Annotated in this window: 96 protein-coding genes and 1 tRNA gene; 51 read left to right on the top strand and 46 right to left on the bottom strand. The window is 67.2% G+C overall.

Annotation, left to right across the window (positions count from 1 at the left end):
- The first annotated feature begins 203 nt into the window (after positions 1 to 203).
- Entirely contained in the window at positions 204 to 1,787 is a 1,584-nt protein-coding gene (locus FM111_RS03130; protein ID WP_087139270.1) for a PAS domain-containing hybrid sensor histidine kinase/response regulator, read from the top strand.
- Between the two features lie 125 nt (positions 1,788 to 1,912).
- Positions 1,913 to 3,226, top strand: a complete 1,314-nt coding sequence (locus FM111_RS03125; protein WP_179205006.1) for a hemolysin family protein — start codon at positions 1,913 to 1,915, stop codon at positions 3,224 to 3,226.
- Between the two features lie 25 nt (positions 3,227 to 3,251).
- Here the strand turns inward: FM111_RS03125 and FM111_RS03120 are convergent, their stop codons facing one another.
- The 3 genes from FM111_RS03120 to cydD all read right to left on the bottom strand — a co-directional run bounded on the left by FM111_RS03120 (position 3,252) and on the right by cydD (position 7,121).
- Complete coding sequence (locus FM111_RS03120; protein WP_087139269.1) at positions 3,252 to 3,623, bottom strand: hypothetical protein; 372 nt, start codon at positions 3,621 to 3,623, stop codon at positions 3,252 to 3,254.
- Between the two features lie 193 nt (positions 3,624 to 3,816).
- Entirely contained in the window at positions 3,817 to 5,481 is a 1,665-nt protein-coding gene (locus tag FM111_RS03115; RefSeq protein ID WP_256968065.1) for an amino acid ABC transporter ATP-binding/permease protein, read from the bottom strand.
- Positions 5,478 to 7,121, bottom strand: a complete 1,644-nt coding sequence (cydD, locus tag FM111_RS03110) for a thiol reductant ABC exporter subunit CydD (protein ID WP_087139267.1) — start codon at positions 7,119 to 7,121, stop codon at positions 5,478 to 5,480. Before cydD ends, FM111_RS03115 begins: the two co-directional genes overlap by 4 nt.
- Before the next feature lie 241 nt (positions 7,122 to 7,362).
- On the opposite strand from cydD, the gene FM111_RS03105 reads away from it, so the two are divergent.
- The 4 genes from FM111_RS03105 to FM111_RS03090 all read left to right on the top strand — a co-directional run bounded on the left by FM111_RS03105 (position 7,363) and on the right by FM111_RS03090 (position 11,089).
- A complete protein-coding gene (locus tag FM111_RS03105; protein ID WP_087139279.1) occupies positions 7,363 to 8,928 on the top strand; it encodes a cytochrome ubiquinol oxidase subunit I in 1,566 nt (521 codons plus the stop codon).
- 25 nt (positions 8,929 to 8,953) lie between these two features.
- A complete protein-coding gene (gene cydB / locus FM111_RS03100) occupies positions 8,954 to 10,102 on the top strand; it encodes a cytochrome d ubiquinol oxidase subunit II (RefSeq protein WP_087139266.1) in 1,149 nt (382 codons plus the stop codon).
- A gap of 22 nt (positions 10,103 to 10,124) precedes the next feature.
- A complete protein-coding gene (gene cydX / locus FM111_RS03095; RefSeq protein ID WP_087139265.1) occupies positions 10,125 to 10,244 on the top strand; it encodes a cytochrome bd-I oxidase subunit CydX in 120 nt (39 codons plus the stop codon).
- 191 nt (positions 10,245 to 10,435) lie between these two features.
- A complete protein-coding gene (locus FM111_RS03090) occupies positions 10,436 to 11,089 on the top strand; it encodes an OmpW/AlkL family protein (protein WP_256968064.1) in 654 nt (217 codons plus the stop codon).
- 64 nt (positions 11,090 to 11,153) lie between these two features.
- Here the strand turns inward: FM111_RS03090 and FM111_RS03085 are convergent, their stop codons facing one another.
- Together FM111_RS03085 and FM111_RS03080 are read right to left on the bottom strand one after the other, a co-directional pair.
- On the bottom strand, positions 11,154 to 11,894 hold the full coding sequence (locus FM111_RS03085; protein ID WP_087139263.1) for a Crp/Fnr family transcriptional regulator: 741 nt from the start codon (positions 11,892 to 11,894) through the stop codon (positions 11,154 to 11,156).
- A 76-nt stretch (positions 11,895 to 11,970) separates the two neighbouring features.
- Positions 11,971 to 12,381 (bottom strand): hypothetical protein, encoded by a 411-nt coding sequence (locus tag FM111_RS03080; protein ID WP_256968063.1) that lies wholly within the window; start codon positions 12,379 to 12,381, stop codon positions 11,971 to 11,973.
- A 102-nt stretch (positions 12,382 to 12,483) separates the two neighbouring features.
- On the opposite strand from FM111_RS03080, the gene FM111_RS03075 reads away from it, so the two are divergent.
- The 6 genes from FM111_RS03075 to rplA all read left to right on the top strand — a co-directional run bounded on the left by FM111_RS03075 (position 12,484) and on the right by rplA (position 15,509).
- The gene (locus FM111_RS03075) at positions 12,484 to 13,014 is read left to right on the top strand and encodes a pyridoxamine 5'-phosphate oxidase family protein (protein ID WP_087139262.1); all 531 of its coding nucleotides are present in this window, start codon (positions 12,484 to 12,486) and stop codon (positions 13,012 to 13,014) included.
- Between the two features lie 138 nt (positions 13,015 to 13,152).
- A tRNA-Trp gene (locus FM111_RS03070) sits at positions 13,153 to 13,228 on the top strand.
- 70 nt (positions 13,229 to 13,298) lie between these two features.
- Positions 13,299 to 13,598: a preprotein translocase subunit SecE gene (gene secE / locus FM111_RS03065; RefSeq protein WP_179205005.1), complete on the top strand. Its 300-nt coding sequence runs from the start codon at positions 13,299 to 13,301 to the stop codon at positions 13,596 to 13,598.
- A 13-nt stretch (positions 13,599 to 13,611) separates the two neighbouring features.
- The gene (nusG, locus tag FM111_RS03060) at positions 13,612 to 14,187 is read left to right on the top strand and encodes a transcription termination/antitermination protein NusG (RefSeq protein ID WP_003165489.1); all 576 of its coding nucleotides are present in this window, start codon (positions 13,612 to 13,614) and stop codon (positions 14,185 to 14,187) included.
- Between the two features lie 197 nt (positions 14,188 to 14,384).
- A complete protein-coding gene (rplK, locus tag FM111_RS03055) occupies positions 14,385 to 14,816 on the top strand; it encodes a 50S ribosomal protein L11 (RefSeq protein ID WP_003165488.1) in 432 nt (143 codons plus the stop codon).
- A 3-nt stretch (positions 14,817 to 14,819) separates the two neighbouring features.
- The gene (rplA, locus tag FM111_RS03050) at positions 14,820 to 15,509 is read left to right on the top strand and encodes a 50S ribosomal protein L1 (RefSeq protein ID WP_087139260.1); all 690 of its coding nucleotides are present in this window, start codon (positions 14,820 to 14,822) and stop codon (positions 15,507 to 15,509) included.
- A gap of 118 nt (positions 15,510 to 15,627) precedes the next feature.
- Here rplA and FM111_RS03045 read toward each other — a convergent pair whose 3' ends face one another.
- Together FM111_RS03045 and FM111_RS03040 are read right to left on the bottom strand one after the other, a co-directional pair.
- Positions 15,628 to 16,140 (bottom strand): nuclear transport factor 2 family protein, encoded by a 513-nt coding sequence (locus tag FM111_RS03045; RefSeq protein ID WP_218779164.1) that lies wholly within the window; start codon positions 16,138 to 16,140, stop codon positions 15,628 to 15,630.
- A 13-nt stretch (positions 16,141 to 16,153) separates the two neighbouring features.
- The gene (locus FM111_RS03040; RefSeq protein ID WP_087139259.1) at positions 16,154 to 16,765 is read right to left on the bottom strand and encodes an NAD(P)-dependent oxidoreductase; all 612 of its coding nucleotides are present in this window, start codon (positions 16,763 to 16,765) and stop codon (positions 16,154 to 16,156) included.
- 93 nt (positions 16,766 to 16,858) lie between these two features.
- Between FM111_RS03040 and FM111_RS03035 the strand changes: the two genes are divergently transcribed.
- A complete protein-coding gene (locus FM111_RS03035) occupies positions 16,859 to 17,245 on the top strand; it encodes a winged helix-turn-helix transcriptional regulator (RefSeq protein WP_218779163.1) in 387 nt (128 codons plus the stop codon).
- Here the strand turns inward: FM111_RS03035 and FM111_RS03030 are convergent.
- The gene (locus FM111_RS03030; RefSeq protein WP_256968062.1) at positions 17,224 to 18,405 is read right to left on the bottom strand and encodes an aspartyl/asparaginyl beta-hydroxylase domain-containing protein; all 1,182 of its coding nucleotides are present in this window, start codon (positions 18,403 to 18,405) and stop codon (positions 17,224 to 17,226) included. The two genes, FM111_RS03035 and FM111_RS03030, sit on opposite strands and share 22 nt — an antisense overlap.
- Positions 18,406 to 18,595: 190 nt before the next feature.
- Between FM111_RS03030 and FM111_RS03025 the strand changes: the two genes are divergently transcribed.
- From FM111_RS03025 to phhA, 7 genes are all read left to right on the top strand, one after another.
- Positions 18,596 to 19,252, top strand: coding sequence for a DUF47 domain-containing protein (locus FM111_RS03025; protein WP_256968061.1), 657 nt, complete (start codon positions 18,596 to 18,598; stop codon positions 19,250 to 19,252).
- A 5-nt stretch (positions 19,253 to 19,257) separates the two neighbouring features.
- On the top strand, positions 19,258 to 20,259 hold the full coding sequence (locus tag FM111_RS03020) for an inorganic phosphate transporter (RefSeq protein ID WP_087139256.1): 1,002 nt from the start codon (positions 19,258 to 19,260) through the stop codon (positions 20,257 to 20,259).
- On the top strand, positions 20,259 to 20,705 hold the full coding sequence (locus FM111_RS03015; RefSeq protein ID WP_087139255.1) for an NUDIX hydrolase: 447 nt from the start codon (positions 20,259 to 20,261) through the stop codon (positions 20,703 to 20,705). The genes FM111_RS03020 and FM111_RS03015 overlap by 1 nt, the downstream gene beginning before the upstream one ends.
- 61 nt (positions 20,706 to 20,766) lie before the next feature.
- Entirely contained in the window at positions 20,767 to 21,321 is a 555-nt protein-coding gene (locus FM111_RS03010; RefSeq protein ID WP_179205004.1) for a DUF2059 domain-containing protein, read from the top strand.
- A gap of 295 nt (positions 21,322 to 21,616) precedes the next feature.
- On the top strand, positions 21,617 to 22,132 hold the full coding sequence (gene rplJ, locus FM111_RS03005) for a 50S ribosomal protein L10 (protein WP_087139253.1): 516 nt from the start codon (positions 21,617 to 21,619) through the stop codon (positions 22,130 to 22,132).
- Between the two features lie 55 nt (positions 22,133 to 22,187).
- Positions 22,188 to 22,568, top strand: coding sequence for a 50S ribosomal protein L7/L12 (rplL, locus tag FM111_RS03000; RefSeq protein ID WP_087139252.1), 381 nt, complete (start codon positions 22,188 to 22,190; stop codon positions 22,566 to 22,568).
- A 199-nt stretch (positions 22,569 to 22,767) separates the two neighbouring features.
- Entirely contained in the window at positions 22,768 to 23,643 is an 876-nt protein-coding gene (phhA, locus tag FM111_RS02995) for a phenylalanine 4-monooxygenase (RefSeq protein WP_087139251.1), read from the top strand.
- 260 nt (positions 23,644 to 23,903) lie between these two features.
- Here phhA and FM111_RS02990 read toward each other — a convergent pair whose 3' ends face one another.
- From FM111_RS02990 to FM111_RS02965, 6 genes are all read right to left on the bottom strand, one after another.
- Entirely contained in the window at positions 23,904 to 25,334 is a 1,431-nt protein-coding gene (locus FM111_RS02990; protein ID WP_087139250.1) for an alkaline phosphatase PhoX, read from the bottom strand.
- Positions 25,335 to 25,418: 84 nt separating this feature from the next.
- A complete protein-coding gene (locus FM111_RS02985) occupies positions 25,419 to 25,868 on the bottom strand; it encodes a hypothetical protein (RefSeq protein ID WP_087139249.1) in 450 nt (149 codons plus the stop codon).
- Between the two features lie 14 nt (positions 25,869 to 25,882).
- Positions 25,883 to 27,217: an N-succinylarginine dihydrolase gene (gene astB, locus FM111_RS02980; protein WP_087139248.1), complete on the bottom strand. Its 1,335-nt coding sequence runs from the start codon at positions 27,215 to 27,217 to the stop codon at positions 25,883 to 25,885.
- Positions 27,214 to 28,632, bottom strand: a complete 1,419-nt coding sequence (astD, locus tag FM111_RS02975; RefSeq protein WP_087139247.1) for a succinylglutamate-semialdehyde dehydrogenase — start codon at positions 28,630 to 28,632, stop codon at positions 27,214 to 27,216. Before astD ends, astB begins: the two co-directional genes overlap by 4 nt.
- A gap of 14 nt (positions 28,633 to 28,646) precedes the next feature.
- The gene (locus FM111_RS02970; protein WP_087139246.1) at positions 28,647 to 29,654 is read right to left on the bottom strand and encodes an arginine N-succinyltransferase; all 1,008 of its coding nucleotides are present in this window, start codon (positions 29,652 to 29,654) and stop codon (positions 28,647 to 28,649) included.
- Between the two features lie 4 nt (positions 29,655 to 29,658).
- On the bottom strand, positions 29,659 to 30,915 hold the full coding sequence (locus FM111_RS02965) for a hydrolase (RefSeq protein ID WP_087139245.1): 1,257 nt from the start codon (positions 30,913 to 30,915) through the stop codon (positions 29,659 to 29,661).
- 117 nt (positions 30,916 to 31,032) lie between these two features.
- Here FM111_RS02965 and FM111_RS02960 point away from each other — a divergent pair, with 117 nt between their 5' ends.
- The 5 genes from FM111_RS02960 (at position 31,033) to FM111_RS02935 (ending at position 34,205) form a co-directional block, all read left to right on the top strand.
- Positions 31,033 to 31,497: a hypothetical protein gene (locus FM111_RS02960; protein ID WP_087139244.1), complete on the top strand. Its 465-nt coding sequence runs from the start codon at positions 31,033 to 31,035 to the stop codon at positions 31,495 to 31,497.
- Between the two features lie 36 nt (positions 31,498 to 31,533).
- Complete coding sequence (locus tag FM111_RS02955) at positions 31,534 to 32,052, top strand: hypothetical protein (protein ID WP_143276036.1); 519 nt, start codon at positions 31,534 to 31,536, stop codon at positions 32,050 to 32,052.
- Between the two features lie 2 nt (positions 32,053 to 32,054).
- On the top strand, positions 32,055 to 32,396 hold the full coding sequence (locus FM111_RS02950) for an ArsC/Spx/MgsR family protein (RefSeq protein ID WP_087139242.1): 342 nt from the start codon (positions 32,055 to 32,057) through the stop codon (positions 32,394 to 32,396).
- Positions 32,397 to 33,110: 714 nt separating this feature from the next.
- Positions 33,111 to 33,488: a hypothetical protein gene (locus FM111_RS02940; RefSeq protein WP_087139240.1), complete on the top strand. Its 378-nt coding sequence runs from the start codon at positions 33,111 to 33,113 to the stop codon at positions 33,486 to 33,488.
- A gap of 363 nt (positions 33,489 to 33,851) precedes the next feature.
- Entirely contained in the window at positions 33,852 to 34,205 is a 354-nt protein-coding gene (locus tag FM111_RS02935; protein ID WP_087139239.1) for an ArsC family reductase, read from the top strand.
- 3 nt (positions 34,206 to 34,208) lie between these two features.
- On the opposite strand, the gene FM111_RS02930 is transcribed toward FM111_RS02935, so the two are convergent.
- Positions 34,209 to 34,445 carry a DUF2188 domain-containing protein gene (locus tag FM111_RS02930; protein ID WP_087139238.1) on the bottom strand — a complete coding sequence of 79 codons (237 nt, stop codon included), beginning with the start codon at positions 34,443 to 34,445 and terminating at the stop codon, positions 34,209 to 34,211.
- Between the two features lie 29 nt (positions 34,446 to 34,474).
- Between FM111_RS02930 and FM111_RS02925 the strand changes: the two genes are divergently transcribed.
- From FM111_RS02925 to der, 6 genes are all read left to right on the top strand, one after another.
- Entirely contained in the window at positions 34,475 to 34,999 is a 525-nt protein-coding gene (locus tag FM111_RS02925) for a DUF6249 domain-containing protein (RefSeq protein WP_306299134.1), read from the top strand.
- Positions 35,000 to 35,024: 25 nt separating this feature from the next.
- Positions 35,025 to 35,582: an RNA polymerase sigma factor gene (locus tag FM111_RS02920; protein WP_087139236.1), complete on the top strand. Its 558-nt coding sequence runs from the start codon at positions 35,025 to 35,027 to the stop codon at positions 35,580 to 35,582.
- Positions 35,572 to 36,006, top strand: coding sequence for a hypothetical protein (locus FM111_RS02915; protein ID WP_087139235.1), 435 nt, complete (start codon positions 35,572 to 35,574; stop codon positions 36,004 to 36,006). The genes FM111_RS02920 and FM111_RS02915 overlap by 11 nt, the downstream gene beginning before the upstream one ends.
- A 145-nt stretch (positions 36,007 to 36,151) precedes the next feature.
- Positions 36,152 to 36,934 (top strand): tetratricopeptide repeat protein, encoded by a 783-nt coding sequence (locus FM111_RS02910; protein ID WP_087139234.1) that lies wholly within the window; start codon positions 36,152 to 36,154, stop codon positions 36,932 to 36,934.
- Between the two features lie 25 nt (positions 36,935 to 36,959).
- On the top strand, positions 36,960 to 38,381 hold the full coding sequence (locus tag FM111_RS02905) for a PQQ-like beta-propeller repeat protein (RefSeq protein WP_087139233.1): 1,422 nt from the start codon (positions 36,960 to 36,962) through the stop codon (positions 38,379 to 38,381).
- A gap of 31 nt (positions 38,382 to 38,412) precedes the next feature.
- Positions 38,413 to 40,038, top strand: coding sequence for a ribosome biogenesis GTPase Der (gene der / locus FM111_RS02900; RefSeq protein WP_087139232.1), 1,626 nt, complete (start codon positions 38,413 to 38,415; stop codon positions 40,036 to 40,038).
- A gap of 6 nt (positions 40,039 to 40,044) precedes the next feature.
- Here der and FM111_RS02895 read toward each other — a convergent pair whose 3' ends face one another.
- The 6 genes from FM111_RS02895 to radA form a co-directional block, all read right to left on the bottom strand.
- Entirely contained in the window at positions 40,045 to 41,376 is a 1,332-nt protein-coding gene (locus FM111_RS02895; protein ID WP_087139231.1) for an O-antigen ligase family protein, read from the bottom strand.
- A gap of 7 nt (positions 41,377 to 41,383) precedes the next feature.
- Positions 41,384 to 42,145 (bottom strand): SDR family NAD(P)-dependent oxidoreductase, encoded by a 762-nt coding sequence (locus FM111_RS02890; protein WP_087139230.1) that lies wholly within the window; start codon positions 42,143 to 42,145, stop codon positions 41,384 to 41,386.
- A 39-nt stretch (positions 42,146 to 42,184) separates the two neighbouring features.
- Entirely contained in the window at positions 42,185 to 42,526 is a 342-nt protein-coding gene (locus tag FM111_RS02885) for a VOC family protein (RefSeq protein ID WP_087139229.1), read from the bottom strand.
- A 6-nt stretch (positions 42,527 to 42,532) separates the two neighbouring features.
- On the bottom strand, positions 42,533 to 44,038 hold the full coding sequence (gene purF / locus FM111_RS02880; RefSeq protein WP_087139228.1) for an amidophosphoribosyltransferase: 1,506 nt from the start codon (positions 44,036 to 44,038) through the stop codon (positions 42,533 to 42,535).
- Positions 44,039 to 44,119: 81 nt separating this feature from the next.
- A complete protein-coding gene (locus FM111_RS02875; RefSeq protein WP_087139227.1) occupies positions 44,120 to 44,656 on the bottom strand; it encodes a CvpA family protein in 537 nt (178 codons plus the stop codon).
- Between the two features lie 33 nt (positions 44,657 to 44,689).
- On the bottom strand, positions 44,690 to 46,063 hold the full coding sequence (radA, locus tag FM111_RS02870) for a DNA repair protein RadA (RefSeq protein ID WP_087139226.1): 1,374 nt from the start codon (positions 46,061 to 46,063) through the stop codon (positions 44,690 to 44,692).
- Between the two features lie 161 nt (positions 46,064 to 46,224).
- On the opposite strand from radA, the gene FM111_RS02865 reads away from it, so the two are divergent.
- Entirely contained in the window at positions 46,225 to 46,842 is a 618-nt protein-coding gene (locus tag FM111_RS02865; RefSeq protein WP_087139225.1) for a Yip1 family protein, read from the top strand.
- Positions 46,843 to 46,885: 43 nt separating this feature from the next.
- Here FM111_RS02865 and alr read toward each other — a convergent pair whose 3' ends face one another.
- From alr to rpsF, 8 genes are all read right to left on the bottom strand, one after another.
- A complete protein-coding gene (gene alr / locus FM111_RS02860; RefSeq protein ID WP_087139276.1) occupies positions 46,886 to 47,935 on the bottom strand; it encodes an alanine racemase in 1,050 nt (349 codons plus the stop codon).
- Positions 47,936 to 48,116: 181 nt separating this feature from the next.
- Entirely contained in the window at positions 48,117 to 49,619 is a 1,503-nt protein-coding gene (locus FM111_RS02855) for a replicative DNA helicase (RefSeq protein ID WP_087139224.1), read from the bottom strand.
- 119 nt (positions 49,620 to 49,738) lie between these two features.
- Positions 49,739 to 50,140 (bottom strand): hypothetical protein, encoded by a 402-nt coding sequence (locus FM111_RS02850; RefSeq protein WP_087139223.1) that lies wholly within the window; start codon positions 50,138 to 50,140, stop codon positions 49,739 to 49,741.
- A 61-nt stretch (positions 50,141 to 50,201) separates the two neighbouring features.
- Positions 50,202 to 50,576 carry a hypothetical protein gene (locus FM111_RS02845; RefSeq protein ID WP_087139222.1) on the bottom strand — a complete coding sequence of 125 codons (375 nt, stop codon included), beginning with the start codon at positions 50,574 to 50,576 and terminating at the stop codon, positions 50,202 to 50,204.
- A gap of 184 nt (positions 50,577 to 50,760) precedes the next feature.
- A complete protein-coding gene (locus tag FM111_RS02840) occupies positions 50,761 to 53,169 on the bottom strand; it encodes a TonB-dependent receptor plug domain-containing protein (RefSeq protein ID WP_087139221.1) in 2,409 nt (802 codons plus the stop codon).
- Between the two features lie 402 nt (positions 53,170 to 53,571).
- The gene (gene rplI / locus FM111_RS02835) at positions 53,572 to 54,156 is read right to left on the bottom strand and encodes a 50S ribosomal protein L9 (protein WP_087139220.1); all 585 of its coding nucleotides are present in this window, start codon (positions 54,154 to 54,156) and stop codon (positions 53,572 to 53,574) included.
- Position 54,157: 1 nt separating this feature from the next.
- On the bottom strand, positions 54,158 to 54,433 hold the full coding sequence (rpsR, locus tag FM111_RS02830; RefSeq protein ID WP_003167100.1) for a 30S ribosomal protein S18: 276 nt from the start codon (positions 54,431 to 54,433) through the stop codon (positions 54,158 to 54,160).
- Between the two features lie 11 nt (positions 54,434 to 54,444).
- Positions 54,445 to 54,822 carry a 30S ribosomal protein S6 gene (gene rpsF, locus FM111_RS02825; RefSeq protein ID WP_087139219.1) on the bottom strand — a complete coding sequence of 126 codons (378 nt, stop codon included), beginning with the start codon at positions 54,820 to 54,822 and terminating at the stop codon, positions 54,445 to 54,447.
- 244 nt (positions 54,823 to 55,066) lie between these two features.
- On the opposite strand from rpsF, the gene FM111_RS02820 reads away from it, so the two are divergent.
- The 11 genes from FM111_RS02820 to FM111_RS02770 all read left to right on the top strand — a co-directional run bounded on the left by FM111_RS02820 (position 55,067) and on the right by FM111_RS02770 (position 65,256).
- Entirely contained in the window at positions 55,067 to 56,350 is a 1,284-nt protein-coding gene (locus FM111_RS02820) for an Nramp family divalent metal transporter (RefSeq protein ID WP_179205003.1), read from the top strand.
- Between the two features lie 102 nt (positions 56,351 to 56,452).
- Positions 56,453 to 57,895 carry a purple acid phosphatase family protein gene (locus FM111_RS02815; RefSeq protein ID WP_179205002.1) on the top strand — a complete coding sequence of 481 codons (1,443 nt, stop codon included), beginning with the start codon at positions 56,453 to 56,455 and terminating at the stop codon, positions 57,893 to 57,895.
- A gap of 76 nt (positions 57,896 to 57,971) precedes the next feature.
- A complete protein-coding gene (locus FM111_RS02810) occupies positions 57,972 to 58,340 on the top strand; it encodes a hypothetical protein (RefSeq protein WP_087139218.1) in 369 nt (122 codons plus the stop codon).
- A gap of 218 nt (positions 58,341 to 58,558) precedes the next feature.
- On the top strand, positions 58,559 to 59,503 hold the full coding sequence (fabD, locus tag FM111_RS02805; protein ID WP_087139217.1) for an ACP S-malonyltransferase: 945 nt from the start codon (positions 58,559 to 58,561) through the stop codon (positions 59,501 to 59,503).
- A 17-nt stretch (positions 59,504 to 59,520) separates the two neighbouring features.
- A complete protein-coding gene (fabG, locus tag FM111_RS02800) occupies positions 59,521 to 60,261 on the top strand; it encodes a 3-oxoacyl-[acyl-carrier-protein] reductase (RefSeq protein WP_087139216.1) in 741 nt (246 codons plus the stop codon).
- A 185-nt stretch (positions 60,262 to 60,446) separates the two neighbouring features.
- On the top strand, positions 60,447 to 60,686 hold the full coding sequence (locus FM111_RS02795; protein ID WP_003165440.1) for an acyl carrier protein: 240 nt from the start codon (positions 60,447 to 60,449) through the stop codon (positions 60,684 to 60,686).
- Between the two features lie 118 nt (positions 60,687 to 60,804).
- Complete coding sequence (gene fabF / locus FM111_RS02790; RefSeq protein WP_087139215.1) at positions 60,805 to 62,085, top strand: beta-ketoacyl-ACP synthase II; 1,281 nt, start codon at positions 60,805 to 60,807, stop codon at positions 62,083 to 62,085.
- Between the two features lies 1 nt (position 62,086).
- Positions 62,087 to 63,283, top strand: coding sequence for an endolytic transglycosylase MltG (gene mltG, locus FM111_RS02785; protein ID WP_087139214.1), 1,197 nt, complete (start codon positions 62,087 to 62,089; stop codon positions 63,281 to 63,283).
- On the top strand, positions 63,280 to 64,167 hold the full coding sequence (locus FM111_RS02780) for a YicC/YloC family endoribonuclease (RefSeq protein ID WP_087139213.1): 888 nt from the start codon (positions 63,280 to 63,282) through the stop codon (positions 64,165 to 64,167). Before mltG ends, FM111_RS02780 begins: the two co-directional genes overlap by 4 nt.
- Entirely contained in the window at positions 64,157 to 64,798 is a 642-nt protein-coding gene (gene gmk, locus FM111_RS02775; protein WP_087139212.1) for a guanylate kinase, read from the top strand. The genes FM111_RS02780 and gmk overlap by 11 nt, the downstream gene beginning before the upstream one ends.
- A 5-nt stretch (positions 64,799 to 64,803) precedes the next feature.
- Positions 64,804 to 65,256 (top strand): nucleoside deaminase, encoded by a 453-nt coding sequence (locus FM111_RS02770; RefSeq protein WP_087139211.1) that lies wholly within the window; start codon positions 64,804 to 64,806, stop codon positions 65,254 to 65,256.
- Here the strand turns inward: FM111_RS02770 and FM111_RS02765 are convergent.
- From FM111_RS02765 to FM111_RS02725, 9 genes are all read right to left on the bottom strand, one after another.
- A complete protein-coding gene (locus tag FM111_RS02765) occupies positions 65,253 to 66,293 on the bottom strand; it encodes a L,D-transpeptidase family protein (RefSeq protein ID WP_087139210.1) in 1,041 nt (346 codons plus the stop codon). The two genes, FM111_RS02770 and FM111_RS02765, sit on opposite strands and share 4 nt — an antisense overlap.
- A gap of 36 nt (positions 66,294 to 66,329) precedes the next feature.
- Positions 66,330 to 67,487 (bottom strand): pyridoxal phosphate-dependent aminotransferase, encoded by a 1,158-nt coding sequence (locus FM111_RS02760; RefSeq protein ID WP_087139209.1) that lies wholly within the window; start codon positions 67,485 to 67,487, stop codon positions 66,330 to 66,332.
- Positions 67,484 to 68,290, bottom strand: a complete 807-nt coding sequence (rsmA, locus tag FM111_RS02755; protein WP_087139208.1) for a 16S rRNA (adenine(1518)-N(6)/adenine(1519)-N(6))-dimethyltransferase RsmA — start codon at positions 68,288 to 68,290, stop codon at positions 67,484 to 67,486. The genes FM111_RS02760 and rsmA overlap by 4 nt, the downstream gene beginning before the upstream one ends.
- Positions 68,287 to 68,700 carry an endonuclease domain-containing protein gene (locus tag FM111_RS02750; RefSeq protein ID WP_087139207.1) on the bottom strand — a complete coding sequence of 138 codons (414 nt, stop codon included), beginning with the start codon at positions 68,698 to 68,700 and terminating at the stop codon, positions 68,287 to 68,289. Before FM111_RS02750 ends, rsmA begins: the two co-directional genes overlap by 4 nt.
- 61 nt (positions 68,701 to 68,761) lie before the next feature.
- Positions 68,762 to 69,781, bottom strand: coding sequence for a 4-hydroxythreonine-4-phosphate dehydrogenase PdxA (gene pdxA, locus FM111_RS02745; RefSeq protein WP_087139206.1), 1,020 nt, complete (start codon positions 69,779 to 69,781; stop codon positions 68,762 to 68,764).
- The gene (locus FM111_RS02740; protein ID WP_256968060.1) at positions 69,778 to 71,139 is read right to left on the bottom strand and encodes a peptidylprolyl isomerase; all 1,362 of its coding nucleotides are present in this window, start codon (positions 71,137 to 71,139) and stop codon (positions 69,778 to 69,780) included. The genes pdxA and FM111_RS02740 overlap by 4 nt, the downstream gene beginning before the upstream one ends.
- 111 nt (positions 71,140 to 71,250) lie before the next feature.
- Positions 71,251 to 73,743 carry an LPS-assembly protein LptD gene (locus FM111_RS02735; protein ID WP_256968059.1) on the bottom strand — a complete coding sequence of 831 codons (2,493 nt, stop codon included), beginning with the start codon at positions 73,741 to 73,743 and terminating at the stop codon, positions 71,251 to 71,253.
- A 40-nt stretch (positions 73,744 to 73,783) separates the two neighbouring features.
- Positions 73,784 to 74,887, bottom strand: coding sequence for an LPS export ABC transporter permease LptG (gene lptG / locus FM111_RS02730; RefSeq protein ID WP_087139204.1), 1,104 nt, complete (start codon positions 74,885 to 74,887; stop codon positions 73,784 to 73,786).
- Positions 74,884 to 76,017 (bottom strand): LptF/LptG family permease, encoded by a 1,134-nt coding sequence (locus FM111_RS02725; RefSeq protein ID WP_087139203.1) that lies wholly within the window; start codon positions 76,015 to 76,017, stop codon positions 74,884 to 74,886. The genes lptG and FM111_RS02725 overlap by 4 nt, the downstream gene beginning before the upstream one ends.
- Positions 76,018 to 76,175: 158 nt before the next feature.
- Here FM111_RS02725 and FM111_RS02720 point away from each other — a divergent pair, with 158 nt between their 5' ends.
- Genes FM111_RS02720 through FM111_RS02705 form a run of 4 tightly spaced genes read left to right on the top strand, consistent with a single transcriptional unit; the run spans position 76,176 to position 78,795 of the window.
- Positions 76,176 to 77,651: a leucyl aminopeptidase gene (locus FM111_RS02720; protein WP_087139202.1), complete on the top strand. Its 1,476-nt coding sequence runs from the start codon at positions 76,176 to 76,178 to the stop codon at positions 77,649 to 77,651.
- Positions 77,652 to 77,676: 25 nt separating this feature from the next.
- The gene (locus tag FM111_RS02715; protein WP_087139201.1) at positions 77,677 to 78,138 is read left to right on the top strand and encodes a DNA polymerase III subunit chi; all 462 of its coding nucleotides are present in this window, start codon (positions 77,677 to 77,679) and stop codon (positions 78,136 to 78,138) included.
- Positions 78,139 to 78,146: 8 nt separating this feature from the next.
- Positions 78,147 to 78,476 carry a hypothetical protein gene (locus FM111_RS16490; RefSeq protein ID WP_256968058.1) on the top strand — a complete coding sequence of 110 codons (330 nt, stop codon included), beginning with the start codon at positions 78,147 to 78,149 and terminating at the stop codon, positions 78,474 to 78,476.
- 16 nt (positions 78,477 to 78,492) lie between these two features.
- The gene (locus tag FM111_RS02705) at positions 78,493 to 78,795 is read left to right on the top strand and encodes a hemolysin (RefSeq protein WP_087139200.1); all 303 of its coding nucleotides are present in this window, start codon (positions 78,493 to 78,495) and stop codon (positions 78,793 to 78,795) included.
- Between the two features lie 113 nt (positions 78,796 to 78,908).
- Here the strand turns inward: FM111_RS02705 and FM111_RS02700 are convergent, their stop codons facing one another.
- The gene (locus tag FM111_RS02700; protein WP_087139199.1) at positions 78,909 to 79,151 is read right to left on the bottom strand and encodes a DUF2164 family protein; all 243 of its coding nucleotides are present in this window, start codon (positions 79,149 to 79,151) and stop codon (positions 78,909 to 78,911) included.
- A complete protein-coding gene (locus tag FM111_RS02695; RefSeq protein ID WP_087139198.1) occupies positions 79,151 to 81,037 on the bottom strand; it encodes an ABC-F family ATP-binding cassette domain-containing protein in 1,887 nt (628 codons plus the stop codon). Before FM111_RS02695 ends, FM111_RS02700 begins: the two co-directional genes overlap by 1 nt.
- Before the next feature lie 104 nt (positions 81,038 to 81,141).
- Here FM111_RS02695 and ndk point away from each other — a divergent pair, with 104 nt between their 5' ends.
- Positions 81,142 to 81,561 carry a nucleoside-diphosphate kinase gene (ndk, locus tag FM111_RS02690; protein WP_087139197.1) on the top strand — a complete coding sequence of 140 codons (420 nt, stop codon included), beginning with the start codon at positions 81,142 to 81,144 and terminating at the stop codon, positions 81,559 to 81,561.
- A gap of 208 nt (positions 81,562 to 81,769) precedes the next feature.
- The gene (locus FM111_RS02685; RefSeq protein ID WP_373407951.1) at positions 81,770 to 81,991 is read left to right on the top strand and encodes a hypothetical protein; all 222 of its coding nucleotides are present in this window, start codon (positions 81,770 to 81,772) and stop codon (positions 81,989 to 81,991) included.
- 82 nt (positions 81,992 to 82,073) lie between these two features.
- On the opposite strand, the gene FM111_RS02680 is transcribed toward FM111_RS02685, so the two are convergent.
- Positions 82,074 to 84,131, bottom strand: a complete 2,058-nt coding sequence (locus FM111_RS02680) for a M13 family metallopeptidase (RefSeq protein WP_087139196.1) — start codon at positions 84,129 to 84,131, stop codon at positions 82,074 to 82,076.
- A gap of 116 nt (positions 84,132 to 84,247) precedes the next feature.
- Positions 84,248 to 84,832 carry a phosphoribosylglycinamide formyltransferase gene (gene purN, locus FM111_RS02675; RefSeq protein ID WP_087139195.1) on the bottom strand — a complete coding sequence of 195 codons (585 nt, stop codon included), beginning with the start codon at positions 84,830 to 84,832 and terminating at the stop codon, positions 84,248 to 84,250.
- Positions 84,833 to 85,034: 202 nt separating this feature from the next.
- On the opposite strand from purN, the gene FM111_RS02670 reads away from it, so the two are divergent.
- Positions 85,035 to 86,627: a S10 family peptidase gene (locus FM111_RS02670; RefSeq protein ID WP_087139194.1), complete on the top strand. Its 1,593-nt coding sequence runs from the start codon at positions 85,035 to 85,037 to the stop codon at positions 86,625 to 86,627.
- 118 nt (positions 86,628 to 86,745) lie between these two features.
- On the opposite strand, the gene purM is transcribed toward FM111_RS02670, so the two are convergent.
- The gene (gene purM, locus FM111_RS02665) at positions 86,746 to 87,783 is read right to left on the bottom strand and encodes a phosphoribosylformylglycinamidine cyclo-ligase (RefSeq protein WP_087139193.1); all 1,038 of its coding nucleotides are present in this window, start codon (positions 87,781 to 87,783) and stop codon (positions 86,746 to 86,748) included.
- Between the two features lie 81 nt (positions 87,784 to 87,864).
- Between purM and rnd the strand changes: the two genes are divergently transcribed.
- Positions 87,865 to 89,019 (top strand): ribonuclease D, encoded by a 1,155-nt coding sequence (gene rnd / locus FM111_RS02660; protein ID WP_087139271.1) that lies wholly within the window; start codon positions 87,865 to 87,867, stop codon positions 89,017 to 89,019.
- A 6-nt stretch (positions 89,020 to 89,025) separates the two neighbouring features.
- Here rnd and FM111_RS02655 read toward each other — a convergent pair whose 3' ends face one another.
- From FM111_RS02655 to FM111_RS02645, 3 genes are read right to left on the bottom strand one after another with little or no spacing between them, the layout of a single operon-like run.
- The gene (locus FM111_RS02655) at positions 89,026 to 89,391 is read right to left on the bottom strand and encodes a VOC family protein (RefSeq protein ID WP_087139192.1); all 366 of its coding nucleotides are present in this window, start codon (positions 89,389 to 89,391) and stop codon (positions 89,026 to 89,028) included.
- A 12-nt stretch (positions 89,392 to 89,403) separates the two neighbouring features.
- Positions 89,404 to 90,894, bottom strand: a complete 1,491-nt coding sequence (locus FM111_RS02650) for a Ppx/GppA phosphatase family protein (protein WP_087139191.1) — start codon at positions 90,892 to 90,894, stop codon at positions 89,404 to 89,406.
- Positions 90,894 to 93,125 carry an RNA degradosome polyphosphate kinase gene (locus FM111_RS02645; protein ID WP_087139190.1) on the bottom strand — a complete coding sequence of 744 codons (2,232 nt, stop codon included), beginning with the start codon at positions 93,123 to 93,125 and terminating at the stop codon, positions 90,894 to 90,896. The genes FM111_RS02650 and FM111_RS02645 overlap by 1 nt, the downstream gene beginning before the upstream one ends.
- Positions 93,126 to 93,349 lie beyond the last annotated feature (224 nt).

Genomic DNA, 93,349 nt, shown 5'->3' with positions numbered 1-93,349 from the left:
CGAGTAATCGACGGGCGGCCCTTGAGGTCGCACAGTAAGTGTAAGCGTAAGCGTAACAGAGCGGCCCCCGGAGAAATCCGGGGGCCGTTTTGCCGTGCGCTATTGCGTTGAATCAAAACGGGGCGCCCGACTTTGGTCTAGCGGGGCGGTTAAGGGTTTCTCAGCCATGCGCGCGCCATGAGACGCCGCTGAAAGGACCCTCTATGACTGACGTTGACTGGCCCCGCCGCGCCGGCCTCTCCGCCGCGCTGGACGAGGCCGCCATCGTGGCGATCACGGATCGCGCCGGCCGCATCCTGTACTGCAACGACAAGTTCGAAGCTGTCAGCGGCTACTCGCGCGAGGAACTGATCGGTCAGACGCACAGGGTGGTGAACTCGGGCGTCCACGCGCGCGACTATTTCCGCAATCTGTATCGCACCATTGCGCGAGGCGAGGTGTGGCGCGGCACCATTCAGAACCGCACCAAGTCGGGCGAGCCCTATTGGGTCGATACGACCATCGTGCCGAACCTGGGAGCTGACGGACGGCCCGAGACCTATACGGCCATTCGCTTCGAGGTGTCGGACCACGTCCGCGCGCTCAAGGCGCTGGAGCTGGCGCAGGCCGAAGCGCGACAGGCCGCCGAGGTGCGGGACCGCTTCTTCGCCAACATCAGCCATGAGGTGCGCACCCCGCTGAATGCGGTGCTGGGCCTGGCCTCGGCCCTGGCGCACACGGCGCTGACGCCGCGCCAGACCGAGATGTTGAAGCTGATCACGGGGGCAGGGGACGCGCTGCGTCGGGTTCTGGACGACATGCTGGACCTGTCGAAGATGCAGGCGGGGCAGTTCAGCCTGTCGCTGACGCCGTTTGATCTCAGAACCGACATCGAGACCGTGGTCGAGATGCGCCGGGCGGTCGCTGAGGACAAGGGTCTGACGCTGGACGTCGCCTTTACGCCGAGCGCCCAGGGGAAGGTGATCGGCGACGGCGTCCGCATCACCCAGATCGTCTCCAACCTGGTGTCCAATGCGGTCAAGTTCACGACCGAGGGACGCGTGTCCGTGCGGGTCGATGTGCGGGACGACGAGGGTCTGGTGATCGAGGTCGAGGACACGGGCATGGGCTTCGACGCCGAGGCGGCGCAGCGCCTGTTCAAGCCCTTCGTTCAGGCGGACGACGCCATCTCGCGCCAGTACGGAGGCACCGGCCTGGGCCTCTCCATCTGTAAGTCGCTGGCCGAACTGATGGGCGGACAGATCGCCGCCGAGTCGGCGCCGGGAGAAGGCAGCCTGTTCCGGGTCGTGCTGCCGGTCGAACGGGCGGTGGCGGCTGTAGCCGAACCTGCGTCGACTTCGGCCGAAGGTGAGCGCGCGCTGGAGGAGGCCACGCGCCTTCGCATCCTCGCTGTCGAGGACAATCCGGCCAATCAGATGGTCGTGCGCTGCCTGCTGGAGCCGCTGGGCTTCGAGATCGTCACCGCCGACAACGGGCTGGAAGGCGTTCTGCGTTTCCAGCAGGAGCGCTTCGACATGGTGTTGATGGACATGCAGATGCCGGTCATGGACGGGCTGGACGCCATGCGCCGCATCCGCGCCGACGAAGCGCGTCTGGGCGCCGCGCGCACCCCCATCGTCATGCTGACCGCGAACACGACCGAGGCGCACCACCTGAAGGCGGTGCAAGCCGGCGCTGATCATCTGGTCGCCAAGCCCGTCACCTTGGATATTCTGGTGCAGGGCATGGAGCAGGGGGCCGCCGCAGCCGCCGAATGGTCAAGCGAACGCGCCCTTTCGGCGGCCTGACGCCCGAGCGCGCGCGGTGAACGCCGCGGTTTCGACAACAAAGCTGGCGCAGGCACGGCTTCACCTTTACTATCGGCTGCGCGGACGCCGTTAGTCGCGCCGCGCTCAGGGCTTCTCCCTTTTCGATGTTGACCATCGCTATCGTCGTCGTGCTGCTGCTTGTGGTGCTGAACGGCCTTTTCGCCATGACCGAACTCGCGGTTGTGTCCTCCCGCAAATCCAAGCTTCAGAGCCGCGCCGAACGAGGCGATCGCGGCGCCCGCGCCGCGTTGAAACTGGCTGAGGAGCCGACCCAGTTCCTTTCGGCGGTTCAGGTGGGCATCACTCTGATCGGCATTCTGGCGGGCGCCTATGGTCAGGCCGCCATCGCGGGCGAGCTGGACGACATCCTGACGGCGAACATTCCCGCCCTGGCCCCTTATTCGCAGATCATCGCCACCGGCGTGGTCGTGGTGCTGATCACCTATGTCTCGCTGATCATCGGCGAACTGGTGCCCAAGCGCCTGGCCCTGATCTTCCCCGAGACCATCGCCTCCAAAATGGCCGGCCCGATCTCGACCCTGGCCCTGGCGATGAAGCCGTTCGTGCTGCTGCTGACGGCTTCGACCTCGGGCATCCTCAAGCTGCTGGGCGTCAAGGACCGCGACGGTTCGGACGTCACTCAGGAAGAAGTCGAGAGCATCCTGGCCGAAGGCACGTCCGCGGGCCTGATCGAGCCGGAAGAGCAGGAGATGATCGAAGAGATCCTGCGCCTGGGCGACCGGGCCGTGCGCGTGGCCATGACGCCGCGTCACGAGGTCTACTGGATCGCCCTGGACGATTCCGAAGAGATACTGCGCGAAGAGATCCGCACCTGTCCCTATTCGCGCATCGTGGTGGCGCGCGACAACGACATCGATAATCCGCTGGGCGTGGTCCACAAGAAGGACCTGCTGGACAGCCTGCTCGACAACGGCGAGTTCAACGTCGAGAAGCTGGTGGCCGAGCCGGCCTTCATCCCGCAGTCGACCTCGGTGCTGAAGGCGCTGGAGATCCTGAAGGGCTCGAAGGTTCATATGGCCTTCGTGGTCGATGAATACGGCGCCTTTGAAGGCGTGGTCACGGCGACGGACCTGCTGGAGATGATCGCCGGCGACTTCAACGAGAGCCACGACGAGACCGAGACGGCCGTGCGCAAGCGCGCCGACGGCACTTGGGCGGTCGACGGTCAGATCGATCTGGATGAACTGGGTGAGGCCCTGGGCGAAGACTTCGGCGAACACGAAGGCTTCCACACGGTGGCGGGTCTGGTGCTGCACCATCTGTCGCGCGTGCCGAACGAAGGCGACATCCTGCAACTGGGCCGCTTCGAGGTCGAGGTCATCGACATGGACGACCGTCGTATCGACAAGCTTCTGTTCCGCCCAGTGATCAAGGGCGGAGAGACCGACGCCGCCTGATCCAGGCGGCGTCGACCATGATGGTTCAGGCGCGATCCAGCGGCTGGACCAGGGCGACCCGATAGGGACGCATGGGGCCGCCCGGCTCGGCGAGAGAGACGTATTCCCCCGGCACGAAGCGTTCGCTTTCGAGGCGGAAGCCGACGGCGTCGGACTCTTCGCCGGGGAAGTCCAGCACCCAACGGCCGTCAGCGCCCTGAGACAATTGGCCGACCGCCAGGGTTTCGCCGTCGCGGAAACGACGGACGCGCGTGCGCTCGGGCGCGGCCAGCAGGGCCGCTGCGTCCAGCCGCGACTGCTGGTCCAGCGTCATGACCAGATCATAGCCGTCACGCGGATCGCCGTGCGGCGCATCGGCCTCGCGGGCCAACTCCAGCCGGATATGGTGCAGCGTCATGGTCAGCGCCCCTTGCGGTCGGCCAGATTGCTGCTGATCACGCCATAGGCCATGGCGACCATGAAGGTGAGGAAGAAGGCGCCCATGGCGGCGACGGGGGCGACGATTTCTGAAGGCATGGCAGTTCTCCTATGCCGACAGCAGAGCTGATCGTTCGTCGCTACGCCTTGATGGAGATCAAAGGTCGTTCGGTTCAGGCGGCGGCTCGAAGCGGCCCGACGTCGCCCTGGACATGGCCGTCCGGCGCGATCCCGCTGACTGTCAGCGCCTGATCGCACAGGGCCAGCGGCGCCGGGCGGTGGCTGACCAGGATCAGGCCCTGGCCGGTGCGTTGGAGGCGCTGCGACAGCCGATCCAGCACCTTGGCCTCGGTGGCCGCGTCCAGCCCTTCAGTCGGCTCGTCCAGCACCAACCAGGGGGCGAGGCGCAGATAGGCGCGGGCCAGGCCCAGGCGCCGCCGCTCGCCGCCCGACAGCCGCGCGCCGTTTTCACCCAGGGCGACGTCCAGCCCGCCGGGCGCGGCGCGGATGCGATCCGCCAGTCCGGCGTCCTCAAGCACGGCCCAAAGCTGTTCGTCATCCGCCGTGGGGGCGGCCAGGCGCAGGTTCTCGCGCACTGTTCCGGCCATCAGCACCGCCTGTTGCGGCGCATAGGCGAACAGGGGGCGCACCGCATCCGCAGACAGGGCGGCTCCGTCGACATCGGCGAAGGCGACCTCGCCGGGCATGGGCGTGCGCAGATGCATCATCCGCTCGACCAGGGTGGTCTTGCCCGCGCCGGAGCGGCCGACGACGGCCAGGCGTTGCGGCGGAGCCAGACGCAGGTCGGCCGCCGACAGGCGCAAGGCGGGGGCGGCGGGCGCTGACGCCGCGACGGGCGCCTCATCGCCCAGCAGTTCGCCCAGGCGCTGGACGGCGACGGCGACGGCGCCGTTCTGGCGCAGGGCGTTCAGCAGATTGCCCGCGCTCTCGATCGTGGCGACGGCGGCCAGCATGGCCAGGGCGGTCAAAGCGGGGGAGGCGGAGCCGGCCGCCAGGGCGGAGCCCGTGACGCCCAGCGCCATCGCCAGGGTCTGGCTCGCCATCAGCCAGCCTCCGGCGCGGGCCAGGGCCTCGGCGGCGGCCTCGACGGCGCCGCCTTGACGGGCCAGGCGATCGACGGCCCAATCCTTCATGCCGTAGGCTTGAAGCTCGGGCGCGGCGGCGGCCATGGCGGCGAAGTCGGTCTTGAAGTCGCCCATGGCCTCCTGCAGGCGACGGCCTGCGGGCTCGGCTAGGCGGCGGCCCAGGATGACGCCTACACCCACGCTGAGCATCGCGGCCAGAGCGACGGCGGCGGCTGCACGCCATCCGGCCAGCGAGGCCATCACCATGCCGGTCAGCAGGCCCGCGCCCGCGCTCCACGGCGCGGACAGGCGCACGAAGCGGTCCTGCACGGCGTCTACGTCCTGCACCAGCCGGGCCGAAGCCTCGCCGCCCGCCAGCGACAGGGCGCGCGCCGTCGAACCGCGCGCCAGACCTTCGAACAGTTGGGGGCGCAGGGCGGCCAGCGCCTTCAGCGCCGCCTCATGCCCGGTGACGCGCTCGCCATAGCGGGAGGCGGTGCGCACGATGGCCAGGAAGCGGATGACCGCGCTGGGCACCAGATAGTTGAACACATGGGCCACAGCGGGCCCCGCCGCTGTGGCCAGGGCGGATGCGGTGATGAACCAGCCCGACACGCCCAGCAGGGCCACGGCTCCGACGGACACCAGCGCCCCCGTGATGGATGCGGCCAGCAGACGCGGCAACTGGGCGCGCTCCTGAGCGCGGATCATGGCCTTGAGGCGGGCGACGCCGGGAGAGGTTTGAGGCTTCACAGGCGCACCACCACATCGGCCAGTTCGGCCACGGCGTCGGAATGGGTCGCGATCAGGGTCGTGCGCCCGCGCGCAGCCTCGCGGATGAGCGGCAGCAGGGCGGCTTCGGCCTCGGCGTCCAGATTGGCGGTCGGCTCGTCCAGCAGCAGCAGGGGCGCGGGTTTGAGGAAGGCGCGGGCCAGACTCAGACGCCGCCGCTCGCCGCCCGACAGGCCGCCGCCGCGCTCGTCGATCAGACGGTCCAGCGCGCCGTCTAGGCCCGCCTTGCGCGCGGCCTGTTCGACCTCTTCGGGCGAAGCGCTGCGTTGAGCCAGGGCGATGTTCTCGGCCAGCGTCCCTCGGATCACGACCGGCGCCTGACCGGCCCAGGCGATCCAGGCGGTCAGGTCGGGATGGTCCGACAGGCGCGCGTCGCCGACCTCGACCTCGCCGCCTGACAAGGGCGATAGGCCCAGGAACAGGTTCAGCAGGCTGGTCTTGCCCGCGCCGCTGAGGCCGGTCAGGGCGACGATGGCGCCGGGCGCGACCGACAGATCGAATCCGCTGAGCACCGGCGCGCCGTCATAGGCGATGGCCACGTCATGGAAGCGCACGGTGGGCGCTGAGACGGGCGGGGAGGGCCGCGCGCGGGGCGTCTCGTCGGCCTGATCCAGGCGGCTGAGGCTGGGGACGGCGGACTCGGCGGCTTGACGATCGTGATAGGCGGCGGCGAGGCGGCGCATGGGCTGATAGACCTCGGGCGCCAGGGCCAGGACGAAGAAGGCCTGCGCCAGACTCAGTTCGTCGGGCGCCGGAAACGGCAGCAGCTTCAGCAGGTTGAACCCACAGTAGACGGCGACCAGCGCCACGGCCAGCGCCGAGAAGAACTCCAGAACCGCCGAGGACAGGAAGGCGACCTTCAGCACCTTGCCGGTGCGGCGGGCCAGATCATCCGAGGCGCGGGCGATGACGCGGGTCTGCTGCGCCTCGGCCTGGAAAGACAGGATGGCGGGCAGGGCGCGCACCCGGTCCAGGAACAGGCCCGACAGACGCTCCAGCGCCTGAAACTGACGGCGGCTCTCAGCGCTCGCGGCCATGCCGGTCAGGGCCATGCCCAGCACGAAGGGCAGCAGGGTGAATATCAGAATGCCGGCGGTGAAGGGGCTGACCACGCCCGCCGCCACGATCAGGATGATGGGCGAGGCGGCGGCGGCCGTGCGGGCGGGGGTGAAGCGGGCGACGTGGCCGTCCAGCGCCTCGACGCCCTCGGCGGCGGCGGTCATGGCGGCGGCGTCGGACAGGCGGCCTCCGAGGGCGCCTGTCAGCACCCGGCGGCGCAGGCCGTTCTTGGCGGCGCGGGCGGCGCGGGTGTTGACGAAGACCGCGCCCTGATTGAGCGCAGCGCGCACGATCAGGGCGGCGGCCGCCAGAATCAGGCCGGGAACGGCTTCGGCCAAGCCCTGGGGCAGGGCGCCGACGGCCAGGGCCAGTCCAGCGGCGAAGCCGATGGCGGGAACCGTGTCCGCGATCACCAGGGCGCCGCCCAGGCTCATCAGACGGCGCCAGGGAGACAGGGCGGATTTCAGCCAGGCGGCGGCTGTCGCCGTCTCTGCGATTCGTCGCGAATCCGCTTGTTGAGGCTCGACCGGCTGGGCCGTCATCACGTCTCCTGGTGCGCCATTCTGGGAATGTGGGCCTGAACCGGCCTCATCCACTGCAACCGGCGACAATAGAGGATGGGGCAAAAAGCCTATGTGGCGAAAGGCCCTTGGGCGAAACGCCGTCTAGTTCAAGTCGGCGCGCGCGGCTTTGATCAGGATCAAGGCGCGCCAGAGGGCGCTGCTTTAGGTTAGAGTAGAACGCCGGTCGATGGGGGCTGGCGGTCAGGAGCCTGGAACGATGATCGACCTGGCGGTCGTAGACCTTTCGCGCCTTCAGTTCGCACTGACGGCGCTATACCACTTTCTATTCGTGCCCCTCACCTTGGGCCTCTCCTTCATGCTGGTCATCATGGAGAGCATCTATGTGATGACCCGTCGGCCGATCTGGCGGACGATCACCCGTTTCTGGGGCGCGATATTCGGCATCAACTTCGTGCTGGGCGTCGCTACCGGCCTGACGATGGAATTCCAGTTCGGCATGAACTGGAGCTACTATTCCCACTACGTCGGGGACATCTTCGGGGCGCCGCTGGCGATCGAGGGCCTGATGGCCTTCTTCATGGAGGCGACCTTCGTCGGCCTGATGTTCTTCGGCTGGGACAAGCTGAAGCCGCACGCCCACCTGTTCGTCACCTTCATGGTGGCCTTGGGCACCAACCTGTCGGCCCTGTGGATTCTGGCGGCCAACGGCTGGATGCAGAACCCGGTCGGCGCCGCCTTCAACCCCGACACCATGCGTATGGAAGTCACCGACTTCATGGCGGTGATCTTCAACCCGGTGGCTCAGGCCAAGTTCGTGCACACCGTGTCGGCCGGCTATGTCTGCGCCGCTGTGGTCGTGCTGGGCATCTCGGCCTTCTATCTGCTGAAGGGCAAGCACGTCGGCTTCGCCAAGCGATCGATGACGGTCGCCGCGGCGTTCGGCCTGCTGTCGTCGCTGTCGGTGGTCGTTCTGGGCGATGAGTCGGGCTACGCCCTGACCGACAACCAGAAGATGAAGCTGGCCGCTCTGGAAGCCATGTGGCGCACCGAAGAGGCGCCGGCCGGTCTGACCCTGTTCGGCCTGCCCAGCCTTGAGGACCGTCACACCCACTTCGAGGTCAAGGTGCCCTACGTCCTGGGCCTGATCTCGACGCGCAGCATCGACAAGCCCGTCGAGGGCATCCTTGAGCTGGTCGCCGTCGCCGAGGACCGCATCGAGCGCGGCGTCGTCGCCTATGACGCTCTGGAGAAGGTCAAGGCCGATCCCACGGACATGGCCGCGCGCGGCCAGTTCGAGACGGTCCGCAACGATCTGGGCTACGGCCTGCTGCTGAAGCGTTACGTTGAAGATCCGCGCACGGCCACGCCGCAGCAGATCCAGCAGGCCGCCTGGTCGACGGTGCCGAACGTGCCGCTGATGTTCTGGGTCTTCCGCTTCATGGCGGGCATCGGCTTCCTGATGATCGGCCTGTTCGGTACGGCCTTCATCCTGTGCACCCTGCGCAAGCATGAGACGAAGTGGTTCCTGCGTCTGGCCGTTCTGGCCATTCCGCTGCCGTGGATCGCCATTGAGTCCGGCTGGCTGCTGGCCGAAGTGGGGCGTCAGCCCTGGGCCGTGGAAGGCGTTCTGCCGACCTTCCTGGGCGTGTCCAGCCTGGGCGTGCCGCAACTGCTCACCACGATCATCTGCTTCACCCTGCTGTACGGCGTGCTCGCCGTGGTCGAGGTCGGGCTGATCCTGCGCACGGTCAAGAAGGGACCGTTCGCCGAACAGGAAGCCCGTGAAGCCGACGCCAGCGCGGAAGGCGAGCCCGCGGTCGCCTGACCCGGTCGTTGAAGGAAAAAGAGAGATGGAACTTCCCCTCGACTACACCACCCTCCGCCTGATCTGGTGGGGACTGCTGGGCGTGCTGCTGATCGGCTTCGCCCTGACCGACGGGTTCGACATGGGCGTCGGCGCCCTGCTGCCCTTCGTCGCCAAGACGGACGCAGAGCGCCGTATGGTCATCAACACCGTGAGCGCGACCTGGGAAGGCAACCAGGTCTGGTTCATCGTCGGCGGGGCGGCGATCTTCGCCGCCTGGCCGCAGGTTTACGCCGTCAGCTTCTCGGGCTTCTACCTGGCGATGTTCCTGGTGCTGTCCGCGATGATATTGCGGCCCGTGTCGTTCAAATATCGCTCCAAGCGGCCTGAGGCGCGCTGGCGCTCCATGTGGGACTGGGGCCTGTTCATCGGCAGCTTCGTCCCGACCCTGGTGTTCGGCGTGGCCGTCGGCAACGTCCTGATGGGCGCGCCCTTCCGCCTGGATAGCGATCTGCGCAGCTTCTATGAAGGCAGCCTGCTGGGCCTGTTCACCCCCTTCACCCTGATCTGCGGCCTGCTGTCGGTGTCCATGCTGGTTCTGCACGGCGCGGCCTGGCTGTCGGTCAAGGGCGAAGAAGGTCCGGTGCTGAAGCGCGCTCGCGCCATCGGCACCGTCGCCGGTGCGGCCAGTCTGGTGCTGTTCGCCATCGGCGGCGCCATGGTGGCGTTCGGCGATATGGGCTTCCGCATCACCGGCGTGGTCGACACGGCGGGCGCCTCCAACCCGCTGCGCACGGCCGTCGAGGCCGCGCCCGGCGCCTGGCTGGACAACTACGGGCGCTATCCGTGGATGATCATCGCTCCGGTCCTGGGCTTCGCCGGCGCCGCGATCGGTCTGCTGGGGATGTGGCGCAAGTCGGCGGTGATGGCCTTCGGCGGTTCATCGGCTTCGGCGGTCGGGATCATCTCGACGGTCGGGCTGTCGATGTTCCCCTTCATCCTGCCCAGCTCGATCAACGCCCAGTCCAGCCTGACCGTGTGGAACGCGTCGTCCAGCCATACGACCCTGTTCATCATGCTGATCGTGGTGGCGGTCTTCCTGCCCTTCGTCCTGCTCTACACCTCCTGGGTCTATAAGGTGCTGTGGGGCCGTTCGACCGAGGCTGAGCTGAAGACCAATCCCGACCTCTACTGATCCCGCGAAAGGAGATCATCTCATGTGGTATTTCGCCTGGATCCTGGGCCTCGGCCTGGCGGTGGCGTTCGGCGTCCTGAACGGCCTGTGGCACGAGTTCCGCCTGTTCGACGAAGGGGACGAGGGGCACTCGGAATCCTGATCCCCGTCATCTGACGGACTGACTGAATGATCCCCTTCGGCGCAGGCCGGAGGGGATTTTTCTTGGATGAAATAGAAGAAATATCCGTAGCTTGCGCTGGATCAAGGCGGGATGATGAGGGCGGGCGCAAGGTCATTCAGACATCGAAGCCGGGCCCTCTCCCGACCCGGCGAATGTCGGGGATTGAACCGATGAAAACCGCCGCCGCCCTTATCGCCTCCGTCAGCCTTCTGGCCGTCGCGGGCGCCGCTTCGGCCCAGAACGCCGCGCCTGAACAGGTGGGCAAGGGCTCGTTGATCGTCACCGCGCGCATGACGGGCGTCCTGCCTCAGGCGGATGACGCCATCGTCACCGCCGCCGGGGCCGACAGCGGCCTGAAGGTCGACGTGGGCGACGACTGGATGCCGACGCTGGGCTTCACCTATTTCGTCGCCGACCACTGGGCCGTCGAGGCCATCCTGGGCGCCACCCAGCACGAGGTTCGCGCCAAGGGCGGCGCGACCGACGTAGCGGTGCATGAGACCTGGGTTCTGCCGCCGGTGGTGACGCTGCAATACCGGCCGACGCCGAACGCGACGGTCAGCCCCTATGTCGGGGCGGGCGTCAGCTACATGGCCTTCTTCAGCGGCAAGGATAAGAACGGCTTTGAGGTCGATCTGGACAACGGCTTCGGCGTGGCGCTGCAGGCCGGCGCCGACTGGAACATTTCCGGCCCGTGGACGCTGAACCTGGACGCCAAGAAGGTGTGGTTCGACACGGACGCCAAGATCAACGGCGGCGCGCTGAAGAGCAGCGTCAGCCTGGATCCCTGGGTCGTGTCGGTGGGCGTCGGCCGCAAGTTCTGAAGCCGATGCGGGGAGGGGCGCGGAACGTCAGGCCGCGCCCCCTTATCCCTTTAGCCGGAATGGATCAGGCGGCGCCTTCGCCCAGGGCCTTCAGCGCGGCCGGATCGGGCAGGGCGACGTCATTGCCCGGCAGAAGCTGGATCAGGCCGGACGTCTTGAACTGGGTGAAGACCCGGCTGACCGTCTCGATCGTCAGGCCCAGATAGTCGGCGATGTCCAGCCGCGTCATCGGCAGGTGGACGTGGCCCACGGCGCCGCCCAACTGCACCTGACGCTCGGACAGGCGGGTCAGGAAGCTGGCCAGCCGCTCGCGCGCCGTCTTGCGGCCCAGAAGGACGATCTGTTCCTGCGCCGCCATCAGCTCGTCCCCAGCCAGGGCCACCAGGCGGTGCTCCAGCGCGGGCAGGGCGTTCAGCAGTTGATCGAAGTCGCCGCGCCGGAACCGGCAGGCGTTCAGCGGCGTCAGGGCCTCGGCCGTGAAGCTGGACGGCCCGCGCCCGCCCAGGCCCAGGAAGTCGCCCTGGAACAGGAAGCCGGTGATCTGGCGTCGTCCGTCGGGCAGCAGGCGATACAGCTTCACCGCCCCGTCCACGACGTTGAAGACATAGGGGTTCGGATCGCCTTCATGGAACAGGGCCTGGCCTGGCTGGGCGACGACGCTTTCGCTGGAGCAGGCCATGCTCTGCAACTCATGGCCCTTGAGGTCCGCGCATACGCCCAGCGGACGGGCGCCGCAGGTGGAGCATGGATGGACGTCTTCCAGACGCACCTCTTCGATTTCGGCCTGGGCCGCAGCGGTGTTCACGAACGTCGTCTCCCGGATGACGCGGCAGTCTAGGCGATGAGGGGCTGATCCCGAATAGGTCAGCCTGTCCTAGCCGTCAGTTCGGCGGCGCGCAGTCCGGCGCGGCGGCTTCCTCAGCGTAGCGCAGTCGCGCGCCTAGCTGACAGGCGAGGGCCGTCAGCTCGACGGCCAGGCTCTGCCGCACCAGGGGACGCACGCCCATTTCGCGCACGACGAAGGGGCCGGCCCACAGGGTCTCGCCGTATTCCAGGTCGGGCTGGCGCCACCAGCTGACGAAGCCCAGCACCCCGCCGCGCTGATTGCGCGCGCTGAGGATTCCCCGGCTTTCCGGCGCGGCGCGCCATGCGGTCAGGAAGGCGTCCCACTGGGCCGGCACCAGATTGGGCCGCCACAGCCGCGCCAGGGCGAAGGCGGCGGGGGCCTCGGCTTCGCTGAGGGGGGCCACCTCCAGGCGAGGTGCATCGGACGCGAAGCGGGACTCTGTCATGGCGGCATTGGAACCGAAGCGGGGTCCAGCCGCCTTGATCTGCGTCAAGGCCGCGCCGAAGCTGCCCAGCCAATCTGCCTCGTCATCTTCTGGAGAATCGCCATGAGCTCGACCTCGCGCATCACCCCGATCCACGGCGGCGCAGTGGCCGCCATCCTCAAGCTGCTGGACAGCCAGAAGCTGATGACTCTGGCCGTGAACCGGGCTGACGGTCGGCCGCAGGCGGCGACGCTGGGCTATCTGAACGACGGGCTGAACCTCTACTTCGTCACCGCCCGCGACAGCGAGAAGCTGAAGAACCTGACCGCCGACCCGCGCGTCGGCGTGGCCGTGCGCGGCGTGGGCGAGGAAGGAGAGGCGGTCGGCGTCTCTATCGACGGCCGCGCCGAGGAGGTCACGGACGGCGACGAGGTGAAGCGGTTGAACGACCTGATCATCGCTCGCTCGCCCGACATCAGCCCCTGGGCGCCCGGCGGCGACGCCGTGGCGGTGGTCAAGGTGATTCCCGAAGAGATCGAGGCGGTGGCGGTGGTTGACGGCCGCAGCCGGGCCCAGACCTTCTCGATCGGCGATTCAGACGCCCTGGTGAAAGGGCTGAGCTATGAGCCCAGCGCCGTGGCGCGTCTGTTCTGAGGAAATTCCACGACTTCGCGCGTTTGCGGCGCAGATGGCCCTTGAAATGGCCGTGGGGCTCGGGCATACGCCCCCCTCTGGCGAGGGTCGCGCCGCTGGGTTGATATCCACGGCGCGCTGATCTTTGTCCGGGACACTAGGAGTGTAGCTCAGCTGGTAGAGCATCGGTCTCCAAAACCGAGGGCCGGGGGTTCGAGTCCCTCCACTCCTGCCATTCCCCCTGTTGCGATCGCCTGGGACTTCCCATGTGGAGCAGCAGGATCCAGAGGTTGAAGAGACGTCAAATGGCCAAGGCGAAGACCCCGGGCGGCCGCCGCACTACGGGGACCAAGACCGCAGCAGCCGCGCAAGGCGCAGCGACCGTGGCCGTCGACGCGCCCGCGCCGAAGAAAAAGACGTCCATCCCGCAGTTCATCAGCGAAGTCCGCGCTGAGGCCCGCAAGATCGTGTGGCCCAGCCGCAAGGAGACCTGGATCACCTCGGTGATGGTCTTCATCATGGTGCTGATCGCGGCCGCCTTCTTCTGGATCGTCGACACGGGTCTCGGCTTCGCGTCCCGCTTCATCCTCGGCCTTGGCCAATAAAGGAGACGCGCACATGACTGATGCAGCGCCCAAGCCGGCGGCCAATCCCCGCCACAAGTGGTACATCGTCCACGCCTATTCGAACTTCGAGAAGAAGGTCGCCGAGCAACTGCGCGACCAGGCCAAGCAACAGGGTCTGGAAGACGCCTTCTCTGAAATCCTGGTTCCGACCGAGGACGTCATCGAGATCCGCCGCGGCAAGAAGGTCAACGCCGAACGCAAATTCTTCCCCGGCTATGTGCTGGTGAAGATGGAGATGACCGACGAGGCCTATCACCTGGTCAAGAACACGCCGAAGGTCACGGGCTTCCTGGGCGCCGCGGGCGGCACCAAGCCCCTGCCGGTCTCGGAACGTGAAGTCCAGAACATCATCGGTCAGGTGGAAGAGGGCGTCGAGCGTCCGAAGCCCACCATCCGCTTCGACATCGGCGAGAACGTCAAGGTCATCGACGGCCCGTTCGCCAGCTTCGACGGCCAGGTCGAAAGCGTCGACGAAGAGAACGCCCGCCTGCGCGTGGCTGTCTCCATCTTCGGCCGCCCGACCCCGGTCGAGCTGGAATACAATCAGGTGGAGAAGGTCAGCGCCTGATCGGCTGCTGACGCCACGCAGAGATCGGGACCGTCTTCGGGCGGTCCCGTTTGCGTTTTCAGGGTCTGCCTGCTAAACGCGCGCCTTCGCTGGACGGCCTTCGAGTCGCTCGGCGTCAAATCCGTGGAAGGCAGCCATGCCGCACCACGGCTCACCGGCCGGGCGCATCGTCGCCGGGTCATTCATAGGAGAGACCAATGGCCAAGAAGATTCTCGGCTATATCAAGCTGCAAGTGCCGGCCGGTTCGGCCACGCCTTCGCCCCCGATCGGCCCGGCTCTGGGTCAACGCGGCGTGAACATCATGGGCTTCTGCAAGGAGTTCAACGCGCGGACCGAGAAGGAAGCCAAGGGCACCCCGCTTCCGACCGTCATCACCGTCTATCAGGACAAGTCGTTCACCTTCATCACCAAGACGCCGCCGGCGACCTGGTATCTGAAGCAAGCCGCTGGCATCAAGTCGGGCGCCAAGCTCGTCGGCCGCGAGTTCGCCGGCAAGATCACGCAGACGCAACTGCGCGAAATCGCCGAGAAGAAGATGAAAGACCTGAACGCGAACGACCTGGACGCCGCGTCGCGCATCATCGAGGGCTCGGCCCGCGCCATCGGCATTCAAGTGGTGGAGGGCTAAGACATGGCTAAGCTGACCAAAGCCCATAAGGCCCGCACGGGCGTCACCGAAGACCTGCTGGTCTTCTCGGACGCCATCAAGCTGGTGAAAGACAACGCCAAGGCCAAGTTCGACGAGTCGATCGAAATCGCCATCAACCTGGGCGTCGACCCGCGTCACGCCGACCAACAGGTCCGCGGCGTGGTGAACCTGCCCTCGGGCACCGGCCGTGACGTTCGCGTCGCCGTCTTCGCCAAGGACGCCAAGGCTGATGAAGCCAAGGCGGCCGGCGCCGAGCACGTCGGCGCTGAAGACCTGTACGAGAAGATCGCTGGCGGCTTCATGGACTTCGACCGCGTGATCGCGTCGCCGGACATGATGGCCCTGGTCGGTCGTCTGGGTAAGGTGCTGGGCCCGCGCGGCCTGATGCCGAACCCGAAGGTCGGCACCGTGACCCCGAACGTCGCTCAGGCCGTCAAGGACGCCAAGGGCGGCGCCGTTGAGTTCCGCGTCGAGAAGGCGGGCATCGTCCACGCCGGCATCGGCAAGGCCTCCTTCACCCAGGACGCCCTGGAAGCCAACGTCAAGGCCATCGTGGACGCCCTCGTCCGCGCCAAGCCGTCGGGCGCCAAGGGCACCTATGTGAAGCGCATCGCCCTGTCCTCGACGATGGGCCCGGGCTTCAAGATCGACCCGGCTTCGCTGGGCGCCTGATCCGGCTTCACGGCTAAGAATGACGACGGCCCCGGAAGAGCGATCTTCCGGGGCCGTTTTCTTTGTTGGTCACGCCTACCGCGCTTCGCGCTATTTGAAGCGTGGTTCGTTGGCTCAGTCAGTCGGCCTTGTCGCCGCTGAACATGGTGTTGCCGTTGGCGGTCGTGGCGGGAACTGTCTGGATCACGTCGAAATGCTCGACGATCTTGCCGTTCTCGACGCGGAAGATGTCGACGATGGCGCGGCCGGGGTCGTCGGGCGTCTCCTGCGAATGAACATGCAGGGCGACCAGGTCGCCATCCACGATGACACGATGGATCGTGGCGCGCGACTGGGGATTGTCGCGGAAGAAGCCTTCGAAATAGCCGTAGAAGGCGGCGCCGCCGTTCGGAACGGCCGAATTGTGCTGGATGTAGCGGTCGCCGATGTAAAGGCGCGCCGCCTCGGTCGGACGATGCTGATTGAAGGCCAGATCATAGAAGGCGACGACGATCCGGGCGTTCTCGGCCTCGGTCGGGGTGCGCGCAGCGGATGTCTGCGTTGGAGCGGGAGCCGCTTCACCGGCGCTGACTGGAGCGGCTGCGGCGCTGAAGGCCAGGGCGGCCAGGGCGGCCATCGTGAACGGTTTCATCTGTGCGCCTTTCTCAGTAGCCGACGGTGAAGCGGGCGCGGGGGTGCTTCGGCGTCTCGATCTCGTCAGCCATGGCGATGGCGTAGTCGGGGAAGGAGATGCGGCTGTTCCCCTGGTCGTCCGTCAGCAGGGCGTCGCCGCCCAGGCGGAAGACGCCGGTGCGCTCCGACCCGTCGAACAGGGCTGAGGGCGACAGGAAGGTCCAGTTCAACTCAGGCTCGGTGCGAAGGGCGTCCAGAAACCGTCCGCCGGCCAGGGCTTCGGCCTTATAGGCTTCGGGGAAGGCGGGCGTGTCGACAAGGCGTTGACCCGGCGCGATCTCCAGGCTGCCGGCCCCGCCGACGACCAGGTAACGCGGAACGCCTGCTTCCTTGATCGCCTGGATCAGCAGGCTCGGATCGCTGTCCACGAACATGATGGCGCTGACCACGGCGTCGGCGCCGGCCAGGGCTGGGGCGAGAGAGGCGGGCTGGTTCACGTCGCCTGCGACAGGGGTAACGCCGGAAGCGGCGGGCACGCGATCCGGCTGGCGGGCCACGCCCGTCACCTGATGCCCGCGCCGAGCCAGTTCCTTGACGATCTCTGATCCGACACGGCCGCTGGCGCCCAGGACGGTGATGTTCATGGGAATGTTCCTTGTAGTTACCAATGGAAACCAGGTGTGCTAAAGGGAGTGACTATGCAAGAAGGCACTTTTCTCTCACCAGGTTCCCCGGCGGTGACCGCTTCCAGCGACGGCGAGCGTGGAAACGTCTACGCCGCCGACTGCCCGACCCGTCTGTTGCTGGATCGGATCGCCGACAAGTGGACGGTGCTTCTGCTGACCACCCTCGCGGATGGGCCGATGCGTTTCAATGCGCTCAAGCGCCGGATCGAGGGCGTGTCCCAGAAGATGCTGAGCCAGACCCTGCGCCAGATCGAGCGCGACGGCCTGGTTACACGCACGGTCGAGGCCGCTGTGCCGGTGTCCGTCACCTATGCGATCACGCCCCTCGGGCTGGGACTGGTTCGATCGTTGCGGCCGATGATCGACTGGGCCGAGACGCGCATGGGCGAGGTGGCGGCGGCGCAATCAGCTTATGATCAGTTGCGAGAGGGCGCATGATCGATAGTGAACTCGCGTTGCGCCTTCATCATCTCGGTGATCAGCCGTTTCTCGCCGTCGTCGAGGTAGGGGTTCCAGACATCGAAGATCAGGATGACGCGCATGGCGTCGGCATCGTTCCACGCCTCGTGCTCAATGGTGTCGTCAAAGACCCAGGCGCGGCCCATCTCCCATTCGCGCACCGTATTGCCCACGCGGAAGCGCGCCGTTCCCGGCAGGATCAGCGGCAGGTGAGTCAGCAGGCGCACGTTCGATGAGCCTGTATGCGCTGGAATATGCGTCTTAGGCTGAAGCGCCGAGAACATGGCGGTAGGGGCGAAGCCTTCCTGATCGGCCATGGGCAGGCTTTCCAGCAAGGCGGCGGTCTGGGGCGCGCGGGCGCAGACTTCGTCCTGGCGGCGGCCATCCTTCCATAGGAAGAGGGAGCTCCATTTGCGCGAGTGGTTCAACTCCTCCCACTGATTGACCGGCGCGCCCTTGGGATAGGCGATGTAGGGCGAGAACTCGTCGAAAGCGGTCTCAAGCAGGGTCGCCAGTTCAGCCTGAATGACAGGGGTCGCCTCTTCCAGCCGCGCCAGCCATGGGAACAAGGTGCGGTCATAGAAGGGAATGATGGGAAGGCGCGGGTAGTTAAGCAGGAGCGGTTGCTGCTTGGGCGGTTGTTTCAGGCCGGCGTAGATCTCCAGGCCTTCCTCAAAGCGGTCTCGGCTGGCTTCACCCAGTTCGGCCTTCAGCGGTGCAATGCGGTCCTTCATGAAATCGGCCAGGGCCTGAGCGTGCCGGTCGATCAGGCTGCTGGCGTAGTCCATCTGGCTGACGACGCCGGGCGGACAGGAGGCGCGCGGCGGGGCGATTTTCAGGGCGTTGCGATAGACCTCGACCGCCGCCTTGGTCTGATTGATCTTCTCCAGCATGGCGCCCTTGGCCAGCAGCGCCATGAAGTCGTAGGGCCGCATGTCGAGCGCGTCGTCCAGGACGCGAAGGGAGGCGTGGTAGTCGCCCAGAAGGCGCAGGGCGACGGCGCGGTTCAAGGTGGCGTTGTGCGTCTTGCCGAATTGATCCGCCTGATCCAGCAGCCGCAAGGCGGAGCGAGGGTCGCGACGAGCGAGGGCCTGGCCGGCTTCGACGAGCAGGCGCTCCTGCTCCGCAGGGTAGGTCATGACAATTTAGGCCGTTATTCGAACACAAAGATGACATTTTCTTCATGCGCCTCGGCTGGAACGGCGTCAATGGCCGGGGGAGAAATCAGAGAATCCGTATGCGGATGACTTGACGAAGAGGCTGGAAGCCGGGACTTGGGGCGCCGGCTCGGTCCTCGGTATGCGCGAGGCGGCCTTGCGGAGACGACCCATGCTCAACTGGTTCCAGGCGCTGTTGCCGAAGGAAGACAACTTTTTCCGGTTGTTCGACGCCCATGCGCTGACGCTGGTTCATGGCGCAGGCGCCCTGCGTCAGATGATGAACGGCGGACCCGCAACCGGCGAGTGGTGCGCCAAGGTGGTCGCCCACGAGGAAGAGGCCGATGAGATCGCGCGCGAGGTGCTGTTCGCCGTGCGCCGCAGCTTCATCACTCCGTTCGACCGTTCGGACATTCGCGGCCTGACCAACTCGCTGGACGACACTATCGACCAGATGCAGAAGGCGGCCAAGATCGTCACCCTGTATGAGATGCGCGACTTCTCGCCCAAGATGCAGGAACTGGCCGACATCGCCGTCGAATGCGCGGCCCTGACGCAGGAGGCCTTCACCCTGCTGCCGGCCATGCGCAAGAACCATGAGCGGCTGGCGATCCTGACGGAGCAGATCACCAACCTGGAAGCTCGCAGCGACGACCTCTATGACGCGGGCATGAAGGCGCTTTATGAAGCGCACCGGCACGACATGACGGGCGGCAACACCCTGGGCTTCATCATCGGCAGCCAGCTTCTGGATCATCTGGAGAAGGTGGTCGACCGGTTCGAGGATGTGGCCAACCGCATCAACGGCGTTCTGGTCGAGCACCTGTAAACCTCATGGATCACGCCCTCCTGATCCTGGTCTTCCTGATCGGCGTCGCCCTGCTGTTCGATTTTCTGAACGGCCTGCACGACGCGGCCAACTCGATCGCCACCATCGTCGCCACCCGCGTCCTGCCGCCGATCTATGCGGTGGGGTGGGCGGCCTTCTTCAACTTTATCGCCTTTCTGTTCTTCGGCCTGCACGTCGCCGACACCATCGGGCGCGGCATCATCTCGCCGGACGTGATCTCGGATCAGGTGATTTTCGGCGCCCTGATGGGGGCCATTAGCTGGAACGTCATCACCTGGCTGGGCGGGATTCCTTCGTCCAGCTCGCACGCCCTGATCGGCGGCCTGCTGGGGGCGGGCATCGCCAAGGCGGGGACCAGCGCTGTGGTCATCGCCGGGGTGCTGAAGACGGTGGGCGCCATCTTCATGTCGCCCGCCATCGGCTTCCTGCTGGCCCTGCTGTTGGTGCTGATCGTGTCCTGGCTGTTCGCCAAGGCCAATCCCAACTTCGCCGATCGGGTCTTCCGCGGTTTGCAGTTCGTATCGGCCTCGGCCTATTCCCTGGGCCACGGGGGCAACGACGCCCAGAAGACGATGGGGATCATCGCCATCCTGCTCTATTCACGCGGCATGCTGGGCGGCGAGTTCCATGTGCCGTTCTGGGTGGTCATCACCTGTCAGGCGGCCATCGCCCTGGGCACCCTGTTCGGCGGCTGGAAGATCGTTCACACCATGGGGTCGCGGATCACGCGCCTTTCGCCCCAGCAGGGCTTCTGCGCTGAGACGGGCGGGGCCATCACCCTGTTCGCAGCGACCAGCATGGGCATTCCGGTGTCGACCACCCACACCATCACCGGCGCCATCGTCGGCGTGGGCGCGGCCAAGCGCGTCTCGGCCGTGCGCTGGAGCGTGGCGCGCAGCATCGTCACCGCCTGGTTCATCACCATGCCGGCGGCCGCCGCCATCGGCGCTCTGTTCTACGCCCTCGGCGGGCTGTTCCTGACCTGATGTCGAGCAAGCCCCGCACCCTTTCGTCCGAGACGCGCCAGGTCGCGGCCCTGCCGTGGCGACACGGCGCGGACGGCGTGGAGATCATGATGATCACCTCGCGCGAGACGCGGCGCTGGGTCATCCCCAAGGGCAACCGCATGGCGGGCAAGACCGACGCCGAGGCCGCCGTGGTCGAGGCCTATGAGGAGGCGGGCGTTCAAGGCGACGTCATGGGCGCGCCCATCGGCTGGTTCCGCTATGGCAAGCGACTGAAGTCCGGGCGGGTCCAGGCGACCATCGCCAGCGTCTATCCGCTGGAGGTCTTCATCCAACTGGGCGCCTGGCCCGAGGACGCCCAGCGCGAACGCCGCTGGATGTCGATAGAAGACGCCGCCGCCGCAGTGGACGAGGTCGAACTGGCCGAACTGATCCGCGATTTTAAGCCGGGCCGGGGAGCGGAGTAGGGCGTCTGCTTCCATTGACGAACATTGTTCGTTATGCGTGGGCATCGCTATGGAGAATCCGATGTCGTCCGCTCTGTCCGCCGCCTGTTTTGCCCTTGTCGTGACGGGGATGACCATCTCGGCGCCCGCCCAGGCGCATACGTCGCTCGAGGGACAGGCCAAGGCGTCGGTGCAGGTTTCGGACAACCGCGCGGCCCTGACCCGTCGCTATCTGGAATTGACCACGGGCGGCATCGACAAGGTCGTGCAGAAACTGATCGATGACGAGATCACGGCCATGGCCGATAACCTGCCGGCCGAACAGCTTGCCTGGTTCCGCGCCAATACCGTCACTATCATGCAGCCCCATATGGATGAACTGATCCGCAGCTTGAGCGACGACATCCAGACGCGCTTCACCGAGGCCGAATTGGAGGCTTTGATCGGTTTCTACGACACGCCCCAGGGACGCGCGATCGCCGCCAAGCAACTGGAGATGGGCGGCGCCATGAGTCAAGCCATGGAGAGCTTCCAGATGTCCTATCTGCAGGATCTGATGACCAAGTTCTGCGGCGCCTTCGACTGCGGGGCCATGGAGCAAGAAGCGACGGGCGCCGCCAAACCCGCCAAGCGTTGATTTTCCCGCCGGGCCGTGTATAGAGCCCGCATCTCGTCAGGGTCTCGGTTCTGACGATGCCTGTCCGAGAACTTCGGGATGCGGGGGTCGCCCGCGTCATAATCGTCCAGAGAGCCCTCTGGCGCCGTGGGGAGATGGGGATGCAAAGACCTTTTGCCTGCCGGTATCCGGCGGGCGGGCCACGCTTCCTTCGGACAATACGACCGGCTTGAACGCTGTGCAGCAATGCATGGCGCAATGGCCAATCCGTCGCTGGGAATAAGCTCGGCGGCGAATACCAAAACTGGAGACCACAATGGACCGCGCACAAAAAGCCGAGTCGATCGAATCGCTGAAGAGCGTGTTCGCCGACGCGGGCGCCGTGGTCGTGACCCACAACCTGGGTCTGACCGTTGTGGAGATGGAAGACCTGCGTGGTCGCCTTCGTAAAGAAGGCGGCGCGTTCAAGGTGGTGAAGAACCGTCTGGCGCTCAAGGCGCTGGGCGTCGAGGAAGGCAGCGAGTACCACAGCCTGTTCAAGGGCCCCGTGGGCATTGCTTACGCCGCTGATCCCGTCACCGCCGCCAAGGTCACGGCCGAATTCGCCAAGGGTAACGACAAGTTCGCTATCATGGGCGGTTTCATGGGCGACAAGGTTCTGGACGCCAAGGGCGTCGAGGCCCTGTCCAAGCTGCCGTCGCTGGACCAACTGCGCGGCAAGCTCATCGGCCTGCTGCAAGCCCCGGCGACCAAGGTTGCTGGCGTCCTGCAGGCGCCGGCCGGCCAACTGGCGCGCGTCTTCAACGCGTACGCGACCAAAGACGCCGCCTAAGCCCCGTCATCTCTGCATATCTCTCTGAACCTCATCCTACCGAAGGAAGACTAAAATGGCTGATCTCGCCAAAATCGTTGAAGAACTGTCGGCCCTGACCGTCCTGGAAGCCGCTGAACTGTCGAAGCTGCTGGAAGACAAGTGGGGCGTCTCGGCTGCTGCTCCGGTCGCCGTCGCTGCTGTCGCCGGTGGCGCTGCTCCGGCTGAAGCCGCTGAAGAGCAAACCGAGTTCACCGTTGTCCTGGTTGACGGCGGCGACAAGAAGATCAACGTCATCAAGGAAGTCCGTGGCGTCCGCACCGACCTGGGTCTGAAGGAAGCCAAGGACCTGGTCGAAGGCGCTCCGCAGCCGGTCGTCGAGAACGTCTCGAAGCAAGTCGCTGAAGAGCTGAAGAAGAAGCTGGAAGAAGCCGGCGCCAAGGTCGAAATCAAGTAAGATTTCGGATCTGGCCTCTGGTTCGCCGATCCGGCTGGACCAGAGACAGCTTTCAAAGCGAAGCGGGTCGGAGGGAAACCTCCGGCCCGTTTTCTTTTGGGCGGAGGTCATTCCATCCCTGAAACGGTCGTGCGTGACGCGGGCGAGTTGGCGCGCTAATCTGCCCCGAAAGGCCATCAGAGCCGTGAGGAGCGTCCCCATGTCCGACTTCGAGCACGTTTTCGAGCAGCCGCCGGAAGGCGCCGCCGCCGACTGGACCATCCCTCAGAACTGGTCGGCCTATACCGAGGTCGAGCACCAGACCTGGAACACCCTGTACGAGCGGCAGATGAAGATCCTGCCGGGCCGGGCGTGCGAAGCCTTCATGCGCGGCCTGGACGCGCTGGACCTGAATGCGGGCGGCATCCCCGACTTCGAGGTCATCAATCCCAAGCTTCAGGCCCTGACCGGCTGGACCGTGGTCTGCGTGCCGGGGCTGGTGCCGGACGAGGTCTTCTTCGACCACCTGGCCAACCGCCGCTTCGTCTCGGGCCAGTTCATCCGCAAGCCGGACCAGTTGGACTACCTGCAGGAACCGGACATCTTCCACGACGTGTTCGGCCACGTCCCGATGCTGACCGACCCTGACTTCGCCGCCTATATGGAAGCCTACGGCAAGGGCGGGCAGCGGGCGGCGTCGCTGGGGATGCTGCCGAACCTGGCGCGCCTGTACTGGTACACGGTCGAGTTCGGCCTGATGCAGGAGGCGAGCGGCCTTCGCATCTATGGCGCGGGCATCGTCTCTTCGGCCACCGAGAGCGTCTTCAGCCTGGAAGACCCTTCGCCGAACCGTCTGGGCTTCGACCTGGAGCGGGTGATGAAGACTCTCTATCGGATCGACGACTTCCAGCAGGTCTATTTCGTCATCGACAGCATCGAGGCGCTGAAGACGGTCACGTTGCAGGACTTCGGCCCTGTCTATGAGCGGCTGAAGGGCGCCGAGGCCCTGCCGATCGAGGCCGTCCTGCCGACGGATGACGTCTTCACGCGCGGCACCCAGGCCTACGCCGCCAAGGGCGGGCGGTTCGCGGCCTAGGCGACGCGCCTTCTCCCTCCTCATGAAGGGGAGGGAGAAAAAACAGAGTCCAATTCGTCTGAATCGTCTGAATCTCTCCTCTGCGGTTTCGCGGGGGGAGGGATGATGACATGCGTCTGGGCGCGGGTGTGAAAGCGCGGGTCCGCGTGCGCCGACGCCGGGAATTTCCAGCGTTTGGAAGGTGAGGACGCGCTGACACACCCTTCTTTTCCCTCACCCTCGGGACAAGCCCGAAGGTGACGAGGTGTAGGGGCGGGAATCTAGACCCTGAACCGCTCCCACGGGCCGGTGACGGCCAGGGTCATGCCGGGCGAGTACAGGTTCACGAACATGGTCCGGCCGTTCGGGGCCCAGCAGACGCCCGCGAACTCGGTGTTCGACTCATCGGCGTCGTGGCGCATGGCGTTGCGGGCGATGGCGTAGACGCGGCCGTCGGGGGTGACGCCCTTCACATGCTGGGTGCCGACCTGCTTGTCCTCGCAGCCGATGACATGACCGTTCGGAGCGATGGCGATGTTGTCGACATAGTCCAGCACGGCGCGGTCGCCCGCCTCGACGAACAGCTCCAGCATGCCCGGCTGGCTCGCCTCGTCCGACTGGCCCTCGCGCGGGCTGGGGACGTAGCGCATGATCTGGCCGTGGCGGCCGACGCCGCCCGAGGTGCAGGTGAAATAGAGGTGATCGCCCGCCCAGTGGACGCCTTCGCCGCGCGCGAAGACAGCCGCGCCCGAGGCGTGACCGCGCTGGGCCAGGTCGCCGTCAGGGCTTTCGACGTGATCAAGGTCGACCCAGCGCACGGCCAGGCGCTGGCCCTGACGCCAGAGGATGTCGTTCCAGTTGCGGGTGTCGCCGCGCGCCTGATCGACGAGGGCCAGGGCCTGAAGGCGGCCGCCGGCGTGCAGGCGGCGCGGGTCAGTCGGCAGGTAGCGGTAGAAGAGGCTCTCGCCCGTGTCCTCGGTCATGTAGACGACGCCGGTGCGCGGATCGATGCAGGCGGCTTCGTGCTTGAAGCGGCCCATGGCGCGGATCGGCGTCGGATCGACCAGGCCAGTGGCGAGCGAGGGCACCTCGAACACCCAGCCGTGGTCCTGGGGCAGGCCGTCCTTCGTCCCGGCGACGATCTCCTCGCAGCTGAGCCACGAGCCCCAGGGGGTGACGCCCCCGGCGCAGTTGACCGCCGTGCCGCCCAGGCTGAGGTGCTGGCGCTCGGTGCGGCCGGTCTTGAGGTTGTAGAGGACGGTGGTCGTTCCGCCGCCCAGCGGGGCCAGTGCGCCGTCCGTATCGGGATAGACGCCGTAAACGCGGGCGCGGTCCAGGTCGCCGACCAGACGGTGGTTGGCGCCCCAGGCGCTGGCGTTGAACTCCAGCGGATTGACCTCGTGGTTGCGGACCAGGATCACCCGGTCCTCGTCCAGCCCGAAACAGCCCATGCCGTCGAACTTGTCGGGGGTCAGCAGGCCGTCGGCCATCGTCTCGCCGGCCTGGGACGCCACGCGGTAGGAGAAGCCCTCGGGCAGGTCCAGCAGGCCGTAGGGGTCGGCCTTCATCGGGCCGTAGCCGAACACCTCGTTGCGCGAAGGGCCGTCGACGAAGCCGCCCGGTTCGGCGGCCACGGCGTGGGCGCGTTTGGCGTAGCCCGACAGGGCGAGGGCGGCGGCGGAGGCCATGAAGGCGCGGCGTGAAGCGATCATGCCCCGTGCTTACGAGCGGCGCATTACGGTCCGATGACGGCGGCTTGACCACAGCGTGACGAGTGCTGCGGCCGATGGTCCTGCCTAACGGCGGCTCAGCCGCGGCCAGGCGGTCCAGGTTCCGACGGCGTAGGCGACGCCATAGGCGAGGACGATCAGCGAGCTCCACCAGATGAAGGGGGTGATCCCCGCCGGGCCCTGGGGGTTCAGGATCACGGCCGGGACCAGCACCAGGCCGCGCGCCAGGTAGATGAGGCTGATGAGGATCAGCCCTGTTCTCAGCAGCGGAAGCCGGGGAAGGAGGCCTGCGCCGGAGAAGGCGTAGGCGGCCCAGACCGCCAGAATCGTCGCTATCCCCGTCGTGACGAGCGGCGGATACCAATGCCCCGCCTCGGCCATGCGCGCCATCTGTTCGTCCGCGCCGAAGAAGCGGTAGCCGTCCGGCCCGATGACGATCACTGCGAGGTGCAGGACGGCGGCCAGAAGGCTCAAGACGCCGCCCGTGATCAGCCAGGGATTGCGGGCGCGCGACATGCCGGAGTTCCGGGTCAGACGCGCTGGAAGGGATAGAAGCCGCCGCCCAGATTCAGGATCTGCGTCAGCGCGTCGAGCGCGCCGCGCGTCTCGTCCAGCAGGGCGGGGTCGGCCAGGTCTCGCGCGGTCAGGCTGTCGCGATACCAGCGGCGGCCCCAGTCGGACAGGCGGGCGTGCAGGGCGTCGGTCAGGCGCATGGCCGGGTTGGTCGCCGCCAGCTCGGCCTCGGTCAGTACGACGCGCAGGCGCAGGCAGGCCGGACCGCCGCCGTTGCGCATCGACTGGCGCACGTCGACGTATTCGACATGGCCGATCGGGCCGTTGGAGGCGGCGAGGCTTTGCGCGACCGCATGGCTGCGCGGGTTGTCGCGCGTCTCGGTCGGGCAGATCAGGGTCAGGCGGTCCTGCCCCGGAACCCGGATCAGCATGGAGTTGAACAGGTAGGAGCTGATGGCGTCGGCCAGCGGCAGGTCGGCGGCCGAAACCTCGACGAACTGCGGCTCGAAGCCGTCGGCGGCGGCGCGGATGGCGGCCTTGGTCGCGGCCGTGTCCTCGAACGCCAACTCGTGGAAGAAGAGGGTGTCCAGGGCGCCGACGCAGACCACGTCGTTGTGGAAGGTGCCGCCCGCGATGGCGGCCTTGCCCTGACGGGCCAGGACGGCGCCGGTCGCTTCGTGGCGGCGCATGATCGCCTCGGACGCCTCGCGCGTCTGGCGGGCGGGGTAGGGGCCGTCCCAATGCTCCCAGGCCTCGCGGCCCCAGACCATCAGATTGACGCCCGCCTCGCCGTGATCGCGGCACAGGCGGACGTGGTTGGCCGCCCCTTCGTCCGCCAGATGGGCGACCGAGGGCAGGGCGTCGTGGACGGCGAAGCGGGTCGCGTCGGGGAAGAGGGCGTCCAGCGCGCGCCTGGTCTGATCGTGCTCCAGGCTGCGGTGCAGGTTGGTGATCAGGTTGGCGGGGGTGAAGTGAACGCGACCGTCGGCGGCGTCGGCGCTGGGCGTCACCGTCGCGGCGTTGGCGGCCCACATGGGCGAGGCCGAACAGGCGGCGGCGGCGAACGACGGCGCGTCCTTCCATGCGCGCTCCAGCACCTGGGCGTCGGAGCCCGAGAAGCCGAGGTCGCGCAGGAAGGGGATGTTCGGCCGCTCGTGCGGAGGCAGGACGAACTGGGGCAGGCCCAGGTCGGCCAGGGTCTTCATCTTGTCGAGGCCTTGCAGCACGGCCGCGCGCGGGTTCGACGCCTCGCCCTTGTTCAGGCTGGACGCCAGATTGCCCGGCGACAGCCCGGCGTAGGAGTGCGTCGGCCCGATCAGGCCGTCGGCATTGGCCTCGACAGCGGAAGTCATGCGCGCAAGCCCTTGATCTCGCTTTCGATGTTCTTGACCGCGCCGGCCTCGAAGCTGGCGACCGGATAGGCGCAGTAGTCGGCGGCGTAATAGGCGCTGGGTCGGTGGTTGCCGCTGGCGCCCAGGCCGCCGAAGGGCATGTCGCCCGCCGCGCCCGTGGTCGGGCGGTTGAAGTTCACCACGCCCGCGCGGATGCGGTTGATGAAGCGATCCCAGTTCTTCGCATCGTCGCTGACCAGACCGGCGGACAGGCCGTATTTGGTGGCGTTGGCGGCGGCGATGGCGGCGTCGAAGCTCGGGACGCGCAGCACCTGCAGGAAGGGGGCGAACATTTCCTCATCCTCGACCGCGACGCCGGTGACGTCGATGATCGCAGGCTTCACGAAGGCGCCCGGCAGGTTGTCGACAGGGCCAGAGGCGCGGACCACGCGCGCGCCCGCGTCGATGCGTTGTTGCAGGGCGGCGAGGGCGGCGCTGGCGGCCTTCTCCGAGATCAGCGGCCCGGCGTAGGGCTCGGGATCGCTGTCCCAGTGGGCGAAGTTCAGGCGATCGGACATGGCGGCGACGGCCTCGACGATGGCGTCGCCCTGGGCGCCTTCCGGCACGATCAGGCGGCGGGCGCAGGAGCAGCGCTGGCCGGTGGTGACGAAGGCGGACTGGACCACGATGCCTGCGACAGCCTCGGCGTCGGCGGCGTCCCAGACGACCAGCGGGTTGTTGCCGCCCAGCTCCAGCGCCAGGATGACGTGGGGGTCATCGGCGAACTTGCGACGGAAGTGCGCGCCCGCCGCGCCCGAGCCGGTGAACATCAGGGCGTCGATGGGCTGGTCCAGCAGGGCTGCGCCGGTGTCGCGTCCGCCTTGCACCATGTTGAACACGCCCTTGGGCAGGTCGGCGGCGTCCAGGCATTCGGCCATCAGCTGGCCGGTCAGGGGCGTTTCCTCGGACGGTTTGAACACGACCGTGTCGCCCGCCAGCAGGGCCGGGACGATGTGGCCGTTGGGCAGGTGGCCGGGGAAGTTGAACGGGCCGAGCACCGCCGAGACGCCATGCGGGCGGTGGCGCAGGGTGGCGCGACCGAAGGCGGTCTCGCTGCTGCGCTCACCGGTGCGCTCGTCATAGGCGCGGATCGAGATGTCGACCTTGCCGGCCATCGAGGCCAGTTCGGTTTTTGTCTCCCACAGGGCCTTGCCGGTTTCGCGGCTGATGGCCTCGGCCATTTCGGGGGCGCGCTCTTTCAGGATGGCCTGATAGCGTTTCACAGCGTCGATGCGATCACCTCGCGGGCGGTCGGCCCAGTCGGGGAAGGCGGCGCGGGCGGCCTCGACGGCGGCGCCGACCTGTTCGATGGAGGCGGCTTCGCCTTCCCAGACGGTTTCGCCGGTGGCGGGGTTGGTGGAGTTGAAACGGGTCATGGCGGGTACTCGGTTCAGGATTTCACGCGGACGACAGCGCCGTCCTTGATCTTCAGGGCGGCGGCGACGTCGGGGGGCATGCGGACCACGTCGCCGTCCACCAGGACGCGGGCGCGGACGGCGCGGAAGGCGGCGACGCTGTCAGTCGAGACGAGGCTGGGCAGTTCGACCTCGACCTCCTTCTCGATGCGGGCGGTAAGGACGCGGGCGTCGCGGACGGTGCGGATGTTGTCGCGACCGCAGGCCACGGTCGGACCGGCGTCGAAGATGTCGACCAGGCCGTTGGGACGGAAGCCCTCGGATTCCAGCAGGGCCATGGCGGGCACGCCCTGCGGGTGGACCTTGCCGATCACGGCGCGGGCCGGTTCGGGCAGCAGGTCGATGTAGATGGGGTGGCGCGGCGCCAGGTCGAGAATGAACTGCTTGTCGGTCGAGCCGCTCATGCGGTCGGCGTCGTCGAAGTCCATCGGGAAGAACTTGTGCGCCACATGGTCCCAGAAGGGGCAGTAGCCGTCGGGGGTGAAGACGCCGCGCAGTTCGGCCAGGACGTTGTCGGCGAACAGGTCGGGCTGCGCCCCGATCAGCATGTAACGCGACTGGCTGAGCAGACGCCCGGCGCCGCCCTTGCGACGGTCGGCCTTGAGGAACAGGGAGCCCACCTCGGTCCAGCCGGTGCATTCGTTGACCAGGACCAGGGTCTGATGGTTCAGCTTGATGCCCAACGAGGGCGACTGGACCGTGTTGTTGACCACGCGGAAGCTGAAGAAGGGGCGCTTCAGTCCCACGGTCGCCTTGACCGAGCCGACGCCGTCGATGTCGCCCGTGTCGCCGTCTTCCAGCATCAGGGTGTACCAGGCTTCCTGCGGCGGAATGCGGCCTTCGAAGCTGGCCTGGCTCAGTTCCAGGCGCTCGCTGAGGACATCGGCGTCTTCCGGCAGGCTGGTGAAGCCGGGGCCGGACAGGATGGCCAGTTCGAGCAGGTGATGAAGGTCGGCGGGGCCGGCGGGGCGAACAACGAGCATGCGGTTACATCGTCTCCAGTCGGAGCTGTTTCAGTTTGAGGGCGTCGATCTCGCCCGAGGCGATCTTGCACAGGATCAGGGCCGACAGCTGCGCCCGTTCGACGAAGCTGGCGGGCCAGGCGAACTCCTGATCCGAATGGATCTCGCCGCCGACGACGCCCAGGGTGTCGACGTTGGGCAGGCCCGCGGCGTGCAGGTTGTTGCCCTCGCAGACGCCGCCGGAGGGCTTCCAGGCGATGGTCTGGCCCAGCAGGTCGCCGGCGTCGCGCACAGCGTGGAACAGGGCGGTCTGCGATGCGTCCATCGGCTTGGGCGCGCGGGTCATGCCGCCGTGCAGGTCCAACGTCAGGCCGGGGAAGGGTGGCTCGGCGGCGAGGGCGCGCACCGTCTCGTCGATCCAGGCGGCGCTCTGGGCGTCTGGCACGCGAACGTTGAAGCGGACCACGGCGTTGTCGGCCACGACGTTCAGGGGGCCGCCGCCGGCGATCTTGGCGACATTGACCGTGACGCCCTCACGCTGGCCGTTCAGGCCGTGCAGGCGGGCGGCGATGATGGCGGCGCCCGCGACGGCGTTGGCGCCCTCGTGGAAGGCGCGGCCCGCGTGGGCGGCCTTGCCGGTGACGATCAGGTGGAAGTTGCCGCTGCCCTTACGCTCGCCCGCCAGCGTGCCGTCGGACAGGGCGGGTTCATAGGTCAGGCCGACGTGGCCGCGCGCGCCCAGCTCCGCCAACAGGGGGGCCGAGGCGGGCGAGCCGATCTCTTCGTCGGGGGACAGGAGGACGGTCCAGCCGACATTCTGGCGGAGAGGGTGGGATTCAAAGGCCTCGAGCGCGGCCAGCATGACGCTGATCCCGCCCTTCATGTCGGCGACGCCTGGCCCGTTCAGGGCGCCGTCGTCGCGCGTGACGACGCGCTGGAAGGCGCTGTCGGCGGGAAAGACGGTGTCGTAATGGCCGGTCAGCACGACCTGAAGCGGGGCTTCGGGGCGAGCGGTGATCTTCAGGCAGTCGGCGTAGCTTTCGGCGATCACCGCGCCGCTGTCGGCGACGGTGGTGGAGCCTTGGGTCGGCACGCGCTCGACCGTCGCCTGCGCGAAGGCGGCGCGCGCCGTGGCGTCCAGAACGTCGAGAACCCGCGCCAGCCCTTCGGCGTGGCGGCTGCCTGAGTTGATGTTGGACCAGTCGACGGCGCGCTGGACAATGGCGTCGCCACGGGCCGCGACGTGGTCGAGCACGGCCTGATCTTGAGGTTCGATCCGCATGGCGGCGACCCTAGACGGGGCGAGGAAAAAGGTGAAGGCGGGGCGATATCTCTCTCACGCACTTGGGATTTCGGCCTTGAGCAGGATAGTTTCGCCGCCTCAGTCAGGGAGTCGCGCATGAACCGTCGGATCGCACCGCCCCAACCCTTCGCCCCGGTCGATTCGGCCGAGACGGCGACGGCGCTGGCGCGCGGCAGCGCCTGGGCCTTCTGGATCTGGGCGGGCGTGGGCCTGATGCAGGCGGGGCTGGTCTGGTTCCTGAGCGCGCCCGAACAGGCACAGTTCCGCGGGGCGACGACGGGGTTCGCCGTGGTCTTTTCGGCCGTGGCCGTCGTGCTGGGCCTGCTGCAGTGGCGCCGTCCGAACCGCATCCTGCCGGTCTTCGGCCTGGCCTGGGCGCTTTATGAACTGAGCGCGATGTCGGTCAGCCTGATGGTCGGAGCGTCGCCGGCCGCGCCGGGTCTGCCGGGCTGGAGCGTCGGCGTGGCGGGGGCCGGCATGGTGCTGTGCCTGCTGCTGCACATCGGCGGCCTGCGCGGGGCGGCGGGCATGGCGCGGTTCGCGCCGGCGACCAGGGCCTGAGCGCACGACAAAAAGGGGGGTGAAGTGAGCCAGAACATGAAACTGTGGCTGCGTGCGGCCAATCCTTTCACGCCGCCGCGCGGCATGGCCGAGGCGCAGAGGGCGGCGCGTGTCGGCGCGGCCGCCCTGGCCGTCGGCGCCGTTCAAGGTCTGGCCGGTCTGCCGACTGTGTCTGAAAAAATGGGGCAGTCAGCCGCATTGATGATGGAGGGCGGCGCCGTTCCGCCCAGCGATCAGGCGATGTTCGAGGGCGTCATGACCGCCATGGCGCCGGTTATGGTCGGGGGCGTCGTTGTCATGTCGGCGGTCTATCTGGTGCTGGCCGTGGTGCAGTGGCGCAAGATGACCTGGGTGATCCCGGCCCTCATGCTGGCGTTGCTGGCCTACAGCCTGGTCAGCGTGGTCAACGGTTTCGCCCTGCTGGGCGAAAATGCGGGCCAGTTGTATGGGCCTCTCGCCATCGTGCAGTGGATCATCATGCTGGCGACAGGTTTTCTGTATGCGGCCGCCGTGCGCGGCGGCCTGATGTTGAGCCGGCTGAAACGGAGCTTCTGATCATGACCGTCACTCTTTACCACAACCCGAAATGCTCGACCTCGCGCAAGGCGCTGGAGCTGCTGCGCGAACGCGGGATCGAGCCGACGGTGGTCGAGTATCTGAAGACCGGCTGGGACGCCGAGACGCTGCACCGTCTGGCGCGCGGGACGGGCGGCGGGCTGAAGGGCCTGTTGCGGAAGAAGGAGGCGAAGGCCGCCGAACTTCTGGCCGCCGACGCGGACGACGCGACGGTCCTGGCCGCCATGATCGAGAGCCCGGTCATCGTCGAACGCCCCGTCGTCGAGACGCCCAAGGGCGCGGCGATCGGGCGGCCGGTGGAGGCGGTGCTGGAGGTGCTGTGAAGCGCACCCGGTCGCATTAAGGCTTCACAGCTCGGGGAACTGAAACTCAGAGATTGAGCCTATCGCATCAAGCCAATCTGCCCACATAGCCGGGTCAGCAGTTTGGCCGCTCTCACCCTGCATCCACGACAGAAGTTGAGCGACTTGGTCGTCAGTGCGCCCGCCGCGCTTCCAGTATGCTTCTATGAAAGCGAACATCGCCTGATAGGCTTGCTCCGTAGTCAGCATGGGCAGTGTAGACATGGTAGCGTTCGCGTTTCTATAAAGAAGAAAAAGTAGGTGCGCTGATGAAGGCTGAGAAGGATCTCCCAACAGTAGCTGCATATTTAGCTCTCGGGATATGGACTTTTGCTACGGTAGTGGTTGGTGCGATCTACTACTTCGCGAGCAATGGCGAACGCTTTCAGCCGTGGCTGCTCCCCATGTGCGTTCTGACCGTGTTTGGGGCCGTTTTGGTTGGTCGTTTCGTGAAAAGTCGCCGGTCTGTTCAAAACCAATAGGCTGCACGACAGGGCCAGGGTCGACCTTTCCGCGCTTCCCTGCAAGACTCGGCTCTGTCACGCTTGGGGTTCGCCCACGACCCGCACCTGTTTGGCCTCAAGGCCTGCGACACGATGAAGGATGCGCGCGCCTGGCTGGATTGGTGATGCGGCTTTCATAGTGCCGACTATCGTGCTCATCCTGCGTTTACGGCCAAGCTGACGGACTGATACGATGGTTGAGGCAGACTTTCAGAGCATATTTCTCAATGCGGCGGTTCCGCAGAAGGTTCTGCTGATCGCCCTGCTTGCGGCTGTTCCCGTCGTTTGTCTCTCAGTGCTGTTGGCGGTGAGGGATGAGACGAAATCCGGGCCATGGAAGCGCGTCATTTCGATCATCCTGATCGGCGGACCGATGGCGGGCTTGCTGGTTGGCGCGATGAACAGCTTTCACATGGCGCAAACCATCCAGCGCTTGCCGTTTGATGTGACGGCCAAACAACTCGCGCCGGGCATTATGGAGGTTTCGACCTTTGTGGGTCTGGGCGCGTCTGTGGGCCTCGTCGCCGGGGCTGCGCTTCTGACGCTTAAATGGATGTCAGATCGGAAGTAGACGGCGCGATGTTAGAGGGTTGGGACATAATCGTGAGGCGCGTAGCAGGTGTAGTCGCGATCATCGGAGGCGTGGCCATAACTTCGGCGGGGGGCATTGCCGCGTGGGGCGCATGGGCGGTGATGGCGACCTATTCGGACAACGCGCCAAACACGCTGTTGCAGAACTTGAGCCCACTACTTCTCTTTGGCCCGGCCGCCGGTATGGGCGCGGCCCTAGCGTGGGTCGGATGGGAAGTATGGCGACGAACAGACCTTGAGTAGGTCTGCCATGATCGAAAGCCGACCTGTTCACGCGCTCCAAATTGACCCCTCCGCGCTTCGATGCCAGACCCCAGCTGTTCGTCACGCTTGGAGTTCGCCCATGACCCGCACCCTGTATGGCATCAAGGCCTGCGACACGATGAAGAAGGCGCGCGTCTGGCTGGATCAGAACGGCGTGGCCTATGACTTCCATGACTACAAGGCCGCAGGGGCGAACCGCGCCGATGTGGAGCGCTGGGTCGCCGAACATGGCTGGGAGAAGGTGCTGAACCGCGCGGGCACGACCTTCCGCAAGCTGTCGGACACCGACAAGGCCGACATCGACGCCGCCAAGGCGGTGGATCTGATGCTGGCCCAGCCGTCGATGATCAAGCGGCCGGTGCTGGACCTCGGCGACGGGCGGACGCTGCTGGGCTTTAAGCCGGACATCTACGCCGAGGCCCTGAAGGGCTGAGGCTCAGTCCTCGACGGCCGTGGTCGGGCGGTCGTGGCCGTCGGCGCGCTCAGTGACCCACTGGCCCGAGGCGTCCTCATATTCGATCCAGGAGGTGCGGTCCGGCACGCGCTGCTCGCGCGCCGCGGCCGTGGCCGCCGCCAGCGCGGCCGCGTGGTTGGCGAAGGTCTCGGAATAGCTGTCGCCGAGCTTGTAGGCCCAGCCGCCGTCGTGCTGGACGATGCGATAGGTGATGTTCATGCGGCGCTCCGAAGGGTTCGACGGCACCGTTGAGCGCCGCTTCGGGCGTGTCGAGTCACGCTGTGGTGACTCATTACGAAGAGTTCATGCGCGCAACTGCATCCGTAAGCGATCATCGCCGCCTCTTGAGATCAGAAGGCCGCCGCATCAGGCTTGGCCGAACAGGGATCAAACTCATGGAAGAAGTCCTCATTCCGCTGGCGTTCTTTGCGATGATCGCGGGGATCGTTCTTGTGCCGACGTGGCTCAAGAGTCGTGAGCGGCGCGAGATGCAGGCGACGCTGCGGGCCTCCATCGAGAAGGGGCAGTCCCTGCCGCCGGAAGTGATCGAAGCCATCAGCAAGGACAATGCTAAGCCGGTCGCAACGGCGGCGCGCGACCTGAGGGCGGGCGTGATCCTGCTGTCGGTCGCAATCGGCATCGCCCTGTTGGGCTATGCGGTCAGCTTCGCCGACTTCGACGCCTTCTATCCCATCGTCGGCGGCGCCGCGATCCCAGGCATGATCGGCCTGGCTTTCATCATCCTGAGTTTCTTCAACAAGAACAAAGGCTGAGGCGGGCCGGAGCAGGGAAGCCGTCATGGCCCGAGACTTACGTGATCTGCACGACGTCGAGCTGGCCGGGCTTGCGGCCGGCGGCGGCCGCCGCGAGTTCGGCGAACTGGTCCGTCGCCACGGCTCGGCGGTGCGGGGTCTGCTGCGCCGCATGGGCGCCCAGCCGGCCCTGGCCGACGACGTGGCTCAGGACGCCTTTCTGCTGGCGTTCGAGAAATGCGCAGAGTTCCGGGGCGAGGGCACCTTCGCCGCCTGGATCAAACGTATCGCCGCCCGCATGTACCTGAGACGCATCTCGAAAGAGGCGCGTTATGTAGCAGAAAGCGAAACGGAAAACGTCGCGCCCGCCGTCGACAGCATCGGCCGCGTGGACCTGGACGAGGCCTTGAAGGGGCTCAGCGAGGTCGAACGCCTGTGCGTCTCCCTGTGTCATGGCGCGGGGCTGTCGCACCCGGAAATCGCCGCGGCCATGAATTTGCCGCTTGGAACGGTGAAATCTCATGTCAAGCGTGGTCTGGATAAACTTCGGGCCCGGCTCCAGCCGGGGCCGGTTGCAATCGGGAGCGCATCCCATGTCGGCTGACGAATTCGATCCCACGATTGAGCGCCTGTTCGCGCAGACGCAGCACTTCGCCGATTCGGTCTTCTTTGAAGCGGACGTGGCCGCGCGGCTGAACAAGGCCTCGCGCGTGCGGTCTGTGGCTCTGTCGGCGGCGGGGCTGATCGGCGGGCTGATCGCGGTGCGCGAACTGCTGAACGTCAACTTCCATCTGGGACCGGACGGATTCACGGCCCAGGCGGGCGGCGGCGGGGTCGATTCGGCCGGCGCCCAGGCTGGGATTCAGGGCGGCCTGGCGGTTCAGTCCCTGCTGGAGCGGACCGGACTGGGCGATGCGGCCTTCAACGCCATGGGCTCCATGGGCGGGATGCAGGTGTTCTGGGCGACGGCCGGGGTGCTGGTCGCCTTGCTGGCGGCAGGCGTGGTGAAGCTGTCGCAACAGATCTGAGCGCCGTTTTCCCGCCCCAGTCACGGCTTAGGGCTGGAAAAAGCCGTTTCGCGCCCAACGCCTGCGTTGCGGCCGTGACGCCGAACCTCTAGGGTCGCGGCGGTTTTATGATCGGCCTTGGCTGCATTTTTTGGGGCGACGTTTCGTGGTTGATGTCTTCGAGCAGGTCGAGGAGGAGCTTCGCTCCGAACGCTATAAGCGTCTGGCCCGTACCTGGCTGCCCATTCTGGGCGGTCTGCTGGCGGTCGCCCTGGTCGCTGCGCTGGCCTGGTGGGGCTGGCAGTCCTATGTGAGTTCTCAGGCCGACAAAGCCTCGGCCGCTTATGAGCAGGGCGTTCAGGCGCTGCAGGCGGGCAAGCCCGCTGAAGCCAAGACCGCCTTCGCCGAGTCGGCCAAGGCCGGCGGCGGCTACAAGGCCCTGGCCCTGATGCAGCAGGCGGGTCTGGCCCAGGCCGAGAACAAGACGGCCGACGCCGTGGCCCTGCTGGATGAAGCCGCCAAGGCCGCCAAGGATCCGATCCTGTCCGACATCGCCGCCCTGAAGGCGGTCTTCCTGGTCATGGACACAGCCTCGCTGGAAGACGTGCAGAAGCGTCTGGAGCCGCTGACCGGCGACAAGCGCCCGATGCAGGCCTTCGCCCAGGAAGCCCTGGCCATGGCCCAGCTGCAGCACGGCAAGACCGCCGAGGCGCGCCAGACCTTCGTGCAACTGCAACTCGGCCAGGACGTGCCGGACCCGGTGCGCCAGCGCGCCCAGGCCGCCGTTCAGGCGGTCGACACCGGCACGGCCGCCAATCTGGCCGCCATCGTCAAGGCCGCCGCTGCGCTGCCGACGCCGGCTCCGGGCCAGGCGGCTCCCGCCGCCGTCGCCGCTCCGGCCGAGGCTGCGGCCCCGGCTCAAGCGCCGGCCCCGACGCCTGCCCCCTGATTTGACTCCCTCGGGACGCCAACCAATGACCAAAACCCTTAAAGTCGCCCTGTTGAGCGGTCTGGCCCTGACCGTCGCGTCGTGCGGCACGGTCCGCAACGCCCTGCCGTTCGGCCTGGGCGGAGACAAGGAACCGGTTGCGACGGCGACCGAGGGGCAACGTGTCTCCATCCTTGAGTTCGAGCAGCAGCTCGCGCCTTCGGCGGCCCTGTCGGGTCGTGACTTCTTCCTGCCGGGTCCGCAGGCGGCGACCGCCTGGAGCCAGCCCGGCGGCAACGCCGAGAATGCGGTCGAACATGTGATCGCCGCGCCTGAATTCACCGTCGCCTGGCGGCGCGACATCGGCGCCGGTTCGGCGAACGATCGCCAGGTCATGTCCCCGGTGGTGGCCGAAGACGGCAAGCTCTTCGTGCTGGACGGCGAAGCGGGCGTGACCGCTGTGGACGCCGGCACCGGCGCTGTCCTGTGGAAGGCCAGCGTCAAGGTCGAGGAGGCTGATCGCGGCCGTCGCTTCATGGGCATCGGCCTGGGCGGCGGATCGGGCGGCGGCGGCTTCGGCGGCGGCGTGGCCGTCAGCGGCGGCAAGGTCTTCGTTTCGTCGGGCTATCGCGTCATGACGGCGTTTGACGCCAATACGGGCGCCGAGCTGTGGCGCACGCCGGTCGACCTGCCGATCCACGGCGCGCCGACGGTGGCGGGCCAGCGCGTCTATGTCGTCGACATCGACAACCAGCTGATGGCCTTCAACGTGGCCAACGGTCAGCAGGACTGGTCCTATCGCGGCATCACCGAGCCGGCCCGCATCATGCGCGCCTCCAGCCCGGCGGTCAGCGGCGGCACGGTGGTGGCGCCCTTCTCCTCGGGTCAGATCGTGGCCCTGCAGGCGACCAACGGCCAGCCGGTGTGGGAGCAGGTGCTGTCGCGCACCAGCCGCACCAGCGCCCTGTCGGAACTGCGCGACATCGCCGGTCGTCCGGTGGTCAGCCGCGGTCAGGTCTACGCCATCAGCCAGTCGGGCGTGATGCAGGTGATGGATCTGCGCAGCGGCCAGCCGAAATGGTCCCTGCCCATCGTCGGGGTGAACCAGCCCCTGCCGGTCGGCGACGTGGTCTATGTGGTGTCCCAGGCGGGCGAACTGACCGTGGTCAACCGCGAGACGGGCCAGGTCTATTGGTCGCGTGATCTGAACGAGGGCCGCGTGCGTAAGGAAGGCGGCTTCCTGGGCTTCGGCAAGCGCACCGTGCGTCCGACCTGGTCGGGCCCGATCCTGGCGTCCAACCGTCTGGTCCTGGTCAATTCGGACGGCGAGGCCGTGGCTTTCGATCCGAAGACGGGCGCGCAGACCGGCAGCCTGAAGCTGGGCGCGGCGGCCTATATCGCCCCGGCCGCCTACAACGGCGCCCTTTATGTCCTGACCGACAAGGGCCAACTGGTCAGCATCCGCTGACCTTTTCACTGATTTAAGCTAGAAGGCCGGCATGGCTCTGAAGGTCGCCATCGTCGGCCGCCCCAATGTGGGCAAGTCGACACTGTTCAATCGCCTCGTCGGCAAGCGCCTTGCGCTGGTCGATGATCGCCCCGGCGTGACCCGTGACCGCCGCTACGCCGACGGCGTGATCGGCGACATGGATCTGACCCTGATCGACACCGCAGGGTATGAGGACGTCACCGACGAAAGCCTGGAAGCCCGGATGCGCGAGCAGACCGAGGCGGCGATCGAGGACGCGGACCTGATCATGTTCATGATGGACGCGCGCGAAGGCGTGACGTCGCTGGACCGCATCTTCGCCGATCGCCTGCGCAAGGTGCACAAGCCCATCGTCCTGCTGGCCAACAAGTCCGAAAGCCGTGAGAGCGGCGGCGGCGTGGGCGAGGCGCACGGCCTGGGCTTCGGCGAGCCGGTGCCGATCTCGGCCGAACACGGCGAGGGCATGGCCGACCTGTATCAGGCCCTCGTGGCCGCGTCGGAAGACATCTTCATCGAAGAGATCGACGAGCCGGAAAAACCGATCCGCATTGCGGTCATCGGTCGCCCGAACGCCGGCAAGTCCACCCTGATCAACCGCCTGATCGGCGACGACCGCCTGTTGACCGGGCCGGAAGCCGGCATCACCCGCGACTCCATCTCGGTGGACTGGGTCTATGAAGGCAAGAACATCCGCCTGGTCGACACCGCCGGGATGCGCCGCAAGGCGCGCGTTCAGGAAAAGCTGGAAAAGCTGTCGGTCGCCGACACCATCCGCGCCATCACCTTCGCCGAGGTGGTGATCATGATGATGGACAAGGACGACGCTTTCGACACCCAGGACCTGCAACTGGCCGATCTGGTCGAGCGGGAAGGGCGGGCGCTGATCTATGTCGCGTCCAAATGGGATCTGGAAGAAGAGCCGCAGGCGCGCCTGGCCGAGCTGAAGCGCCTGGCCGACGACAAGCTGCCCCAGTTGCGCGGTTCGCCCTTCGTGGCCCTGTCGTCGTTCAACGGTCGCGGCGTCGAGCGCCTGATGCCCGCCGTGCTTCAGGCCTATGACACCTGGTCGGTCAAGGTGAAGACCAAGGATCTGAACGACTGGCTGTCCCTGGCGACCCAGAGACACCCGCCGCCCGCCGTGGACGGCAAGCGCATCAAGCCGAAATACATGGCCCAGACCAAGGCGCGTCCTCCGACGTTCGTGCTGATGGCCAGCCGGGCTGAAGCCATGCCTGAGCACTACAAGCGCTATCTGGTCAACTCGCTGCGCGAGAGCTTCGACCTGCCGGGCACGCCGATCCGCCTGAACGTCAAGTCGGGCTCGGCCAACCCCTATGCGGATGGCGGCGCCAAGTCGGGGCCGGAACGCTTCAAGGGCGACGCCAAGACCGCCCCGCGTCGGGTCATCAAGGCCGAGAAGGCCGAGAAGCTGTCCAACCTGCCCGGCAAGGCGCTGGAGCAGAAGGCCAAGGCCGGCATCAAGCCCAAGGTGAAGCCCCTGGGCGGACTGAAGGCCAGCGCGTCCAAGAAGGCGGGCTCCAACGCCTTCGTCGGCAAGGGCGCACGCGGCGGCGCGCGTCAGGTGTCCCGCTCGGGCCGTGTCCGTACGGGCCAGAAGGGCGGCGCCAAGCGCTGATTCACATCAGACCTGCCCGGTCGCGCCTCTCTTGAGGTGCGGCCGGGATGGGGCTGTCGGTTCGTCCCCCAACGCCAGCTTCAGCGCCAGCGCCACGACGATCACCCAACGCAGTTCATGCCAGTTCATGGCGATGCTCTCGGTCAGCATCGTCACGGTGAAAGACGCGATCAGCGGCAGGGCCAGCCAGCCGCCTGGGCTGGTGTAGGCCGCCCACAGGGACTGCGCCCAGATCTGCGTCAGGAACAGGGCGAACAGGATGACGCCGCCCAGGCCCAGGGCGATGTACAGCTCCAGCCAGCCGCTGTGTGCATCGGCGGGCGTGAAGTGCGCCTGATAGCCGATCCAGGCCTTGGGGCCGGTGAAGCTGGGATCGTCCCATACGGCGCCGTAGCCGAAGCCTTTCCAGGGGTGCTCGGCCATCTGCTGCATGATGCCTGACCAGATTTCGGTTCGCCCGGTCAGGGTCGCGTCCTTGCCGAGCAGGGCGAAGAAGGTGTCGGTTTCCATCGCGATCAGCAGGCCCCCGCCGATGACGAAGACAACGGCCAGCCAGGTGGCGACGACCGCACGCAGGGGTCCAGACTTGACCACGGCGACAAAGCCCATGGACGCCAGAGACAGGATCAGGACGACCAGGGCGGTCTTCGACGTCGACAGCAGGATCAGCATGACGGGGACGACGGCGAGACCGAACCACAACTTGCGCCGCTCGGGAGCCATCACGCCGGCCGCCAGCAGGAAGACGGTCGTCTTGACCATGACGTTGCCCATGGAGTTCTTCTCCAGCCACAGGCCGCGCCAGGCGCCGGGGAAGATCTCGTCCATCCGTCCCATCTGAGGCAGCAGCGCCCCGACAAGAAAGGACAGGATCGCCAGGACCGCCAGGGTTCCGGCGATGATTTCCGTCAGGCTGCGCCAGCTCCACCGCGAGGCCAGCGCGACGCCCGCCAGGGTGGTGAAGGCCAGGGCGGGTATGCGCCGTGCGGTCAGCTCCGGCATGATCGACCAGAAGTAGGTCGCCGCCGTCAGCAGCAGGAGCGCGATCAGAAGCGGCGATCGTATCAGGCCTTTGAGCGCGCGCTCAGGCCGCAGGCAGACCAGGATCAGCGCCAGCAGATAGGCCGGGTAGTAGAAGTTGCGCAGGAAGTCCGCGGACCTCGCGCCGTAGCCGGTCAGCGGCGCGCTCCAGAAACCGACGTAGGTGAGGATCAGCCCGACCGAAGCGACCACGGCGACGATGTCGGCCAGGGGGGCGGCGCGCACAAGTGGAAGCGAGGGGCGTTTCGCCGCCGGGTTCGCTAGCGACCGTGCGCCCGGATCCAGCCCCTCGATCACGCGCAGATCAGACCAGGGCGTCCGCCGACAGGCCTTGCTTCCATTCCTTGAAGCTGACCGTCAGAGGCGGGGTGAGATCAGGGCGGGCCAGTTCGACGATCAGGGGACCGATCTCCGAGGGATGTGGAAGAACGCTGGGATCTTCACCCGGAAACGCCTGGGCGCGCAACTGCGTCTGCATCCGACCCGGATCGACGATGCTGGCGCGCACGGGGGTGCTTTCGATCTCGTCGGCCCAGCATTTGACCAGGGCCTCGGCGCCCGCCTTGGTCGCGGCGTACATGCCCCAGAAGGCGCGCGGCTGGCTGGCGACGCTGGTGGTCAGATGGATGGCGCGTCCGGCGTCGGAGGCGCGCAGCAGCGGCTCCAGCGAGCGGATCAGGCGATAGACGCCGGTGAAGTTGATCTTCTCGACCTTGGCGAACTCGCGCGGCTCGGCGTGGGCGACCGGGGTCAGGCCCGACGGGCCCATGGTGGCGGCCGCCTGGACCCAGATGTCCAGCTTGCCGAAGCGCTGGAACAGGGCGCCGCCCAGGCGGTCGATGGCGCCGCCGTCCACCAGGTCGAACGGAACCAGGCTGGCGTGCTGGCCGGTGGCGGCGAAGATTTCGTCGTCCAGCTCCTCGAGGGCGCCCTGGGTGCGTGCGGCGGCGATGACGTGGGCGCCGGCCTTGGCCAGGGCCAGAGCGGATTCGCGGCCGATGCCGCGCGAAGCGCCGACAACCAGGGCGACGCGGTTGGCGAGGGGGAGGGAAGCGTGTTCGGACATGGGGCCGCTGATAGCGCGGCCCGACGTCCGGCGAAAGGCTCAGTAGCCCGGCGCGGCCTGCCACAGGCTGAAGCTGACGCCCTGATCGTCGCTGACCACGACGGATAGGCCGGACGGGCTTTCGGCGGGCACGGCTGCGCGGCCGCCGAGCTCGGTCACGCGGGCGCAGGCGGCGTGGATGTCGTCCACGCTGAAATAGAGGTTGGGGAAGGCCTTGTGCTCGCCCTTGGTGAGGCCGAAGGCGGGGTCGGACCCCGTGACATGGGCGTAGGTCGGACTGGACGAGGCCTCGTCGAAGCGCCAGCCGAACAGGCCCGCGTAGAAGACGCGGGCCTTGTCGACGTCAGGGGTGTCGAGCGTGAAGTAGCCGAGCTGGATCATCCAGCCTTAAGCGGTCACCAGCAGAGAAAGTTGCTTCCCGCGCGGATCGCGGCCGCCTTCCTCTATCTCACGGTCCAGCAGGCGGGTCGGATAGTCGCCGGTGAAATAGTGGTCGGTGTACTGTGGGCTGGCTGCGTTGCGCGGTCCGGCGCCCAGGGCGTCATACAGGCCGTCGATGGACAGGAAACCGAGGGAGTCGACTTCCAGCACCGCGCGCATTTCTTCCATGCTGTGGGTGGCGGCCATCAGCTGCGACCGCTCGGGCATGTCGATGCCGTAGAAGTCGGGGAACAGGATTTGCGGGCTGGCCGAGCGCAGGTGAACCTCCTTGGCGCCTGCCGCGCGCACGGCGCGGACCAGCTTCAGCGAGGTGGTGCCGCGCACGATGGAATCGTCGATCAGCACGACGCGCTTGCCTTCAAGAGCGGCGCGGTTGGGGCTGTGCTTCATCCGCACGCCCTTCTGACGGGCGCCCTGGCTGGGCTGGATGAAGGTGCGGCCCAGATAGTGGCTGCGGATGATGCCCATTTCATAGGGCAGGCCGCTTTCCTGGGCGTAGCCGAGGGCGGCGGGCACGCCCGAGTCGGGCACCGGCACCACGATGTCGGCTTCGACCGTGTGTTCGCGCGCCAGGCGGCGGCCCATCTCCTTGCGGACATCATAGACCGACAGGCCGTTCACGACGGAATCGGGACGGGCGAAGTAGACGTATTCGAACAGGCACGGACGGGCGGCCCGCGCGGCGAAGGGCTTGATCGAGGTCAGGCCTTCCTCGTCGATGACCACGACTTCGCCGTGTTCGACATCGCGCACGAAGGTGGCGCCGATGGTGTCGAGGGCGCAGGTCTCGGACGCCAGCACCCAGGCTTCGCCGACCTTGCCCAGCACCAGCGGGCGGATGCCCAGCGGGTCGCGCGCGCCGATCATCTTGTAGCGGGTCTGGGCCACCAGGGCGTAGCCGCCCTCGATCCGGCTCAGGGCGTCGATGAAGCGATCGACGATCTTGGCCTTACGGCTGCGGGCGATCAGGTGAAGGATGGCCTCGGAGTCCGAAGTCGACTGGAAAATCGCGCCTTCCGAGACAAGTTGTGCGTGCAGGTATTTGAAATTCGTCAGGTTGCCGTTGTGGGCGATGGCGATGCCGCCCTGATCCAGATCGGCGAACATCGGCTGGATGTTGCGCAGGAAGCTGCCGCCGGCGGTGGAGTAGCGGGTGTGGCCGATGGAGGCCTGGCCCGGCAGGCGCTTCGTCAGTTCGGCGTTGCCGAAGGCGTCGCCGACAAGGCCCTGATGCCGTTCGGTGTAGAAGCGGTCGTCGTGGACGCTGGCGATGCCGCAGGCTTCCTGGCCCCGATGCTGCAGGGCGTGCAGGCCCAGGGCGACGATGGAGGACGCCTCGTTCTCGGGCGCGCCCCAGACGCCGCAGACGCCGCATTCGAGGCGCAGCTGGTCGTCTTCCGGCTCACGCCAATGCTCACGGTGAACGACGGGTTCGGCGATATGGTGGCGCATCGTCAGGCTCCGATGACCGGGGAAGGATAACTCAAAGGGCGGCGCCGCGCACGTAAGCCGCCCAGGCGTCCGGGGCAAGCCTCATTGGTCGGAAAACCCTTCGCGAACGGAAGAACCGACGACGGGAGTCAGGGCGTCGGCGCCCTTGCCCAGGGTCGGCAGCACGATCTGGATGGCGCGGGCGGCGCCTTCGCTGACGGGCGCCGTCGCGGCTTCGGACAGCCAGCGCGGCGGGTTGTCCTGCATGGCGCCCATGATGACCAGGTGCACCGCGCCGATCAGGCCCAGGGCGCGAACCAGGCCGACAGCAAGGCCCAGCGTCTGGTCCAGCACGCCCAGCGCATGGCCGCGCGCGCCCTGCGAAATGGCCGAACCGAGGAAGCGCAGGCCGAAGTAGAGGATGACGAAGACCAGCCCCACGGCCAGCACCGACCCGGCCCAGTCCGGATCGACCAGGCCGCGCCCGATCGGCGCCGTCCACGGCAGGGTGATGAGCGCCAGCAGCGCCGCCAGAAGAAAACTGAGCAGGGCCGTGATCTCGCGCATGCCGCCCCGGAACCATCCGGCGGCGCCCGAGGCCAGCAGGGCCAGGATCACGAAGACGTCGTAGCCGGTCACGCGCTCTGCGGCCTCAAGGGATGGGAACGCGCCTTAGTAGCGGTTCTGGGAGATTCGCTCGACCGCGTCGGTCAGGCGGGTGACGACGGTCAGAGCGACATCGCCCTTCTTCACCTTGCCATTGGCTTGTGGCGGCGCGAGGGCGCGCTCGAAGCCCAGCTTCTTCGCCTCGCGCAGGCGGGCCTCGGCGCGGCCGACGGCACGGACCTCGCCAGACAGGCCGATCTCGCCAAAGACGACGCAGCCCTGGGGCAGGGGCATGTCCAGCGCCGATGAGATCAGGGCGGCGGCGGCGGCCAGGTCGGCGGCGGGTTCGTTGATCCTCATGCCGCCCGCGACGTTCAGATAGACGTCCTTGTCTCCGAACCCCAGACCGCAGCGCGCCTCCAGCACCGCCAGCAGCATGGCGAGACGACCCGAGTCCCAGCCGACGACCGCCCGTCTTGGCGTGCCATATGCAGAGGGTGCAACAAGAGCCTGAATTTCCACCAGAACCGGGCGCGATCCCTCGATCCCGGCGAAGACGGCGGCGCCGGGCGCCCGGTCCTTTCCTTCGCCCAGGAACAAGGCCGAGGGGTTGGGCACTTCGCGCAGGCCGGCGTCGCCCATCTCGAACACGCCGATCTCGTCGGTGGCGCCGAAACGGTTCTTGCCCGCGCGCAGGATGCGGAAGGGATAGCCGCGCTCGCCTTCGAAGCTGAGAACGGCGTCGACCATGTGTTCGACTACGCGCGGCCCGGCGATCTGGCCGTCCTTGGTGACGTGGCCAACCAGGACGATGGCCGGGCCGCCGTTCTTGGCCAGCCGCACCAGTTCGGCGGCGCAGGCGCGCACCTGGGTGATGGAGCCCGGCCCGGCGTCGTGCGCGTCGCTCCACAGCGTCTGGATGGAGTCGATGATGACGATGTCGAACGGATCGCGCTTCAGCGTCGTCAGGATGTCGCGCAGCGCGGTGGCGGAGGCCAGCGACACATCGGCGTCGGCCACGCCCATGCGTTTGGCGCGGGCGCGGATCTGCTCGATCGCCTCTTCGCCCGAGATATAGGCGACCTTGGCGCCGTTGCGGGCGGCCTTGGCCGTGACCTCCAACAGCAGGGTCGACTTGCCGACGCCGGGGTCGCCGCCCAGCAGGATGGCCGATCCCGGCACCACGCCGCCGCCGCAGACGCGGTCGAACTCGGTCACGCCGGTGACGATACGCGGCGGCTCGGGCGTGTCGGACTGCAACGTCTCGAACTGCACCCCGCGGCCGCGCGCGGTCGAGGCGGGCTTCATGGCGCCCGGCGGGGCCGCCTTGGATTCCTCAACCAGGGCGTTCCACTCGCCGCAGGCCGAGCACTGCCCGGCCCATTTGGAATGAACCGCCCCGCAGGATTTGCAGACGAAGAGAAGAGAGTCGCGCGCCATGCGTCAGACCTAGCAGATCAGGCGGGCGAGGGCAGGCGGCTTGGAACGCCCTGCGTCCGAAACTGTCATAGGGAGACTGCGGGGTTGCGTCGGCATCCACACAGCCGTCATTCTGACATGATAAGGCCGTGATCCGACTCAACCGCCCAGAAGGCTAACGAATGACCCTTGAAAATCCCCCCGCCGTCGACCCCTCGCTCGTCTCGCGGGCCAAATACATCCTGACACGGCCCAAGTTCGAATGGCCGGTGATCGACGCCGAAAGCGCCAGCATCAAGGGGCTGTTCACCAGCTACGCCGTCATCCTGGCGGCCATTCCGGCGGTGGCGACCATCGTGGGCCAGATCGCCTTTGGTCATCGCGGCCTAGTCGGCCCGCTGCTGGGCGGTGCGCTCAGCTATGTGCTGAGCCTGGTCAGCGTCTATGTGCTGGGCCTGATCATCGACGCCCTAGCCCCGACCTTCGGCGGGACCAAGAACCCGGTGAAGGCGATGCAGGTCGCCGTCTATTCCATGACTGCCGCCTGGGTGGCGGGCGTGCTGAACGTCCTGCCGATGTTGGCCTGGCTGGCGGGCCTGCTGGGCTTGTACGGCTTCTACCTGATGTATCTGGGCCTGCCGACGTTGATGAAGACCGCCGCCGACAAGGCGCTGGGCTACACCATCGTCGTGGTGGTCGCGGCCATCATCCTGAACGCCATCGTCTTCGCCATCGTCGGCGCGGTGATCGCCAGCTTCGTCATCGTGGGCGCAGGCGCGACGGCGTTCGCCCTGAGCTAAGCCTGAAGAAGGGCTGGGGCCTTGCGCCTCAGCCCTTTGCTATTCAGCCCTGATAGACGCGCGGCACGCGCGGCGTGATCGAGGTCAGCAACTCATAGCTGATGGTGCCCGCCGCCGCCGCCGCGTCGTCGATCAGGCGATTGGCGCCGAAGATCTCGACCGGATCGCCCGCCTTGACGTCCAGGCCGGTCACATCGACCGCCAGCACGTCCATCGACACCCGGCCGATGATCGGCCGCATCTCGCCTGCGATGAAGACCTGCCCCTTGGGGCTGTAGCTGCGCAGAACGCCGTCGGCGTAGCCCGCGCCGCAGGTCGCCACGCGCATCGGCCGCTCCGCCTTATACCCTTGCGAATAGCCGACGGTTTCGCCCGCGGGCACGTCGCGCACCTGCACCGCCTGGGCGATCAGGCTGGCGACGGGAGCGATCTTGTCATGGGGACGGCCTTCCGGCCCGCCGCCGTAGAGGCAAATGCCCGGCCGCACCACGTCGAAGGCGAAGTCCGGCCCCAGGAAGCAGCCGCCTGAATTGGCGAAGGAGCGCGTCACGCCCGGATAGCGCTGGGCCGCCGCCGCATAGGCGTCGCGCTGGGCGCGGTTCAGCGGGTTCGACGGCTCGTCGGCGCAGGCCAGGTGGGTCATCACCAGTTCGAGGCCTGCGAAGGGTTCCGGCGCGTCCTCGACGCGGAAGCCCAGCCGGTTCATGCCGGTGTCGATCTGAAGCCCGCAGGCGCCGCCGCCCGCCGCCTGCCAGGTCTGAAGCTGGGTCGGGTGATTGATGACGGGCCGCAGGTTGGACGCCTTGAGCATGGCGGCCCCGTCTCCGTGGCAGCCGTCCAGAATATAGATGACCGGCTCAGGCCCGATCGCCTCGCGCAGGCGCACGCCCTCGGCCGCGCGGGCGACGAAGAAGGTGCGCGCGCCCTCGGCCATCAGACGCTGGGTCACGGCGGCGGCGCCCAAGCCATAGCCGTCGGCCTTCACGACCGGATTGACCGGCGAGCCGCTGACGGCGCCCAGGGTGTGATAATTGCGAGCGAGCGCGTCCAGATCGACGTTGAGGACGGCGGGAGCGAAGGCGGGGGAGGTCATGGCGACGGTTATAATCCGCAGTTCAGGCGGCGCCAGTCTTTGCGCGACCATCGGCCCCTTCCATCGCCGTCATGCTCGGACTTGATCCGAGCATCCAGCAAGCGCAGCGCGGGGATGCGGCAGGCGTCGGCGCGGCTGGATCGTCGGGTCAAGCCCGACGATGACGGCAGAGAAGGAGCGCCTACTCTGGAATATCCGCATAGGCGCTGCCGTAGCGGCCGTCGTTCGCCAGATTGCCGAAGCGGGTGGTGTTGGAATCGAACGCCAGCTTGACGATGCCGATGGGGCCGTGACGCTGCTTGCCGATGACCACTTCGGCCTGATGCTGCAGGCGGTCCATGTCTTCCTGCCACTTCAGGTGTTCTTCGGTGCCTTCGCGCGGCTCGGCCCGGCCCAGGTAGTAGCTTTCGCGATAGACGAACATGACGCAGTCGGCGTCCTGCTCGATCGAGCCGGATTCACGCAGGTCGGACAACTGGGGCCGCTTGTCCTCGCGCTGCTCGACCTGACGCGACAGCTGCGACAGGGCGATGATGGGGACGTTCAGCTCCTTGGCCAGGGCCTTCAGGCCGCCGGTGATTTCGGACACTTCCTGCACCCGGTTCTTCTGGCTGTTGTCGCCGGTCGTCACTAGCTGGAGGTAGTCGACCACGATCAGGTCCAGGCCGTTCTCCATCCGCTTCAGGCGTCGCGCGCGCGCCGCCAGCTTGGAGATGGACAGGCCGCCGGTGGCGTCGATGTAGAGGGGGCTTTCGCCGATCTCGATGGCCGCGTCGCGGATCTTGCCGAAGTCCGAGGCGTCGATCTCGCCCTTACGCAGCTTGTCCGAAGACACGCCCGACGCGTCGGCCAGGATACGCATGGCCAGCTGTTCGGCGCTCATTTCCAACGAGTAGAAGGCGACGACGCCGCCGTCGACGGTTTTGCGCCCGCCTTCCGGCGTCGGCTCCCAGCGATAGTTGCGCGCGACGTTGAAGGCGATGTTGGTGGCCAGCGCCGTCTTACCCATCGACGGACGGCCCGCGAGGATCAGAAGGTCAGAGGGGTGCAGGCCGCCCAGCTTCTGGTCCAGATCGTCCAGACGGGTGGCCAGACCGGCCAGCTTGCCCTCGCGCTGATAGGCCTCGCCCGCCATCTCGACCGCGCCGGACAGGGCGTGGGAGAAGCTGACGAAGCCCGACGACGGCTTGCCCGTCTCGGCCAGCGAATAGAGCGTCTGCTCGGCCTGTTCGATCTGTTCGTCGGCGGGCGTCTCGGGATTGGGCGCCTCCTTGATGATCTCGCCGCCGATGCGGATCAGGTCGCGGCGCAGGGCCAGGTCATAGACGACGCGCGCATAGTCGGGGGCGTTGGCCGCGGGCGGCGCCCGATCCACCAAGTCTGCGAGATAGCGCAGGCCGCCGAACTCCTGGAACGCCGGGTCCTGCTTGAACCGCTCCATCAGGATGGTCGGCTCGGCCAGCAGGCCCTGACGGATGTGGTCCTCGATGGCGTCGAACAGGCGCTGGTGGAAAGGCTCGTAGAAATGGCTGCCGCGCAGACGGTCCGACAGGCGCTCGAACACGGCGTTGTCGAACATCAGCGAGCCCAGAAGGGCCTGCTCCGCCTCCAGGTTGTGGGGCATGGACGACACCTGCACGGCGTCGTTGGCGGAATCATAGGGCATCGGGGCGAAGGCGTTCATCGACATCATCAATACGCATAGGCGCGCCCTACGTCAGACGCGGGCGGGGTCGTGGTCGTGGACAGTCGCCGACGCCTGTGGACGGGCCGGAAAACCGCTGTCGGATCAGTAGGAGGTCGTCAGGCGCGGCAGGGGTAGCGCTCGGCCATCCAGTCGCGCACGGCCTGGGTCACGGTGATGCGGCGACGCGACTCCGGCATGGTCTCGAAGCGCGCGACCAGGGCCTCGGGCGTGATGCCGGTGCCTGAGGCGGGGATGCAGTGCGCGGGCGTGCGGCCCGCCGAGACGGCCGAGGCCTGCTCGGCCTTGACCGTGCTGACGGCGCCGGTGACGACGCGGATCAGGCGGCGGGTGTCCGGGCGCATCATGGCCACGGCGCGGTTGCGCGGGATGTCTTTGCCGATCGTCAGAAACTGCTGAACGGTCATGTCGGACGACTGGGCCAGGGCCAGAGGCGCGGAGGCGAGCAGCGTCAGGGCGCCTAACGACGCGGCGAATAGGATGTGAACGGAACGCGACATGGGGGCTAGATGCGCTCGCCTGCGCCGCTTCGCAAGTTATCGGCGCCTGATCAGGCTTTGATCAGGCGGGGCAGGGGTAGTCCTCAGCCATCCATTCGCGGACGGCCTGATTGACGCTGATGTTGCGCCGCTGGGCCGGGATGGCGTTGAAGCGATTCAGGATCTGCTCTGCCGACAGGTTGATCTTGCCATCGGGAATGCAGGTGGCGGAACGCCGTCCTGCGGTCTTGGCGGCGGCCTGATCGTCGCGCACCGCTTTGAATGCTCCGCTTATCTCATTCATCAGTCGCCGCGTGTCCGAGCGCAGCAGCGCTGTGGGGTTGCGAGGGATACGGTTGGCGGAGGTCAGGAACTCCTGCACCGTCATGGCGGCGGCTGCGCCGGGCAGGGCGGACAGCGCCAGAGCGGCGACGGCGGCGAACGTGGCGGTTTTCATGGGCTATCCCTCCCTTGAGACGGTGAAGCCTAGCGCACGGTTCGCGACCGAACCATGACCGACGAACGGTGTCGCGCATTAAGTTTTCGTCAGACGCGGCGACTCCCCGCGGGCCGCCGCGTCTGACGAGGGAGGCGCGCTCAAAGGACAGGGAGGAAGCCCCGGTGCGCGCGCTCCAAACCGATCACCACTTCACGTTCAACCGGGCGTAGCCGTAGCGGCCGTTGAACCCGAACGGCGAGTAGTAGGGGAAGCCCAGCACGCCGTTGTTGTTCAGGTTGGCGGGCACGAAGTCCGGGTATTCGTCGAAGACGTTGTCCACGCCGATCGCCAGGCCGACCCGGTCGGTGATCTGGAAGCGGCCTTCCAGGTCGATGGTGGTCTTGTCGCCGGTCGAATAGTCGTTGGCGGACGTCGAGCCGGGTTGCAGCACGCTGGCGTAGTAGGTCGCCCGCGCCGTCGCGCCCCAGCGGCCCTGGCTCCAGTCGGCCGAGGCGGCGACCTTGGTGTCCGGCGTGCCCTCCTCGATGGTCAGGATGCGTTGGCGCGCGAACAGGGTCGGGACCGGGTTCAGCACCGAGGAGGAGGTCGGGATCTTGGTCACGCTGACGTCGTTGACGTTGGCGGCGACGGTGAAGTCCCAGTCGCCCGCCGTCTCGGTCCGCAGGCGGTAGCGGCCGACGATGTCGACGCCTTCGGTCTCGGTCGACACTCCGTTGAGGAAGAAGCGCGCAGCCTGGACGCCCAGCGGGTCCAGCAGGCCGGCGACCTGGGGCGAGAAGCTGCGGTTGATCAGTTCCGACAGGACGATCTGGTTCTCGATCTCGATGCGATAGGCGTCGATCGTCAGGTCGAAATTCCCCAGACGGATCACGGCGCCGAGCGTGTAATTGGTCGAGGTCTCCGCCTTCAGCGGGCGGGCGCCCAGCACCGAGGCGACCTCGCTGGTGGCGGGGAAGGTGCCGGTTTCGACGAAGCCGCCGTTCTGCACGACCGAGGAGGTCGAGGTGAAGAAGCTCTGCTGCAGCGACGGGGCGCGGAAGCCGGTGGACACCGAGCCGCGCAGGGCGAAGTTCGGGGTGAAGTCGTAGCGGGCGGCGAACTTGCCCGTCTGAGCGTCGCCGAAGTCGGAATAGTCCTCGACGCGCAGCGCGCCTTCGACCGTCAGCTTCTCGGTCAGCGGGATTTCGACGTCGGCGTAGAGGGCGACGGCGTCGCGGTCCTCATCGACCGCGTTCGAAGGCTGGAAGCCAGGGAAGCCCTGGGCGCCGCCGGCCAGGGCCGTGTTAGATCCCAGCGGGCCGCGGTTCCATGATTCCGGCTGACCGGCGTCGATCTTGTAGTTCTCCTTGCGGGCCTCCAGGCCCCAGGCGAAGTTCAGCGGACCGCCGTCCAGGCCGATCTCGAACTGGCGGGTGAAGTCGGCGCCGAAGACCAGTTGGTCATAGGTCAGGCCGCCGGAATCGAAGCTGGTCAGGGAGTTTGCGCCGTAGGTGGCGTTCAGCGAATCCTCGGTGCGGAATTCCAGGGCGTTGCGGCCGTAGACCAGGCTGAAGTCCGCGTCCCATCCGGCCAACGTCCCGCGCACGCCGCCGGCTGCCGAAACGTCCTGGGAGTTGATGGCGATCTTGGGCAGGAAGCCGTTGGGATAGATGGACGTCACATTGTTGGGGTTGTTCGACAGGCGCGGGAAGGCGGCGGAAGAACTGTCGCGCTCCTGATAGCCAGCCCAGCCGTAGGCCTCCCAGTCGGCGTTCAGCGGCTTGCCGGCACTGGCGAAGACGCTCCACTGCTCGACCTTGGGATCGCCGAAGCGGGCGGTGATCGCGCCGTTGGCGGCGGGACGCGGGTCGTAGTCCGAACGGTTGGTCGGGTCGCGGTCGGAATATTCCGCCGACAGGGTCAGGAAGCCGTCCGAGCCCAGGCCGAAGCCCTGCCAGGCCGAGACGGTGACGGCGCGGCCGTCCTGCTCGTCCCGCTTGCCGCGCGCGGTCTCCACATTGGTGAAGTACTGGCCGTAGGTGACGCTGGCGCCGCCGCCCTCGCGGGCTTCCTTGAGGCGCAGGTTGACCACCCCGGCGATGGCGTCCGAGCCGTATTGCGCCGAAGCGCCGTCACGCAGCACCTCGACCCGGTCCAGGGCGCCGCTGGGGATGGCGTTCAGATCGACGGCGGCCGAGCCGCGCCCGACCGTGCCGTTGACGTTGACCAGGGCCGAGGCGTGACGGCGCGTGCCGTTGACCAGCACCAGGGTCTGGTCCGGCGACAGGCCGCGCAGGGTGGCGGGACGGATCGAGTCCGTGCCGTCGTTGGCCGAGGGCCGCTGGAAGGTCAGTGACGGCACCGTCTGGGCCAGGGCGGCGGCGAATTCGGTCGTGCCGCGGTTCTGGAGGGTTTCGGCCGTCACCACGTCGACAGGGGCCAGGGTGTCCAGGCGCGAGCGGGCCGGAGCGCGGGTGCCCGTCACCACGATGTCGTCGACTGAGGTGGCGTCGTCAGGAACGGTTTGGGCCGAGACGGCGCCGGCGATCAGCAGGGCGGCGCCGGATACGGCGGCCAGAAGGGCGGGGCGGCGGGGGAATCGGGAGGTCATCTCGAGAGGTCGTCTTTTCTGATTGGACGCGCGTCAGGGTTCGCCGTCGCGGGAGGGCGAACGCCGGCTGCGTCTGGAAACGGAAGTCTGGTAGCGGATGGAAACCACGGACCGGCGGCGGACCGGTCGGGGAAGGTGGTTTCAGGGTCGCTGGCACGGACATCGCGCCGGTCGGATCACCGGGCGATGCAGTTGAGCGTAAAGGCCGGGGCGCATCGTCATCTCCTGCCCGTCAAGGGCGACGAGCCATGGCGATATTGCGGTGCGAAAGCGGCGACGCCTATCGAGATTATGTGAGGAGGTTGTGAGAAAAACTAAAGATTGAGCGGATGTTGGGCAGGCAAGAAAAAGGGGCGATTCCTTGCGGAAGCGCCCCTCGATCATCTCGCCGAAGCGACAGGATCAGGCTTCGTCGCCGAAGCCTTCCTGTTGGCCGGCGCCGCCTTCCAGCAGCTCCTGAGCGGCCTGGTCGGCGGCGTTACGCTCGTCATCGAACTGAGCGCGGATCACGTCCTCGCCCTTCGCTTGACGCTCGGCTTCGTCGGCCGAACGAGCGATGTTGATCTTGACGGTGGCCGAGACCTCGGGGTGCAGGCGAACCAGCACTTCGTGGACGCCCAGCGTCTTGATCGCCGTGTTCAGCACGACCTGCGAACGCTCGATCTTGCCGCCTTCGGCGCGAACGGCCTCAGCAACGTCGCGACCGGCGACCGAGCCGTACAGCTGGCCGGTTTCACCAGCCTGACGGATCATGATGTAGCTCTGACCGTCGATCTTGTCGGCGATCTTCTGCGACTCAGCCTTGTTCTTCTCGTTGCGGGCCTCAATGGCGACGCGCTCGATTTCGAAGGCCTTCAGGTTGGCTTCCGTGGCCCGACGCGCCTTGTCGCGCGGCAGGAGGAAGTTACGGGCGAAGCCGTCCTTGACGGTGACGACGTCGCCGATGGCGCCGAGGTTCTCGACGCGTTCCAGCAGAACGACCTTCATCTTACTTCACCACGTACGGCAGGAGGGCCAGGTAGCGGGCGCGCTTGATGGCCTTGGCCAGTTCGCGTTGCTTCTTGGCGGAAACGGCGGTGATGCGCGAGGGCACGATCTTGCCGCGTTCGGAGACGTAACGCTGCAGCAGCTTCACGTCCTTGTAGTCGATCTTCGGCGCGTTGGCGCCCGAGAACGGGCAGACCTTGCGGCGACGATAGAAGGGGCGACGGGCCGGGCCGGAGCCGGCCGGAGCGCCCGGGATGGGGGCAGTCGTATCGGTCATGATCCGGTTCCTTATTCCGAAGCCGCGGCGTCGTCGGTGCGCGGGCCGCTGCGGTCACGTTCGCGTTCGCGGCGAGCCAGCAGGGGCGACAGCTCCAGGTCGAGTTCCTCGACGCGGATGGTCAGCCAGCGCAGCACGTCTTCGTTGATCGACAGCTGACGCTCGACTTCGGCCATGGCGGCCGGCGGGCAATCAACGGCCATCAGCGAATAGTGAGCCTTGCGGTTCTTCTTGACCCGGTAGGTCAGGTTGCGCAGACCCCAGTACTCGATCTTGGCGACGGAGCCGCCGCCTTCTTCGATCAGAGCCTTGATGGTGTCGTTCAGCGCTTCGGCCTGTTGCGCCGAGATATCCTGGCGCGTCATGACCGTGTGCTCATAAAGAGCCATGCGGTATTCTCCCTTGGCGGACATCGGCGCAGGCGAACCGGGTAGTTCGTCCACGATGGCTCCTGACACGGCGGACGGGAGTTTCCCGACCCTTTGACGTTCCGCAGCAGGACCGAAGCCCTGGAAAGGGCGCGCCTATACGGGAAAAACCCCGTCAGGGCAAGGCGCGGCGGCCTTTGCGCCGGCGATTGGCAGCGGCGGCGAAGCGCGGCACGGTGCGGCTCACGTAACCGGAGCCTTCAGGATGACGCAAACGCCGACGCCGAGGAACCGCTGGTCGTTGATCGGGCCGGGAATCGTGGTGGCCGCGACCGGGGTAGGCGCGGGCGACCTGGTGGCCACCCTGATCGCCGGATCGCGCTTCGGCTACGCCCTGCTGTGGGCCGCCGTCATCGGAACCGTGCTGAAGATCGCCCTGGCCGAGGCCGTGGGCCGGTGGACCCTGTCCAGCGAGCGGACGATGTTCGAGGGCTGGTCCAGCCTGGGGCGGTCGCGTCTGGGCGGCGGCTGGCTGGAGGGGCGGTTGAACTGGGCCGGGCTATACTTCGGCGTCTATGTGGTGGTGTGGGGCTTCGTCTACGGGGCGGCGGCCATGACCTCGACGGCTCTGCCGTTGGCGGCGCTGTTCCCCGTGCTGGACCTGAAAGCCTGGGGGATGCTGAGCGGCGTTGCGGGCCTGATCTTTGTCTGGTTCGGCGGCTACGGCCTGTTCGAGAAGGTGATGACGGCCTGCGTCGGGGTGATGTTCGTCACTGTCGTGGGCCTGGCCGTGATCGTCACGCCCAATCTGCCGGAATTGCTGACCGGCCTGTGGCCGAGCCTGCCGGAAGGGTCGGCCTTCTATACCCTGGGACTGATCGGCGGGGTGGGGGGCACCATCACCATGGCGGCCTATGGCTATTGGCTGAACGCCAAGGGCTGGAAGGGGCCGGGCTGGATGGCGGTCATGCGGCTGGACAACCGGGTGGCCTATCTCGTCACCGGCGTCTTCGTCGTCGCCATGCTGATCGTGGGGGCCGAGCTGCTCTATAGCGCGGGCATCGCCTTGCAGGGCGGTGACCGGGGCCTGCTGGATCTGGACCAGGTGCTGCGCGAGCGGTTCGGGCGGCCGATCTCCATCCTGTTCCTGGTCGGCTTCTGGGCCACCAGCTTCTCCAGCCTGCTGGGCGTGTGGCAGGGCGTCAGCCTGATGTTCGCGGACTTCACCGCCCATGTGCGCGGCCGCTCGGACGATCCGAAGGCGCGCGGCGACAAGAGCCGGGCGTTCCGCGTCTACGCCCTGTGGCTGACCTTCCCGCCGATGCTGCTGCTGTTCATGGATCGGCCGTTCGGGCTGATTGTCGCATATGGGGTGCTGGGCAGCCTGTTCATGCCCTTCCTGGCCGGGACGTTGTTGTGGCTGCTGAACAGCTCGCGGACCCCGCAGGAATGGCGCAGCGGCTGGATTTCCAACCTGTTGCTGGGAGCGGCGGCCCTGCTGTTCGCCGTGCTGGCGGGCAAGGAGCTGCTGGGCCTGATCCCATCGTAGGCGGCCTATTCCTCGCAGGAGTTTCACAAAAGCCCCGGCGAACCGTCGCATTGGGCCGTTAGGCCTCGCCCTCGACCAAGTGAGGTTCGGGGAAACATCATCATGAATCTGTCCGTCGCTGCTCAGGCCGCCGCCTTGGCCGCCGCCGCCCTGCTGGCCGCCGCGCCCTCGATGGCTCAGGTCGTCGCGCCGCCGGACCCCGATCCGCTGCCGCCGCCGCTGCACGCGCCGAACGGCCGCTGGGCGGCCAAGGGCTGGGCCGACCGCATCGTGTTGAGCCCCGCCGCCGACGCCGCGCGCGGCGCCGCCGTGGCCTGGCGCACCGACACGCGCCAGACCGCCGCCGCGGCCCAGATCGCCGAGGAGATCGACGGCCCTCTGCTGGGCTTCGCCGCCCGCACCGTGGCCGGGACCACGGCGCCGATCGAGAACGAGAACGGCCGCGCCCTCTATCATCAGGCGCGCTTTGACGGGCTTAAGCCGGACACGCGCTATGTCTATCGCGTGCGCGCGGCCGACGGCTGGAGCGAGTGGCTGCCGTTCCGCACGGCGAAGGCCGAGTTCGCGCCGTTCCGCTTCATCTACCTAGGCGACACGCAGAACGACATTCTGGAGATCGGCTCGCGCGTGATCCGCTCGGCCTTCAAAGAGGCGGGACCGGCGGCTCTGGTCGTCCACGCAGGCGATTTGGTGGCCCAACGCGAGGTCAAGGTTCACGACGACGAATGGGGCGAATGGACCGAGGCCGGCGGCCGCGCCTTCGCCATGACGCCGCAACTGCCCGCCAGCGGCAACCATGAATACGTCGACCATGTGCTGCCAAACGGCGAGGAATCGCGTGTTCTCGGCCCGCATTGGCCGCTGCAGTTCGCCCTGCCGGACAACGGCGCCGAGGGGGCGAAGGCGACCAGCTACTATGTCGACTATCAGGGCGTGCGCTTCATCGTGCTGGACGGCACGGCGGCCATCGATCTGGGCGCCGGGGAAAGCCAGACGCGCTGGCTGGATCGTGTGCTGGCCGAAAGCCCGGCGCGCTGGAACGTCGCCCTGTTCCACCAGCCGATCTACACCTGCGCCCGGCCCGAGGATACCGAGGAACTGAAGGCCGCCTGGAAGCCGATCTTCGACGCCCGCAACATCGATCTGGTGCTGCAGGGGCATGACCATTGTTATGGCCGCGTCTCCAACCCCGCCGGGGCCGAGGCCTCGCGCGCCGACAGCGCGGCGGGCCGTCCGCAGGGGCCGGTCTATGTCGTCTCCGTCACCGGCTCCAAGATGTACGGGCTGAACGACCGGGCGGACACGCAGCCGGTGCGTGCGGCTGAGAACACCGAACTGTATCAGCTGATCGACGTCGAGGCCGACCGCCTGTCGTTCCGCGCTTTCACGGCGACGGGCGGGCTGTATGACGCCTTCACGCTGGTGCGGCAGGTCGATGGGACGAAGCGGCTGATCGAGACCGAGGACACCCTGCTGGCCCTGCGCCGTTGCGACGGCGCGGCCGGGCCGGACGACCGCCCCTGCACGGCGGAGATCAAGGACTGAGGGGAACTTCGACGCGAACAGCGGCATTGGCTTGATCAACGGCGACGCTCGTCGCCTTAACGCTCAAGGGGGATTTATGCGTATCACCACCCTGGCCTGCATGGCCGCCTTCGTCGCTCTGGCCGCTTGCGGCAACCCGGCCAAAAGTCAGAACGATCAAGGTCGCTCTCCTAGCGGAGCCTACAAGGTCACGATGATGGACGGGACGGCAGTCGACGTCGATCTGAAGGCCGACGGCTCCTTCACCATGTCGGAACCCGGCGGTCCGGTGGCGCGTGAAGGAACCTGGCGTCGCGCCGACGGGCAGTTCTGCCTGAATGATACGGCGCGCCCGCGCGAGGTCTGCATGGATGAAGCGCCTGTGGGCGACAATGGCGGCTTCGACCTCAGCGGACGAGGCAAGGTGGTGATGCAGTTCCGTCCCATGCCGGCCGCGAGCAGTTGATCGAGACAGCGGGTCTAGCGCCGCAGGGCTTGCACCTGGATCCAGTGAGAGAGCCGGCCTGAGCCATGTCTTGTCGGCCTCAGCACCTTGCAGTCAAAGCACTGGGTCCCGGCGTCCGTCGGGATGAGCGGGGGTAAAGCGGCGGCGTCCTTCTTGCCGTAGGGGAGGGATTCGCCTACCCCTCGCGGCTTGATTCAACGGATGACGGACGATCCCGGATGAGCCTCGCGCTTCTCTTTCCCGGTCAGGGCAGCCAGTCGGTGGGCATGGGCGTCGCCCTGTCGGACGCCTTCGCCAGCGCGCGCGAGGTCTTTGCCGAGGTGGACGACGCCCTGAACCAGAAGCTGTTCGAGCTGATGCGCGAAGGGCCGGAAGATCAGCTGACCCTGACCGAGAACGCCCAGCCGGCCCTGATGGCCGTGTCGGTCGCCACGGCGCGGGTGCTGAAGGTCGAGTTCGGCGTCGACGTGGCGCGCGCCGCCTTCGTCGCCGGTCACTCCCTGGGCGAATATTCGGCTCTGGCCGCGGCGGGCGCGATCAGCCTGTCGGACACCGCGCGCCTGCTGAAGCTGCGCGGTCAGGCCATGCAGCGCGCCGTGCCGGTGGGCAAGGGCGCGATGGCTTCGCTGATCGGCCCCAAGACCGACCTGGCGCTGGCTGAAGAAGCGGCCAAGGCCGGTTCGGCGGCGGGCGTCTGCGTCGTCGCCAACGACAACAACAAGGGCAACGTCGTCATCTCGGGCGACAAGGCTGCCGTGGATCTGGCCATCGAAAAGGCCAAGGAACTGGGCGCGCGCGCCATTCCGCTGAACGTCTCGGCGCCCTTCCACTGCCCGCTGATGCAGCCCGCCGCCGACGAGATGGCGGCCGCTCTGGCCGATGCGAAGATTGTCGCGCCCGCCGTTTCGGTGGTCGCCAACGTCACCGCTCGCCCGGAAACCGACGCTGAGGTCATCCGCCGCCTGCTGGTCGAGCAGGTGACGGGCCGCGTGCGCTGGCGCGAGAGCATGGAGTGGATGGCGTCTGAAGGCGGCGTGACCCGCTTCGTCGAGGTCGGCTCGGGCAAGGTGCTGACCGGCATGGCCAAGCGCATCGCCCCCGATGCCGAGGCTCTGGCGCTGAACACGGCCGAAGAGCTGGAAGCCTTCGCCAAGTCGCTCTGAACAGATAGGAAGAAACCATGTTCAACCTTACCGGCAAGACCGCCCTCGTGACCGGCGCCACCGGCGGCATCGGCGGGGCCATCGCTCGCGCCCTGTACGCGCAAGGGGCGACCGTCGTCCTGTCCGGCACGCGTGAAGCCGTGCTGGCCGATCTGGCCAAAGAACTGGGCGAGCGCGCTCACTTCGCCACGGCGAACCTGTCGGACCCGGAATCGGTCGACAATCTGGTCAACGCGGCCGAGACGACGGCGGGCGCTCCGCTGGACATCCTGGTCGCCAACGCGGGCATCACCAAGGACGGCCTGCTGATGCGGATGAAGGACGAGGACTTCCAGTCGGTCATCCAGATCAACCTGGAGTCCTATTTCCGCCTGACCCGCGCAGCGGTGAAGGGGATGATGAAGCGCCGTTCGGGCCGCATCATCGGCATCACCTCGGTGGTCGGCGTCACGGGCAACCCCGGTCAGACCAACTATTCCGCCTCCAAGGCCGGGATGATCGGCTTCTCCAAGTCGCTGGCCCAGGAAGTCGGTTCGCGCGGGATCACGGTCAACTGCATCGCGCCGGGCTTCATCGCCTCGCCGATGACCGACGTGCTGAACGACCAGCAGCGCGACGCCATTCTGTCGAAGATTCCGGCCGGACGCCTGGGCGCAGGCGACGAAATCGCCTCGGCCGCCGTCTATCTGTCGTCGGATGAAGCGGCCTACGTCACCGGCCAGACCCTGCACGTCAACGGCGGCATGGCGATGATCTGAACCCGTTGCGCGGCGTCATCACGACGCGCAACAGACTATTTCCACGCCGTCACCCTGTGCTAAAGGGCACGAACGTCTTTCGGGGGTGAGTCTCATTGAGGCTTGCGCCCGACAGGCAGCCGTGACACGGCGAAACAACCCAAGACCCGCCTTCACGGCGATTTCAAACAGGCAGAGAGACACTCATGTCCGACACCCTCGAACGCGTCCGCAAGATCGTGATCGACCACCTGGACGCCGATCCGGACAAGGTCACCGAGAAGGCTTCCTTCATCGACGACCTGGGCGCCGACTCGCTCGACAACGTCGAACTGGTCATGGCCTTCGAAGAAGAATTCGACGTCGAAATCCCGGATGACGCCGCCGAGCACATCCAGACCGTCGGCGACGCGGTGAAGTTCATCGACGAGAAGCTGGCCGCCTGATCCGGCTGCGATTCGTCGCACTTACCAGCTGATGGCCGCCGTGACGGACCCCTAGCGGGACCGTCCGGCGGCCATTAGTGTTTCTGGCTACGATTCTGACCAAGAAGGAGCGCGAACCATGCGCCGCGTCGTCATCACGGGCCTGGGCCTGGTCACTCCGCTGGGCTCGGGCGTCGAGCACGTCTGGAAAGGCATTCTGGACGGTCGTTCGGGCATCCGTCCCATCACCGCTTTCGACACCGAAGGCTACGGCTGCACCATCGCGGGCGAAGTCCCCAGCGTCGACGGACGCGGCGGCGGCGAAGTCGGTCAGCCGGGCGTCTTCGACCCCGATCAGGTGATGTCGGCCAAGGACCGCAAGCGTGTCGACGACTTCATCCTGTACGCCATCGCAGCGGCGGACGAGGCGCTGGCCGACGCGAACTGGAAGCCGGAATCGGAAGACGACAAGGAAGCGACCGGCGTCATGGTCGGTTCGGGCATCGGCGGCCTGGGCCCCATCGCCGACACGGCCATCATCCTGAAGGAACAAGGGCCGCGCCGGGTCAGCCCCTTCTTCATCCCCTCGGCCCTGATCAACCTGGCGTCCGGCCAGATTTCGATCCGCCACGGCCTGAAGGGCCCGAACCACTCGGTCGTCACGGCCTGCGCCACGGGCGCCCACGCCATCGGCGACGCGGCCCGGATGATCGCCCTGGGCGACGCCGACGTCATGGTGGCGGGCGGCGCTGAAAGCTCGGTCGTGCCGATCGGCATCGCGGGTTTCCTGGCCTGCAAGGCCCTTTGCACCGCCTATAACGACACGCCGGAGAAGGCCTCGCGTCCCTATGATCGCGGCCATGCGGGCTTCGTCATGGGCGAGGGCGCGGGCGTCATGGTTCTGGAAGAATACGAACACGCCAAGGCGCGCGGCGCCAAGATCTACGCCGAGGTCGTCGGCTACGGCATGAGCGGCGACGCCTATCACATCACCGCCCCGTCGGAAGACGGCGACGGCGGTCTGAGGGCCATGAAGGCGGCGCTGAAGCGCGCCGGGATGCAGCCCTCCGACCTCGACTACGTCAACACCCACGGCACCTCGACCATGGCCGACTGGATCGAGCTGAAGGCGGTTGAGCGTCTGGTCGGCGATCACGCCAAGGATCTCGCCGTGTCGTCCACCAAGTCGATGACGGGCCACCTGCTGGGCGCCGCCGGGGCGATCGAGAGCATCTTCTCGGTGCTGGCCATCCGCGACCAGATGGCGCCGCCGACCATCAATCTGGACGACCCGGAGATGGAGACGCCGATCGACCTGGTTCCGCACAAGGGCAAGGCCAAGAAGATTGATGTCGCCATGTCCAACAGCTTCGGTTTCGGCGGCACCAATGCGGCCGTGATCTTCAAGAAGGTCGACTGATTTGGCCAAGGCTCCGCCCCCCCGCACCCCCAAGGTTCGCATTCCCAAGTCGCGCGTTCCGAAAAAGGGCGGCGGGGGCGGGGCGGGGCGTTCCGGTCTCGGCGTCGGTCTGATCACCGCCGCCGGGACGCTGGGACTGTTCCTGGTCGCGGCTCTGGTCGCGTTCTGGGCCATCTACTGGGGACCGGGGCCGAAGGCGGCGGAAGGCGAGGCGACGGTCGTCACCCTGCCGTCCGGCGCGGGCGTTCCGGCCATTGCGGCCAATCTGAAATCGGCGGGGGTGATCCGCTCCACCGACCTGTTCCGCGCAGCGATCAGCCTGACCGGCGCCGACCGCAAGATCCGCGCGGGCGAGTATGAGGTGCCGTCGGGCGCCTCTCTGGCGACGGTGGTGGGCCTGCTGGTCGACGGCAAGGCGGTGCGCCACTACGTGACCCTGCCTGAGGGCTGGTCCAGCGCCCAGGCGGTCGACATCCTGATGAAGCAGCCGGTCCTGACCGGCGAGGTCGAGGTTCCGCCCGAGGGCAGCCTGTGGCCCGAAACCTATGAGGTCACGCGTGGCGAGACCCGCGCCGCCGTCGTCGCCCGGATGCAGCGCGCCGCCAAGACCAAGCTGGAGACGCTGTGGGCCGCCCGCTCGCCCGCTACGGTGGTCACGACGCCGGAAGAGGCGGTCATCCTGGCTTCGATCGTCGAGAAGGAGACGGGCATCGCCTCCGAACGGCCCGAGGTGGCGGCCGTCTTCACCAATCGCCTGCGGCTGGGGATGCGGCTGGAGAGCGACCCGACCATCGTCTACGGCGTGACCAAGGGGCGGCCGCTGGGACGCGGCATCCTGTTGTCTGAGCTGCGCAATCCGACGCCGTGGAACACCTATCTGATCGACGGCCTGCCGCCGACGCCGATCGCCAATCCGGGTGAAGAGGCGCTGAAGGCCGTGCTGAACCCGCCGCGCTCGGAATACGTCTTCTTCGTCGCCGACGGCACGGGCGGCCATGTCTTCGCCCGCACCTATCAGGAGCATCTGCTGAACGTGGCGCGTTGGCGTGAGATCGAGCGCCGCAAGGCCGGTCTGGCGGCGGGCGAAACCGCGCCGGAGACTTCGCCCGCGCCGATGACGGATGAAGCGGCCGGCCCGGCCATCGCCATCCCGCCGGGCGCCAAGGTCATTCGGGTGCCGACGGAGGCCGGACGATGAGCAACTCGATCTCGGGCATGACCGGCTTCGGCCGGGCGGACGGGGCGCTGGACGGCTGGACCTGGACGGTCGAGGCGCGCTCGGTCAACGGCCGCTCGCTGGAGACGCGCTATCGCGGCCCGCACGGCTTCGACAATCTGGAGCGACTGGCCAAGGCGGCGGCTCAGGCGCGGCTGAACCGGGGGCAGGTGACGCTGGGTCTTCAGGCCAAGCGCGCCGAGGGGACTGAGCCCGCGCCGCGCGTCAATGAGGTGGTGCTGGCGACCTATCTGCGGCTGGCGAACCAGTTGGCGGAGGAGGGGGCGACCCCGCCCTCGGCCGACGGCCTGCTGGCCCTGCGCGGCGTCATCGAGGTCGCTGATGAAGACGAGGACGCGGAAGGCCGCGCCGCCCTTGAGGCCGCCATGGCCGCCACGGTCGAACAGGCGCTGGATGCGCTGAAGGAGTCGCGTCAGCACGAAGGCGAACAGCTGACGCCGGTGATCCACGACTTCGTCGGGACCATCGAGGCCCTGGTCGCACGCGCCGAGCTTGAGGCGTCGACTCAGGTCGAGGCCATCCGCGAACGCTTCACGCGACGGATCAGCGAACTGGCGCCCGATGCGCCGGGCCTGGACGAGCGCGTCTTCCTTGAGGCTGCTGCGCTGGCCACCAAGGCCGATGTGCGCGAGGAGCTGGACCGGCTGACGGCCCATGTCGCCTCGGCCCGCGCACTGTTGCAGCAACCCCCCGCCGGTCGAAAACTCGACTTCCTGATGCAGGAATTCATGCGCGAGGCGAACACCCTCTGTTCGAAATCCGCTACGACCGCGCTCACCGGAATCGGCCTGGAGTTGAAGGCCGTCATCGAGCAGCTTCGAGAACAAGTTCAGAATGTCGAATAACCGCACCCCCCGCCGTGGCGTCCTGCTGATCGTGGCCAGTCCGTCGGGGGCCGGAAAGACCTCGCTGTGCCGCCGCCTGATGGCCGACCACAAGGGGTTGGAGCTGTCGGTCTCCATGACCACCCGCGGCATCCGTCCGGGCGAGGTGGATGGCCGCGACTATCACTTCGTCACCCATGAGGAGTTCCAGCGTCTGATCGACGCCGACGCCTTCCTGGAATGGGCCGACGTGCACGGCAATCGCTACGGCTCGCCGCGCGCGCCCGTCGACCGCGCCCTGGCCGAGGGGCGCGACGTTCTGTTCGACATCGACTGGCAGGGCGCCCGCGACGTGGCCGAGAAATGCCCCGGCGACGCCGTGCGTGTCTTCGTCATGCCGCCGAGCCTGGAGGAACTGCGTCGCCGCCTGGTGACGCGCTCGCAGGACGCCGAAGATGTGATCGAGCGTCGCGTCGCCAACGCCAAGGGCGAGATCGAGCACTGCGACGAGTTCGACTACGTTCTGGTCAATGAGGACTTCGACCGCTCTTACGCCGAACTGGCTCACATCTATCACGCCGAGCGCAGCCGCCGTCACCGCAACCTGTGGGTTGAGGCCTACAAGAGCGCGCTGATGAAGGAAGTGGTCTGAAGACCATGAGCGACGCCGAGCACCGCCGCTGGCTGGTCCAGGCCGTTGATCTGGCGCTGGACAACGTCAGGGCGGGCGGTCGGCCGTTCGGCGCGGTTCTGGTCAAGGACGGCGCCCTGATCGCCAGCGGCGTCAACCGGATGCTGGCGACGAACGATCCCAGTTCACACGCTGAGATGGAGGCCCTGCGTCAGGCGGGGCCGGCGCTGGGCGGCGTCGATCTGTCGGGCGCGGTGCTCTACGCCAGCGGCCATCCGTGCCCCATGTGTCTGGTGGCGGCGGTGATGACGCGGGTCAGCGCCGTCTACTACGCCTTCAGCAATGCGGACGCCGAGCCCTACGGCTTCTCCAGTGCGGCGACCTATCAGGCGCTGGGCGTGACGCTGGACCCGCCGCCGCTGCCGTTGACGCAACTGGATGTGCCGGGACGAACGGCGGCCGATCTTTACGCCGACTAACGGAAGGTCACGCGCACGCCCGGCTTGACCTTGGAGGCCAGTTGTTCGGCGTCCCAGTTGGTCAGGCGGACACAGCCGCTGGAAAAGGTCTTGCCGACCTTGGACGGATCCGGCGTGCCGTGGATGCCGTAGGTGTCGCGCGACAGGTCGATCCACACCGAGCCGACCGGATTGTTCGGTCCCGGCGGCACGATGACCTTGCGGTCGCCCCGGTCATAGCTGACCCGGTCCGGATCGTAGGTATAGTTCGGCTCTGGCGCGACGCCGACGACGGTCAGATCGCCCGAGGGCGCCGGGCGCGCCGAACTGCCGATCGTGGCCGGATAGAAGGCCAGCAGCCTGTCCGCCCCGTCATAGACCCGCACCGACCGCTCCGCCTTGTCCACGACGATGTGGGCCACGTCGCCCGCCAGCTCGGTCTGGGCCACGGCGGCGACGACGATGGTCTGGCCCGCCTTGCCGAAGTCGACGCCGGGGTTGAGCGCCTGCAACAGGCCCTCGGTCATGTGGAACTTCTCGGCCAGCATCTCCAGCGGCGTGGCGTAGCCGACGGTCTGGAGCCTGGCCATGTCGGTCAGATTGGCCGGAACCTGGCCGATGAAAGGGCCCGCCAGATCGGCGGCGGTGATCGTGTAGTCGGTCAGAACGCGGCCGTTATCGCCGGCGGTCAGGCGGCGGAAGACCTCGGCGTCCAGCACGCCGTCCTGAGGCAAGCCGGCGGCCTTTTCGAAGGCGGCGACGGCCTGGCGGGTGTTGTCGCCGCCCAAGCCGTCGATCACGCCGGGCGAGAAGTTGGCGCGGTCCAACAGGATTTGGGCGCGCGCCGTCGCTGCGTCAGGCCGCGCGGGCTGACCCTCGACGGGGGCGACGACGGTCTCGAACACAGCGGTCTCGACCGCCTCGCGGGTCAGGGGCGAGGCGACGGCTTCTGCGGCCGTCGGCTGTTCGGGCTTCGGCGTCTCGGCCGGGGATCCGCAGGCCGTGAGGGCGGCCAGGACGAAGGGCAGGGCCGAGACGGCGAGGCGCGATTTTGACATGAAAGCTCCGAAGGTTCCGGGGCTTGTCGAACGCTCCTAGGCTGTCTGCTGTTCCTGCGCGGCTTCCGTGCGGGCGGCGAAGAAGGGCTTCATGCGCGCCAGGGCGTCCTCGATCTCGGGCGTCGAGACGGCGAAGCTGAAGCGGATGAAGCGGTTGCCGTTGACCGGGTCGAAGTCCACGCCCGGCGCCGTCGCCACGCCCGTCTCACGCACCAGGGTTTCGCAGAAGGCCATGCTGTCGTTGGTCAGGTGGCCGATATCAGCATAGATGTAGAAGGCGCCGTCCGGCGGAGCGATCGAGCGCAGGCCCATGGCGGGCAGGGCTTCCAGCATCAGCTCGCGATTGGCGCGATAGACGTCGATGTTGGCTTCCAGCTCCTCTTCGCAGTCCATGGCGGCCAGACCTGCGAACTGGCTGAGCGTCGGCGGCGTCAGGAACATGTTGCCCATGCGCGCGCGGGCTTGCTGGACCTCTTCTTCCGGCAGGATCAGCCAGCCCAGGCGCCAGCCCGCCATGCTCCAGTATTTGGAGAAGCTGTTCACGATCATGGCCTTGTCGTCGAACTGCAGCATGCAGGGCGTGTCGTGGCCGTAGGTGATGCCGTGATAGATCTCGTCCGAGATGATGCTGATGTTGCGCTCGCGGCAGACCTCGACGATGGCCTTCAGCTCGTCCTCGGCGATGACGGTGCCGGTCGGGTTGGCGGGGCTCGCGATGATGACGCCCTGCGGCGCCGGGTCCAGATCGCGCAGGGCCTTGGCGGTCAGCTGGAAGCGCACGTCGGGGCCGCAGTCGATCTCCTGCGGGACGATGTGCAGGGCTTTCATCGTGTTGCGATAGGCGACATAGCCGGGACGGGCGATGGCCACCCGGTCGCCGGGAGCAAAGCGCATGTTCAGCGCCACCACCAGGGCGGGCGAGGCGCCGGCGGTCATGATGACGCGCTCGGGGTCGATGACGACGCCGTAGCGGTCCTTGTACAGCTTGGCCACGCGGGCGCGCAGCAGGGGGCTTTCCCAGTAGCCGCCCGCTTCGGCGTCCAGGATGCGGTGCGCCTCTGCGATGGCGGGGGCGGGGGCTCCGGTCGACGGCTGGCCGAACTCCATGTGGATGACCGATTGACCTTCGGCCTTCATCGCATGGGCGATGCGGCTGATGGCGATGGCGCGGAAGGGTTCGATTTCTACTGTCATGTCAAAGCATCGGCCAATCTGAGGAAGCCCGCCACGTCGATGGTCTCGGCGCGGGCGTCGGGTTCGATTCCAGCGGCTTCGCACAGGGCGGCGCCGCCGAGTTGTTTCAGGCTGGAGCGCAGCATCTTGCGACGCTGGCCAAAGGCGGCCGCCGTGACCCGTTCCAGCCGCTTCAGACGGTCGGGGGCGGGGCGCTCGCTCAACGGTATCAGATGCACCACGGCCGAGGCCACCTTGGGCGGCGGGGTGAAGGCGGCGGCGGGCAGGTGCATGACGATGCGCGCCTCGGCCACGGCCTGGGTGATGACGGCCAAGCGGCCATAGGCGTCCTCGCCCGGCTGGGCCACCACGCGCTCGGCGACTTCCTTCTGGAACATCAGGGTCAGAGCGCACGGCGTCCACGGGCCCGTCAGCCATTTGATCAGCAGCGGCGTGCCGACGTTGTAGGGCAGGTTGGAGACCAGATGCGCCGGCCCCTCGACCAGTTCGGCCTCTTTCACCTTCAGGGCGTCGGCCTCGACGATGGTCAGACGGCCCGAGCCGTCGTCCAGTTCGGACAGCAAGGGGATGAAGCGCGGATCTTTTTCAACCAGCACCACCTTGCCTGCATCGCTCTCCAGCAGGGCGCGGGTCAGGCCGCCGGGGCCGGGGCCGACCTCGATAACGGCGCGGCCGTCGAACGGCCCGGCGTAGCGAACGATCTTCCGCGTGACGTTCAGGTCCAGCAGGAAGTGCTGGCCGAAGCTCTTCTTGGCCGACAGGCCGTGGGCGTCGAGCGTTTCACGCAGGGAGGGCAAGGTCATTCGCCCTTCTCCCCTCGGGGGAGAACGCAGCTCGCGGAGCGAGACGGATGAGGGGGCTGCGTCCGCATCTGCGACGCACGAAGGCGGATCGCACCCAGCAGGACGTTGGGGTCGGACAGGAAGGCCTCATTGCCCGATCTCAGCACCATGAATTCCGCCTGCTCCAGTCTGGCGTCACGTTCAGCATCCCGTGCCTCATGAAGCTTATGGACGCCGCCGTCCAGTTCTACGACGAGTCGAATTTCCGTGCAGGCGAAGTCGCAGATCACGCCGCAGACAGGCGTCTGTCGGCGAAACTTGAGATTATCGAAGCGGCGGTCGCGGACGATCCGCCAAAATATTTCTTCGGCGTGGGTGAGGGCCCGGCGCTGTCGACGGGCGCGCTTCGTCCTGTCTGGCGTCTGCCACATGGCTGGCCGCCCCCTCATCCGAGCGCCTAAGGCGCCCACCTTCTCCCCCGAGGGGAGAAGGCTATCGGTTGGCGCGCGCGGACGCCATCTCAGAAGCCAGGCGGACGGCGGCGATGAAGCTGTCGGCGCGGGCGACGCCCTTGCCCGCGATGTCGAAGCCGGTGCCGTGGTCGGGCGAGGTGCGGACGATGGGCAGGCCGAGGGTGGCGTTGACCCCGCCCCAGAAGTCCAGAGTCTTTACCGGGATCAGCGCCTGATCGTGATAGAGGCAGACCACGGCGTCGTAGCGCGCCCGCGCTTCCTCATGGAACAGGGTGTCGGCGGGCAGGGGATCGGTGATGTTCAGCCCCTCGGCGCGCAGGGCTTCGGCGGCGGGACGCAGAACCGTCGCCTCCTGCAGGCCGATGGCGCCGCCTTCGCCCGCGTGAGGGTTCAGCGCGGCCATGGCCAGGCGCGGGGCGGCGATGCCGAAATCGCGCTTCATCGATTCGTGGACGACGCGGGCGACGCGGGCGACGCGCTCGCCCGTCACCAGTTCGGGCAGCTGGTCGATCGGCACATGGATGGTGACGAGGCAGGCGCGCAGGTTCTGCGCCGTCAGCATCATCACCGGGCCGCGCGTGCCGCTGAACGGAACGTCGGCGGTCAGTTCGGCGATGAACTCGGTGTGGCCCGGAAAGCGGAAGCCGGAGGCGTACATAGGCGCCTTGGCGATGGGGGCCGTCACTAGCCCGCAGCCTTCGCCTGACAGCACCAGGTCGACGCCGCGTTCGATCCAGTCGGCCACGGCGACGGCGTTGGCGGGCTCAGGCTGACCCGCCGTCACGGATGCGGGGGCTGGATGATGCAGGACGGGGATGGCGCGGCTGAAGACGCCGGCGGCGTCAGCCGGGCTGATGACAGCCTCGACCGGCTGGCCCTGCGCCTTCAGAACATCGGCGTCGCCGACGACGACGAAGGGCACGACCGGCGCCAGCGGGCCGGGCGCGGAGCCCAGCACCGACCAGGCGCGCGCGATGATTTCCGGCCCCACCCCGGCGGGGTCGCCCATCGTAACGATGAGCGGCCGGATCATCGTCATTGCTTGATTTCGATCAGGGCGTCGGCCCGCAGGTCGCGCAGGTAGCGGCGGCCCAGCATGGCGTAGTTCTGGTTCTGCAGGCGGGCTTCGACCTGTTGCGCCGAGGGGGCGTCAGGGCCGCCCAGGCGCCGATCACAGACGGCCAGCAGGTGGACGCCCAGCGGGGTGCGGACCGCCGTGCTGACCGAGCCGATTTCGGCCGAGCGGGCGACCTGTTGGAACTGCGGCAACAGGTCCGCGACGTCGCTCTCGCCCAGATCGGCGCCCAGCAGGCCCGGTTCCGAACGCGCGCGGGTTAGAATGTTGTCGCACGTCAGCTGGCCGCGCAGAGCCTCGAGGCGCTGAGTCGCGGCGGCGACCTGGGCTTCGTCGGCGGTCTCGGGCAGCTCGACCATGACCTGCTTCATCTTGACCATGCTGGTCGATGCGCCCGAACGCTTGTCGCGCATGTAGAGGATGTAGACGCCGCCATCGACCGGGATGGGGTTCGACAATTGGCCGGCTTCCAGCGTGTCCATGACCGTTTGCAGCGCAGGCTGGACCGTGCCCTGAACCACCCAGCCTGCGTCGCCGCCGCGGGCGGCCGAAGGGGCGGCCGAGAACTGGCGCGCCACGGCCATGAAGGGGGCGCCCTGGATCATCTGCTGAACCAGTTGCCGCGCGCCGTTCACGGCTTCCTGCATGCCGCCGACGCGGGCGGCCTCCAGGTAGATTTCGCCGATCAGATATTGAGGCTTGGTCGCCGATTCGGTCATCTGGCGCATGGTCTGATCGACCTGGCTCTTGCCGACGCGGGCGCGGTCGCGGAACCGGCCGCCGACCAGTTCGCGCCAGCCGATCTCGGTACGCATCTGTTCACGGAAGGCGGGGATGCTGATGCCGCCCTGTTCCAGGAAGTTGATGTAGCTGGCCGGGGTCGTGCCCGCCTGGCGGGCCATGTCGGCGATTTCCTGATCGACTTCGGCGTCGCCGATCTTGAGCTGCTCGAACTTGGCCAGCTCGGCGGCTTGCAGGTGCTGATCGATCAGGTCGTTCAGCGCCTGTTGCTGGATGGCGGCGATGGTTTCTTCGGTCGGCTGCACCTGGGTCATGGCCATCAGCACCAGCATTCGCTGGCGCAGGTCGAAGCCGGTGATGATGCGGTCGTTGACCGTGGCGATGATGCCGTCAGACAGGCGGAACTGCGGCGCAGGGGCGACGCGCTGGGGCGCTTCCTCAGCGGCGGGGTTCAGCGCGCCTGCGGCCGGAACCTGGGGAGCAGCCTGGGCGGCGGGCGCAGACGCGGTCTGCGCCGAGGAAGGCTCCACGGCGGCCACGACCATAAGGGCGGCCAGGGCGGCTCCCGTAGAGTAACGCATCAAACCCATCGTCAGTCCTGATTCCCTAAAGCGGTCCCGAGCCGGTCGGCGGCGTTGGCCGCGCCACAGCGCCAGGGCGCACGTCCCACTACGCCGCAATGCGCGCCCTGCCTACCGCATATCATTGCGATCATAGCCTGAAGACCCAAAAGTGGCGAGGTTAAGACGGATGTAAACGCCTTCCGCCGGGCCGGTCGGCCGGACGCGCGTGTTGTCGCGGCGCCAGCCCAGCTCGATGCGGAAGCAGTCGTCGTCAAACAGAAGGCCGACCTCCGACCGGGTGACGATGTCGCGCTCCAGGTCGGCGATGCCCGTCACCGCGACGCCCCAGTTGCCGTAGATGAACTGGTGGCCGGAGAGCTGGACGAACTCGTAGTTGCGGTTTTCCGGTCCGTCCAAGGGGTTCGAGCGGTCCACGATATAGCTCAGGCTGGCCAGATTTCGGCGTCCCCAGCGGCCGTCTACGGTCGTCTCGGCGCGGCGAATTTCGCCATTGCCGTCGATGGTGGCGTGGAACCAGCCGCGCATGCGATCCGAGGGATTGAACGACCCCTGAACCACCCAGTCCGAAGTCCGGCTGGCCAGACCCGAGGGGTCGTAGAGGCGCGTCGGATCGTCCGGGATCGGCGTCAGATATTCGTCCTGATCGTCGGCGCGCATGCTGCGGCCGATGAACAGGCTGGCCGAACGCGTCTCGTCCCAGCGCAGGGTGGCGCGAACGCCCGCGGTGAAGCGCAGACCGCCTTCCAACAGGTCGTAGCCGGGGAAGCGGTCCATGCGGAACAGGGACAGGTGGTCCAGTTCCGTGATCTGGCTGTCCTCGTTCGGAATGCGCCGATCCAGGTCCGCCTTGTTGGAGATCGATACCTGGCCCATCGGCTCCAGGATCAGGTCGGACGAGGCGCTGAGGCGGCGATACAGGGGGTAGCTGACGTCGACGCCGGCGCTGGCGCGCGCGCGGGTGTAGGTCTCGTTCTCGACCCCCATGGAGGGCGGCAGGTCGTCTACCGAATAGACGTCGGCGCGCAGGTCCACGAACGGCTCCCAGCGCACGCCGATGGGCGAGATCATCGCCCGGCGCCATTCCGCCTGGCCGGTGACGCGGCGGCTGTCGACGCCGGGCAAGCCGTCGGTCGGGCCGCCTGGAATCAGCTCAGGCGCCAGGGTGGGGAAGCCGACATAGGCGTCGCGGGTCAGGGCCACGGCAGAACCGCGCAGGCGCAGGCGACCGCCGAAGACAGGGCCTTCCGGCTCCCACCGCGCCTCGATCAGGGGCGCCACCAGAGGCAGGGTCTTGTCGTCCTCGAAGACGTTCAGGGCCGGGGTGACGGGATCGAACTGGGCCACCCGCAGACTCTGCATGGTGAAGGCCGCGACCGACAGATAGGAGCGCTCGGTCTGACGCTCGGCGTAGATCTGGCTGATCAGGCGGCGGCTGTCGCCGTAATAGAGACCGTTGTCCTGATAGGCGTCGCGCACGTCGTAGCGGTCGAACAGGGTCTTGTCCGACACGCGCTCGGCCGTAAAGCCCCAGCGCCACGGACCGTCGGGATCGAAGGCACCATGGGCCAGCAGATAGCTGCGGGCCGTCGTGTCGCCGAAGCGGACGTTGCTTTCCGCATCGCCGTCGCCGTCCAGGTCGAAGTCGCCGAAGCTGCGGCCATAGGTGGCGCCGCCGCGCGCCACGATCATGCCGTCCGCGAACCGCTTGCGCCATTGCAGGTTCAGCAGGGGGGCGACCTTGGTGTTGAACTGCGGGCTGACCAGGACGTCTTCCGATGGCGAGATGACGTGCAGATAGGGAAGTTCGAGCGAGACGCCTCGACCGGCCTGATAGTCGCCCCACGGCACCAGGAAGCCCGAGGCTCGGTCCACCGTCGGATCGGGGTGCGAGAAGGCCGGCAGGTAGAAGATCGGCACCCCGCCCAGGCGGAACACCACGTCACGATACAGGATCGCGCGCAGTTCTTCGTTCTGCACCGCCTTGGAGGCCTGGATGGAGACGCTGGGCGTCTTGGCCGCGCCGTCCACGGTGCAGATGGGGCAGGGGGTGAAGATGACGCGGTTCAGCTCGCTGACCGTTTCGGAACGGCGGACGGCGGTGGCGGCCATCAGGCTGGAGCCGTTCGACAGGCGCGTGGCCAGGTCGACGGCCACGCCCGCCTTGAGGTCAGAATCCAGTTCGATGTGCTCGGCGTGAACGACCGAGCCGTCCGGCGCCGTCAGTTCTGCGTCGCCTGAGGCCGTGGCGATCCGGCTTTGCAGGTCATAGGTGACGTCCTGGGCGCGCAGGCTGTGGTCCTGGAACCGGGCCATGACCCGATCCTCGGGCGAACCCTGGGCCGAGACGACGTCGCCCTGGCGCTGGGCCGAATCCGCATCGACGAAGACGGCATCGGGCGTCAGGCCGTCGGCGCCCGGCGTTTGGGGCGTGGATTGAGGCGTTGCGGTCGTCGGCTGCGCCGAAGCGGAGGCGGGGGTCTCCTGGGCCTGGGCGCTCTGGGCGAACGCCAGCTGAGACAGGGGCGCGCCTATGACCAACGCCGCGCCGGTCAGCAGCCGAAGGCGCAGGGCTCCCATGCGGGGGAGACGGCGATGGGTCATGCGGTGTCCACTCATTACCGGCCGGGCGGAAACCGCTCGATTAGCCGTCTTCGGTATAGAACAGCAAGGTAAAGGCGGCGAGAGCCGTCAATATAGGCGGCAACCAGGCGGCCACGATCGGAGGAACGACCTCGGCCGAGCCCATGGCCGAAGAGAACTGGTTCAGGAAGAAGAAGGCGAAGCCCAGCACCACGGCCGCCACCGTCATGCGCGCCAGATCGCCCAGCCGCATCAGCCGCAGCGAGAAGGCCGCCGCTAGAATCGACATGGCGCCGAAGATCAGCGGCGTGGCCAGGAGCTGTTGCAGCCGCAGCTGATAGGCGGTCGAGGCGAAGCCCGCGTCCTCGATGCGGCGAATCTGATTGGGCAGGGACCAGAAGGGCGTCGACTGCGGTCGAGCGAAGCGCTGGAAGGCCTCTTCGTCGGCCAGGTTGGACGGCAGGTCGAGGGTGGCGTAGCGCACGGCCCGCTGGCCCGTCTGCGCGCCCGCCGCGTCGGTCAGGCGCCAGCGACCGGCGTTGAGCGTGGCGGTGGCGGCGTCGATCCGCTCGGTGAAGACACGGCGGCCGGTCGAGGTCGTGGTGTAGATGAAGAAGGTCGCGTCAAGCAGGCGCCCGCTGGCCTGCTCCTGGCGGCCGCCGCGAATGATCATCTGCCGGTTGGCGTCGCCTTCGCGCAGCCAGACCGCCTCGCCCGATTCGCTGCCAGGAACCGAGCCGGAGATACGCGCGCGTTCACGCTGCCAGATGCCGTCGCCGGCGGCCGCCATCGGTCCCAGCACCGTGACGGTCAGAACGCCTAGCGCCACGGCTGCGCCCGCCGCCGGCAGCACGAAGCGCCAGGCCGAGACGCCCGCCGCCCGCATGGCGATCAGCTCGCTGCGCCGGTTCAGGCTGACGAAGGCGCCCAGCGTCCCGAACAGGAAGACGAAGGGCAGAAGCTGCACGATCACCGAAGGCGACTTGACCAGCACCAGACCCAGGATGCGCCCGCCTGACAGTTCGCCGGACGAGTTCAGCCCGCGCGACACCTCGACGAAGTCGATCAGCATGACCAGGGCGGCGATGACGGCCAGCGCCATGCCCAGCGACTTCATCTGCTGGATCAGCACATAGCGTTCGATACGTCCGAGACGGAGCTTCATGCGAACCTCGCCTTCAGGCGGTCCAGCAGCGCCCAGGTGCGGCGCCGGCGCGGCTTCAGCGCGCGGAACAGGATGCGCAGCGCCAGGAAGGTAGCGGCCAGCGGCACGACGTATTGCAGGATGTTCAGCGAGCCGTTCCAGGCGCTGCCCGCCACCAGGCCGTAACCGATGACGCGCAGGACCAGGAAGGCTCCCGCGGCCTTGGCGATGCGCCCGGCGTAGCCGCTGCGGCTGAAGGCGCCGCCCAGGATGGCCGCCAGAGCAAAAGCCATGGCCGCCAGGGCGTAGAGGGGCGAGGCCAGACGCGAATGGCCCTCGGCCGCCAGCTCGCCGCGCGTTCCGGCGCTTTCCAGCAGGGCGGGGGTCGGGTCGAACAGGTCCGTCAGCCACAGGTCCGACGGCTTGAAGCGGATGCGCTCGGTGGTCTTGGCGTAGGGCGACAGGTCGAACACCTGCTGGTCGAACGACAGCTGGTTCAGCACCTCGCGTGAGGAATAGCGCTGCATCGACCCGTTCTGCATGGTCAGCACCGGCAGGCCGTCGACGCGGCCGAAGCGCGCCGTCTCGGCGTCCCAGGTCGTGACCGTTTTGCCGTTGTCCAGATAGACGAAGAGGTTCTTCATCAGACCGTTCTGCTCGATCTGCTGGACGTAGACGGTCAGGCCGTCCGGTCCTTGAACAAAACGGCCTTCCTCGACCAGCAGGGCGGCCAGGTCGGTGCGGATGGCGAAGGCCTGGCGGCGACCCTCGCGCTGGGCCCAGGGCTGGACGAAGACATTCACCAGCAGGGCGACGATCGTGACGATCAGGGCGATCTGCAGAGCGGGCCGGATCAGGGCCCAGCGGCTGACCCCGGCGGCGTAGGCGGCGGTCAGCTCCTGCTCGCGCTGCAGCCGCGTCAGGGCGATCAGGGCGCCGACGAACAGGCCGATGGGCAGGATGACGGCGATCAGCTGCGGCAGGGCCAGCAGGGTCAATTTGACCATGACCCAGACGCTTTGGCCGCGCTCGACGATGACCTCCAATTGGTCAAGGCTCTGACTCAGCAGGCCGATCCCGGCCAGCGCCGCGACCGCCGCCACGATGGGCAGGCCGATCTGGCGGAAAAGATACCTCTGAATCAGGGTCATGCGGCGGGTAAGGTCGTATAATCGGCTGCGAACGTGTTGCAGCCCAGGGCGATGCGAGCCATGTAATACACATCCGGCCGCCCCGACGAAACCGTCGCCGCGACCATGGCAAATTCAAGCGTGGCCGAGGCGTGTTTTCTCGGTCTGGAGTCAGTTTCATGAAAATCGAATTCGTCGCTTCGTCGAGCGCCGCCGAAATTCTTGCCGTGCTGGTGCATGAAGGAAGAGCCCTCGCGGGCGCCGGTTCGGCGCTGGATCAGGCCGCCTCGGGCGCTCTGGCCAAGGCGATGAAGAACAGCCGCTTCACCGGCGCCGCCAACAGCAGCTTGAACGTCGCCGCTCCGGCCGGCATCGACGCCAACGCGGTCCTGCTGGTCGGCGCAGGCGCGGCCGACAAGCTGGACGATCTGGCGATCGAAACCGCCGCCGCCGCCGCCTATCACGCCGCCAAAATGTCGGGCGCCGAAGTCCTGACCCTTGAGGCCTCGCACCTGTCGCCGGAACTGGCCGCCCGCGCCGGTTTCGCCGTGCGCCTGGCCGCCTACCGCTTCGCCAAATACCTGACCAAGCAGAAGGCCGAGAAGATCCCGTCGGTGACGACCGTGCGCGTCGTGACCTCGGATGTGAAGGCCGCCGAGGCCGCCTTTACGCCGCTGTCGGCCGTGGCCGACGCGGTGCTGTTCTCGCGCGATCTGGTGTCTGAGCCCGCCAACATCCTGTACCCGGCCGAGTTCGCGCGCCGCGTGAAGGAGCTTGAGGCCCTGGGCGCCAAGGTGGAGATCCTGGGCGAGGCCGAGATGGAGAAGCTGGGCATGGGCTCGCTGCTCGGCGTCGGCATGGGCTCGGTTCGTGAAAGCCAGCTGGCTGTCATCCAGTGGAACGGCGGCAAGGAAGGCGAGGCCCCCATCGCCTTCGTCGGCAAGGGCGTCTGCTTCGACACCGGCGGCATCAGCCTGAAGCCCGCCGACGGCATGGAAGAGATGAAGTGGGACATGGGCGGCGCCGCCGCCGTGGCCGGCCTGATGCACGCCTTGGTCGGCCGCAAGGCCAAGGTCAACGTCGTCGGCGTCCTCGGCCTGGTCGAGAACATGCCTGACGGCGCCGCCCAGCGTCCGGGCGACGTGGTCACCTCCATGTCGGGCCAGACCATCGAAGTGCTGAACACCGACGCCGAGGGCCGCCTCGTTCTGGCCGACGCGCTCTGGTACACGCAGGACCGCTTCAAGCCGAAGTTCATGATCGATCTGGCCACCCTGACGGGCGCCATCATCATCTCGCTGGGCCTGGAATACGCGGGCGTCTTCACCAACAGCGACGAACTGGCCGCCAACATCGCCGACGCCGGCCCGAAGGTGGGCGAGAAGTCCTGGCGCCTGCCGATCCCGGCGGAATACGAGCGTCACATCGACAGCCCGATCGCCGATGTAAAGAACATGGGCAACGGCCGCGCCGGCGGCTCGATCACCGCCGCTCTGTTCCTGCAACGCTTCACCAACGGTACGCCGTGGGCGCATATCGATATCGCGTCGACCGCCTGGGTGAAGGACTCCAAGAATCCGACCGTGCCGGACGGCGCCGTGGGCTATGGCGTGCGTCTGCTCGACCGCATGGTCGCCGACCACTACGAAGGCTGATCTCAGTTCAGGAAGGTAGGGCCGGGTGTCTGACGCCAAGCCGGAAATCTGGTTCTACCACCTGGAGCGCTCGACGCTGGATCAGGTGCTGCCGACCTTGCTGGAGCGCACGCTTCAGCGGGGCTGGCGCGCCCTGATCCGCGGAGCGGCCTCGCACCGGCTCGACGACATCGACGAGCTGTTGTGGACCTATCGCGACGACAGCTTCCTGCCTCACGGACGGGCTGACGGCGACCATGCCGCGCGCCAGCCTGTGCTCCTGTCCGAATCAGGCGAGAATCTGAATGGCGCTCAGGCGCTGTTCATCGTCGATGACTCAGAGCTTGGGGCCACGCAGGAGTTCGCACGTTGCTTCATCATCTTCGACGGTCGGGACGAGCAGGCGCTGAACCATGCGCGCGGGCGCTGGCGGACGCTGAAGGCGGACGGCGCCGACCTGGCCTACTGGAAACAATCGGACGAGGGCCGCTGGGAAAAGGCGGCCTGACCCTGGGCGTGGGCCTCGTCGCCCTGTCGGCCTGCGCCTCGCCGCCTGCCCGGCACGCCGGCCAGCCGACGGCGCCCGTCAGGACGCCGGTCTCCTCGACCGAACGGCCCTATCTTTCCGAACCGGGCGTCCGCAGCATCGACGGCGACATGTGCAAGGCCGGCGAGCTTCAGTGGCTGGTCGGGAAACCGCGCAGCCAGATTCCCGTTCCGGTGGATGTGGTGAACCGTCGCGTCGCCTGCACGACCTGTCCCGTGACCGAAGATTATTCGCCTTACCGCTTGAATATTTTCTACAATCAGCAGACGGGCCTGGTCGAACAGGTTCGCTGCGGCTGATCGAAAGGACGCCGCCATGAAGACGATTCTGACCCTGAGCGCCGCTGTGAGCTTCCTCGCCCTGGCCGCCTGCGCCCCGACTCAGGGCGGCGGCGCGACGCCGGCGCCCGGCGGCGAAGCGACGCCCGTCGCCTGCAAGGCCAGCGACTATCAGGACTATGTCGGCCGCAATCGCTCGACCATTCCGACCGCGCCGGAAGGCCGCATCTTCCGCGTTCTGTGCAGCACTTGCGCGGCGACCATGGACTATCGCGACAACCGCGTGACCTTCACCTACGACGACAAGATCAACGTCGTGACGCGTGTCAGCTGCGGCTGAGGCGCATAAATATCCGCTCATTCCGGCGGACGCCGGGACCCAGTGCTTTGGCTGCAAACGCCGCGGATGAAGTTCTCACTGGGCCCCGGCGTCCGCCGGGGTGAGCGGGATGACTATCGCTCCAGGCCGTAGAGGGCGTCGGCGACGTCCTCTACCTTCTGGCGCACCACAGTCTCCGCATCGCGCAGGCCGCGATTGTAGAACAGACGGCCGATGTCCCGGCCGATGAACTCCACCAGCATTTCGGCGGGCAACTGGCCAACCTCCACCTCCAGCTCGTCGCGCAGGTAGGCGCGCAGCCGGGCGGACGCTTCCTGCATCTCGTCCTTGGTCAGCAGGGGCGGCGTCTTGCTCATCAGGACACCTCGGCCAGGGCCTCTTCGGCGGCGATCCAGTCGACCTCTGCCTGATCCAGGTCTGCCTGGGTCTTGGCGCGCGAACGGGTCAGGCCTTCCAGCTTCTTCGGATCATTGACGGCGGCGTTGGCCAGATCGTCGTCCAGACGCGCCAGATCAGCGGTCAACTGGGCCATCCGGTCCTCGGCCTTCTTCACCGCATGGCGAAGCGTGGAAGGAGACGGTCCCTTCTTCTTCTCGGCCTTGGGCGCGACGGCGGGCGCGGACGCCTCGGCTGCGGCTTCCTCATGCTTAACCTGGCTGGGCTTCATCCCCGCCTGTTTGGCGCGGTCGAGGACGAACTTCTGATAGTCGTCCATGTCGCCGTCGAATGGCTTCACCGAGCCGTCGGCTGCCAGCCACAGGCGGTCGGCCACCAACTCCATCAGCGAGCGGTCGTGGGTGATCAGGATCACGGCGCCGGTATATTCGTTCAGCGCGTCCAGCAGGGCGCGGCGGCTGTCGATGTCCAGGTGGTTGGTCGGTTCGTCCAGGATCAGGATGTGCGGCGCATCCATCGCCACCAGGTTCAGCAGCAGGCGCGCCCGCTCGCCGCCCGACAGCGATGCGACGGTGGTTTCCTGCTTTTCGAACGGCAAGCCGAACTGGGCCAGACGGCTGCGGCGGCTGCTTTCCGAGGCGTCCGGCATGGCGCGGCGGATGATCTCCAGCGGCGTGTCGGTCGGGTCCATCGCCTCGATCTGGTGCTGGTGGAACCAGCCCACGCGCATCTTGCCGTCGCGATGGAACTCGCCCGTCTCGACGGTCAGGGCCTTGGCGATCAGTTTGGCGAAGGTCGACTTGCCCGCTCCGTTGACGCCCAGCAGGCCGATACGGTCGTCCAGGTCCATCCGCAGGTTCAGGTTTTTCAGGATCGGCTTGCCCGGCTCATAGCCGACGTTGGCCTTCTCCAGCCGGATCAGCGGCGGGGGCAGTGGGCGTTCCGGCGAGGGCAGGGTGAAGGGGGCGACGCGCTCTTCCGGCGGCAGTTCGATGCGCTGCATCTTCTCCAGCCGCTTGACGCGCGACTGGGCCTGGGTGGCCTTCGACGCCTTGGCCTTGAAGCGGTCGATGAACTTCTGCAGGTGGGCGCGCTCGGCGTCCTGCTTGGACTTGTTGGCCTCCATCAGGCGCAGCTTCTCGGCCCGCGTCTTCTCGAAGGTGTCGTAGTTGCCGGTGTAGAGGTCCAGCTTGCGGTTCGACAGTTGCAGGATGTGGGTGCAGACGCCGTTCAGCAGCTCGCGGTCGTGGCTGATGATCAGGGCCGTGTGCGGATAGCGCTTCAGCCGCTGCTCCAGCCACAGGGCGCCTTCCAGGTCGAGGTAGTTGGTCGGTTCGTCCAGCAGCAGCATGTCCGGCTCGGCGAACAGGGCGGCCGCCAGGGCCACACGCATCCGCCACCCGCCCGAGAACTCGGCCATCGGGCGCAGGATGTCTTCATGACTGAAGCCCAGACCCGCCAGGATTTCGGACGCGCGGGCAGGGGCGCTGTCGGCGTCGATCTCGATCAGGCGGCCCCAGATCTCGCCCATGTCCTCGGGCTCGGCGGTTTCCAGCCGGGTCAGCAGGTCGTGACGCTCGACGTCGGCTTCCAGAATGGTGTCCAGCACGCTGACCGGCGTTGCGGGGTGTTCCTGATCGACCGAGCCGATGCGCGCGGTCTTGGGCAGGGAGATTTCATCGCCGTTGGCGGCCAGCTCGCCGAGGATCAGCTTGAACAGCGTCGACTTGCCGATGCCGTTGCGGCCGACCAGGCCCACCTTGGACCCCGGCGGCAGGCTGACGGAGGCGTCGTCCAGGAACTCGCGGCCCCAGGCGTTGTAGGTCAGGTTTTTGATCTGCAGCATGGCAACCGGAAAGAAAAAAGGCGTACGCGCGGGGATATTGGAAAGATGTGCGGCGCTCGCTATAAGCCGCCGACCCTCAAACTCCCAAACAAGAAGTCACTCCCATGACCGAACGTACGTTCTCGATCATCAAGCCGGACGCCACCCGCCGTAACCTGACGGGCGCCATCAACGCCGTCATCGAAGGCGCTGGCCTGCGTATTGTGGCTCAACGCCGCGTCAAGCTTACCGAAGCTCAAGCCAAAAAATTCTACGAAGTGCACGCTGAGCGTCCCTTCTACGGCGAACTGGTGTCGCAGATGATCGCCGAGCCGGTGGTCGTGCAGGTGCTGGAAGCCGAAGGCGCCGTCGCCAAATACCGCGAAGTCATGGGCGCCACCAACCCGAACGACGCCGCTGAAGGCACCATCCGCAAGCTGTTCGCCCTGTCGATCGGCGAGAACTCGGTCCACGGTTCGGACTCGCTGGAAAACGCCGGCATCGAGATCGCCCAGTTCTTCACGGACGCCGACATCGTCGGCTGATCTTGAAGGGCCGCGCTCGTCGGCCCTTCGGGAGCTCCCGACCCGACGCGGCCCTGATTTATGGGCCGCGGTCAAAAGGCTTCGCCTTTTCGACCCGACGCGGCCTGATCGTTTGCGGTCAAGCTGTGTGACAATTCGGCCCGCTCCCGGAACCGGGGGCGGGCCGTTTCGTTTTCATGGTCACGCTGTCTCTCGAAGAAGAACAAGGATGACCATTATGAAGACGATGCTGAAACTCGCCCCGGTGATCGGCCTGACGGCCTTGCTGGCCGCCTGCGGCACGACAACGGAACAACGCGCCGCCACGGGCGCTCTGGGCGGCGCGGTGGCCGGACAGGCGATCGGCGGCAACACCGGCGCGACGGTCGCCGGCGGCGTCATCGGCGCGGTCGCGGGCGCCGCCACCACGCCGAGGAAGCCGCACGAATAAGGCTTTCGCCGTACGGCAAGAAAAAAGGGCGTCGGCCGCGAAGCCGACGCCCTTTCTTTTTGTCCGTCGCCGGACGCGCCGCTTACCAGATGCGGGCGCGCTTTTCGGGGGCGATGAACTCGGCCTGATCCGGGGTGACGCCGAAGGCGGCGTACCAGGCGTCGATGTTGCGCGGCGGGGTGGCGGCGCGCGCCATGCCGGGCGAGTGCGGGTCGGTGGTCAGCTGCTCTTTCAGAGCCTCTTCACGCGACTTCTCACGCCACACCTGGGCCCAGCCCAGGAAGACGCGTTGCTCGCCGGTCAGGCCGTCGATCACCGGGGCCGGCTGGCCGTTCAGGCTGCGGTTGTAGGCGTCCAGCGCCATCAGCAGGCCGCCCAGGTCGGCGATGTTCTCGCCCATGGTCAGGTCGCCGTTGATGGGCGTACCAGGGATCGGCTCTTCAGCGGCGTAGATGGCGCCCAGGGTCTTGGCGCGTTCCTCGAAACGGGCGGCGTCCTCGGGCGTCCACCAGTCGCGCAGCACGCCGTTGGCGTCCGTCTTGCGGCCCTGATCGTCGAAGCCGTGGGTGATCTCGTGGCCGATCACGGCGCCGATGCCGCCGTAGTTGACCGCCGGGTCGGCGTTCGGGTCGAAGAAGGGCGCCTGCAGGATGGCGGCCGGGAAGACGATCTCGTTGCGAGGGGGGTTGTAATAGGCGTTCACCGTCTGGGGCGTCATGCCCCACTCCAGCGGATCGACCGGCTGGCCGATCTTGCTGCGGTTCCAGGCCCAGTCGAAGGCGGAGGCGCGCTCGACGTTGCCGTAGAGGTCGCCTGCCGTCAGCTCCAGCCCGTCATAGCTGCGCCATTTCTCGGGATAGCCGATCTTCACGCCGAACTTGGACATCTTCAGCAGAGCCTGTTCGCGCGTAGGCTCGCTCATCCAGTCCAGGGCCTTCAGGCGCTCGGTCATGGCGGCGCTGAGGTTGGCGACCAACTGCTCCATCTGCGTCTTGGACGAAGCCGGGAAGTGCAGGCGGACGTATTCCTGGCCCAGAACCTCGCCCAGCTGGCCGTCGACCAGGGCGACGCCGCGGTTCCAGCGCGGACGGTTCTCGGGCTGGCCGCGCAGGGTCTTGCCGCGGAACTCGAAGCGCGAGTCAACGAAGGCGTCGGACAGATAGGGGCTGGCCTGATCGACGGTCTGGAAGGCCTGCCAGGCCTTCAGCGTCTCGATGGGGGTGTCGGCGAACACCTGGGCGATGCCGGGGATGGCGGTGTTTTCCATCAGCACCAGGGTCGGCACGCTTTCGACCTTCGACGCCTGCAGGAAGGCGGCCCAGTCGAAGCCCGGCGCGAAGGTCGACAGTTGCGAGACGGCGGTCGGGTTGTAGATCTTGTCGATCTGGCGACGCTCGACTGTGGTCCAGTGCTTCTCAGCCACCTTGGTCTCGAAGGCCAGGATGTCGGCGGCGGCCTGGGCCGGGTTGTCCCAACCGGCGGCGGTCAGGGCGCGGGTCACATAGACGACATAGGCTTCGCGCTGCGTGGCGAAGTCGGGCTTCAGGTAATAGTCACGGTCCGGCAGGCCCAGGCCGCCCTGGCCCAGATAGGCCGAGTTGACGTTGGGGTCTTGCAGGTCTTCGAACACGGCCACCCCGAACAGGGAGCCGCCGAAACCTTCGTGGCTTGCGCCCATCAGGCGGGCCATGTCGCTGTGGTTCGCCACGGCGCGGATGGCGGCCAGGTCGGCGGCCAGCGGCTGGGCGCCCAGCTGGTTGACGCGGGCTTCGTCCATGAAGCTGGCGTACAGGGCGCCGACCTTGCGGGCGTTGTCGTTGACCGGGTTGGCGGCGCTGGCTTCGATGATGGCGCGGAGCTGGGCCTGCGAGTTCTCATAGAGGACGTCGAACGGGCCGAAACGGGCCTTGTCGGCCGGAATCTCGGTGTCGCGCAGATAGACGCCGTTGGCGTAGGCGTTGAAGTCGTCGCCCGGCTTCACCGTCAGGTCGCGGCCGTCCAGATCAAAGCCCCACGGCTTGATTTCGGGGGCGGTCGATGCGGTCGTGGAAGCGTGGGCGTGTTGGGCGAGGGTCGGTTGAGCCGTGAAGGCGAGGGCGAGGGCCATGGCGGCGGCGCCCATCAGGCGGGTTTTCATCATCGGGTCTTTCCCAGTGGTGCAGACATGCGCGATTGCGCCGCAAGGCCGGTGCATTCGTGCTTGCGGGCAACCTGCGCCCGCCTGCGACCGGCTGTCGCATTAAAAATCGTTAAGGATCAGGCGCGGCGGACGAAATCGGCGAGCGCCTGGGGATAAAGGCCGTGCTCCGCCGCCTTGACCCGTTCGGCCAGGATGTCGGGCGTGTCGCCCGGCAGGATCGGCACGCGCGCCTGGCCCAGCACAGGGCCTTCGTCGACGCCCTCGGTGACGATGTGGACGGTGCAGCCCGCCTCAAGGTCGCCGGCCTCGATGGCGCGGGCGTGGGTGTTCAGGCCGGGATAGAGCGGCAGCAACGACGGGTGGATGTTCAGCATCCGGCCCGCCCATTTCCTGACCAGCCACGGCGTCAGCAGGCGCATGTATCCGGCCAGGGCCACCATCTGAACGCCGCGCTCGACCAGCAGGACGTCGATGGCGCGCTCATGCGCTTCTCGGTCCTTGCCGAAGGGTTTGTGTTCGACGGTCAACGCTTCGACGCCCGCCGCCTCGGCCTTGGCCAGACCGCCCGCGCCCGCGATGTTGGAGACGACGACCACGACCTCATACGGTGCGTCCGCCGTCTGGCCCGCCGCAATCAGGCTGGCCATGTTCGAGCCGGTTCCCGAGATCAGGACGGCGACGCGGGTTTTGGCGACGGACATGGGCGGCTCACGCGTTGAAAAAGGCGCGACTGCCATGCGGCCCCGAAGGCGACTTAGCAAGAGGGACGGCAAGGCGAAGGGGAGGGCGTGTCGCCGCCGAACGAATGTCGATCAACTGACGCAAACTCCGTTGCTTCTTCGGAAACGGCGGCGCTAGCGTCGATCCGCCGGAGAGTCCGGCATCCTAGGGGGAGTATCCTATATGCGTCGTCTGTTGACTGCCGCCTGCGCTGCGGCCCTGTTGGCCGCGCCGGCCGTTTCCATGGCTCAGGAAGCCGCGTCCAGCGGCGGTTCGGGTCCGATCCGCTCGGCGGCCGAACGTCTGCGCAACGCCAACGCCGAACAGATCGAGAAGAACTGGGCCCGCGCCAGCGCCGATGAGCAGACGGTGACGACCAGCCACTCGATCACCGCCCACGGCCGCGCCATGCGCTACAAGGCCACGGCGGGCACTCTGACGGTCCGCAACGACGCGGGCATGCCGACGGCCAGCCTCTTCTATGTGGCCTATACGCTGGACGGTCAGCCGGTCGGCCGTCGCCCTATCACCTATATGTTCAACGGTGGGCCGGGCTCGCCGACGGTGTGGCTGCACATGGGCGCCTTCGGCCCGATGCGGGTCCAGACCGACGCCCCGGTGGTCGAGCGTCCGGGGCCGTTCAACCTCGCGCCCAACGACATGACCCTGCTGGACAAGACCGATCTGGTCTTCATCGACATGGTCGGCGCCGGTTATTCGCGCCCGCTGGGCGAGACGCCGGGCTCGGCTTTCTGGGGCGTGGATCAGGACGCGGATACGTTCGCTCGCGCCATCATGCGCTACACGACCAAGTTCGACCGCTGGTCCAGCCCGAAATACGTCCTGGGCGAAAGCTACGGCACCCTGCGCGCGGGCGCCCTGGTGCATCAGCTGGAAAATCGCGGGATGTCGCTGAACGGCGTGGTCCTGCTGTCGTCGATCATGAACTATGGCGTGCGCCAGCCGGGCTATCCGCAGAACTTCGTCACCCTGCTGCCGACCTATGCGGCGACGGCCTGGTATCACAACAAGATCCCGAACAAGCCCAGCCTGGAAGAACACGTCCAGCGCGCCCGCGAATTCGCCATCGGCCCCTATGCGGCGGCCCTGTCGAAGGGGCACCTGATCTCGGACGCCGAGCGCGCCCAGATCGCCCAGCAGATGAGCGCCCTGATCGGCATTTCGCCGACGGTGCTGGATCAGGCCAATCTGCGTCTTGAACTCAGCCCCTTCCGCAAGGAGCTGCTGCGCGATCGTCGTCAGACGGTCGGCCGTCTGGACACCCGCTATCTGGGCATTGACGCCAATGCGGTCGGCGGCGCGCCCGAGGAAGACCCCTCCAGCAGCGCCATCACCGGCGCCTATTTCAGCATCTTCCGCGACTATGTGGCCACGACGCTGAACTATCGGACGGATATGGATTATCGCCAGTCGGCGCGCGGCCTGCCGGGCTTCGATTGGGACTGGAGCCACCGCCCGCCGGTCGGCGGCCCGCAGACCACGCCGAACACGGCGGTTGATCTGGCCACGACCATCCGCCGCAATCCGCACCTGAAGGTGCTGGCGCTGAACGGCTATTACGACGCCGCCACGCCCTTCTTCAGCACGGAATACGACCTGGCCCAGATGATGCTGGAGCCGCACCTGCGTGGGAACCTGGAGTTCACCTACTATGAAGGCGGCCACATGATGTATACGGCCCGCCCGGCGCTGGAGCAGCTCTACACCGACATGGCCAAGTTCTACGACGAGACGCAGAACGGCGGCCTGCGCTAAGGATACCTCTCTCCGCTCATCCCGGCGGACGCCGGGGTGAGCGGTAGAGAAATGCGGGCGCAGAAAAAAGGCCCCAGTCGCTGACTGGGGCCTTTGTCTTATCCGAAGCGGCGACGCCTTACGCCGCCTGCAGTTGTCCGCAGACGAACGCCGTTTCGCCTGCGTTCAGCAGGGCGGCCAGCACCGGCTCGACGTTCTCCGGCGCGACGATCAGGATGAAGCCCACGCCGCAGTTGAAGGTGCGGCGCATTTCGTGATCCGAAACGCCGCCCGTCTCGCCCAGCCATTGGAAGACGGCGGGCATCGGCCAGGCGTCCCAGTCGAAGTTGGCTTCCAGGCCCTCGGCGATGCAGCGCGGCGGGTTCTCGATCAGGCCGCCGCCCGTGATGTGGGCTGCGCCCTTGATCAGGTCCGCCTTCATCAGCGGCAGGACCGGCTTCACATAGATGCGGGTCGGCTCCATCAGGGCCTGGGCCAGGGTGCAGTCCTTGGCGAAGGGGGCGTCGTCGCCCCAGGCTAGGCCGGACTTCTCGACCACCTTGCGGATCAGCGAATAGCCGTTCGAGTGCGGACCCGAGGAGGCCAGGCCGATGATGACGTCGCCCGGCTTCTGCTGGTCCAGATAGGGCAGCACCTTGCCGCGCTCGACGGCGCCGACCGAGAAGCCGGCCAAGTCGTAGTCGCCGCCCGAATACATGCCCGGCATTTCGGCCGTCTCGCCGCCGACCAGGGCGCTGCCCGACTGGCGGCAACCCTCGGCGATGCCGGCGACGACGCGGCGCGCGGCGTCCACGTCTAGTTTGCCGGTGGCGTAGTAGTCCAGGAACATCAGCGGCTCTGCGCCCTGCGCCAGCAGGTCGTTGACGCACATGGCGACCAGATCGACGCCCACGCCGTCATGACGGCCGGTTTCGATGGCGATCTTCAGCTTGGTGCCGACGCCGTCCGTGGTGGTGACGATCAGCGGGTCTTCAAAACCGGCGGCCTTCAGGTCGAACAGGGCGCCGAAACCGCCCAGCGAGGCCTCTGCGCCGGGGCGGCGCGTGGACTTGGCCAGGGGCTTGATCGCGTCGACCAGCTGTTCTCCGGCGTCGATATCCACGCCTGCGTCGGCGTAGGTCAGACCGTTTTTCAGGGCCTCAGGGGTGTCGCTCATCGGTCACGGCTCGAAATCGGGGGCGAAAATATGTCGCGGCGCTCTTGCCACGACGGCGTCGCGCGGGGCTATAGCATCGGAATGACGCCAATCACCACCAATGACGCGCTGATCGCCTTCTGCGATCGTTTGGCCAAGGCCCCGTACATCACCGTTGATACGGAATTTATGCGGGAAACGACCTACTGGCCCAAGCTGTGCCTGATTCAGGCTGCGGCTTCCCCTACGGACGCCGCCATCATCGATCCGATGGCGGAGGGGCTGGATATGACGCCCTTCCTCGACATCCTGCGGGACGAATCGATTCTGAAGGTCTTCCACGCCGCCCGACAGGACGTGGAGATCTTCAACAAGTTGGGCGCCATGCCGCGTCCGCTGTTCGACACCCAGGTCGCCGCCATGGCCGCCGGGTTCGGCGACCAGGTCAGCTATGAGGCCCTAGTCCGCCAGATGCTGCGTCAGGAACTGGACAAGGGCAGCCGCTTCACCGACTGGGCGCGCCGCCCGCTGTCGGACGCGCAGCTGGTCTATGCGCTGGGCGACGTGACGCACCTGTCGGCGCTCTATCCCAAGCTGCGTGACCGCCTGGAAAAAGACGGCCGCCTGGAGTGGGTCATGTCGGAAATGAGCGCGGTCACGGACCCGGCGCTCTACGACACCTCGCCGGAGAACGCTTGGAAGCGGCTGAAGCCGAAGAAGTTCAACGCCAAATATCTGGCCGCATTCGTCGCCACCGCCGTCTGGCGCGAGCGCGCGGCCCAGGAGCGCGATCAACCGCGCGGCCGCATCCTGAAGGATGAGGCCATCGACGAGATCGCCGTCCAGGCCCCGACGGACCCGGACGCCTTCAATCGCCTGCGCTCGGTGCCCAAGGGCTTCGGCGGATCGCGTCTGGGGCTGGAGCTGGCGGCCGAGCTGAAGCGCGTCCTGGCCGACCCGGAAGCCCACGCGCCCAAGCTGGAGCGCCCGGCCAACAACCAGCCGGCGCCGCCCTCGGTGGTCGAACTGCTGAAGGTGCTGCTGAAGGCCAAGAGCGACAATGCGGGCGTGGCGGCCAAGCTGATCGCCACGGTCTCCGATCTGGAGAAGATCGCGCTGAACGACAACGCCGACGTCGAAGCCATGAAGGGCTGGCGCCGCCAGCTGTTCGGCGAGGACGCGCTGAAGCTCAAGAAGGGCGAGATCGCCCTGGTGCTGAACGGCGCCCGCGTCGAAGTGGTCGAGATCGAAGGCTGAGGGGAGTCAGGTCGGCGGCGACGCCGGCTCCCACAGCTCGATGGGATTGCCCTCGGGGTCGTGGATGCGCACGAAGCGGCCGATCTCGGGCACGTTCCAGTCCGGGTCGGCGCGCACCTCTATGCCCGCCGCCTGGAAACCGGCGACCATGCTGTCCAGATCGGTGACGCGCAGGTTCAGCATCCAGCGATGGTCGGCAGCGAAATAGTCGCTGTCTTCCTTGAACGGCGAGAAGACCGTCGGCCCTGCTTCCTGGTTCCAGATGTAGACGCCCTCCGGCGCGCCGACGCCCAGGTGATCCAGATACCATCTGGCCAGACCCTCGGGGTCTTTCGAGCGGAAGAAGAAGCCGCCGATTCCGGTCACGGGCATGAGGGTCGCTCCTTAGATTTTCAGCGCCAGATCCATCGCTTCGGCCAGGGCCTTGGCCCGGCGTTTTGTCTGTTCGCCCAGCAGCATGTCGGCATAGCCGTTGGCGGCGGTGACGCGCAGGGCGCCTTTCTCGACCGTGGCCGTGGCGTTGGCCAGAAGTTGCGGCGAGCGGCCCGACAGGTCGCAGGCCAGCCGCATGGCCAGGCCCAGGGCGCGGGCGCGCTTCTGGCCCTTCCCCGACAGCAGGCGGTTGACCGTGTCCGGCGCGGGCGTGCGCGCCTCGCCGCCATAGCGGGCGTTTATCGCCACAGCCATGAAGGCGCGCTCGGCGTGGGTCTGGCCGGGAATAGGCGACCACAGCACCTGATCGAACACCAGATTGGTGCGGTGGTCCGGGTGCAGGCGAGCGCCCAGGTCGGCCAGGCGACACACCGAGGAGGTCAGCAGGGCGTCACGCTCCTCGCCGAACACTTCAGGCAGCGCCGAGGCGACCGATTGCAGCCAGCCGTCCAGAGCGCGGGGCAGGGCGGGGTCCACGCCCTGGCGGCCGCCCCAGGCTGAACACCCGGCCAGCAGGGGGTCGACGGCCCGCATGGCAGGCTCCATGCCGTGATACAGCAGCCCCTCGCGCACGCCCCAGGCCGAGAAGATGATCGAGCCAAGCCCCAGCCGGTCGATCAGCCCTTCCAGCACCAGGGCGGCGTAGGGCAGGGTTTCGGCGCGACGCTTGGACAGGCCGGGCAGCTTCTCCAGCGAGGCGCGGGACTGACGCGCGACCAGACGGGCCATATCGCGGGCGTCAGCGGCGTTCAGGACATACTGGTGGACGATGCGGATCGGGTGCTCGATCATGGCCATGTGCATCTGGGCCAGGCTGCGCCAGGCGCCGCCGACGGCGTAGAGCGTCGAGGTCGCATAGTCGTCCTGGATCGGCTCCAGCCGTTTGGCGATGCGGCCGCGCAGGCGATCGGCGTCGAAGCCCTTGGCGTCCAGCAGGGCGAAGGGGCCTAGGGGCAGGGTCACGCCCTTGCCGCGCGGACCGTCGCCGATGCGCGTCAGCTCCAGACTGGCGCCGCCCATGTCGGCGGCCACGCCGCACGCGCCGGGGTCGCCCGCCAGCACGCCCAGCGCCGAATACTTCGCCTCTTCCTCGCCGCTGAGGACGCGGATGCGCAGCCCCGTCTCGGCGGCCACGCGCTCGCAGAACAGGGGTCCGTCCTCGGCTTCGCGCACGGCGGCGGTGGCGGCGACCAGCACCTGATCCGGCTGGACGCCCTCGATCACGGCGGCGAAGCGGCGCAGCGCCGTCATGGCCATGATCACACCCGGCTCGGACAGGCGCCGGGTGGCGGCCAGATCGCGGCCCAGACCCGCCAGCACCTTCTCGTTGAACATGGTCCAGACCGCGCGGCCTTCCAGCCGGTACAGCACCAGACGCACCGAGTTGGAGCCGATGTCGATGACGGCGATCTGTTTCGACTCGTATTCGCGCTCGGGGCTCATCAGCGGCGCTTCCGCGGCTTGAGGCCCGGATAGGACAGGGCGCCGGGCAGTGTCTTCACCTTGCGGCCGCGTCCCGACAGGCTGGGGTTGGTCATGAAGTATTTGTGCGCCGAGAAGGGCCGCTCCGACCCGCTGGGGATCACCCGTCGATAGGAGCCGTCCGGAGCCAGAACCCAGCTCTGGGCGTCGTCCTTCAGATTGGCGACCATGATCTGATCCAGCACCTGATCGTGGACGGTGGCGTTCAGGATCGGCGTCATCACCTCCACCCGGCGGTCCAGGTTGCGCGGCATCCAGTCGGCTGAGGAGATGTAGACCCGCGCCCGGTTGCTGGGCAGGTCGTGGCCGTTGGCGAAGGCGACGATTCGGCTGTGCTCCAGGAAGCGGCCGACGATCGACTTGACCCGGATGTTCTCCGACAGGCCCGTCACGCCGGGGCGTAGGCAGCAGATGCCCCGGATGACCAGTTCGATGCGTACGCCCTGCTGGCTGGCGCGATAAAGGGCGTCGATGATCTCGGGATCGACCAGGGCGTTCATCTTGGCCCAGATGGCGGCGGGCTTGCCCTTGGCGGCGGCGGCCATTTCGCGCCCGATCATCTCGATCAGGCTGGTCTTCATGTTCAGCGGCGAGACGACCAGCGCCTCCAGCTCGTCCGGCGCCGCATAGCCGGTGATGTAGTTGAACACCCGCGTTGCATCGCGGCCCAGCGCCTGATCGCAGGTGAACAGGCTGAGGTCCGTGTAGATCTTGGCCGTGACCGGGTGATAGTTGCCGGTGCCGAAGTGGCAGTAGGTGCGAAGGTTGTCGCCTTCGCGCCGCACGACGACGCTCATCTTGGCGTGGGTCTTGTACTCGACGAAGCCGAAGACGACGTGGACGCCCGCCCGCTCCATCTGGCGCGCCCAGCGCAGATTGGCCTCTTCGTCAAAGCGCGCCTTCAGTTCGACCAGGGCGGTGACGTTCTTGCCGTTCTCGGCCGCCTCGATCAGGGCGGCGACGATGGGGCTGTCCTTGGAGGTGCGGTAAAGCGTCTGCTTGATGGCGATGACGTGCGGGTCGCGCGCCGCCTGACGCAGGAACTGGACCACTACGTCGAAGCTTTCGAACGGGTGGTGGATCAGCATGTCCTTTTCTCGGACTGCCGCGAAGATGTCGCCGCCGTTGTCGCGCACCCGTTCAGGGTAGCGCGGCTCATAGCCCTTGAACTTCAGGTCGGGGTGGCCGCCGGGGATCAGTTCGGAAAGTTGGGCCAGTCCCAGCATGCCGTCGACCAGCACCACGTCCTGCGGCTGGGCGTGAAGCTGGGCGATGATGAAGTCGCGCAGGTCGTCGGGCATGTCCGCCTGAATCTTGATGCGGACGACCGAGCCCATGCGGCGCTGCTTCAACGCCTCCTCGAACTCCATGACCAGGTCTTCGGCTTCTTCCTCGATTTCGATGTCGGAATCGCGGATCAGGCGGAACAGACCCTTTTCCAGGATCTCGCAGCCCGGAAACATGTGGTCGATGAACAGCAGCAGCAGGTTTTCCAGCGAGACGTAGCGCGCCCGTCCCGGCGTCGAGCGCCCGTCCGTCGCCAGCGCCCAGAAGCGCCGCACCTGGGTCGGCACCGGCACCAGGGCGTAGAGGACGCGGTTGTCGCTGTTGCGCCGCAGCTTCAGCGCCAGCGAGAAGCCCAGGTTCGGCAGGAAGGGGAAGGGGTGCGCCGGGTCGATCGCCATCGGCGTCAGCACGGCGAACAGCTGGTTCAGGAACTCCGGCTCCAGCCGCTCGCGCTCGGTTTTGGTGATGCGGCTGCGCTCGACGATCTCGATGCCGGCGGCGGCCATTTCCTTGCGCAGGACGCGCCACTGACGCTGCTGCTCGGCCATCAGGCCGCCCGCCGCTGCATTGACCTGTTCCAGCTGTTCGGCGGGCGTCAGGCCGTCGGGCGAGACGACGCGCACCCGCTCGCGCACCTGACCCTTCAGGCCGGCGACGCGGGTCATGAAGAACTCGTCCAGGTTGTTGGCCGAGATGGACAGGAAGCGCACCCGCTCCAGCAGGGGGTGACCTTCGTTCGCCGCCTCTTCCAGAACCCGACCGTTGAAGGCCAACCACGACTGCTCACGATTGATGAAGCGCTCGGGCGAAGCCATCAACGCCTCGGACAGCTCTAGCTGCGGCGCGCGCGAGGAAGGGACTTCCTCGCCGGTGGTGTCGACGGCGATAGGCGCGAGATCAGTCATGATTCCGTTGTCGCTCGCGCCTGTGACGGCTGCAACCGCGATTGTGTCGCGGCAGGCGAGACATCACGATTCCGCTCATCCCCGCGGAGGCGGGGACCAAGTGCTTTGGCTTCAAGCTCGCGCTTGGGACCATGAAGACCTTTGAGCCGAGCGCTCGTGGCTCTCACTGGGTCCCCGCCTCCGCGGGGATGAGCGGGGTTAGGGTTCCCCGTCCAGCACCTGAC

Source organism: Brevundimonas diminuta 3F5N (genome assembly GCF_900163625.1).
In the GTDB taxonomy this organism is placed as follows: Bacteria; Pseudomonadota; Alphaproteobacteria; order Caulobacterales; family Caulobacteraceae; genus Brevundimonas; species Brevundimonas diminuta_A.
Note: the sequence above shows the minus strand (reverse complement) of the source record. Positions and strands in the feature narration are given on the sequence as shown.

Coding starts and splice junctions, on each gene's coding strand:
- FM111_RS03040 (WP_087139259.1), bottom strand. CDS start 16,765: ATGAACATCACCGTCCTGGGCGCCAGCGGCCGTGTCGGATCAGAGATC.
- FM111_RS02795 (WP_003165440.1), top strand. CDS start 60,447: ATGTCCGACACCCTCGAACGCGTCCGCAAGATCGTGATCGACCACCTG.
- FM111_RS02930 (WP_087139238.1), bottom strand. CDS start 34,445: ATGAACATCACCTATCGCATCGTCCAGCACGACGGCGGCTGGGCCTAC.
- FM111_RS02855 (WP_087139224.1), bottom strand. CDS start 49,619: ATGAACGCCTTCGCCCCGATGCCCTATGATTCCGCCAACGACGCCGTG.
- rnd (WP_087139271.1), top strand. CDS start 87,865: ATGACGCCAATCACCACCAATGACGCGCTGATCGCCTTCTGCGATCGT.
- rplL (WP_087139252.1), top strand. CDS start 22,188: ATGGCTGATCTCGCCAAAATCGTTGAAGAACTGTCGGCCCTGACCGTC.
- FM111_RS02735 (WP_256968059.1), bottom strand. CDS start 73,743: ATGACCCATCGCCGTCTCCCCCGCATGGGAGCCCTGCGCCTTCGGCTG.
- FM111_RS03010 (WP_179205004.1), top strand. CDS start 20,767: ATGTCGTCCGCTCTGTCCGCCGCCTGTTTTGCCCTTGTCGTGACGGGG.
- FM111_RS02990 (WP_087139250.1), bottom strand. CDS start 25,334: ATGATCGCTTCACGCCGCGCCTTCATGGCCTCCGCCGCCGCCCTCGCC.
- FM111_RS02645 (WP_087139190.1), bottom strand. CDS start 93,125: ATGACTGATCTCGCGCCTATCGCCGTCGACACCACCGGCGAGGAAGTC.
- secE (WP_179205005.1), top strand. CDS start 13,299: ATGGCCAAGGCGAAGACCCCGGGCGGCCGCCGCACTACGGGGACCAAG.
- FM111_RS02935 (WP_087139239.1), top strand. CDS start 33,852: ATGACCCGCACCCTGTATGGCATCAAGGCCTGCGACACGATGAAGAAG.
- FM111_RS02985 (WP_087139249.1), bottom strand. CDS start 25,868: ATGTCGCGCGCCCGCAATCCCTGGCTGATCACGGGCGGCGTCTTGAGC.
- FM111_RS02815 (WP_179205002.1), top strand. CDS start 56,453: ATGAATCTGTCCGTCGCTGCTCAGGCCGCCGCCTTGGCCGCCGCCGCC.
- FM111_RS02750 (WP_087139207.1), bottom strand. CDS start 68,700: ATGTGGCAGACGCCAGACAGGACGAAGCGCGCCCGTCGACAGCGCCGG.
- FM111_RS02920 (WP_087139236.1), top strand. CDS start 35,025: ATGGCCCGAGACTTACGTGATCTGCACGACGTCGAGCTGGCCGGGCTT.
- cydB (WP_087139266.1), top strand. CDS start 8,954: ATGGAACTTCCCCTCGACTACACCACCCTCCGCCTGATCTGGTGGGGA.
- cydD (WP_087139267.1), bottom strand. CDS start 7,121: ATGACGGCCCAGCCGGTCGAGCCTCAACAAGCGGATTCGCGACGAATC.
- FM111_RS02740 (WP_256968060.1), bottom strand. CDS start 71,139: ATGCGTTACTCTACGGGAGCCGCCCTGGCCGCCCTTATGGTCGTGGCC.
- FM111_RS02965 (WP_087139245.1), bottom strand. CDS start 30,915: ATGCGGATCGAACCTCAAGATCAGGCCGTGCTCGACCACGTCGCGGCC.
- FM111_RS02960 (WP_087139244.1), top strand. CDS start 31,033: ATGAACCGTCGGATCGCACCGCCCCAACCCTTCGCCCCGGTCGATTCG.
- FM111_RS03125 (WP_179205006.1), top strand. CDS start 1,913: ATGTTGACCATCGCTATCGTCGTCGTGCTGCTGCTTGTGGTGCTGAAC.
- FM111_RS03030 (WP_256968062.1), bottom strand. CDS start 18,405: ATGACCTACCCTGCGGAGCAGGAGCGCCTGCTCGTCGAAGCCGGCCAG.
- FM111_RS02915 (WP_087139235.1), top strand. CDS start 35,572: ATGTCGGCTGACGAATTCGATCCCACGATTGAGCGCCTGTTCGCGCAG.
- rplK (WP_003165488.1), top strand. CDS start 14,385: ATGGCCAAGAAGATTCTCGGCTATATCAAGCTGCAAGTGCCGGCCGGT.
- astD (WP_087139247.1), bottom strand. CDS start 28,632: ATGACCCGTTTCAACTCCACCAACCCCGCCACCGGCGAAACCGTCTGG.
- FM111_RS02890 (WP_087139230.1), bottom strand. CDS start 42,145: ATGTCCGAACACGCTTCCCTCCCCCTCGCCAACCGCGTCGCCCTGGTT.
- FM111_RS02820 (WP_179205003.1), top strand. CDS start 55,067: ATGACGCAAACGCCGACGCCGAGGAACCGCTGGTCGTTGATCGGGCCG.
- FM111_RS02725 (WP_087139203.1), bottom strand. CDS start 76,017: ATGACCCTGATTCAGAGGTATCTTTTCCGCCAGATCGGCCTGCCCATC.
- FM111_RS02940 (WP_087139240.1), top strand. CDS start 33,111: ATGGTTGAGGCAGACTTTCAGAGCATATTTCTCAATGCGGCGGTTCCG.
- FM111_RS02865 (WP_087139225.1), top strand. CDS start 46,225: ATGACCCTTGAAAATCCCCCCGCCGTCGACCCCTCGCTCGTCTCGCGG.
- cydX (WP_087139265.1), top strand. CDS start 10,125: ATGTGGTATTTCGCCTGGATCCTGGGCCTCGGCCTGGCGGTGGCGTTC.
- pdxA (WP_087139206.1), bottom strand. CDS start 69,781: ATGACGATGATCCGGCCGCTCATCGTTACGATGGGCGACCCCGCCGGG.
- rpsR (WP_003167100.1), bottom strand. CDS start 54,433: ATGACCGATACGACTGCCCCCATCCCGGGCGCTCCGGCCGGCTCCGGC.
- radA (WP_087139226.1), bottom strand. CDS start 46,063: ATGGCGCGCGACTCTCTTCTCTTCGTCTGCAAATCCTGCGGGGCGGTT.
- FM111_RS02685 (WP_373407951.1), top strand. CDS start 81,770: ATGACCATTATGAAGACGATGCTGAAACTCGCCCCGGTGATCGGCCTG.
- phhA (WP_087139251.1), top strand. CDS start 22,768: ATGTCCGACTTCGAGCACGTTTTCGAGCAGCCGCCGGAAGGCGCCGCC.
- FM111_RS03045 (WP_218779164.1), bottom strand. CDS start 16,140: ATGAAACCGTTCACGATGGCCGCCCTGGCCGCCCTGGCCTTCAGCGCC.
- FM111_RS02810 (WP_087139218.1), top strand. CDS start 57,972: ATGCGTATCACCACCCTGGCCTGCATGGCCGCCTTCGTCGCTCTGGCC.
- FM111_RS02765 (WP_087139210.1), bottom strand. CDS start 66,293: ATGTCAAAATCGCGCCTCGCCGTCTCGGCCCTGCCCTTCGTCCTGGCC.
- rplI (WP_087139220.1), bottom strand. CDS start 54,156: ATGAAGGTCGTTCTGCTGGAACGCGTCGAGAACCTCGGCGCCATCGGC.
- FM111_RS02970 (WP_087139246.1), bottom strand. CDS start 29,654: ATGCTCGTTGTTCGCCCCGCCGGCCCCGCCGACCTTCATCACCTGCTC.
- FM111_RS02705 (WP_087139200.1), top strand. CDS start 78,493: ATGAAGACGATTCTGACCCTGAGCGCCGCTGTGAGCTTCCTCGCCCTG.
- FM111_RS02760 (WP_087139209.1), bottom strand. CDS start 67,487: ATGACAGTAGAAATCGAACCCTTCCGCGCCATCGCCATCAGCCGCATC.
- FM111_RS02680 (WP_087139196.1), bottom strand. CDS start 84,131: ATGATGAAAACCCGCCTGATGGGCGCCGCCGCCATGGCCCTCGCCCTC.
- FM111_RS02840 (WP_087139221.1), bottom strand. CDS start 53,169: ATGACCTCCCGATTCCCCCGCCGCCCCGCCCTTCTGGCCGCCGTATCC.
- FM111_RS02955 (WP_143276036.1), top strand. CDS start 31,534: ATGAAACTGTGGCTGCGTGCGGCCAATCCTTTCACGCCGCCGCGCGGC.
- FM111_RS03090 (WP_256968064.1), top strand. CDS start 10,436: ATGAAAACCGCCGCCGCCCTTATCGCCTCCGTCAGCCTTCTGGCCGTC.
- FM111_RS02720 (WP_087139202.1), top strand. CDS start 76,176: ATGAAAATCGAATTCGTCGCTTCGTCGAGCGCCGCCGAAATTCTTGCC.
- rplJ (WP_087139253.1), top strand. CDS start 21,617: ATGGACCGCGCACAAAAAGCCGAGTCGATCGAATCGCTGAAGAGCGTG.
- rsmA (WP_087139208.1), bottom strand. CDS start 68,290: ATGACCTTGCCCTCCCTGCGTGAAACGCTCGACGCCCACGGCCTGTCG.
- FM111_RS02670 (WP_087139194.1), top strand. CDS start 85,035: ATGCGTCGTCTGTTGACTGCCGCCTGCGCTGCGGCCCTGTTGGCCGCG.
- rpsF (WP_087139219.1), bottom strand. CDS start 54,822: ATGGCTCTTTATGAGCACACGGTCATGACGCGCCAGGATATCTCGGCG.
- FM111_RS03080 (WP_256968063.1), bottom strand. CDS start 12,381: ATGACAGAGTCCCGCTTCGCGTCCGATGCACCTCGCCTGGAGGTGGCC.
- fabF (WP_087139215.1), top strand. CDS start 60,805: ATGCGCCGCGTCGTCATCACGGGCCTGGGCCTGGTCACTCCGCTGGGC.
- FM111_RS02905 (WP_087139233.1), top strand. CDS start 36,960: ATGACCAAAACCCTTAAAGTCGCCCTGTTGAGCGGTCTGGCCCTGACC.
- FM111_RS02885 (WP_087139229.1), bottom strand. CDS start 42,526: ATGATCCAGCTCGGCTACTTCACGCTCGACACCCCTGACGTCGACAAG.
- FM111_RS03075 (WP_087139262.1), top strand. CDS start 12,484: ATGAGCTCGACCTCGCGCATCACCCCGATCCACGGCGGCGCAGTGGCC.
- FM111_RS02780 (WP_087139213.1), top strand. CDS start 63,280: ATGAGCAACTCGATCTCGGGCATGACCGGCTTCGGCCGGGCGGACGGG.
- gmk (WP_087139212.1), top strand. CDS start 64,157: ATGTCGAATAACCGCACCCCCCGCCGTGGCGTCCTGCTGATCGTGGCC.
- alr (WP_087139276.1), bottom strand. CDS start 47,935: ATGACCTCCCCCGCCTTCGCTCCCGCCGTCCTCAACGTCGATCTGGAC.
- rplA (WP_087139260.1), top strand. CDS start 14,820: ATGGCTAAGCTGACCAAAGCCCATAAGGCCCGCACGGGCGTCACCGAA.
- FM111_RS02700 (WP_087139199.1), bottom strand. CDS start 79,151: ATGAGCAAGACGCCGCCCCTGCTGACCAAGGACGAGATGCAGGAAGCG.
- ndk (WP_087139197.1), top strand. CDS start 81,142: ATGACCGAACGTACGTTCTCGATCATCAAGCCGGACGCCACCCGCCGT.
- FM111_RS02850 (WP_087139223.1), bottom strand. CDS start 50,140: ATGTCGCGTTCCGTTCACATCCTATTCGCCGCGTCGTTAGGCGCCCTG.
- astB (WP_087139248.1), bottom strand. CDS start 27,217: ATGACTTCCGCTGTCGAGGCCAATGCCGACGGCCTGATCGGGCCGACG.
- FM111_RS03015 (WP_087139255.1), top strand. CDS start 20,259: ATGTCGAGCAAGCCCCGCACCCTTTCGTCCGAGACGCGCCAGGTCGCG.
- FM111_RS03120 (WP_087139269.1), bottom strand. CDS start 3,623: ATGACGCTGCACCATATCCGGCTGGAGTTGGCCCGCGAGGCCGATGCG.
- der (WP_087139232.1), top strand. CDS start 38,413: ATGGCTCTGAAGGTCGCCATCGTCGGCCGCCCCAATGTGGGCAAGTCG.
- FM111_RS03020 (WP_087139256.1), top strand. CDS start 19,258: ATGGATCACGCCCTCCTGATCCTGGTCTTCCTGATCGGCGTCGCCCTG.
- fabG (WP_087139216.1), top strand. CDS start 59,521: ATGTTCAACCTTACCGGCAAGACCGCCCTCGTGACCGGCGCCACCGGC.
- FM111_RS02770 (WP_087139211.1), top strand. CDS start 64,804: ATGAGCGACGCCGAGCACCGCCGCTGGCTGGTCCAGGCCGTTGATCTG.
- FM111_RS02655 (WP_087139192.1), bottom strand. CDS start 89,391: ATGCCCGTGACCGGAATCGGCGGCTTCTTCTTCCGCTCGAAAGACCCC.
- purM (WP_087139193.1), bottom strand. CDS start 87,783: ATGAGCGACACCCCTGAGGCCCTGAAAAACGGTCTGACCTACGCCGAC.
- FM111_RS03025 (WP_256968061.1), top strand. CDS start 18,596: ATGCTCAACTGGTTCCAGGCGCTGTTGCCGAAGGAAGACAACTTTTTC.
- purF (WP_087139228.1), bottom strand. CDS start 44,038: ATGCGCCACCATATCGCCGAACCCGTCGTTCACCGTGAGCATTGGCGT.
- FM111_RS02650 (WP_087139191.1), bottom strand. CDS start 90,894: ATGAGCCCCGAGCGCGAATACGAGTCGAAACAGATCGCCGTCATCGAC.
- FM111_RS03130 (WP_087139270.1), top strand. CDS start 204: ATGACTGACGTTGACTGGCCCCGCCGCGCCGGCCTCTCCGCCGCGCTG.
- fabD (WP_087139217.1), top strand. CDS start 58,559: ATGAGCCTCGCGCTTCTCTTTCCCGGTCAGGGCAGCCAGTCGGTGGGC.
- purN (WP_087139195.1), bottom strand. CDS start 84,832: ATGTCCGTCGCCAAAACCCGCGTCGCCGTCCTGATCTCGGGAACCGGC.
- FM111_RS02950 (WP_087139242.1), top strand. CDS start 32,055: ATGACCGTCACTCTTTACCACAACCCGAAATGCTCGACCTCGCGCAAG.
- FM111_RS02845 (WP_087139222.1), bottom strand. CDS start 50,576: ATGAAAACCGCCACGTTCGCCGCCGTCGCCGCTCTGGCGCTGTCCGCC.
- lptG (WP_087139204.1), bottom strand. CDS start 74,887: ATGAAGCTCCGTCTCGGACGTATCGAACGCTATGTGCTGATCCAGCAG.
- nusG (WP_003165489.1), top strand. CDS start 13,612: ATGACTGATGCAGCGCCCAAGCCGGCGGCCAATCCCCGCCACAAGTGG.
- FM111_RS02695 (WP_087139198.1), bottom strand. CDS start 81,037: ATGCTGCAGATCAAAAACCTGACCTACAACGCCTGGGGCCGCGAGTTC.